The sequence below is a fragment of the Nocardioides allogilvus genome, assembly GCF_003047285.1.
Taxonomy (GTDB): domain Bacteria; phylum Actinomycetota; class Actinomycetes; order Propionibacteriales; family Nocardioidaceae; genus Nocardioides; species Nocardioides allogilvus.
Genome location: NZ_PZYX01000001.1, coordinates 110,821 through 224,180, shown reverse-complemented (window position 1 = coordinate 224,180; position 113,360 = coordinate 110,821). Strand labels below are relative to the sequence as shown.

General features: G+C 70.6%; 111 protein-coding genes (2 of these 111 only partly in view). 27 read left to right on the top strand and 84 right to left on the bottom strand.

The window, feature by feature from the left end; all coding sequences use genetic code 11:
* Together C9J87_RS01120 and C9J87_RS01115 are read right to left on the bottom strand one after the other, a co-directional pair.
* Positions 1-696 carry the 5' portion of an ABC transporter permease gene (locus C9J87_RS01120; RefSeq protein WP_010831523.1) on the bottom strand. It extends 261 nt beyond the left edge of the window, so only the first 696 of its 957 coding nucleotides appear in the window; it begins with the start codon at positions 694-696; its stop codon lies beyond the left edge, outside the window.
* Positions 697-784: 88 nt separating this feature from the next.
* Complete coding sequence (locus tag C9J87_RS01115) at positions 785-2,407, bottom strand: ABC transporter substrate-binding protein (protein ID WP_010831522.1); 1,623 nt, start codon at positions 2,405-2,407, stop codon at positions 785-787.
* Between the two features lie 155 nt (positions 2,408-2,562).
* Between C9J87_RS01115 and C9J87_RS01110 the strand changes: the two genes are divergently transcribed.
* Together C9J87_RS01110 and C9J87_RS01105 are read left to right on the top strand one after the other, a co-directional pair.
* Complete coding sequence (locus tag C9J87_RS01110; protein ID WP_036491982.1) at positions 2,563-3,333, top strand: FadR/GntR family transcriptional regulator; 771 nt, start codon at positions 2,563-2,565, stop codon at positions 3,331-3,333.
* Between the two features lie 7 nt (positions 3,334-3,340).
* Complete coding sequence (locus tag C9J87_RS01105; protein ID WP_107704509.1) at positions 3,341-4,324, top strand: acetylxylan esterase; 984 nt, start codon at positions 3,341-3,343, stop codon at positions 4,322-4,324.
* Between the two features lie 15 nt (positions 4,325-4,339).
* Here the strand turns inward: C9J87_RS01105 and C9J87_RS01100 are convergent, their stop codons facing one another.
* The 6 genes from C9J87_RS01100 to C9J87_RS01075 form a co-directional block, all read right to left on the bottom strand.
* Positions 4,340-5,434 (bottom strand): right-handed parallel beta-helix repeat-containing protein, encoded by a 1,095-nt coding sequence (locus C9J87_RS01100; RefSeq protein WP_107704508.1) that lies wholly within the window; start codon positions 5,432-5,434, stop codon positions 4,340-4,342.
* On the bottom strand, positions 5,431-7,884 hold the full coding sequence (locus tag C9J87_RS01095; protein ID WP_107704507.1) for an exo-alpha-sialidase: 2,454 nt from the start codon (positions 7,882-7,884) through the stop codon (positions 5,431-5,433). The genes C9J87_RS01100 and C9J87_RS01095 overlap by 4 nt, the downstream gene beginning before the upstream one ends.
* Positions 7,885-7,971: 87 nt before the next feature.
* Positions 7,972-8,955 (bottom strand): sulfate/molybdate ABC transporter ATP-binding protein, encoded by a 984-nt coding sequence (locus C9J87_RS01090; RefSeq protein WP_107704506.1) that lies wholly within the window; start codon positions 8,953-8,955, stop codon positions 7,972-7,974.
* A gap of 9 nt (positions 8,956-8,964) precedes the next feature.
* Positions 8,965-9,777 (bottom strand): sulfate ABC transporter permease, encoded by an 813-nt coding sequence (locus tag C9J87_RS01085; protein WP_010831516.1) that lies wholly within the window; start codon positions 9,775-9,777, stop codon positions 8,965-8,967.
* Positions 9,770-10,648: a sulfate ABC transporter permease subunit CysT gene (cysT, locus tag C9J87_RS01080; RefSeq protein ID WP_010831515.1), complete on the bottom strand. Its 879-nt coding sequence runs from the start codon at positions 10,646-10,648 to the stop codon at positions 9,770-9,772. The genes C9J87_RS01085 and cysT overlap by 8 nt, the downstream gene beginning before the upstream one ends.
* Before the next feature lie 5 nt (positions 10,649-10,653).
* Positions 10,654-11,709, bottom strand: a complete 1,056-nt coding sequence (locus C9J87_RS01075; protein ID WP_010831514.1) for a sulfate ABC transporter substrate-binding protein — start codon at positions 11,707-11,709, stop codon at positions 10,654-10,656.
* A 249-nt stretch (positions 11,710-11,958) separates the two neighbouring features.
* Between C9J87_RS01075 and C9J87_RS01070 the strand changes: the two genes are divergently transcribed.
* Entirely contained in the window at positions 11,959-13,911 is a 1,953-nt protein-coding gene (locus tag C9J87_RS01070; RefSeq protein WP_010831513.1) for a 2-oxoacid:acceptor oxidoreductase subunit alpha, read from the top strand.
* Positions 13,908-15,026 (top strand): 2-oxoacid:ferredoxin oxidoreductase subunit beta, encoded by a 1,119-nt coding sequence (locus tag C9J87_RS01065; protein WP_010831512.1) that lies wholly within the window; start codon positions 13,908-13,910, stop codon positions 15,024-15,026. The genes C9J87_RS01070 and C9J87_RS01065 overlap by 4 nt, the downstream gene beginning before the upstream one ends.
* A gap of 83 nt (positions 15,027-15,109) precedes the next feature.
* On the opposite strand, the gene C9J87_RS01060 is transcribed toward C9J87_RS01065, so the two are convergent.
* Positions 15,110-15,529 (bottom strand): hypothetical protein, encoded by a 420-nt coding sequence (locus tag C9J87_RS01060; protein ID WP_010831511.1) that lies wholly within the window; start codon positions 15,527-15,529, stop codon positions 15,110-15,112.
* 126 nt (positions 15,530-15,655) lie between these two features.
* Here C9J87_RS01060 and rarD point away from each other — a divergent pair, with 126 nt between their 5' ends.
* Positions 15,656-16,564, top strand: coding sequence for an EamA family transporter RarD (gene rarD, locus C9J87_RS01055; protein WP_036490010.1), 909 nt, complete (start codon positions 15,656-15,658; stop codon positions 16,562-16,564).
* Between the two features lie 37 nt (positions 16,565-16,601).
* On the opposite strand, the gene C9J87_RS01050 is transcribed toward rarD, so the two are convergent.
* The 17 genes from C9J87_RS01050 to C9J87_RS00970 form a co-directional block, all read right to left on the bottom strand.
* Positions 16,602-17,438: a mechanosensitive ion channel family protein gene (locus C9J87_RS01050; protein WP_084622760.1), complete on the bottom strand. Its 837-nt coding sequence runs from the start codon at positions 17,436-17,438 to the stop codon at positions 16,602-16,604.
* Positions 17,439-17,602: 164 nt separating this feature from the next.
* On the bottom strand, positions 17,603-18,610 hold the full coding sequence (locus tag C9J87_RS01045) for a polyprenyl synthetase family protein (RefSeq protein WP_232819799.1): 1,008 nt from the start codon (positions 18,608-18,610) through the stop codon (positions 17,603-17,605).
* Positions 18,607-20,199 carry an NADH-quinone oxidoreductase subunit NuoN gene (nuoN, locus tag C9J87_RS01040; protein ID WP_107704505.1) on the bottom strand — a complete coding sequence of 531 codons (1,593 nt, stop codon included), beginning with the start codon at positions 20,197-20,199 and terminating at the stop codon, positions 18,607-18,609. The genes C9J87_RS01045 and nuoN overlap by 4 nt, the downstream gene beginning before the upstream one ends.
* Complete coding sequence (locus C9J87_RS01035; RefSeq protein ID WP_107704504.1) at positions 20,196-21,719, bottom strand: NADH-quinone oxidoreductase subunit M; 1,524 nt, start codon at positions 21,717-21,719, stop codon at positions 20,196-20,198. The genes nuoN and C9J87_RS01035 overlap by 4 nt, the downstream gene beginning before the upstream one ends.
* Positions 21,716-23,626 (bottom strand): NADH-quinone oxidoreductase subunit L, encoded by a 1,911-nt coding sequence (gene nuoL, locus C9J87_RS01030; protein WP_408635499.1) that lies wholly within the window; start codon positions 23,624-23,626, stop codon positions 21,716-21,718. Before nuoL ends, C9J87_RS01035 begins: the two co-directional genes overlap by 4 nt.
* Before the next feature lie 67 nt (positions 23,627-23,693).
* Positions 23,694-23,987, bottom strand: coding sequence for an NADH-quinone oxidoreductase subunit NuoK (nuoK, locus tag C9J87_RS01025; protein ID WP_010831504.1), 294 nt, complete (start codon positions 23,985-23,987; stop codon positions 23,694-23,696).
* Complete coding sequence (locus C9J87_RS01020; RefSeq protein WP_107704503.1) at positions 23,984-24,799, bottom strand: NADH-quinone oxidoreductase subunit J; 816 nt, start codon at positions 24,797-24,799, stop codon at positions 23,984-23,986. The genes nuoK and C9J87_RS01020 overlap by 4 nt, the downstream gene beginning before the upstream one ends.
* Positions 24,796-25,350, bottom strand: a complete 555-nt coding sequence (gene nuoI, locus C9J87_RS01015; RefSeq protein ID WP_010831502.1) for an NADH-quinone oxidoreductase subunit NuoI — start codon at positions 25,348-25,350, stop codon at positions 24,796-24,798. The genes C9J87_RS01020 and nuoI overlap by 4 nt, the downstream gene beginning before the upstream one ends.
* Positions 25,350-26,750 carry an NADH-quinone oxidoreductase subunit NuoH gene (nuoH, locus tag C9J87_RS01010; RefSeq protein ID WP_232819798.1) on the bottom strand — a complete coding sequence of 467 codons (1,401 nt, stop codon included), beginning with the start codon at positions 26,748-26,750 and terminating at the stop codon, positions 25,350-25,352. Before nuoH ends, nuoI begins: the two co-directional genes overlap by 1 nt.
* Entirely contained in the window at positions 26,750-29,140 is a 2,391-nt protein-coding gene (locus tag C9J87_RS01005; RefSeq protein ID WP_010831500.1) for an NADH-quinone oxidoreductase subunit G, read from the bottom strand. The genes nuoH and C9J87_RS01005 overlap by 1 nt, the downstream gene beginning before the upstream one ends.
* On the bottom strand, positions 29,137-30,453 hold the full coding sequence (gene nuoF / locus C9J87_RS01000; RefSeq protein WP_036491969.1) for an NADH-quinone oxidoreductase subunit NuoF: 1,317 nt from the start codon (positions 30,451-30,453) through the stop codon (positions 29,137-29,139). The genes C9J87_RS01005 and nuoF overlap by 4 nt, the downstream gene beginning before the upstream one ends.
* Positions 30,454-30,461: 8 nt before the next feature.
* Complete coding sequence (nuoE, locus tag C9J87_RS00995) at positions 30,462-31,304, bottom strand: NADH-quinone oxidoreductase subunit NuoE (RefSeq protein WP_010831498.1); 843 nt, start codon at positions 31,302-31,304, stop codon at positions 30,462-30,464.
* Positions 31,301-32,635, bottom strand: coding sequence for an NADH-quinone oxidoreductase subunit D (locus tag C9J87_RS00990; protein WP_010831497.1), 1,335 nt, complete (start codon positions 32,633-32,635; stop codon positions 31,301-31,303). The genes nuoE and C9J87_RS00990 overlap by 4 nt, the downstream gene beginning before the upstream one ends.
* Complete coding sequence (locus C9J87_RS00985) at positions 32,635-33,360, bottom strand: NADH-quinone oxidoreductase subunit C (protein ID WP_010831496.1); 726 nt, start codon at positions 33,358-33,360, stop codon at positions 32,635-32,637. Before C9J87_RS00985 ends, C9J87_RS00990 begins: the two co-directional genes overlap by 1 nt.
* Entirely contained in the window at positions 33,357-33,911 is a 555-nt protein-coding gene (locus C9J87_RS00980; protein WP_010831495.1) for a NuoB/complex I 20 kDa subunit family protein, read from the bottom strand. The genes C9J87_RS00985 and C9J87_RS00980 overlap by 4 nt, the downstream gene beginning before the upstream one ends.
* A gap of 124 nt (positions 33,912-34,035) precedes the next feature.
* Positions 34,036-34,395 carry an NADH-quinone oxidoreductase subunit A gene (locus C9J87_RS00975; protein ID WP_010831494.1) on the bottom strand — a complete coding sequence of 120 codons (360 nt, stop codon included), beginning with the start codon at positions 34,393-34,395 and terminating at the stop codon, positions 34,036-34,038.
* 303 nt (positions 34,396-34,698) lie between these two features.
* Complete coding sequence (locus tag C9J87_RS00970; RefSeq protein WP_107704502.1) at positions 34,699-35,388, bottom strand: demethylmenaquinone methyltransferase; 690 nt, start codon at positions 35,386-35,388, stop codon at positions 34,699-34,701.
* 84 nt (positions 35,389-35,472) lie between these two features.
* On the opposite strand from C9J87_RS00970, the gene C9J87_RS00965 reads away from it, so the two are divergent.
* Positions 35,473-36,465, top strand: a complete 993-nt coding sequence (locus C9J87_RS00965) for a L,D-transpeptidase family protein (protein WP_232819797.1) — start codon at positions 35,473-35,475, stop codon at positions 36,463-36,465.
* 34 nt (positions 36,466-36,499) lie between these two features.
* A complete protein-coding gene (locus tag C9J87_RS00960) occupies positions 36,500-37,750 on the top strand; it encodes an isochorismate synthase (protein ID WP_010831491.1) in 1,251 nt (416 codons plus the stop codon).
* Here the strand turns inward: C9J87_RS00960 and C9J87_RS00955 are convergent.
* On the bottom strand, positions 37,747-38,391 hold the full coding sequence (locus C9J87_RS00955) for an MBL fold metallo-hydrolase (protein ID WP_010831490.1): 645 nt from the start codon (positions 38,389-38,391) through the stop codon (positions 37,747-37,749). The two genes, C9J87_RS00960 and C9J87_RS00955, sit on opposite strands and share 4 nt — an antisense overlap.
* Before the next feature lie 137 nt (positions 38,392-38,528).
* On the opposite strand from C9J87_RS00955, the gene C9J87_RS00950 reads away from it, so the two are divergent.
* On the top strand, positions 38,529-39,743 hold the full coding sequence (locus tag C9J87_RS00950) for a glycoside hydrolase family 16 protein (protein ID WP_010831489.1): 1,215 nt from the start codon (positions 38,529-38,531) through the stop codon (positions 39,741-39,743).
* A gap of 87 nt (positions 39,744-39,830) precedes the next feature.
* On the opposite strand, the gene C9J87_RS00945 is transcribed toward C9J87_RS00950, so the two are convergent.
* Entirely contained in the window at positions 39,831-41,711 is a 1,881-nt protein-coding gene (locus C9J87_RS00945) for a Na+/H+ antiporter (RefSeq protein WP_107704501.1), read from the bottom strand.
* Between the two features lie 142 nt (positions 41,712-41,853).
* On the opposite strand from C9J87_RS00945, the gene C9J87_RS00940 reads away from it, so the two are divergent.
* Positions 41,854-43,434 (top strand): hypothetical protein, encoded by a 1,581-nt coding sequence (locus C9J87_RS00940; protein ID WP_157953076.1) that lies wholly within the window; start codon positions 41,854-41,856, stop codon positions 43,432-43,434.
* Here C9J87_RS00940 and menD read toward each other — a convergent pair.
* Genes menD through C9J87_RS00920 form a run of 4 tightly spaced genes read right to left on the bottom strand, consistent with a single transcriptional unit; the run spans position 43,412 to position 47,432 of the window.
* Positions 43,412-44,986 (bottom strand): 2-succinyl-5-enolpyruvyl-6-hydroxy-3-cyclohexene-1-carboxylic-acid synthase, encoded by a 1,575-nt coding sequence (menD, locus tag C9J87_RS00935; protein WP_107704499.1) that lies wholly within the window; start codon positions 44,984-44,986, stop codon positions 43,412-43,414. The genes C9J87_RS00940 and menD overlap by 23 nt on opposite strands.
* On the bottom strand, positions 44,983-45,924 hold the full coding sequence (locus C9J87_RS00930) for an o-succinylbenzoate synthase (protein ID WP_107704716.1): 942 nt from the start codon (positions 45,922-45,924) through the stop codon (positions 44,983-44,985). The genes menD and C9J87_RS00930 overlap by 4 nt, the downstream gene beginning before the upstream one ends.
* Positions 45,924-46,955, bottom strand: a complete 1,032-nt coding sequence (locus C9J87_RS00925) for an AMP-binding protein (RefSeq protein ID WP_232819796.1) — start codon at positions 46,953-46,955, stop codon at positions 45,924-45,926. Before C9J87_RS00925 ends, C9J87_RS00930 begins: the two co-directional genes overlap by 1 nt.
* 42 nt (positions 46,956-46,997) lie before the next feature.
* Positions 46,998-47,432: a VOC family protein gene (locus tag C9J87_RS00920; RefSeq protein WP_107704715.1), complete on the bottom strand. Its 435-nt coding sequence runs from the start codon at positions 47,430-47,432 to the stop codon at positions 46,998-47,000.
* Positions 47,433-47,546: 114 nt separating this feature from the next.
* Between C9J87_RS00920 and C9J87_RS00915 the strand changes: the two genes are divergently transcribed.
* The 3 genes from C9J87_RS00915 to C9J87_RS00905 are packed head-to-tail and all read left to right on the top strand — an operon-like array spanning position 47,547 to position 51,125.
* A complete protein-coding gene (locus tag C9J87_RS00915) occupies positions 47,547-48,941 on the top strand; it encodes an MFS transporter (RefSeq protein ID WP_107704498.1) in 1,395 nt (464 codons plus the stop codon).
* Positions 48,925-49,809 (top strand): 1,4-dihydroxy-2-naphthoate polyprenyltransferase, encoded by an 885-nt coding sequence (locus C9J87_RS00910; protein WP_107704497.1) that lies wholly within the window; start codon positions 48,925-48,927, stop codon positions 49,807-49,809. Before C9J87_RS00915 ends, C9J87_RS00910 begins: the two co-directional genes overlap by 17 nt.
* Before the next feature lie 56 nt (positions 49,810-49,865).
* Positions 49,866-51,125 (top strand): GNAT family N-acetyltransferase, encoded by a 1,260-nt coding sequence (locus tag C9J87_RS00905; RefSeq protein ID WP_198652189.1) that lies wholly within the window; start codon positions 49,866-49,868, stop codon positions 51,123-51,125.
* Positions 51,126-51,133: 8 nt separating this feature from the next.
* Here the strand turns inward: C9J87_RS00905 and C9J87_RS00900 are convergent, their stop codons facing one another.
* From C9J87_RS00900 to hemL, 7 genes are read right to left on the bottom strand one after another with little or no spacing between them, the layout of a single operon-like run.
* Positions 51,134-51,397 (bottom strand): DUF4229 domain-containing protein, encoded by a 264-nt coding sequence (locus tag C9J87_RS00900; protein WP_010831479.1) that lies wholly within the window; start codon positions 51,395-51,397, stop codon positions 51,134-51,136.
* Positions 51,394-52,317, bottom strand: a complete 924-nt coding sequence (ccsB, locus tag C9J87_RS00895; RefSeq protein WP_010831478.1) for a c-type cytochrome biogenesis protein CcsB — start codon at positions 52,315-52,317, stop codon at positions 51,394-51,396. The genes C9J87_RS00900 and ccsB overlap by 4 nt, the downstream gene beginning before the upstream one ends.
* The gene (gene resB, locus C9J87_RS00890; RefSeq protein WP_010831477.1) at positions 52,314-53,933 is read right to left on the bottom strand and encodes a cytochrome c biogenesis protein ResB; all 1,620 of its coding nucleotides are present in this window, start codon (positions 53,931-53,933) and stop codon (positions 52,314-52,316) included. The genes ccsB and resB overlap by 4 nt, the downstream gene beginning before the upstream one ends.
* Positions 53,930-54,685 (bottom strand): cytochrome c biogenesis CcdA family protein, encoded by a 756-nt coding sequence (locus tag C9J87_RS00885; protein ID WP_010831476.1) that lies wholly within the window; start codon positions 54,683-54,685, stop codon positions 53,930-53,932. Before C9J87_RS00885 ends, resB begins: the two co-directional genes overlap by 4 nt.
* Entirely contained in the window at positions 54,678-55,256 is a 579-nt protein-coding gene (locus tag C9J87_RS00880; protein WP_010831475.1) for a TlpA family protein disulfide reductase, read from the bottom strand. The genes C9J87_RS00885 and C9J87_RS00880 overlap by 8 nt, the downstream gene beginning before the upstream one ends.
* Positions 55,253-55,930 carry a histidine phosphatase family protein gene (locus C9J87_RS00875; protein WP_010831474.1) on the bottom strand — a complete coding sequence of 226 codons (678 nt, stop codon included), beginning with the start codon at positions 55,928-55,930 and terminating at the stop codon, positions 55,253-55,255. The genes C9J87_RS00880 and C9J87_RS00875 overlap by 4 nt, the downstream gene beginning before the upstream one ends.
* Positions 55,927-57,243, bottom strand: coding sequence for a glutamate-1-semialdehyde 2,1-aminomutase (hemL, locus tag C9J87_RS00870; protein WP_036490004.1), 1,317 nt, complete (start codon positions 57,241-57,243; stop codon positions 55,927-55,929). The genes C9J87_RS00875 and hemL overlap by 4 nt, the downstream gene beginning before the upstream one ends.
* A gap of 172 nt (positions 57,244-57,415) precedes the next feature.
* Between hemL and C9J87_RS00865 the strand changes: the two genes are divergently transcribed.
* Positions 57,416-58,594, top strand: coding sequence for a lytic transglycosylase domain-containing protein (locus C9J87_RS00865; protein WP_010831472.1), 1,179 nt, complete (start codon positions 57,416-57,418; stop codon positions 58,592-58,594).
* A 90-nt stretch (positions 58,595-58,684) separates the two neighbouring features.
* Here C9J87_RS00865 and hemB read toward each other — a convergent pair whose 3' ends face one another.
* The 7 genes from hemB to C9J87_RS00830 form a co-directional block, all read right to left on the bottom strand.
* Positions 58,685-59,689: a porphobilinogen synthase gene (gene hemB / locus C9J87_RS00860; RefSeq protein ID WP_010831471.1), complete on the bottom strand. Its 1,005-nt coding sequence runs from the start codon at positions 59,687-59,689 to the stop codon at positions 58,685-58,687.
* Between the two features lie 110 nt (positions 59,690-59,799).
* Positions 59,800-61,446 carry a bifunctional uroporphyrinogen-III C-methyltransferase/uroporphyrinogen-III synthase gene (locus C9J87_RS00855; protein ID WP_010831470.1) on the bottom strand — a complete coding sequence of 549 codons (1,647 nt, stop codon included), beginning with the start codon at positions 61,444-61,446 and terminating at the stop codon, positions 59,800-59,802.
* Positions 61,443-62,393: a hydroxymethylbilane synthase gene (gene hemC / locus C9J87_RS00850; protein ID WP_198652252.1), complete on the bottom strand. Its 951-nt coding sequence runs from the start codon at positions 62,391-62,393 to the stop codon at positions 61,443-61,445. Before hemC ends, C9J87_RS00855 begins: the two co-directional genes overlap by 4 nt.
* A gap of 8 nt (positions 62,394-62,401) precedes the next feature.
* The gene (locus C9J87_RS00845; protein WP_107704495.1) at positions 62,402-63,700 is read right to left on the bottom strand and encodes a glutamyl-tRNA reductase; all 1,299 of its coding nucleotides are present in this window, start codon (positions 63,698-63,700) and stop codon (positions 62,402-62,404) included.
* Positions 63,697-64,392, bottom strand: coding sequence for a redox-sensing transcriptional repressor Rex (locus C9J87_RS00840; protein ID WP_107704494.1), 696 nt, complete (start codon positions 64,390-64,392; stop codon positions 63,697-63,699). The genes C9J87_RS00845 and C9J87_RS00840 overlap by 4 nt, the downstream gene beginning before the upstream one ends.
* Before the next feature lie 153 nt (positions 64,393-64,545).
* The gene (locus tag C9J87_RS00835) at positions 64,546-64,800 is read right to left on the bottom strand and encodes a glutaredoxin family protein (RefSeq protein ID WP_010831466.1); all 255 of its coding nucleotides are present in this window, start codon (positions 64,798-64,800) and stop codon (positions 64,546-64,548) included.
* Entirely contained in the window at positions 64,797-66,404 is a 1,608-nt protein-coding gene (locus C9J87_RS00830; protein ID WP_010831465.1) for a class I adenylate-forming enzyme family protein, read from the bottom strand. The genes C9J87_RS00835 and C9J87_RS00830 overlap by 4 nt, the downstream gene beginning before the upstream one ends.
* A 61-nt stretch (positions 66,405-66,465) precedes the next feature.
* On the opposite strand from C9J87_RS00830, the gene C9J87_RS00825 reads away from it, so the two are divergent.
* The 3 genes from C9J87_RS00825 (at position 66,466) to C9J87_RS00815 (ending at position 69,581) form a co-directional block, all read left to right on the top strand.
* Complete coding sequence (locus C9J87_RS00825; RefSeq protein ID WP_010831464.1) at positions 66,466-67,347, top strand: HAD family hydrolase; 882 nt, start codon at positions 66,466-66,468, stop codon at positions 67,345-67,347.
* Between the two features lie 118 nt (positions 67,348-67,465).
* Positions 67,466-68,239, top strand: a complete 774-nt coding sequence (locus tag C9J87_RS00820; RefSeq protein ID WP_010831463.1) for a sigma-70 family RNA polymerase sigma factor — start codon at positions 67,466-67,468, stop codon at positions 68,237-68,239.
* Between the two features lie 130 nt (positions 68,240-68,369).
* A complete protein-coding gene (locus C9J87_RS00815) occupies positions 68,370-69,581 on the top strand; it encodes a DUF5667 domain-containing protein (protein ID WP_107704493.1) in 1,212 nt (403 codons plus the stop codon).
* A gap of 24 nt (positions 69,582-69,605) precedes the next feature.
* On the opposite strand, the gene C9J87_RS00810 is transcribed toward C9J87_RS00815, so the two are convergent.
* The 5 genes from C9J87_RS00810 to C9J87_RS00790 form a co-directional block, all read right to left on the bottom strand.
* The gene (locus tag C9J87_RS00810) at positions 69,606-70,808 is read right to left on the bottom strand and encodes a lysophospholipid acyltransferase family protein (protein ID WP_010831461.1); all 1,203 of its coding nucleotides are present in this window, start codon (positions 70,806-70,808) and stop codon (positions 69,606-69,608) included.
* Positions 70,801-71,802, bottom strand: a complete 1,002-nt coding sequence (locus C9J87_RS00805; RefSeq protein ID WP_107704492.1) for an NAD-dependent epimerase/dehydratase family protein — start codon at positions 71,800-71,802, stop codon at positions 70,801-70,803. The genes C9J87_RS00810 and C9J87_RS00805 overlap by 8 nt, the downstream gene beginning before the upstream one ends.
* Before the next feature lie 11 nt (positions 71,803-71,813).
* Positions 71,814-71,915 (bottom strand): 30S ribosomal protein bS22, encoded by a 102-nt coding sequence (locus C9J87_RS00800; protein WP_008356322.1) that lies wholly within the window; start codon positions 71,913-71,915, stop codon positions 71,814-71,816.
* Between the two features lie 138 nt (positions 71,916-72,053).
* On the bottom strand, positions 72,054-72,236 hold the full coding sequence (locus C9J87_RS00795; protein ID WP_269634805.1) for a helix-turn-helix domain-containing protein: 183 nt from the start codon (positions 72,234-72,236) through the stop codon (positions 72,054-72,056).
* A 202-nt stretch (positions 72,237-72,438) separates the two neighbouring features.
* The gene (locus C9J87_RS00790) at positions 72,439-73,620 is read right to left on the bottom strand and encodes an acetoin utilization protein AcuC (RefSeq protein WP_107704491.1); all 1,182 of its coding nucleotides are present in this window, start codon (positions 73,618-73,620) and stop codon (positions 72,439-72,441) included.
* Between the two features lie 95 nt (positions 73,621-73,715).
* On the opposite strand from C9J87_RS00790, the gene C9J87_RS00785 reads away from it, so the two are divergent.
* Both C9J87_RS00785 and C9J87_RS00780 read left to right on the top strand, forming a co-directional pair.
* Positions 73,716-74,378 (top strand): TetR family transcriptional regulator, encoded by a 663-nt coding sequence (locus C9J87_RS00785; protein ID WP_010831458.1) that lies wholly within the window; start codon positions 73,716-73,718, stop codon positions 74,376-74,378.
* A gap of 4 nt (positions 74,379-74,382) precedes the next feature.
* On the top strand, positions 74,383-75,063 hold the full coding sequence (locus C9J87_RS00780) for an HAD family hydrolase (protein WP_107704490.1): 681 nt from the start codon (positions 74,383-74,385) through the stop codon (positions 75,061-75,063).
* A gap of 169 nt (positions 75,064-75,232) precedes the next feature.
* Here C9J87_RS00780 and proC read toward each other — a convergent pair whose 3' ends face one another.
* The 7 genes from proC to C9J87_RS00745 are packed head-to-tail and all read right to left on the bottom strand — an operon-like array spanning position 75,233 to position 80,816.
* On the bottom strand, positions 75,233-76,033 hold the full coding sequence (proC, locus tag C9J87_RS00775) for a pyrroline-5-carboxylate reductase (RefSeq protein ID WP_010831456.1): 801 nt from the start codon (positions 76,031-76,033) through the stop codon (positions 75,233-75,235).
* Between the two features lie 6 nt (positions 76,034-76,039).
* Complete coding sequence (locus tag C9J87_RS00770) at positions 76,040-76,975, bottom strand: proline dehydrogenase family protein (RefSeq protein ID WP_010831455.1); 936 nt, start codon at positions 76,973-76,975, stop codon at positions 76,040-76,042.
* Positions 76,976-77,023: 48 nt separating this feature from the next.
* The gene (locus C9J87_RS00765) at positions 77,024-77,752 is read right to left on the bottom strand and encodes an ABC transporter permease (RefSeq protein ID WP_010831454.1); all 729 of its coding nucleotides are present in this window, start codon (positions 77,750-77,752) and stop codon (positions 77,024-77,026) included.
* Positions 77,749-78,462, bottom strand: coding sequence for an ABC transporter ATP-binding protein (locus tag C9J87_RS00760; protein WP_107704489.1), 714 nt, complete (start codon positions 78,460-78,462; stop codon positions 77,749-77,751). Before C9J87_RS00760 ends, C9J87_RS00765 begins: the two co-directional genes overlap by 4 nt.
* A 32-nt stretch (positions 78,463-78,494) precedes the next feature.
* Positions 78,495-79,082 carry a TetR/AcrR family transcriptional regulator gene (locus C9J87_RS00755; RefSeq protein ID WP_107704488.1) on the bottom strand — a complete coding sequence of 196 codons (588 nt, stop codon included), beginning with the start codon at positions 79,080-79,082 and terminating at the stop codon, positions 78,495-78,497.
* Between the two features lie 7 nt (positions 79,083-79,089).
* Entirely contained in the window at positions 79,090-79,878 is a 789-nt protein-coding gene (locus C9J87_RS00750; protein ID WP_232819795.1) for a sugar phosphate isomerase/epimerase family protein, read from the bottom strand.
* Positions 79,875-80,816, bottom strand: coding sequence for a Ppx/GppA phosphatase family protein (locus C9J87_RS00745; protein WP_010831450.1), 942 nt, complete (start codon positions 80,814-80,816; stop codon positions 79,875-79,877). Before C9J87_RS00745 ends, C9J87_RS00750 begins: the two co-directional genes overlap by 4 nt.
* 44 nt (positions 80,817-80,860) lie before the next feature.
* Here C9J87_RS00745 and C9J87_RS00740 point away from each other — a divergent pair, with 44 nt between their 5' ends.
* From C9J87_RS00740 to C9J87_RS00730, 3 genes are all read left to right on the top strand, one after another.
* Complete coding sequence (locus C9J87_RS00740) at positions 80,861-81,622, top strand: hypothetical protein (RefSeq protein WP_010831449.1); 762 nt, start codon at positions 80,861-80,863, stop codon at positions 81,620-81,622.
* Between the two features lie 74 nt (positions 81,623-81,696).
* On the top strand, positions 81,697-82,335 hold the full coding sequence (locus C9J87_RS00735) for a VOC family protein (RefSeq protein ID WP_010831448.1): 639 nt from the start codon (positions 81,697-81,699) through the stop codon (positions 82,333-82,335).
* A 13-nt stretch (positions 82,336-82,348) separates the two neighbouring features.
* Positions 82,349-83,053: a class I SAM-dependent methyltransferase gene (locus tag C9J87_RS00730; protein ID WP_107704487.1), complete on the top strand. Its 705-nt coding sequence runs from the start codon at positions 82,349-82,351 to the stop codon at positions 83,051-83,053.
* Here the strand turns inward: C9J87_RS00730 and C9J87_RS00725 are convergent.
* Genes C9J87_RS00725 through C9J87_RS00715 form a run of 3 tightly spaced genes read right to left on the bottom strand, consistent with a single transcriptional unit; the run spans position 83,047 to position 85,924 of the window.
* Positions 83,047-84,300 (bottom strand): hypothetical protein, encoded by a 1,254-nt coding sequence (locus C9J87_RS00725; RefSeq protein ID WP_107704486.1) that lies wholly within the window; start codon positions 84,298-84,300, stop codon positions 83,047-83,049. The genes C9J87_RS00730 and C9J87_RS00725 overlap by 7 nt on opposite strands.
* Positions 84,297-84,833 (bottom strand): SigE family RNA polymerase sigma factor, encoded by a 537-nt coding sequence (locus C9J87_RS00720; RefSeq protein WP_107704713.1) that lies wholly within the window; start codon positions 84,831-84,833, stop codon positions 84,297-84,299. Before C9J87_RS00720 ends, C9J87_RS00725 begins: the two co-directional genes overlap by 4 nt.
* Positions 84,834-84,880: 47 nt before the next feature.
* The gene (locus C9J87_RS00715; protein ID WP_010831444.1) at positions 84,881-85,924 is read right to left on the bottom strand and encodes a LacI family DNA-binding transcriptional regulator; all 1,044 of its coding nucleotides are present in this window, start codon (positions 85,922-85,924) and stop codon (positions 84,881-84,883) included.
* A 69-nt stretch (positions 85,925-85,993) separates the two neighbouring features.
* Between C9J87_RS00715 and C9J87_RS00710 the strand changes: the two genes are divergently transcribed.
* The 3 genes from C9J87_RS00710 to disA are packed head-to-tail and all read left to right on the top strand — an operon-like array spanning position 85,994 to position 89,827.
* Complete coding sequence (locus C9J87_RS00710) at positions 85,994-87,262, top strand: ankyrin repeat domain-containing protein (RefSeq protein ID WP_107704485.1); 1,269 nt, start codon at positions 85,994-85,996, stop codon at positions 87,260-87,262.
* A 30-nt stretch (positions 87,263-87,292) separates the two neighbouring features.
* Entirely contained in the window at positions 87,293-88,699 is a 1,407-nt protein-coding gene (gene radA / locus C9J87_RS00705; protein ID WP_036489999.1) for a DNA repair protein RadA, read from the top strand.
* Between the two features lie 42 nt (positions 88,700-88,741).
* Entirely contained in the window at positions 88,742-89,827 is a 1,086-nt protein-coding gene (gene disA / locus C9J87_RS00700) for a DNA integrity scanning diadenylate cyclase DisA (protein WP_010831441.1), read from the top strand.
* Positions 89,828-90,119: 292 nt separating this feature from the next.
* Here the strand turns inward: disA and C9J87_RS00695 are convergent, their stop codons facing one another.
* Positions 90,120-90,929, bottom strand: a complete 810-nt coding sequence (locus C9J87_RS00695) for a hypothetical protein (protein WP_157953075.1) — start codon at positions 90,927-90,929, stop codon at positions 90,120-90,122.
* An 80-nt stretch (positions 90,930-91,009) separates the two neighbouring features.
* Here C9J87_RS00695 and C9J87_RS00690 point away from each other — a divergent pair, with 80 nt between their 5' ends.
* Positions 91,010-91,879: an HhH-GPD family protein gene (locus C9J87_RS00690; protein ID WP_107704483.1), complete on the top strand. Its 870-nt coding sequence runs from the start codon at positions 91,010-91,012 to the stop codon at positions 91,877-91,879.
* Between the two features lie 157 nt (positions 91,880-92,036).
* Here C9J87_RS00690 and C9J87_RS00685 read toward each other — a convergent pair whose 3' ends face one another.
* From C9J87_RS00685 to C9J87_RS00640, 10 genes are all read right to left on the bottom strand, one after another.
* Positions 92,037-94,616 carry an ATP-dependent Clp protease ATP-binding subunit gene (locus C9J87_RS00685; protein WP_010831438.1) on the bottom strand — a complete coding sequence of 860 codons (2,580 nt, stop codon included), beginning with the start codon at positions 94,614-94,616 and terminating at the stop codon, positions 92,037-92,039.
* A 357-nt stretch (positions 94,617-94,973) separates the two neighbouring features.
* Positions 94,974-95,294, bottom strand: coding sequence for a histone-like nucleoid-structuring protein Lsr2 (locus C9J87_RS00680; RefSeq protein WP_107704482.1), 321 nt, complete (start codon positions 95,292-95,294; stop codon positions 94,974-94,976).
* Positions 95,295-95,383: 89 nt separating this feature from the next.
* Entirely contained in the window at positions 95,384-96,157 is a 774-nt protein-coding gene (locus C9J87_RS00675; protein ID WP_107704481.1) for a type III pantothenate kinase, read from the bottom strand.
* Positions 96,154-97,059, bottom strand: a complete 906-nt coding sequence (gene nadC / locus C9J87_RS00670) for a carboxylating nicotinate-nucleotide diphosphorylase (protein ID WP_107704480.1) — start codon at positions 97,057-97,059, stop codon at positions 96,154-96,156. The genes C9J87_RS00675 and nadC overlap by 4 nt, the downstream gene beginning before the upstream one ends.
* Positions 97,056-98,729 (bottom strand): L-aspartate oxidase, encoded by a 1,674-nt coding sequence (locus C9J87_RS00665; protein ID WP_107704479.1) that lies wholly within the window; start codon positions 98,727-98,729, stop codon positions 97,056-97,058. Before C9J87_RS00665 ends, nadC begins: the two co-directional genes overlap by 4 nt.
* A gap of 9 nt (positions 98,730-98,738) precedes the next feature.
* Positions 98,739-99,155, bottom strand: coding sequence for an aspartate 1-decarboxylase (panD, locus tag C9J87_RS00660; RefSeq protein WP_107704478.1), 417 nt, complete (start codon positions 99,153-99,155; stop codon positions 98,739-98,741).
* Positions 99,155-100,072, bottom strand: coding sequence for a pantoate--beta-alanine ligase (panC, locus tag C9J87_RS00655; RefSeq protein ID WP_107704477.1), 918 nt, complete (start codon positions 100,070-100,072; stop codon positions 99,155-99,157). Before panC ends, panD begins: the two co-directional genes overlap by 1 nt.
* Positions 100,069-100,959 (bottom strand): Rossmann-like and DUF2520 domain-containing protein, encoded by an 891-nt coding sequence (locus tag C9J87_RS00650; RefSeq protein WP_107704476.1) that lies wholly within the window; start codon positions 100,957-100,959, stop codon positions 100,069-100,071. Before C9J87_RS00650 ends, panC begins: the two co-directional genes overlap by 4 nt.
* 160 nt (positions 100,960-101,119) lie before the next feature.
* Positions 101,120-102,067 carry a glycosyltransferase family 2 protein gene (locus C9J87_RS00645; protein ID WP_010831430.1) on the bottom strand — a complete coding sequence of 316 codons (948 nt, stop codon included), beginning with the start codon at positions 102,065-102,067 and terminating at the stop codon, positions 101,120-101,122.
* Positions 102,064-103,170 (bottom strand): sulfotransferase family protein, encoded by a 1,107-nt coding sequence (locus tag C9J87_RS00640; RefSeq protein WP_010831429.1) that lies wholly within the window; start codon positions 103,168-103,170, stop codon positions 102,064-102,066. Before C9J87_RS00640 ends, C9J87_RS00645 begins: the two co-directional genes overlap by 4 nt.
* Positions 103,171-103,198: 28 nt before the next feature.
* Here C9J87_RS00640 and C9J87_RS00635 point away from each other — a divergent pair, with 28 nt between their 5' ends.
* Positions 103,199-104,314 carry a glycosyltransferase family 2 protein gene (locus C9J87_RS00635; RefSeq protein WP_107704475.1) on the top strand — a complete coding sequence of 372 codons (1,116 nt, stop codon included), beginning with the start codon at positions 103,199-103,201 and terminating at the stop codon, positions 104,312-104,314.
* 87 nt (positions 104,315-104,401) lie between these two features.
* On the opposite strand, the gene C9J87_RS00630 is transcribed toward C9J87_RS00635, so the two are convergent.
* From C9J87_RS00630 to C9J87_RS00620, 3 genes are read right to left on the bottom strand one after another with little or no spacing between them, the layout of a single operon-like run.
* Positions 104,402-105,346: an ABC transporter substrate-binding protein gene (locus C9J87_RS00630; protein ID WP_107704474.1), complete on the bottom strand. Its 945-nt coding sequence runs from the start codon at positions 105,344-105,346 to the stop codon at positions 104,402-104,404.
* Between the two features lie 53 nt (positions 105,347-105,399).
* Positions 105,400-106,128, bottom strand: a complete 729-nt coding sequence (locus C9J87_RS00625; RefSeq protein WP_107704473.1) for an ABC transporter permease — start codon at positions 106,126-106,128, stop codon at positions 105,400-105,402.
* Complete coding sequence (locus tag C9J87_RS00620) at positions 106,125-106,835, bottom strand: ABC transporter permease (protein ID WP_198652187.1); 711 nt, start codon at positions 106,833-106,835, stop codon at positions 106,125-106,127. Before C9J87_RS00620 ends, C9J87_RS00625 begins: the two co-directional genes overlap by 4 nt.
* Before the next feature lie 3 nt (positions 106,836-106,838).
* On the opposite strand from C9J87_RS00620, the gene C9J87_RS00615 reads away from it, so the two are divergent.
* Positions 106,839-107,855: an ABC transporter ATP-binding protein gene (locus C9J87_RS00615; protein ID WP_107704472.1), complete on the top strand. Its 1,017-nt coding sequence runs from the start codon at positions 106,839-106,841 to the stop codon at positions 107,853-107,855.
* Between the two features lie 12 nt (positions 107,856-107,867).
* On the opposite strand, the gene C9J87_RS00610 is transcribed toward C9J87_RS00615, so the two are convergent.
* The 9 genes in view from C9J87_RS00610 to folE are tightly spaced (at most 35 nt apart) and all read right to left on the bottom strand, a layout consistent with a single transcriptional unit that may run on beyond the window.
* Positions 107,868-108,791 carry an SPFH domain-containing protein gene (locus C9J87_RS00610; RefSeq protein WP_107704471.1) on the bottom strand — a complete coding sequence of 308 codons (924 nt, stop codon included), beginning with the start codon at positions 108,789-108,791 and terminating at the stop codon, positions 107,868-107,870.
* A 19-nt stretch (positions 108,792-108,810) separates the two neighbouring features.
* Positions 108,811-109,158, bottom strand: a complete 348-nt coding sequence (locus C9J87_RS00605; RefSeq protein ID WP_107704470.1) for a hypothetical protein — start codon at positions 109,156-109,158, stop codon at positions 108,811-108,813.
* Positions 109,155-110,231, bottom strand: a complete 1,077-nt coding sequence (locus C9J87_RS00600; protein WP_232819794.1) for a GNAT family N-acetyltransferase — start codon at positions 110,229-110,231, stop codon at positions 109,155-109,157. Before C9J87_RS00600 ends, C9J87_RS00605 begins: the two co-directional genes overlap by 4 nt.
* A gap of 35 nt (positions 110,232-110,266) precedes the next feature.
* Complete coding sequence (locus C9J87_RS00595; RefSeq protein WP_107704468.1) at positions 110,267-110,902, bottom strand: hypothetical protein; 636 nt, start codon at positions 110,900-110,902, stop codon at positions 110,267-110,269.
* Positions 110,903-110,911: 9 nt separating this feature from the next.
* Complete coding sequence (locus C9J87_RS00590) at positions 110,912-111,391, bottom strand: DUF3180 domain-containing protein (RefSeq protein WP_107704467.1); 480 nt, start codon at positions 111,389-111,391, stop codon at positions 110,912-110,914.
* Complete coding sequence (folK, locus tag C9J87_RS00585; protein ID WP_010831373.1) at positions 111,388-111,957, bottom strand: 2-amino-4-hydroxy-6-hydroxymethyldihydropteridine diphosphokinase; 570 nt, start codon at positions 111,955-111,957, stop codon at positions 111,388-111,390. The genes C9J87_RS00590 and folK overlap by 4 nt, the downstream gene beginning before the upstream one ends.
* 16 nt (positions 111,958-111,973) lie before the next feature.
* Positions 111,974-112,336, bottom strand: coding sequence for a dihydroneopterin aldolase (gene folB / locus C9J87_RS00580; protein ID WP_107704466.1), 363 nt, complete (start codon positions 112,334-112,336; stop codon positions 111,974-111,976).
* Entirely contained in the window at positions 112,333-113,193 is an 861-nt protein-coding gene (folP, locus tag C9J87_RS00575) for a dihydropteroate synthase (RefSeq protein ID WP_107704465.1), read from the bottom strand. The genes folB and folP overlap by 4 nt, the downstream gene beginning before the upstream one ends.
* On the bottom strand, positions 113,190-113,360 hold the final stretch of the coding sequence (gene folE / locus C9J87_RS00570; protein WP_010831370.1) for a GTP cyclohydrolase I FolE. 438 nt of this gene lie beyond the right edge of the window; 171 of the gene's 609 nt are visible here — the last part of the coding sequence; its start codon lies beyond the right edge, outside the window; its stop codon occupies positions 113,190-113,192. The genes folP and folE overlap by 4 nt, the downstream gene beginning before the upstream one ends.

The following is a 113,360-nucleotide window of genomic DNA, read 5'->3' as shown; positions in this document are numbered from 1 at the left end:
GCGCCCGACGACGACGTGGGGCGGCAGGCCGGCGCCGATGGCGGTGCGGACGTAGTCGCGGTCGAGCTCCTCGACCATCGACGTCCGCACGATCCGGGCCAGCGAGCAGCCGACCGGCACCGCCAGCGCGAGGGCCGGCAGGGCGAGGGTCTCGAGGAACCCGCTCAGCGAGTCGGCCGGGTTGACGTAGCCACCGGTCGGGAAGAACGGGCGGCGTACGGCGAACTCCTGGATGAGCAGGAGGGCCAACCAGAAGGACGGCATCGCGATGCCGGCCATCGAGGCGAAGCGCATGACCTGGTCGGGCCAGCGGTCGCGGTAGAGCGCCGCGGTGATGCCGAGGGCCAGGCCGATCACCATGGCGCCGAGGACACCGAGGACCGTGAGCTGGATGGTGAGCGGGAGGGCCGTGGCGATCTTGCTCGCGACCGGCACTGAGGGCGGGAACGTCATCCCGAGGTCGCCGCGCACGAGGTCGCCGAGGAAGAAGAGGTAGCGCACCGGCAGCGGACGATCGAGGCCGTTGGCCTCCTTGAACGCGGCGACCTGGGCCGCCGAGGCCTGGTCGCCGAGGACGGACAGTGCCGGGTCGACCGGTGAGAACTGCATGACCACGAAGACGAACAACGTGATCCCCAGGACCAGCGGGACCAGGGTCAGCAGTCGCCTGGCGATCATGCTCAGGACAGTCAGCATGGGTTCACTCTCGATGAATCGGGGGAATGCGTCCTGCCCGGCTCGGGGGGAAGCCGGGCAGGACGCGGTGCGGCCGGATCAGGTCCGGTCAGTCCTTGCGCTCGGCATCGAGGAAGTACATGCCGGTGGTGGCGGCGCCCTCGAAGCCCTCGAGCGCGTCGGCGTCGTAGGCCGTCACGACCTGCGTGTGCAGGATCGGGTAGAGAGGCGCTTCCTCGGCGATGATGTCGAGCGCCTGCTTCCACAGGTCGGCCCGCTCGGTCTCGTCGTCGGCCTGCGAAGCCGCGTCGATGAGGTCCGCGACCTGCTGGCGCTCGGGAGCATCCCAGCGGTAGCGGTCCGACGGCCAGGTCGAGCCGTAGTAGAACCAGCGCAGCAGCAGGTCGGCGTCGGGACCGAAGACACTCGGGTCACCCGAGGCGAGCAGCACGCGGAACTTGTCCGAGGGGACGAGCTCGCCGTACACCGCGGCGGACGGGACGGTGTTGAGCGTCGCCTTGACGCCGATCGCCTTCCACGCCTCGATCACGAGCGGGGCGATGTCCTTGATGAAGGACGCATCGGTCGTGACCAGCTCGAAGGACAGGTCCTTGACGCCCGCGTCCGCGAGCAGCTGCTCGGCCTTGGCGGCGTCGTAGTCGTAGACCGTCGAAGCCTCCTGGTAGTCCGGGTTGCCCTCGTCGAGATAGCTGCTGGCGGGGGTGCCGAAGCCGCTCAGTGCGGTCTGGATGATCTTGTCCTTGTCGAGCGCGTAGTGCAGCGCCTGCCGCACCCGCTTGTCGTCGAAGGGAGCTGCGGAGTTGTTGAACATCAAGAACGCCTGGTTGAAGGCCTGCTTGGCCTCGACCTCGTAGGAGCCCTTCAGGGAGTCGACGTTGAGGTAGGGCACGGCCTCGATGGCCTGGACGCGACCACCCTCGAGGTCGGCGATCCGCGCGGCGGCGTCAGTGTTGGTGTTCCACGTCATGGTCTCCGCCTTCGCAGGAAGAGGACCGTTGTAGTTCTCGTTCTTCGAGAGCTTCAGGCCCGACTCGGCCGAGGCGCTGTCGAGCTTGTAGGGGCCCGAGCCGACCGGAGCGGTGTCGAAGGCCTCGGACGCGGCCTCGTCGGCAGTGAGCGCCTTGGGCACGATCTTGATGACGGCGATGCGCTGGGCGAAGAGCGGGAAGGGCGTCTTGAGCTTGAACTCGACCGTCGCGTCGTCGGTCGCGGTGACGCTCTCGATGAAGCTGATGAAGCCGTTCATCAGGGGCACGACCGCGGGGTCCGCCGGCTCGAGGACGCGCGTGAAGGAGTGGGCCACGTCCTCGGCGGTCACGGCGCTGCCGTCGGAGAACTTGGCGTCGTCGCGCACCTCGACGGTCCAGGTCAGGCCGTCCTCGCTGGCGACGGGGTCGGACTTGGCGAGCGCGAGGTAGGGCTCACGCGTCACCGGGTCGAGGTCGACGAGGCCCTCGAAGATGTGCTGGTTGGCCGCCGTGGCCACCGCGCTGGACGCGTTGTCCGGGTCGAAGCCGCTCGACAGCGCGAAGGCCAGCGTGGCCTCGATGCTGTTCGAGGAGCTGGCGCCGGAGTTGGTCGAGGATGGTCCGCTGCACGCGGCCGTGGCGACCGCGAGGCTGAGGGCCACGGCCACCGCCTTCGCGCCCGTCGTCAGCCGGCGTCGCACGCCCGCCGATCGGTCCGACCGTGTCGTGTCGGTGATGCTCACTGTTGCCTCCATCGGGGGTCAGAACCTGGCCGCGGAGACCGCCAGCGCTCTGTGTCGAGATGATGCGATTCGGAATTACTTCACCGGACCTATGACGTCTGATGTCTGATGCCGGTATGCTGAGCGTGACACGGATCACGACGGAGGGCAAGGCCATGAGCGGAACGAATCTGTCTCCCCAGCCGGACAACGGCATCCCGGCGAGGCGTCGCACGCGCCACCTGCGGGAGACGGTTGCCGACGACATCAAGCAGCTCATCCTCCAGCAGCGGCTGCGTCCCGGCGACCCGTTGCCGACCGAGGCGGAGCTGTGCGACGCCGTCGGCGCGAGCCGCTCCAGCGTCCGCGAGGCCGTCAAGACGCTCGCCGCGCTCGACATCGTGGAGGTGCGCCACGGCCACGGCACCTATGTCGGCGGGATGTCGCTGGCCGCCCTCGTCGAGAGCCTCGCGTTCCGCGGGCTGCTGAGCCAAGCCGACGACCACCTCGTGCTCTCCGAGCTGGTCGAGGTGCGCCAGACCCTCGAGCAGGGCCTGGCCGACCAGATCATCGCCGGCCTCGACGACGACCACCGCTCCGAGCTCTCGCTGCTCGCCGACGGCATGCGCCAGAAGGCGGCCGACGGCAAGGAGTTCATCGAGCTCGACCGCGAGTTCCACCTCATGCTGATGGAGCCGCTGGGCAACAACCTGATCCTGCAGCTGACGGGTGCCTTCTGGGACGTGCACACGATCGTCGCCCCCTCCCTGGAGACGACCAGCGAGAGCCTCCGGGTCACCGCGGAGCACCACTGCGACATCGCCGCGGCCGCCGTGGCCGGCGACGCCGACGCGCTGCGCACCGCCATCGCCAACCACTACGAGCCGATCCGGGCCTCGATCGCCGGCGCCCGCGCCCAGCGCGGCACCGCGTCCAGCGAGGTCTGATCCGCCAGTGCCGCACTTCGACCTGCCGCTCGCCGACCTGGCGACGTACCTCCCCGCACGCCGCGAACCTGCCGACTTCGACCGCTTCTGGGCCGACACCCTCACCGCCGCGCGCGCCGCGCCGCTCGACGTCGAGACGGCGCCGCACGCGACAGTCCTGCCGCTCGTCGACAGCCGCCACCTGTGGTTCTCGGGCTTCGACGGCGACCGCATCCACGCCCTGCTCATCGCCCCGTCCCCTGCCGTGGTCCCCGGCCCCGTGCCGATGGTCGTGCAGTTCCTGGGCTACGGCGACGGCACCGGCAGTCCCCTCGACTGGCTCGCGCTCCCGGCCGCCGGCTTCGCCACCCTCGTCGTCGACACCCGCGGGCAGGGCGCGCGGGCTCGCCGGGCGGGCGCGACCGGGGACGCCGCCGGCAGCGCGTCACCCCACGTCGAGGGGTTCCTGACCCGCGGCATCCTCGACCCGGCCGACTACTACTACCGGCGTGTCTTCACCGACGCAGTGCGAGCGGTCGAGGCGGCCGCCAGCCTCGACTTCGTGGACCCGAGCCGGATCGCCGTCGCGGGCGCCAGCCAGGGCGGCGGCATCGCCCTCGCCGCGGCAGCCCTCGCCGACGGCGTCGCGGCAGCGGTCGTCAACGTGCCGTTCCTGTGCCACATGCAGCGCGCCGTCGAGATCACCGCGCGGGCGCCGTACGCCGAGCTGCTCGCGTTCGTCCGCACCCACCGCGCCGACGCCGATCGCGCCCTCGCGACCCTCGACTACTTCGACGGCGTCAACATGGCCGCGCGCAGCGAGGTGCCGGCGCTGTTCTCGGTGGCCCTGATGGACGACGTGTGCCCGCCCTCCACCGTCTACGCGGCCTACAACCACTACGCCGGCACCAAGGAGCTCGAGGTCTACACCTACAACGAGCACGAGGGTGGCGGCGTCGCCCAGGACGAGCTCACCATCGCGTGGCTACGCGAACGGTTCGCCACGACCTGACGACGCCGCCACACCTCAGGGCCAGGGCAGCAGGTCCACGACGTTGCCCACCAGACGGGGCAGGTTCGCGGCACCGTTGGCCTGGGTGCCGACGAGGTGCACCGGGACAGCTCCGTCACCGGTGATCGTGAGGTTGGAGAAGGTGCACCCGGACAACAGCCACCGGGTGCCGACGAGCCGACTGGCCCGGACGTCGGTGTACCAGAGCGTGTTGCCGGTGAAGGTCGGCGGCAGCAGGCCCTCGATGGTGACGCCCCTCCCGGGATCGCGATCGACCCCTCCGACCGGGAACGCGAGGTTGGTCGTCCACCGCACAGAGCCACCACTGCCGTTGGAGTGGTTGAACGTGTTCCCCACGACGGACCCGTGGTTCCAGTTGTCGGCCGCGAGCGCGCCGTACGGGCTGGTCGCGGCGATCGCGTAGTAGGCGCCGTAGCAGTTCTGCAGCACGTTGCCGGTCACGGTCCAGTTGCCCGACGAGCTCCAGATGCCGAGCCGGCAGTAGGAGAAGTGGTTGTCGCTGAGCAGGGAGTACTCGCTGCGATCCGCCAGTGACACCCCGATGTAGCAACGCTCGAACGAGTTCCCCTGCAGCTTCACGCGGTAGTCGAAGTAGTTGTCGGCGGCCGCGCCGGTCACCACCACCCCGGCGCCGCGCCAACGCTGGAAGTCGCAGTCGAGGACGCGGACATTGGTGCACCGGGTGAGCCGGAGTCCGACGTGGCCGAACTCGGCGGGCGCGTTGACGACCTCCCCGTCCTGCCCGAGGAAGCGCACGCCGCGGATCGTGACGTTGCGACGCGACGTCGCCGCGAGGGCGCCGATGGCGCCACCCGCGACCGTGACGATCGCGCCGTTTCCCTCGATCAGGCACTCGTCGGGCAGGTCGGCGGTCCGGTCCAGGACGTAGGTCGCACCGGGCACGAGCTGGACCCGGGGCGTCTCGGCCAGCAGGGCCGTCCAGTCGTTGCCGTCCACGGGCGCCAGGACCGGGAGCCCGGAGCGCCCGGAGGAGTCCGCCACTGCCGGCTGGGCCGTGGCAGCCAGTCCTGCCAGGCCCAGCCCGGCCGCTCCGAGTCCGGTCAGGGCGCCACGTCGCGTCGTCGTCATCTCAGCCTCAACGGCCGGACCTCGGCCGCCGAGGCGAAGACCTTCCCGTCCGTGGCGCTGAGCGCCTCGAGCCGGACGTAGCGGGCGTCCTGCCGGGCGAAGCGCGCCTCCGCCAGGCCCTTGCCCGCCGGGAAGGTGCCCGAGGCGACCTTCGTCCACGTCGTGTTGTCCGAGCTGACGAGGACGTTGTAGTCGGCGATGTCGCCGTTGGTCCCCGTGGCCCGGCGCTGGTAGCGCAGCCCGGTCAGTGCCTGGGAGCTGCCGAGGTCCAGCGTGATCTGGTGCGGGTGGCCGGCCGCGGGGCTGGTCCACCTGGAGTGCCAGATGGTCGCCGAGCTGCCGTCGATCGCGTTCACGGCGCGGCCGTCCTCGCCCGCGGTCTCCTCGCTGGAGACCGAGGCGATCGCCAGGTCGGACGACGGCACGAGCTCCTCGCCGGGCCGGAGGTCGTCGGAGACCTCCACGCTGTGGATCGTGCCCACGAAGCCCCACCGGTTGCCCGGGGCTGCCGCCCCGCCGGCGACGGGGAGGTGCGCCCGGTTCATGCCCACGGTCAGGTTCGGCAGCCCACTGGGATTGAGGGCGTGCGGCTTGGTGAGCGCGGTGACGTCGGCGAAGAAGGCCTGACGGTTCACCTGGGCGATGAGCTCGCCGTCCAGGATCAGCGATGTCACGCCCGAGCTGCTCGCGGCGACCAGCTCGTGCTGCTTGCCGTCGGCCACGTCGACGTTGCTCTGCAACCGCACCGGATAGGTGCCGGACGCGGTGCGCACCTCGACGTAGGGCTTGCCACCGTTCAGCGAGACGACCACGTCGCGTACGGCGCTGATCGGGTCCGCGAGCGACAGCAGCGTGCCCACGGTGGGCCGCGCGGTGGTGCTGAACCGCACGGTCACCGCTCCGCCCGTCAGGTCCTTCACCGAGGCGACCCGGTCGGTCAGGTCGGTCATCGTCGAGCCGTCGTAGTCGCGCTCGACCAGGTCGCTCAGGACGGTGTTGCCGCCCTTGACGATGATGCTCCCGGAGCCCTGCGAAGAGCCCTTGTCGCTGGTGAGCTCGACCGTGTAGGGGTAGGCGTTGGTCGCCACTCCCTCGGGGACCTGGACGGGCACCCGCACGCTCGCGGTCGCCCCGGGGGCGAGCTTCGCGATCCGCACGTCCGGGGCCGTGAAGCCCTCCGGCAGGTCCAGCGACACGACGACGCCGTCGATGGCCCCCGTCTCCTGGCTGGTGATCGAGACCTCGACCTCGGCAGTGCCGCCGGCGGTGCCGGGGTCGGTCGTGCGGGCGGAGACCGGCGCGCAGAGGCCATCGAGCCAGTCCTCCCCGAAGCGCGCATAGGAGATGTGCTGGTAGCCACCGCGCTCGTAGAGCAGGCCGAACCGGCCGTCCGCGAGCGGCGTCAGCGTGGAGTACTCGGCGGCGCCGGGCTCCAGCACCCGCCGGATCGGCCAGGTCTCGCCGTTGTCGCAGGACTGCCGGATCGTCAGGTTGGACCGCCCGCTCTGGGTGGCGGTGTTGCTGAACAGCAGCTTGCGGGCGTCGGCCGACTGCGGCGCAGCCTCCGCGTCGTAGCGGATGATCGAGCCGTTGTTGGCCGGGTCGATCAGCTCGTCGTCGGTGTGCAGGCCCGACCAGCTCTCGCCGCCGTCGTCGGAGAAGGCGACCTTGCGGTAGCCGCCCTGCGCGCGGGAGTTGAGCATCAGCCGGCCGTCGGAGAGCTCGACCACCTTGTTCTCGTCCATCCCGGGGCCGAGGAGCTGGCCGAAGCGCCACGTCTCGCCGTGGTCGTCGCTGATCAGGCTGGCGGCCCAGTTGCCGCCCTGGTGGCGCACGGCGTACTGCTGGACGAGGCGACCGGCGTACGGGCCCCGACGGATCTGGATGCCCTCACCGGACGCGGCGAACAGTCCCGCCCAGGCGGGGTTCTTCGCCTCCTCGGTGAGCCGGCGGTGCTGCCAGGTCACACCGTCGTCGTCGGACCAGCTGACGTCGGCGTGCAGGACGTCGGGGTCGTCGTTGTCGTTGCCGGTGGTGGAACCGAAGTAGCCCTGGTTGATCGAGGCCGCGTGGAAGAGCCAGATGCGGCCCGTCTCCCGGTCGGTGACCAGGCTGGGATCGCCGTACCCGGGCTTGCCGGGCTCGTAGCGAACGACCTGCCGCTCCTGCCAGGTCGTGCCGCCGTCGGTGCTGCGGCGCACGACGAGCGCGATGTTGTTGGGGACGTCGCCGTACGTCGGGCGACCGTCGTAGGAGGCGATCAGGGTGCCGGCGTTGGACTCGGTCAGGGCCGGGATGCGGTAGACGGGGTAGCCGACGCCGGTGTGGTCGAGGTCGGTGGTGAACAGGGGCGCGGGTGCCGGGTCGTCCGCGTGCGCCGGGGTGAGGGGCGCGGTGACGAGGAGCGCGGCACACCAGGCTCCGAGGAGGCGGCGGGGAGGCGCGTGCATGGGGGTCTCCTTATTGATCAGACATCTGATGTCTGATCACGCTAGGGAGGCTCGCCTGATGTGTCAAGGGTCACACCAGTTGGTCGCTCAGCCGGCGAGCGAGGACTGCATCGACGGGACCATCGCTGCACCCGTGGCCGGGGTGAGCCAGACGGTGGCGCCCTCGACGAGCCCCAGGCTGCGCGCGTGGGTGCGGGTGAGCACGACGGACGCGTCCTCGCCGTCGACCGTGAGCACGCTGAGGCGCACCTCGAAGCCGATGCGCAGCATGCGGTGCACCGAGCCCTCGATCGCGCCTGCGGTGTACGGCGACGTCGCGACCTCGATGTCGTGCGGGCGCAGCGTCAGGCCGCCGAGGGTGGTGACCTCGCCGAGGAAACCCATCACGAAGTCGTTGGCCGGCTCGTCGTAGAGCTGGTCGGGCGAGCCGACCTGCTCGACGCGGCCCTCGTTGATGACGACGATCTCGTCGGCGACCTCGAGGGCCTCCTCCTGGTCGTGGGTGACGAAGACCGTGGTGACGGCGACCTCGTCGTGCAGCCGGCGCAGCCAGTCGCGCAGCTCCTTGCGGACCTTCGCATCCAGCGCACCGAAGGGCTCGTCGAGCAGCAGCACGGTCGGCTCCACCGCGAGCGCCCGCGCCAGCGCCATCCGCTGCCGCTGGCCGCCGGAGAGCTGCGAGGGCAAGCGGTGCGCGAACTGCGAGAGGTGCACCAGCTTGAGCAGCTCGTCGACCCGCGCCGCGACCTCGTCCTTCGGCCGCTTGCGGATCTCGAGCCCGAAGGCGACGTTCTTGGCGACCGTCATGTGCTTGAAGACGGCGTAGTGCTGGAACACGAAGCCGACGTTGCGCTTCTGCGGCGGCAGCCTGGTCGCGTCCATGCCCTCGATCGACACCGTGCCGGTGTCGGCGGTGTCGAGGCCGGCGATGATCCGCAGCAGCGTCGACTTGCCGCCCCCGGACGGGCCGAGGAGGGCGGTCAGCTGGCCGGTGGGCAGGGAGACGTTGACGTCGTCGAGCGCGACGAAGTCGCCATACGTCTTGGTGAGTCCGGTGACGTCGATGCTCATGGGTGAACCTCAGGCTTCTTGGTGGGAGGGGCGGAGGAAGGCGACGACGACCAGGCAGGCGATGGAGATGAACGCGAGCAGGAACGCCACGGAGTAGGCCGTGGTCTGCTCGAAGTTCTGGTACTTCGCCTCGACGATCAGCGTCGCGGTCTGCGTGCGGCCGGTGATGTTTCCCGAGACGATCTTGACCGCCCCGAACTCGCCGAGCGAGCGGGCCAGCGAGAGGACGACGCCGTAGATCACGGCCCACTTGATCGAGGGCAGCGTGATCCGCCAGAAGGTCTGGCGGCCGTTGGCGCCGAGGCTGCGGGCGGCCTGTTCCTGGTCGTCGCCGATCTCGCTGAGCACCGGCACGACCTCGCGGATGATCAGCGGCAGCGCCACGAAGCAGGTCGCCATGATCATGCCGGGCGAGTCGTAGATGACCTGCCAGCCGGCCTCCTCGATGCTCGGCCCGAGCCAGCCGGTCCGGCCGCTGAAGACGAGCAGCAGCGCCAGTCCCACCACGACGGGAGAGACCGACAGCGGCAGGTCGATGAGCGCCGACAGCACGCGCTTGCCCGGGAACTCGTAGCGCACGAGCAGCAGGGAGATCGTCACCCCGAAGACGAGGTTGATGACCACGGCCCACGCGGCGACCATCACGGTCAGCTTCAGCGCCGCCACGGTGTGCGGGTCGGTGAAGATGGCGAGGAAGTCGGCCGTGCCGTGCTCGAAGGTGCGTACGGCGACGAGCGAGACCGGCCAGGCCACGAGGAGGAAGACGTAGCCGACGGCGACCAGGCGGAGCAGCCAACGGACGGGAGCGGAGACCCTAACCACGATTGGCCACCCTCCGCTGGACGATGTCGAGCCCGACGATCACGACCAGGGCGACGACCAGCATCACCGAGGCGAGTGCGGCGGCCGACTGCGTGTTGCCGTTCTCGATGAAGGTCAGCACCCGGACCGAGACGACCTCGGTGCGGAAGGGCAGGTTGCCGGAGAGCAGCACCAGCGAGCCGTACTCGCTGATGGCGCGCGCGAAGGACAGGGCGGCCCCGGCGGAGATCGCCGGGGCGAGGCTGGGCAGGATGATGCGCCGCACGATGGTGCCGCGTCCTGCGCCCAGGGAGGCCGCGGCCTCCTCGACGTCGGCGTCGAGCTCCTCGAGCACCGGCTGGACCGTGCGCACGATGAACGGCAGCGTCACGAAGGCGAGCGCCAGCATGACGGCGTGCTCGGTGTTGGCCCACTCGAGGCCCAGCGGGCTCTCCGGCCCGTAGAGCGACAGCAGCACCAGCCCGGCGACGATGGTCGGCAGTGCGAACGGCACGTCGATGATGACGTTGAGCAGCGACTTGCCGACGAACCGGTCGCGGACCAGGACCCAGGCGATGATCGTGCCGACCACGATGTTGATCGCGGTCACGATGGCGGCCTGGCTGACGGTCAGGATGACCGCCGCCCACGTCTGGTCGCTGCGGAGCACCTGGAAGTAGGCGCCCCACCCGCCCTCGGCCGCGGTCACGATGATTGCGACCAGGGGGATGAGGACCAGCAGGCTGAACCAGATCATGGCCACGCCGAGACCGAGCCCGGCTCCGGGTGTGAGGGTGCTGCGCTGGCCGGCGCTGCGACCCCGCCGGGGACGACGTCCGGTGGACGTCTCCCCGACGGTGTCGGCAGGCGGGCCCAGGAGGGCGCTCGTCATCGCTGCTACTCGCCCAGCTTTCCGGTCTCCTGCTGGACCTCGGCCACCAGGCCGAGCGGCTCGCCGTCCTCGCCGTCGGCGAAGAACTTCTCCGCCGCCGCCGGCCAGCCACCGAAGTCGTCAGCCACGGTGAACAGCACCTGGGGCGTCGGGAAGGGGTCGGCCGGGTCGTTGGCGCCCTCCACCTCGCCCGTGACGCCCTCGGTGACGGGGCGGTAGCCGTGCTCGAGGAAGCTGGCCTGCGCCTCGTCGGTGTAGAGGTAGTCGAGGAAGGACTGCGCCTCCGGCTCGGCACCCTCGGTGACGGCGGCCGGGGTCTCGATGAGCAGCGTCTCGTCGGGCACGAGGTAGTCGAGCTCCTGGTCGTTCTGGCGGGCCAGGATGGCCTCGTTCTCGTAGGAGATGAGCACGTCGCCGACACCACTGGTGAAGCTGGTCAGCGCGTCGCGCGCCGAGCCGGGCAGCGCCACGGCGTTGTTGAAGAAGTCGACGAGATACTCGCGGGCCGCCTCCTCGTCACCGCCGTTGGCCTCGAGCGCGTGGCCGTACGCCGCCAGGATGTTCCACCGCGCGCCGCCGGACGAGCCCGGGTTGGGCGAGACGATCTCGACACCCGGCTCGACGATGTCCTCCCAGCCGGTGATGCCGAGCGGGTTGCCCGGACGGGTCACGATCACCACGACCGAGTCGGCCACGATGCCCCGATGCTCCCCGGCGTTCCAGTCCTCGCCCACCAGGCCGGCGTCGACCAGGCGGGTGACGTCGCCCTCGAGCGAGAAGTTGACGTAGTCGGCGGCCTGGCCGCCCTCGACGGCGCGGCTCTGGTCGCCCGACGGGCCGTAGGAGGTGCTGAACTCGACTCCCTCGCCCTCGGGGGTCTCGGCGAAGTCGGCGGTGATCTGCTCGTAGGCCGACTCGGGGGTCGAGTAGGCGACGAGGTCGAGCGACACGCCGCCCTCCGCAGTGGCTCCGTCGGAGCTGGTCGAGCACGCGGTCAACGCCACCAGCGGGACGAGGGACGCGGCAGCCAAGCGACGTGCCTGGTGGGAGGTGAGCAACATGGGTGTCTCTTTCGGTCGCGGCTTGCACCCGAGCGGGTCTGATAAGGGCAGTTACTAACTAATGTCGAGAAGACTACACGACTTAAAGTATGCACTGTCACCCTCCTTGCGCGTGTCCCCCGTCACGCCGAAAGTCCGCGTCCAATGAGCGACTCCCACCCCGATGCCTGATAAGGCCGGACTAGAGTGGATGACCGGGCAAGAAGGTGTTTCTGAAACGCGTTCTACTGAGAAGGAAGCAGGCCGAAGGTGACCCAGCCGACCAAGCAGGTCAAGCAGCTCGACCGCGTCATCATCCGGTTCGCCGGCGACTCGGGTGACGGCATGCAGCTGACCGGTGACCGGTTCACCCAGGAGTCGGCCGTCTTCGGCAACGACCTGATGACGCTGCCCAACTTCCCGGCCGAGATCCGGGCACCCCAGGGCACGCTCCCCGGCGTCTCGTCCTTCCAGGTGCACTTCGCCGACCACGACATCCTCACCGCGGGCGACGCCCCCGACGTGCTCGTCGCGATGAACCCGGCCGGCCTGCGTGCCAACCTCGGCGACCTGCCCAAGGGCGCGACGATCATCGTCGACACCCACGACTTCACGGCGCGCAACCTGGCGAAGGCGGGCTACACCGCCAACCCACTCGAGGGCGACGACCTCTCGGAGTTCGCCGTCCACCCCGTCGACCTGACCGGGATGACGGTCGCGGCGGTCAAGGAGTTCGGGCTCTCCCGCAAGGACGCCGCCCGCGCGAAGAACATGTTCGCCCTCGGCCTGCTGTCGTGGATGTACGGCCGCCCGACCGAGTCGACGACCGCCTTCTTGACCAAGCGGTTCGCGAAGGTCCCCGACATCCGCGATGCCAACATCACGGCCTTCAAGTCCGGCTGGAACTTCGGCGAGACGACCGAGACGTTCATCGTCCGCTACGAGATCAAGCCCGCGCCGATGTCCGCCGGCACCTACCGCAACATCACCGGCAACCTCGCCCTCGCCTACGGTCTGATCGCCGGCGGCGTGCAGTCGGGCCTGCCGGTCTTCCTCGGGTCCTACCCGATCACCCCGGCCTCCGACATCCTCCACGAGCTGAGCAAGCACAAGTCCTTCGGCGTCACCACGTTCCAGGCCGAGGACGAGATCGCCGGTGTGGGTGCCGCCATCGGCGCCTCCTTCGCCGGCAGCCTGGGTGTCACCACGACCTCGGGTCCGGGCGTCGCGCTGAAGTCGGAGGCCATCGGTCTGGCCGTGATGACCGAGCTGCCGCTCCTGGTCGTCGACGTCCAGCGCGGCGGTCCCTCGACCGGCCTGCCGACCAAGACCGAGCAGGCAGACCTGCTGCAGGCGATGTTCGGGCGCAACGGCGAGGCCCCGGTGCCGATCGTCGCCCCGCAGTCACCCGGCGACTGCTTCGACGCAGCCGTCGAGGCCGTCCGGATCGCCATCACCTACCGCACCCCGGTGATGCTGCTCTCCGACGGCTACCTCGCCAACGGCTCCGAGCCGTGGCGGATCCCCGACATCGCCGACCTGCCCGCGATCGACCCTGACTTCGCCACCGAGCTCAACCACGGTGACGGCGAGGACGCGGAGTTCTGGCCCTACGAGCGCGACGCCGAGACGCTCGCACGCCCGTGGGCGATCCCCGGCACGCCCGGCCTCGAGCACCGCATCGGCGGTCTGGAGAAGGGCGACGGGCACGGCAACATCTCCTACGACCCCGGCAACCACGACTTCATGGTCCGCACCCGCCAGGCGAAGGTCGACCGGATCGCCGACTCGCTCCCGCCGCTCGCGGTCGACGACCCCACAGGCGACGCCAAGGTCCTGGTGCTCGGGTGGGGATCGACGTACGGACCCATCGGTGCGGGCGTGCGTCGCGTGCGCAAGGCGGGCTACAAGGTCGCGCAAGCCCACCTGCGCCACCTCAACCCGTTCCCCAACGACCTCGGCGACATCCTCAAGAGCTACGACAAGGTGCTCGTGCCCGAGATGAACCTCGGCCAGCTCTCGCTGCTGCTGCGCGCGAAGTTCCTCGTCGACGTCATCGGCTACAACGAGGTCCGCGGGCTGCCGCTGAAGGCCGCGGTGCTCGCCGACGTCATTGGTGGACTCGTGGCCGAGGCCGAAGGCATCGAGGTCGACCTGACCCCTGCCCCGACGCCCGCCGCGACGCCCGCCGACAAGCCCGCCGACAAGGAGGAGCTGGCATGACCGCCGACAGCACCACTGACCTGGGCCTGCCCGGCCTGCGCTCCGGGACCGAGGGTGTCCCGACCGTGCTCGAGGGCGACCAGCCGCAGACCGGCAAGGACTTCACCTCCGACCAGGAGGTGCGCTGGTGCCCCGGGTGCGGTGACTACGCCGTGCTCAAGGCCGTCCAGGGCTTCCTGCCCGACCTGGGCCTGCGCCGCGAGAACATCGTGTTCGTCTCCGGCATCGGCTGCTCCTCGCGGTTCCCCTACTACCTCGACACCTACGGCATGCACTCGATCCACGGCCGCGCGCCGTCGATCGCCACCGGCATCGCCACGGCCCGCGAGGACCTCTCGGTGTGGGTCGTCACCGGCGACGGTGACGCGCTGTCGATCGGCGGCAACCACCTCATCCACGCCCTGCGGCGCAACGTCAACATGACGATCCTGCTGTTCAACAACCGGATCTACGGCCTGACGAAGGGTCAGTACTCCCCCACCTCCGAGCCGGGCAAGGTCACCAAGTCGACCCCGATGGGTTCGGTCGACCACCCCTTCAACCCGGTCTCGCTGGCGCTGGGGGCCGAGGCCTCCTTCGTCGCCCGCACGATCGACTCCGACCGCAAGCATCTCACCGCGGTGCTGTCGGCGGCCGCTGCCCACCGCGGCACGTCCTTCGTCGAGATCTACCAGAACTGCCCGATCTTCAACGACGGCGCCTTCGACGCCATCAAGAACCCCGACACCAAGGCAGACGCCATCATCCCGCTGGTCCACGGCGAGCAGGTCCGCTTCGGCGCACTGGACGCCGACGGCCGCGGCACCAAGGCGCTCACCCGCGACCGCTCCTCGGGTGGCGTGAAGGTCGTGGAGGTGAGCGAGGTCGACGACGCCGACATCCTCGTGCACGACGCGCACAACGCCGACCCCTCGACGGCCTTCGCAATCTCGCGGCTCACCGACTCCGGCTACCTCAACCAGTCGCCGATCGGCATCTTCCGCCAAGTCGAGCGCCCGACCTACGACGACCAGGCTCGCGCGCAGATCACCACCGCCCAAGCCGCCGCGACCGGCGACCCGACGTCGCGCCTGGCCGAGCTGATCAGCGCCGGCGACACCTGGACCGTCGTCTGACCCGACGAAGCAGCTGACCCGCCCGACGAGTCGTCGGGCGGGTCAGCGTGCCTCCGGGGGCTTGCCCCGCGTTGTTCAGTGCATCAGTTGAAGAACAGGGTCCAGACCTCGCCCTTGGTGGTGCCGTAGCCGTCGGAGGCCTTCACCTTGACACGCCACTTCCAGCGGCCGTCCTGGGGAGCGTAGATCTTGGTCCGGAACTTGCCGTCGTCGTTGGTCTTGACCTTCTTGACGGTCCTCCAGTTGCAGCCCTTGGCGCACGCCTTCTTCTGCAGGTGCACCTTCCGCTCGGCGTAGGGCAGCTCGGTGCCGTCCGCCTGGGGCTCGAGGACCTTGCCCTTGAGCAGGAAGGTGTCGAAGTTGAGCTGGTGCTCGCCCGGCGGCTGCTCGACGATCGTGCGCTTCGGCAGGGCCTGGTCGGCCTGGGCCGGGGCGACGACGACGGCGCTCAGGCCGAGGAGTGCGGTCAGCAGGCCGACGATGACGGTGCGGATCATCCGCATGGTTCCCCCTTGGGACGTGTGGATCGGACGCGCGGCGTGACGAGCACGCCGGTGGGTGAAGACTTCTGCATGGTAGACGCCGCCCGGCGAGATTCTGTTGTCGATCCCGCGACCTAGACTCGCGGAGTGCCGGACACTCGCCAAGGATTGCTGTTCGGCACCGCCGCCTATGCCCTGTGGGGCCTGTTCCCGCTGTACTGGCCGCTGCTGGAGCCCGCGGGCGCCGTGGAGATCCTCGCCCACCGCATCGTGTGGTCCTCGCTGACGATGACCGTGCTGGTGCTGGTCCTGCGACGCACCCCCACCGTCCTCGCCGCCGTCCGCGACCGCCGGTCGCTGGCGCTGCTGGCGGTCGCCGCCGTGGTGATCTCGGTCAACTGGGCCACCTACATCTACGGCGTGAACAACGGCCGGGTCGTCGAGGCCGCCCTCGGCTACTTCATCAACCCGCTGGTGACCGTGATGATGGGCGTCCTCGTGCTGGGCGAGGGACTGCGCCGGCTGCAGTGGATCGCCCTGGGCATCGCCGCGTTCGCGGTCGTCGTGCTGGCGATCGACTACGGCCGCCCGCCCTGGGTCGCACTCGTGCTGGCGTTCTCCTTCGGCACCTACGGGCTCGCGAAGAAGCAGGCCGGCGTCGGTCCTGTCGAGAGCCTCACCGTCGAGACCCTGCTCCTGGCGCCGATCGCGATGTCGTACGTCGCGTGGTTGGTCCTCACCGGCACCTCGACCTTCGGCGGCCACGGAAGCGGGCACGCCCTGCTCTTCACCACGACCGGGATCGTGACGGCCATCCCGCTCATGCTCTTCGGGGCCGCGGCGATCCGGGTGCCGCTGGTCGCGCTGGGGCTGCTGCAATATCTCGCTCCGGTCATCCAGTTCGCGCTGGGCGTCCTGCTCTTCCACGAGGCCATGCCCACCGGCCGCTGGATCGGCTTCGGGCTGGTGTGGGTCGCGCTGGTGATCTTCACCGTCGAGACCCTCAACCACCGCCGGCGCCAGCTCCGGATGGTGGCTGAGGCCTCCGCGGTCTGAGGCCCCAGCCACCCGGGGGTAGGTCAGTGCTGCTGGGTCAGAGCTGCTGGGTCCCGTCGTCGCGCCGAGCGCCGTACGCCGGGTCGAAGCTCGAGGTGGCGCCGGTCGTGCCGGTCGTCCTCGTGCCGGTCGTGCCGCTCGGCGAGGCGCTGGACGCCATCTGGCGTGCCTGCGTCTTGGCGCTGGGGGCGTTGGCGATCTCCTGCTTGAGCCGCGGCGCCTCCTGCTCGGCCTTGTTGAGGTAGCCCTCCCAGCGCTGCTGCATGGGCTTGATCAGGCCGCCGCCGACGCCGACGACGATCACGCCGGCCACCGTGGCGAGGATGGCGATGAGCACCGGGGTGGTCACCGTGGTCGCGACACCGACCTGGTTGAGCGCGGCCACGACACCGAGGAACAGGATGAAGATCGAGGCCGCATTGGCCAGCGCCTTGCCGTAGGACAAGGAGCCGAGCGTGCCCTCGACCATGCTCTTGACCGCCGCCGCGATGGCCGAGGCGACCACGACGATGACGATGGCGACGATCAGGCTGGGCAGGAAGGTGATGACCTGGGTGATCAGGTCACTGATGGGGTTGGGCCCGAAGACGCCGAACGCCAGCTGCAGGACGAAGAGCATCAGCGTGTAGTAGACGAGCTTGGCGAGGATGTCACTGGCGTCCATCTTGGAGTTGGCCAGCGCCTTCTGGACGCCTCCACGCTCCACGGCCCGGTCGAAGCCGATCCGCTCGAGAAGTGCGTTGATCGCCTTGCCGATGGCCTTGGCGATGATCATCCCGATGATCAGGATGACCAGGAACAGAACCAGCTTGGGCAAGAACTCCGCGATCGTGCTCAATCCGTCCCGGAGGCTGTCCTCGAGATTTTGTCGCATGCGTCTCGTCCTTCCTCTGCATACCGAGATCGCCAGTCAGACTGGCTGTACCCCTCGACGCAACCACACATCAAGACAGCCCTCATCACCCCTAGGAGGGGGATCACGGGTGCGCGTTCCGAGCCGGTCGTGGGCCGGTCGTGGGCCGGTCCGGGGCCGGTCGATCAGGCGGAGCGCGTGGCGACGATGTCGGCGAAGGACTCGAGGGCGGTGCGGACCGAACCGGGCTCCAGGACGCCGAGCAGCGCCTTGGCCGTCTCGGCCTGGGCCACGACGTAGGCGCGGGCCTCGCCCATGGCGGGGTGCTTGCGCAGCAGGTCGAGCGTCTCGGCGTGCAGCTGGTCGTCGGTGAGGTCGGCGTCGAGGAGCTCGAGCAGCCGCGCGTCGGCCGGGTCGGTCGAGGCTCGCGCCATCAGCACCGGCAGCGTGGGCACGCCCTCGCGCAGGTCGGTGCCGGGGGTCTTGCCGGACTCGTCGGACTCGGAGGCGATGTCGAGGATGTCGTCGGAGAGCTGGAAGGCGGAGCCGACGATCTCGCCGTACGCCCGCAGCGCCTCGACCACCTCGGGCGTCGAGCCACCGAACATCGCGCCGTAGTGGGCGGAGGTGGCGATCAGCGAGCCGGTCTTCCCGGCCACGACCTCGAGGTAGTGGGCCAGCGGGTCCTCGTCGGGCTCCGGCTGGACGGTCTCGAGGATCTGGCCCTCGACGAGGCGGGTGAAGGTCTTGGCCTGGATGCGGACCGCGTCGGGGCCGAGGTCGGCAGTCAGCTCCGAGGACCGGCCGAAGAGGAAGTCCCCGGTCAGGATCGCGACGTGGTTGTCCCACCGGGCGTTGGCCGTGTCGGCACCGCGTCGCAGGTCGGCCTCGTCCATCACGTCGTCGTGGTAGAGCGAGGCGACGTGCGTCAGCTCCACGACGCACGCGGCGGTCAGGACCTCCTCGGCATCCGGCGTCGGTCCGGTCTCGGCGGCGAGCAGCACCAGCAACGGCCGGAAGCGCTTGCCACCGGCTGCCATCAGGTGCGCGGCCGCCTGGGAGACATAGGCCGTGCGGCCCTGGCAGTGGCCGGCGAGCATCGCCTCGACCTTGACCAGGCGCTCGGCAAGGCGCTGCGCGAGCTCCGCGTCGTCGACGGGGAGCGCCAGAGACGAGCTTGACGAGGTGGTCACCTGAGGAATTGTCCCGCAAGGCCCGCGAGGTCGAGCAACGGCCCCGGCAAGACACCCAGCATCAGCGTCGCCGCGACCGCGAAGGCGATGGCCGTGGCGGTCAGCACGGACGGGTAGACGACGCTGGGACCGTCCCCGACGGGCTCGTCGAAGTACATCGCCTTGATCACCCGGATGTAGAAGAACGCGGCGATGATGCTGGCCAGGATGCCGACCACCACGACCGGCCAGGCCCCCGCTGCGAGGGCCACCGAGAAGACCGCGATCTTGCCGACGAAGCCGGAGGTGAGCGGGATGCCCGCCATGGCGAGCAGGAAGAACGCGAACACGCCGGCCACGACCGGCGACTCCTTGCCCAGGCCGGCCCAGCGGTCCAGGGACGTCACCTCGCCGCCGGAGTCGCGCACCAGGCTGACCACCGCGAAGGCACCGAGGACGACCAGGCCGTAGGTCGCGAGGTAGAACAGCACCGACTGCAGCGAGCTCACCTCGCCGACGGCCAGGTCACCGGTGGCCTGGACGCCGAGGACGCCGGTCAGGATGAAGCCGGTGTGGGCCACCGAGGAGTAGGCCAGCATCCGCTTCACGTCGCTCTGCGTGATGGCGACGATGGCTCCGAGCAGCATGCTCAAGATCGCGATCACCCACAGCATCGGCTGCCACGACCAGCGGTCGGCGCCGAAGGCGACGTAGAACAGGCGCATCAGCGCACCGAAGGCGGCCACCTTGGTGCCGGCGGACATGAAGGCCGTGACCGGGGTCGGGGCTCCCTGGTAGACGTCGGGCGTCCACGCCTGGAACGGAGCGGCGCCCACCTTGAACAGCAGGCCGACCGTCAGCAGTCCCATGCCGATCAGCAACAGCGCGGAGTTGCCCGCGTCGTTGCGGACCGACTCGTTGATGTCGGCGAAGTCCATCGAGCCGGCGTAGCCGTAGACCAGCGCGGCGCCGTACAGGAAGAAGCCGGAGGAGAAGGCACCCAGCAGGAAGTACTTGAGGGCGGCCTCCTGGCTGAGCAGGCGACGGCGACGTGCGAGGCCGCAGAGGAGGTAGAGCGGCAGCGAGAGGATCTCGAGGGCCACGAACATCGTCAGCAGGTCGTTGGCGGCCGGGAACAGCAGCATGCCGAAGACGGCGAACATCAGCAGCGGGTAGACCTCGGTGTGGTCCAGCCCCCGGGTGGAGGCCTCGCGCTCGGCCTCGGAGCCGGGCAGGGCCGCGGCCTGTCCGGAGAAGGCGGACACTCCCCCGTCGAGGTGGCGCTCGGCGAAGAGCAGCACGCCTGCGACGGAGAGCACGAGGATCAGGCCCCACAGGAACAACGTGGGTCCGTCGACCGCGATGGTGCCGCCGACGGCGAGGATGCCGCGGGCGGCGCCGTCGGCATAGACCTCGCTGTCACGCGCGATCAGCACGACGCTGACGGTGGCGGCGGCGAGGCCGCCCAGGGAGAGCAGGACCTGCGCGCCGTAGCGGACCGCGCGGGGGGCGAACGCCTCCACGACCACACCCAGGCAGGCGGCCCCGAAGACGACCAGGAGCGGGAACAGCTCGAAGTAGTCGATCGTGGGCTTGACGAAGTCGGTCACGGGTGGCCTCCGGTCACGCTCGGCGGGGCGTCAGTGACACCGACGTTGCTCATGATGTCGGTGACATGTGGATTGATGACGTCGAGGAGCGGCATCGGGAAGAAGCCGAACAGGACGAGTGCGAGCACCAGCGGGGTGAGCGTGCCGACCTCGCGGGCGTCGAGGTCGGGCATGACCTCCACGCGGTCGAACCCGGACGGGCCGGTCATGGTGCGCTGGTAGGCCCAGAGCACGTAGATCGCGGCCAGCACGATCGCGGTCACCGCGATCGCGCCCGCCCACCAGGCGTGCTCGAAGGCCGCGATGATGACCAGCATCTCGGAGACGAACGGCGAGAGGCCGGGCAGCCCGCAGGTCGCGAGGCCCGCGATCAGGAAGGTGCCGGCGAGGACCGGGGCGACCTTCTCGACGCCACCACCCATCGCCCTGATCGAGGCGGTGCCGCGGCGACGGATGAGGTAGCCGGCGACCAGGAACAGCGCGGCGGTGCCGACGCCGTGGTTGACCATGTAGAGGATCGAGCCGGAGATGCCCTGGCTGTTGAAGACGAAGATGCCGAGCACGATGAAGCCGAAGTGCGACAGCGACGTCAGGCCGATCAGGCGCAGCAGGTCGTCCTGGCCGATGGCCACCAGGGCGCCGTACACGATCGAGATCAGCGCGAGCGCGACCACGAGCGGGGTGGCCCACTGCGAGGCGTCGGGCAGCAGCCCGAGGCAGAAGCGCAGCATCCCGAAGGTGCCGATCTTGTCGAGCACGCAGATCAGCAGCACGGACGTGCCGGTGGTGGCCTTCTCGGTGGTGTCGGCCAGCCAGGTGTGCACCGGGAACAGCGGCGCCTTGATCGCGAAGGCGACGAAGAAGCCGACGAACAGCCAGCGCTGGGTGATCGGGTCGATGTCGAGGGCCGCGAGGTCGGAGATCAGGAACGACGGGTTGCCGCTGTTGGCCGACACGACGTAGAGCCCGATCACCGAGGCGAGCATGACCAGGCCGCCGGCGAGCTGGTAGATGAGGAACTTCATCGCCGCGCGGCCACGACCCGAGCGGCCGAAGCCGCCGATGAGGAAGTAGGCCGGGATGAGGGTGGCCTCGAAGACGACGTAGAAGAGGAACACGTCGGTGGCCGTGAAGACCGCCAGCGACATCGCCTCGAGCGCGAGCACCCAGGCCACGAAGTTCCGGCTGCCGCCGTTGCCCTCCTCGTCGGCCTCGTGCCACGAGGCGACCAGGACGATCGGCACGAGGGCGACCGTCAGCAGCACCATCACCAGGCCCAGGCCGTCGACGCCGAGCGCGTAGTGCACGCCCAGCGCCTCGATCCACGCGTGCGTCTCGGTCAGCTGCATGCCGCCGTCGAGGTCGTACGCCGACAGCGCGGCGATCGCAGCCCACAGCAGCGCGGCTCCGGCGAAGGCGACGCCGGCGAGCCGGGCTGTCGCGGCCGGGAGGAAGGCCGTCACGATCGCGCCCACGAGGGGGATCGCGATCAGCACGGAGAGAACAGGGAGATCACTCATGCGAGGTTCACCGCCAGGAGGGCCAGGACGACGAGCAGTGCGCCGCCGAGCAGGGAGAGGGCATAGGAGCGCACGAAGCCGTTCTGGACGCGGCGCAGGGCACCGGACACGGCACCGACACCGAGCGAGCCGCCCTCGACGACCCCGTCGACACCGACGCGGTCGAACGAGGTGAGACCGGAGACCAGGGCCCTGCCCGGGGCCACGACGACGCCCTCGTTGATCGCATCGCCGTACAGGTCGGCACGAGCGGCGCGGGTGGCGAAGGAGACCTCGGTGGGAGCCACGCGGGGGATCTCGCGCTTGCCGACCAGGAACCAGGCGGCAGCGACGCCGATGGCGACGACGGCCACGACCATGAGCGTGATCACGATCGCCGGCAGCGGCGGCTCGTGGTGCTCGGCGACGCCGGTGACCGGGGCGAGGAACTCCACGACGAAGTCACCGAGGAGCAGCACGCCACCCAGGACCGAGAGCGCAGCCAGCACGATCAGCGGCACCGTCATCACGTGGGGCGACTCGTGGGGGTGGGCGTCCTTGTCCCAGCGGGAGGTGTCGCCGAAGAAGGTCATCAGCATCAGGCGGGTCATGTAGAAGCCGGTGATGCCGGCACCGAGCAGCGCGCAGAGACCGATGATCCAGTTCTCCGCGAGCGCGGTCTCGATGATCTTGTCCTTGGAGAAGAAGCCGGAGAAGCCGGGGAACCCGATGATCGCGAGGTAGCCCATGGCGAAGGTCAAGAACGTGACCGGCATGTAGTTGCGCAGCCCGCCGTAGTGACGCATGTCGACGTCGTCGTTCATCCCGTGCATCACCGAGCCGGCGCCGAGGAACATGTTGGCCTTGAAGAAGCCGTGGGTGAGCAGGTGGAAGATGGCGAACGGGTAGCCGGCGACACCGAGACCGGCGGCGAGCATCATGTAGCCGATCTGGCTCATCGTCGAGCCGGCCAGCGCCTTCTTGATGTCGTCCTTGGCACAGCCGAGGATCGCACCCCACAGCAGCGTGACCGTGGCGACGATGACCACGACGGTCTGCGCGACCGGCGTCAGCTCGTAGATGAAGTTGGAGCGCACGACGAGGTAGACACCGGCGGTGACCATGGTCGCCGCGTGGATCAGGGCCGAGACCGGGGTCGGGCCCTCCATCGCGTCGAGCAGCCACGCCTGCAGCGGCACCTGGGCGGACTTGCCACACGCACCGAGCAGGAGCAGCAGGCCGAGCGCGTTGAGGGTGGCCTGCGAGGCACCGGAGGCCTGCTCGCTGATGGCCGCGAAGTCGGTGGTGCCGAAGGTCGTGAACATCAGCGCGATCGCGAGCGAGAGACCGATGTCGCCGACGCGGTTGATGACGAAGGCCTTCTTCGCGGCGGCGGCGGCGGAGTGCTTGTGCTGCCAGAAGCCGATCAGGAGGTAGGACGCCAGGCCGACGCCCTCCCAGCCGAGGAAGACGACGAGGTAGTTGGCGCCGAGGACCAGCACCAGCATCGCGGCGACGAAGAGGTTGAGGTAGCCGAAGAAGCGGCGGCGCCGGTCGTCGTGCTCCATGTAGCCGATGGAGTAGACGTGGATCAGGGAGCCGACGCCGGTGATCAGCAGCAGGAACAGCGCGGAGAGCGGGTCGTAGAGCAGGTCCATGCCGACGTCGAGGCCGCCGACCTGGAACCAGGTGAAGAGGTGCTGGCCGATCTGCCGCTCCTCCTCGCCGCGCCCCAGCAGGGCGATGAACAGGATGAGGCTCAGCACGAAGGAGCCGGCGGCACTCGCCGTACCGATCCAGTGGCCGACCTTGTCCAGGGCGCCCTTCGCGACGGCACCACCGAGCAGCAGCACCGCAGCGCCCGCGAGGGGCAGCGCGATGATCAGCCACAGCCAGGTGAACACACCCTCGGCGGCCACAGGGTGCACGACCGGGATCTCGGAGGCAGCCTCGGAGGAGGCAAGCAGGATTGCGTCAAGAGTCACGTCAGGTCCCTCAGTACTTCAGCAGACTGGCGTCGTCGACGGAGGCCGAACGTCGGGTGCGGAAGATGGTCATGATGATCGCGAGGCCGATCACGACCTCCGCGGCCGCCACCACCATCACGAAGAAGGCCGCGATCTGGCCGTCGAGGTTGCCGTGCTGCTTGGCGAAGGTGACCAGCGCGAGGTTGCAGGCGTTGAGCATCAGCTCGATGCACATGAAGACCACGATGGCGTTGCGGCGGGTGAGCACGCCGACGCAGCCGATCGTGAAGAGGATCGCGGACAGGACGATGTACTCGGTCACTTGACGTCCTCTTCCGTGCTGGCCGGAGCGCCGGACTTGCCGGAGGTCTCAGGCATCTCCGAGGGGTCCTGGCCGAGCTGGCGGCGGACCTCGTCGATGTCGTCGGCCATGGCCGGTCCGGAACGGATGACGCCGCGAGCGACCAGCACCCGCGACACCGAGGACTCCGCCGCGGAACCGTCGGGCAGCAGGGCAGGGGTGTCGACGGCGTTGTGACGCGCGTAGACACCGGGCGCCGGCAACGGGCCGGGGTGCTTGCCGGTCTCCGCGTAGTCGCGCATCCGCTGCGCAGCCAGCGAGGCCTGCGTCTCCTTCGGCGTGAGGCGCTCGCGGTGGGCCAGCACCATCGCGCCGATCGCGGCCGTGATCAGCAGGGCGCTGGTGGCCTCGAAGGCGAAGACGTAGCGGGAGAACAAGATGTTGGCCAGCTGCTCGATGTTGCCGCCGGCATTGGCCTCGTCGAGGCCCACGGCGGTGCCGAGCGTGACCTGCGAGAGGGCGGTCACGAGGACGGCGCCGAGGGCCAGCCCGAGGATCGTGGCCAGCGCGCGCTGGCCCTTGATCGTCTCGACGACCGAGTCGGACGCATCAACGCCCACGAGCATCAGCACGAACAGGAACAGCATCAAGATCGCGCCGGTGTAGACGATGATCTGGACCGCGAAGAGGAACGGCGCGTCCAGGACGGCGTAGAGCACGGCCAGGCTGAGCATCACGATGGCCAGCAGCATCGCGGCGTGCACGGCCTTGCGGACGAACAGGATGCCGAGGGCGGCCGCCACCATGATCGGGGCGAGGATCCAGAACGTCATGCGGGGCCTCCGTTCGGAGTCTCCGAGGCGCCGTACGCACCGCGGTAGTAGGCGCCCTCGTCGTCGCCGAGCCGCATCGGGTGCGGCGGCTGCTCCATGCCGGGCAGGAGCGGGGCGAGCAGGTCGGACTTCTCGTAGATCAGGTCGGCCCGCGTGGTGTCGGCGAGCTCGTACTCGTTCGTCATCGTCAGCGCCCGCGTCGGGCACGCCTCGATGCACAGCCCGCAGAGGATGCAGCGCAGGTAGTTGATCTGGTAGACGCGGCCGTAGCGCTCACCGGGACTGAAGCGTTCGTCGTCGGTGTTGGAGCCGCCCTCGACGTAGATCGCGTCGGCCGGGCAGGCCCAGGCGCACAGCTCGCAGCCGATGCACTTCTCCAGCCCGTCGGGCCAGCGGTTGAGCTGGTGGCGACCGTGGAAACGCGGCGCGGTCGGCATCTTCTCGAAGGGGTACTGCTCGGTCACGACCTTCTTGAACATCGTGCGGAACGTGACCCCGAACCCGGCGACCGGGTCCCAGTACTGCTCCTTGAGGGTCTTGGCGTCAGCCATCACTTCTCCTGGTCCGAGGCGGTCGCACTGTCAGCAGCGCTGCCTGTCACGGTGGTACGCCGATCGGCGAACGTCAGCGGTCGGGCGGCGCCGCGCACGGCTCCACCGGCCGGCATGGGCGGGGTCGGGAAGCCGCCCGCGAAGGCGTCCACCTCGGCGTCGGTCCCGGCCGGCGTGGTCTCCTCCTCCTCGGCACTGTCCCCGACGAAGAACAGGACGATGCAGAGCGCCAGGAGGACCCCGGCGCCGGCGAGGATGTAGGAGCGGTCGATGCCGCCCTCGAGGGTGAGGACGCGGATCGTCGCGACGAGCACGATCCAGACCAGCGACGCGGGGATGAGCCGCTTCCAGCCGAACGCCATGAACTGGTCGTAGCGCAGGCGGGGCAGCGAGCCGCGCAGCCAGATGAACATGAAGATGAACAGGAACATCTTGGAGAAGAACCACAGCAGCGGCCAGTAGCCGGAGTCGGCGCCCTCCCACAGCTGGATGATCGGCCAGGGCGCGTGCCAGCCACCGAGGAACAGGGTGGTCGCGAGTGCCGACACCGTCGCCATGTTGATGTACTCGGCGAGGAAGAACAGCGCGAACTTCAAGCTGGAGTACTCGGTGTGGAAGCCGCCGACCAGCTCGCCCTCGGCCTCGGGGAGGTCGAAGGGCGCCCGGTTGGTCTCACCGACCATCGAGATGACGTAGATGACGAACGACGGCAGCAGGATCAGGGCGTACCACGTCGGCACCGGGATGACGCCGAGCCAGTACTCCTGGCCGGGGTTCTGCGCGGCCACGATCTCCGAGGTTGACATCGAGCCGGCGTAGAGGAAGACCGCGACGAGCGCGAGCCCCATGGCGACCTCGTAGGAGATCATCTGGGCGCTCGAGCGCAGGCCGCCGAGCAGGCTGTACGTCGATCCGCTGGACCAGCCGCCGAGCACGATGCCGTAGATGCCGATCGACGCGATGGCCATCACGAACAGCACGGCCACCGGCATGTCGGTCAGCTGCAGCGGGGTGGTGCGGTCGGTGAACGGGAGCCCGACCTCGGGCCCGAACGGGATCACCGCGAACGTCACGAAGGCGGGGATCACCGCGATCACCGGAGCGATGAAGAAGACGACCTTGTCGGCCGCCTTGGGGATGATGTCCTCCTTGAGCGCGAGCTTCACACCGTCGGCCAGCGACTGCAGCAGGCCGAAGGGCCCGTGCACGTTGGGACCGATGCGGTGCTGCATGCGGGCCACGACCCGGCGCTCCAGCCAGATGTTGAACAGCGTGAGCAGGACCAGCACGATGAAGATCGCGACGGCCTTGCCCAGGATCAGCCACCACGGGTCCTGGCCGAAGGCGGACAGGTCGTCCGCCACGAACGCCGTCACCTGGCTGAGCATCTGGGGGATCATCACTTGGCTCCCTTCACCGTGACGGAGCTGCCGGGCGAGGCCAGGTCGGCCAGCACCCCGCGACCGAACGAGCTGGCCGGCACCCACACCGCACCGTCGGGCAGGTCGGCGACCTCGACGGGCAGCGTGACCGAGCCCCGGTCACCGGAGAGGGTCACCAGCGCCGGTCCCTGGTGCAGGCCGAAGAGCGCGTCGTGGGCGGCCTGGTTGATCCGGGCGACGGCCGGGCGGGCCGTGGCGGCGAGGTTGACGTCGCCGTGCTGCATGGACCCGAGGTCGAGCAGCTGCTTCCAGGTCGACAGCGCGAGCGCGCCGGCCCTGGCCTTGGGCCTGCGGGGTTCCTTGCCGAGCGTCAGGGTCGGGCGAGGGCCGTCCCAGGCTCCCATCACCGCCATCTCGGTGCGGACCTCGTGCACGGTGCGGAAGCCGAGCGGCGTGCCCAGCTCGTCGGCGATGCCGGCGAGGATGCGCAGGTCGGGCAGCGACGCAGGGTTGGTGAAGACCGCCTCGAAGGGGCGCGGTCGCCCCTCCCAGGTGAGGAAGGTGCCGGCCTTGTCGGCGACCGGGGCAACCGGCAGCACGACGTCGGCGAGCGCGGCGACGTCGGTCATCCGCTGCTCCAGGCTGACAACGAACTGCGCGGACTCGATCGCCGTACGCGTGGCGGCCGGGTCGGCGGTGTCATCGGGGTCGACGCCGCCGATCACGAGGCCACCGAGGTCGCCCTTGACCAGGGCGGCGACGATCGCGTTGCCGTCACGACCGGCCGTGTCGGGCAGCGACTCGACGCCCCAGGCGGCGGCGGCATCGACGCGCGCCGAGGCCTCCGATGCGGGACGACCACCGGGCAGCAGGGTCGGCAGGCAGCCGGCCTCGACCGCACCGCGGTCGCCGGCCCGGCGCGGCACCCAGGCCAGGCGGGCTCCGGTGGTCCTGGCGAGCTCGAGTGCGGCAGTGAGCGCACCGTGGCTCTGGGCCAGTCGCTCACCGACGAGGATCACGCCGCCGGCGTCGAGGGCGGTCTCACCGTCGTTGGCGAGCGCGCTGAGCGCCTCGGCCTCGGTGCCGGGGACCGTCGCGACCAGGCGGCCGTTCATCTTGGCGAGGCCGCGCGTGGTGTACGGCGCCAGCGCGACCACCTTGGTCCTGCCCTTCGACGCCTTGCGCAGCCGCAGGAAGATCGTGGCCGCCTCATCCTCGGGCTCCAGGCCGGCGAGCACGACGACGGAGGCGGACTCCAGGTCGGCGTACGACACCTCGCTGCTGAGGGCGACGAACGACGCGAGGAAGTCAGCCTCCTCGGCGCTGTGCGGGCGGGCGCGGAAGTCGATGTCGTTGGTGCCGAGCGCGACCCGGGCGAACTTGGCGTAGGCGTAGGCGTCCTCGGCGGTCACGCGACCACCGGTGAGCACCGCGCTCGCGCCGGCCGCACGCAGGCCGCGTGCAGCGACGGCGAAGGCCTCGGGCCACGACGCCGGGCGCAGCTGGCCGTCCTCGTCGCGCACCATCGGGTGCGTGAGGCGGTCGTCCTGGCGCGCGTAGTGGAACGCGAAGCGGTCCTTGTCGCTGATCCACTCCTCGTTGACCTCGGGGTCGTTGCCGGCCAGGCGGCGCATGACCTTGCCACGACGGTGGTCGATGCGGATCGCGGCGCCGCAGGCGTCGTGCTCGGCGACACCCGGCGTGGAGACGAGGTCGAAGGGGCGCGAGCGGAAGCGGTACTCGGCGCTGGTGAGGGCACCCACCGGGCAGATCTGGATGGTGTTGCCGGAGAAGTAGGACAGGAACGGCGCGTCGTCGGCAATGCCGACCTGCTGCTGGGCACCGCGCTCGACCATCTCGATGAAGGGGTCGCCGGCGATCTCGTCGGTGAAGCGGGTGCAGCGCTGGCAGACGATGCAGCGCTCCCGGTCGAGCAGGATCTGTGCGGAGAGGTTGATCGGCTTGGGGAAGGTGCGCTTGACGCCCTCGAACCGGGTCTCGCCACGGCCGTGCGACATGGCCTGGTTCTGCAGGGGGCACTCGCCACCCTTGTCGCAGACCGGGCAGTCGAGCGGGTGGTTGATGAGCAGGAACTCCATGACGCCCTGCTGCGCCTTGTCGGCGACCTTGCTGGTCACTTGGGTCTCGACGACCATGCCCTCGGCGACCGGCAGCGTGCAGGAGGCCTGCGGCTTGGGGATCGGCTTGCCGTTGCCGGCGTCGGGGATGTCGACGAGGCACTGGCGGCACGCACCCACCGGGGCGAGCAGCGGGTGGTCGCAGAAGCGCGGCACCTGCACGCCGACCTGCTCGGCGGCGCGGATGACCAGGGTGTTGGGCGGGACGCTGACCTGGACGCCGTCGATGGTGACGGTGACCAGGTCGGTCTTCTCCGGGGTCGTCGTCATGCCGTTGCTCCGGTGGTGGCGAAGGTGGTCGAGGCGTTCGGGTCGAACGGGCAGCCGCCGTGGCTCAGGTGGGCGAGGTACTCCTCGCGGAAGTACTTGATCGAGCTCGAGATCGGGCTGGTCGCACCGTCGCCGAGGGCGCAGAAGGAACGGCCCAGGATGTTGTCGCACTGGTCGAGGAGCAGGTCGAGGTCGTCCTCGCTGCCCTGCCCCTTCTCCAGGCGGGCCAACGTCTGCACCAGCCACCACGTGCCCTCACGGCACGGGGTGCACTTGCCGCAGGACTCGTGCTTGTAGAACTCGGTCCAGCGCAGCACTGCACGCAGGACGCAGGTGGTCTCGTCGAAGAGCTGCAGGGCACGCGTGCCGAGCATCGACCCGGCTGCACCGACGCCTTCGAAGTCGAGGGGTACGTCGAGGTGCTCCGGCGTCAGCAGGGGCGTGCTCGAGCCACCGGGGGTCCAGAACTTGAGCTCGTGTCCCTCGCGCATGCCACCGGCCAGGTCGATCAGCTGGCGCAGGGTGATGCCGAGCGGAGCTTCGTACTGGCCGGGGTTGGTGACGTGGCCCGACAGGCTGAAGATGCCGTAGCCCTTCGACTTCTCGGTGCCCATCGAAGCGAACCAGTCGGCACCGTTGGCGATGATGCTCGGCACGGAGGCGATGGACTCGACGTTGTTGATGACGGTCGGGCTGGCGTAGAGGCCGGCCACCGCGGGGAACGGCGGACGCAGGCGCGGCTGGCCGCGACGACCCTCCAGGCCCTCGAGCAGCGCGGTCTCCTCGCCACAGATGTAGGCACCGGCACCGGCGTGCACGACGACGTCGAGGTCGTAGCCCGAGCCGTTGATGTTCTTGCCGAGGTGACCGGCGAGGTAGGCCTCCTGCACGGCGCGCTGGAGCCGGCGGATGACGTGGAGGACCTCACCACGGACGTAGATGAAGGCGTGGTTGGCACGGATCGCGAAGGAGCTGATGATGACGCCCTCGAGCAGGGTGTGCGGGCTGGCCATCATCAGCGGGATGTCCTTGCAGGTGCCCGGCTCCGACTCGTCGGCGTTGACGACGAGGTACTTCGGCTTGCTGCCGGCTGGTGTCCCAGGGTCCTGCGGGATGAAGCCCCACTTCATGCCGGTGGGGAATCCGGCGCCACCGCGACCGCGCAGACCGGAGTCCTTGACCGCGGTGATGATGTCGTCGGGCGGCATGGTGAGCGCCTTCTGCATGGCGGCGTAACCGCCACGGGCCTCGTAGGAGGCCAGCGTCCAGGCCCGCTCCTGGTCCCAGTTGTCCGTGAGGACCGGGGTCAACATGTCGGTGCTCACTTGCCTTCCTCGGCCTTCGTCTCGGACTCCGCGCGCGAGGTGTCGGCCTGCTCGACGGCGTCGGTCTTGGTGCCGGTGGCGGCGGTCGTGCCCGCGGCATCGGCCGACGGTGCGGTCCAGCCCCGGTCCCGGGCGATCGCGAGCCCGACCAGGGAGGCCGGGCCAGCGGCCGGGCCCTCGTCGGCGAGGTCGTCGGGGAAGCCGGCGAGCACCCGCTCGGCCTGCTTCCAGGTGCAGAGCCGGGGGCCGCGCGTGGACTGGACGTCCTTGCCGGCGCGGAGGTCGTCGACGACCTGGACGGCCGAGTCGGGCGTCTGGTTGTCCATGAACTCCCAGTTGACCATCATCACGGGGGCGTAGTCGCAGGCGGCGTTGCACTCGATGTGCTCGAGGGTGATCTTGCCGTCCTCGCTCGTCTCGTCGTTGCCGACGTCGAGGTGGTCCTTGAGCCGCTCGAAGATCAGGTCGCCGCCCATGACCGCGCACAGCGTGTTGGTGCAGACACCGACGAGGTAGTCACCGACGGGCTTGCGCTTGTACATCGTGTAGAACGTCGCGACACCGCTGACCTCGGCGGCCGAGATGCCGAGCACCTCGGCGCAGGCCTCGATGCCCTCGGGGGTCACCCGGCCCTCGACCGACTGGACGAGGTGCAGCATCGGGAGCAGGCCCGAGCGTGCCTCGGGGTAGCGGGCGGCGATGGCTCGCAGCTCGGCGTACGTCTCCGGCGTCAGCGGTGTCCGGTCGTCGTCGAACCGGTCAGGCGCCGGCGCGGAGTAGGCGGCGGTGCTGACGGTCATGCCGGGGTCGACAGCGGGGACCTCGGAAGGCTGGGTCATCGGTCGACACCTCCCATCACGGGGTCGATCGAGGCGATGGCGACGATGACGTCGGCGATCATGCCGCCCTCGCTCATCACGCTGGTGGCCTGGAGGTTGGTGAAGGACGGGTCACGGAAGTGTGCCCGGAAGGGGCGGGTCCCGCCGTCGGAGACGACGTGCGCGCCGAGCTCGCCGCGGGGCGACTCGACCGGGACGTAGGCCTGGCCGGGCGGCACGCGGAAGCCCTCGGTGACGAGCTTGAAGTGGTGGATCAGCGCTTCCATGGACTCGCCCATGATGTGCTTGATGTGGTCGGCGCTGTTGCCCATGCCGTCGCTGCCGATCGACAGCTGGCTGGGCCAGGCGATCTTCTTGTCCGCGACCATGACCGGTGCGCCCTCGAGGGCGGCGAGGCGGTCGGCGGCCTGCTCGACGATCTTGAGCGACTCGCTCATCTCGTTGAGCCGGACACGGAAGCGGCCGTAGGCGTCGGCCGTGTCCCAGGTCTGGACCTCGAAGTCGTAGTCCTCGTAGCCGCAGTAGGGCTCGGTCTTGCGCAGGTCCCAGGCGTAGCCGGTCGCGCGCAGCGGGGGACCGGACAGGCCCAGCGCCAGGCAGCCGGCGAGGTCGAGGTGGCCGACGTCCTCGAGGCGGGCCTTGAAGATCGGGTTGGCGTTGCACAGGGCGGCGTACTCGGGCAGCCGCTTGCGCATCAGCGCGATGAAGTCGCGGATCTCGTCGAGGGCGCCGGGCGGCAGGTCCTGAGCGACGCCGCCGGGACGGATGAAGGCGTGGTTCATCCGCAGGCCGGTGATCAGCTCGAACAGGTCGAGCACCAGCTCGCGCTCGCGGAAGCCGATCGTCATCACGGTCAACGCGCCGATCTCCATGCCGCCGGTCGCGATCGCGACGAGGTGGGAGGAGATGCGGTTGAGCTCCATGAGGAGGACGCGCATGACCTGCGCCTTCTCCGGGATGTCGTCCTCGATGTCGAGGAGGCGCTCCACGCCGAGGGAGTAGGTCGCCTCGTTGAAGAAGGGCGAGAGGTAGTCCATCCGGGTGCAGAACGTGACGCCCTGGACCCAGGTGCGGTATTCCATGTTCTTCTCGATGCCGGTGTGGAGATAGCCGATGCCGCAGCGGGCCTCGGTGACCGTCTCCCCCTCCAGCTCGAGGATGAGGCGCAGCACCCCGTGGGTCGAGGGGTGCTGGGGACCCATGTTGACCACGACCCGCTCGTCGGCGGCGTCGCCGAGGCCTTGGCTGATGGAGTCCCAGTCCTGGCCGGTGACCGTGAAGACCTTGCCCTGGCTGGTCTCGCTGGGGTCGGCGTACATGTCCTGAGTCATTAGTTGTACGACCTCCGCTGGTCGGGGGGCGGGATCGAGCCGCCCTTGTACTCCACGGGAATGCCGCCCAAGGGGTAGTCCTTGCGCTGCGGGTGACCGGGCCAGTCGTCGGGCATCAGGATCCGGGCCATGGCCGGGTGGCCGTCGAACTGGATGCCGAACATGTCCCAGGTCTCGCGCTCGTGCCAGTCGCTGGTCGGGTAGATGCTGACCAGGCTGGGGATGTGCGGGTCGGCGTCGGGGCAGGTGACCTCGAGCCGGATCCGTCGGTTGTGGGTCATGGAGAGCAGGTGGTAGACGGCGTGCAGCTCGCGCCCGGTGTCGTCGGGGTAGTGAACGCCGCTGACGCCCGAGCAGAACTCGAAGCGGAGCGCCTCGTCGTCGCGCAGCATCTGGGCGACGAAGGGAAGGTCCTCACGGCGCACGTGGAAGGTGATCTCACCGCGGTGCACGACGATGCGCTCGACCGCGGTGTCGAGCTCGGTGGACCGCAGCCGCGCCTCGAGGGCGTCGACGACCTCGTCGAACCAGCCACCGAAGGGGCGCTGGCTGTCACCGGGGTAGACCGTCGGGGTGACCAGTCCGCCGTAGCCGGACGTGTCGCCGGTGCCCTGGACACCGAACATGCCGCGGCGTGAACCGACCGCGCGCTTGACCTCCTGGTCGCCAGCGACCAGGTCGGTCGACGGGTCCTGGGTGTTGTGGGTCGGAGTGTTGTCCGTCATCGCAGCAGCCCCCGCATCTGGGAGGTCGGCAGCGCCTTGAGGGCGTTGGACTCCTGCAGCTCGATCTCGGCCAGCCGGTTGACGCCGAGCTTGGTCGCCTGGACCTGGTCGTGCAGCTTGAGGATCGCGTCGATCAGCATCTCGGGGCGGGGCGGGCAGCCGGGGAGGTACATGTCGACGGGGACAATGTGGTCGACGCCCTGGACGATGGCGTAGTTGTTGAACATGCCGCCGCTGCTCGCGCAGACGCCCATCGCGAGGACGTACTTCGGCTCGGCCATCTGGTCGTAGATCTGGCGCAGGACCGGAGCCATCTTGTTGCTCACGCGGCCGGCGACGATCATCAGGTCGGCCTGGCGCGGGCTGGCGCGGAAGACCTCCATGCCGAAGCGGGCGAGGTCGTACTTCGGACCGCCCGTCGTCATCATCTCGATCGCGCAGCAGGCCAGGCCGAACGTGGCCGGCCAGAAGGAGGCCTTGCGCATGTAGCCGGCGACGCCCTCGACGGTGGTCAGCAGCACACCGGACGGAAGCTTTTCTTCGATACCCATTACTCAGTTACCTCTCTGAGGGTCGCGAGGCGCGTGCCATGCCAAGGCGGAGGAGGGAAGGCGACCTTCAGCGGAGCGGTCGTCGACCGACGACAACGCGGGCAGGGTGCGTGCATCGTGATCCTCAGTCCCAATCCAGTCCGCCGCGACGCCACACGTAGGCGTAGGCGACGAAGACAGTGGCGATGAAGATGACCATCTCGACGAGGCCGAAGAACTTCATCGCGTCGAAGTGCACGGCCCACGGGTAGAGGAAGATGATCTCGATGTCGAAGATGATGAACATCATCGCGGTGATGTAGTACTTCACCGGCACGCGGCCGCCGCCGATCGGCTGCGGGGTCGGCTCGATGCCGCACTCGTAGGAATCGAGCTTGGCCCGGTTGTAGCGCTTGGGTCCCACGGCGGTGCTCATGACCACGGACATCACCGCGAATCCGGCCGCCAGGAGAGCCAGCGCCAGCACTGGCGTGTAGAGCTCCATCCTGAGTTCCTTCCCTCTCGTCGCCGACGACTCGGCACCCCACGTGTGACCTTGTGAACTACTTCACTAGTGGCGCGCACCACAGTCTAGGGGCCGACATGGCGTGCGTCACGTCGGGGGTGGGGGTGCTCCGGACGGTCCCGCGGAGACCGATTTTGGGCACTGTCGGCTTGGCTAATTCGCCGTACGACAACCGCTCCGTCGGACGTCGATCGGGACGTCCGACGACCCGGTCGCCGGGGCAGCCACGACGTCGGACGTCCCGCAGGAGGTCCGACGATCCGGTCGTACGGCGGGGGCGGCTCAGGCAGTGGCGCGGTGCAGCGCGACGACGCCGCCCGAGAGGTTGCGCCACTGGGGCGCGGTCCACCCGGCGGTCGCGATCAGGTCGGCGAGGCCACGCTGGTCGGGCCAGGCGCGGATGGACTCGGCGAGGTAGACGTAGGCGTCCGGGGACGACGAGACGGTGCGCGAGATCGCGGGCAGCGCCTTCATCAGGTATTCCATGTAGACGGTGCGGAACGGCGCCCACGTCGGGTGGCTGAACTCGCACACGACGAGGCGGCCACCGGGGCGGGTGACGCGGCGCATCTCGCGCAGCCCCTGCTCGGGGTCGACGATGTTGCGCAGGCCGAAGGAGATCGTCACGGCGTCGAAGGTGTCGTCGGCGAAGGGCAGCTTCGTGCCGTCGCCGGCGGTGAACGGCAGCGCCGGGCGCGCCTTCTTGCCCACCTGCAGCATGCCGAGCGAGAAGTCGCACGGCACGACCATCGCGCCACGGTCCGCGAACGGCTGGCTCGAGGTGCCGGTGCCGGCAGCGAGGTCGAGCACCTTGTCGCCGTACGACGGGTCGACCGCGTCGATCACGTCGCGGCGCCAACGACGGTCCTGACCGAGGGACAGCACGTCGTTGGTGACGTCATAGCGCTTGGCGACCGCGTCGAACATGCGTCGGACGTCGGTCGGTTGCTTGTCGAGTTCCGCGCGGGCCACGCAGGCGAGGGTAGTCGGGACGCAACTTCGCGATGTCGGTGGGCGTCCTTACGATTGACGCCACTGCCTACCTCGGAGACTCATATGCGAACGACTCGCTTCTTCTCGCTGCTGATCGCACTGGTGCTGGCGCTGGGCATGGTCTCGGTGGCAGGACCGGCCCAGTCGGAGGTGTCGGCCGCCGAACGCAGCTCGTTCACCCGGCTGAAGTTCGGCGACACGGGCTGGCGGGTGCGCGAGCTCCAGAGCCGGCTGCACCAGCTCGGCCTGCACTCCGAGGTCATCACCCGGCGCTTCGATGCCCAGACCCGCGACGGCGTGCGCACCTTCCAGGCCCGTCGCAAGCGCGCCACGACCGGCGTCGTCGACGCGGTCTTGTGGGCCAAGCTGCGCGCGAAGACGAGCGATCCGACCCACGAGGCGCTGCACAACATCTACACGCCCGGCCCGGCGATCCTGAAGGCCGGCGACCAGGGTTTGCCGGTGCGTCGGCTGCAGGCCCGACTCGAGCAGATCAACTGGTGGAGCGGCGACGTCACCGGCGCCTTCGACCAGCGGACGGTCGATGCGGTCTCCGGCTTCCAGACCAAGCGCAGGATCCCCGTCACCGGCGAGGTCGACCGGCGCACCCTCGACCGCCTCGCGCAGATGACCCGCAAGCCCACCAAGGCCGAGCTGTTCAACATCGTGCCCACGGGGCCGAAGCTCGACTCGAGGTGCATGACAGGCCGGGCCATGTGCGTGGACAAGACCTCCCGCTCGCTGCGCTGGGTGGTCAACGGTGTCGTGCAGTCGCGCTACGACGTCCGCTTCGGCTCCGACGAGCTGCCGACCCGCGAGGGCGCCTTCGCGGTCTTCAAGAAGTCGCGCGACCACGTCTCGTCGCTCTACGACACCTCGATGCCGTTCGCGATGTTCTTCTCCGGCGGCCAGGCCGTGCACTACTCCCCCGACTTCGCCGCGACCGGCTACAACGGCGCCTCGCACGGCTGCGTCAACGTCCGTGACTACAACGGCATCCGCTGGCTCTTCGACCAGGTCCGACTCGGCGACAAGGTCATCGTCTACCGGTCGTGAGGCCCTCCGAAGCTGCGGCGTAGGCTCCGCTTTCGTGACGCCGCACTCGACCGCCGCTGCCAGCGACCCGTTGGTCGTGCACACGGCTGCCGTCGGGCTCGACGAGGTCGGCGAGCTGCTCGACCTCGTGCCGGCCGACAGCCCGGTCAGCTGGCTGCGCCGCGACGAGGGCCTGGTCGGCTGGGGCGTGGCCGCTGTCATCCGCACCCGCGGGACCGCTCGCTTCAGCGACGCCGACAAGTGGTGGTCCGAGCTCACCTCCCACGCCGAGGTCCACGACTCCGTCAACGAGCCGGGCACCGGCCTGGTCGCCTTCGGCTCCTTCGGGTTCGCCGACGACCCGGGTGAGTCGGTGCTGGTCGTGCCGCAGGTCGTCGTCGGTCGGCGCGGGGACCGGGCCTGGGTGACGACGGTCGGCGTGCCGGTCCCCGACCTGGCGCCTGCTCCGCTCCCCGCCCCACCCGCCGGGCTCAGCTTCGCCGACGGCTCCCTCAACGGTGAGGCCTGGATGTCGGTCGTCGCCGACGCCGTGGGCCGGATCAACGCCGGCGACCTCGAGAAGGTCGTGCTGGCCCGCGACCTCGTCGCCACCTGCGACGAGCCGCTCGACGTGCGCTGGGCCCTGCGCAAGCTGGTCAGCGACTACTCCATGTGCTGGACGTTCCACGTCGACGGCATCTTCGGCGCGACGCCGGAGATGCTCGTGCGCCGCGAGCGCGGCCTCGTCACGTCGCGGGTGCTGGCGGGCACCATCCGCCGTACGGGCGACGTCGAGCGCGACGCGGCGCTGGCGGGCACCCTCGCGCGCTCGTCGAAGGACCTCGAGGAGCACGAGTACGCCGTCCGGTCGGTCGCCGACGCACTCGAACCGCACTGCTCGTCGATGAACGTGCCGGAGGTGCCGTTCGTCCTGCACCTGCCCAACGTCATGCACCTCGCGACCGACGTCGCCGGGGTGGTCCACGACGCTGCCACCGTCTCGTCGCTGCAGCTGGCCGAGGCGCTGCACCCCTCCGCGGCCGTCGGTGGCACCCCCACCACCTCGGCCGTCGCGCTGATCGCCGAGATCGAGGGCATGGCGCGCGACCGCTACGCCGGCCCCGTCGGCTGGATGGACGCCAACGGCGACGGCGAGTGGGGGATCGCCCTGCGCTCCGCCCTCGTCCAGGGCAACACCGTGCGCCTCTTCGCGGGCTGCGGCATCGTCGGCAGCTCCGACCCCGAGGCCGAGCTGGCCGAGTCGCAGGCGAAGTTCGTGCCGGTGCGCGACGCCCTCTCCGGCTAGGACGTGCCCGGGACGTCCTCGCCGTCGCGCAGGCGCAGGAACTCCTGTCCGTCCGGCAGCAGGTTGCCCATGTGGGTGTCGACGATCCCGAGCGCGGCGTCGGTGTAGATCTTGTCGTGGATGCCGAGGGTGCGCGGCGCCCCGACGGCCCGCACGAAGTCGATCGCCTCGCTGACCTTGAGCCACGGGGCGCTGATGGGCGCGAGCAGCAGGTCGACGTCGGCCTCGGGCAGCGTGAGCGAGTCGCCCGGGTGGTAGACGCGTCGGTCGCCGGCGGTCAGGAGGTAGCCGCTGTTGTCGATGCGCGGCAGGTCGCGATGGATGACGGCGTGCTGGAAGCCCACCACGTCGACCGTCACCCCCACGTCGAAGGACGAACCGGGCTCCACGACGCTCACCCGTTCGACCAGGTCGGGCGCCTGTCGGCGGATCTGGGCGGCGACGGACTCGATCGTGAAGATGCGCGCATCGCTGGCCCGGAGGTGGTCCGGGTCGTAGTGGTCGGGGTGCTCGTGGGTGATGAGGATCGCCGTCGCGCCGTCCACTGCGGCGGCCTCGGTGAAGACTCCCGGATCGAGGACGACCACCGCATCGGCGTACGAGATCCGCACGCAGGCATGCCCGAACTTGGTGACGCGCATCTGTCCACTGTAGGAGATGACGCGTTCGCCGGCCGTTCGTCGGTTCTGTGCCACGCCGCTTTGTGCGGCAGTTATGGTGTGGACGCCCTCGACGGATGCCAGGGGGAACCACATGCACCCGAACAAAGAGAGAATTCATGTCTGGACGCGCACTGGCGGGAAGCCTCGTCGCCCTGCTCATGCCTGCTTCGCTGTTGATGGTCTCCGCGACCACCTCGGCTGACGCGGCTGAAGCCCCGCTCACCAACACTTCCGCCCGCAAGGCGAAGAGCAAGGCCAAGCTGGTCGCTCTGCCGCAGATCGTCCAGCAGGGCAAGAAGCCTGCCGCTGCCAAGAAGGCCAAGGCTGCGCTGACTGCCAACATCAAGCCGCGCAAGGTCAACCGCCCGGTCGCGCTGCAGGTGAAGAAGGGCGGCGGTTGGAAGACGGTCTCCAAGACCAAGACCACGCGCAAGGGCACCGCTGAGTTCGGTGCGCCGATCTCCAAGCGTGGCAAGGCGCTGAAGTACCGCGTCACCGCTCCCGCCTTCAAGGGTGCGTCGGCCGTCACCAGCAAGCCCACGAGCACCGAGCGCTGGCTGACCGCCTCGTTCACCGACGAGTTCTCCGGCTCGGCCCTGTCGCCCAGCTGGAACCACCGTGGCCCGAACTACGAGCCCTCCAGCCTGCGCGAGTGCTCGAAGGGTTCCCCGAGCGCCGTCGCCGTCCGCGGCGGCACCGCCCGCATCAGCGTGATGAAGGACCCGGCCCGCGCCGGCGAGAAGTGCGTTGCGAAGAAGGACGGCAAGTCCACCGGCGCGTTCGCCTACCGCCTCAACGGCCACATCGGCACCCAGGGCGCCGTCTCGCTGAAGTACGGCTTCGCGGCCGCGCGCATCAAGATGCACAAGCTCCGCGGCCAGCACGGCGGCTTCTGGATGCAGCCGGCGACGCAGGGGGCCGCGGGCTCGAACAGCCCGAAGGAGACCGGCGCCGAGATCGACGTCATCGAGTACTTCGGTGACAAGCACCCCCAGGGCGGCCTGACGTCGTTCATCTACTCCAAGAACAGCTCCGGCAAGGACGTCAAGACCGGTTCCTGGATCAAGAGCCCCACCTCGTTCCTCAAGAACAAGCGCGACGGCTGGTCGAAGAGCTACCACGTCTTCTCGGTCGAGTGGACCCCGAAGTCCTACATCTTCCGGATCGACGGCAAGGAGTCGTGGCGCACCAAGGTCGGCGTCTCCGGCCAGGAGCAGTTCCCGATCCTGAGCGTTCTCGCCTCTGACTACGAGATCGCGCAGATGCCGGGCGGCGACCGCAAGCTCCCGCAGACGATGAGCGTCGACTGGGTCCGCCTGTGGCAGGCCTGATCTTCCAGGTCTGACCCGCTTCACCTCGTACGGCGACGCGCCGCTCCACTTCGGTGGGGCGGCGCGTCTCGCATTTCGCCGGGCGGGTCAGCCGGTGAGGTGGTGCACGAAGCACCAGCGCCAGGCCTCGCCGGGCTGGGCCGACTGCATCACCGGGTGGGTGGTGTCGTGGAAGTGCTCGGTGGCGTGCTGGTGCGGTGAGGAGTCGCAGCACGCGACGTTGCCGCAGGCCAGGCAGCGACGCAGCGAGACCCAGTGGGAGCCGAGCTCCACGCACTGCCGGCACACGAGCCCGTCAGCCACGGAGGCGACGGGGGCGACGGGGGCGTGACCGGCGGCGTCGAGGTGCTCGCAGGAGCTGCCGGTCGGCACGCGACGGGCGCGCGGCGCCTCCTCGTCGTCGGCGGTGGCGGCGATGTCGAGCATCGACTCCTCCACGTCGAGGATGCTGAGCACGTCGCGCACCACTTCGCTGGCGACGGTGCCGGTGCTGCGGATCTCCAGCACCTTCGCGCGCTCGGCCTCGATCATCGCCAGCCGGGCCCGGGCGTAGAGATCGCTCGGCGACTCCTGGCCCGGGGTGGTCGACAGCTGCTCCCACGCGGCGAAGTTGCGCTGGTCGACGCGCTGGCGGATCAGGTCGGCCACGCCGTGCGGGTCGTCGTGGTCCAGCTCCTCGAGGGCGGCGAACCCGGCCTTGGACGCCTGCTGCAGCAGTGCTGCACGCGCCAGCGCGTCGTCCAGGGGGTCGGGCGATGGCACCCGCAGCCTCCGCGCCACCCAGGGCAGCGAGAGGCCCTGGATGAACAGCGTGCCGGCGACGACGGTGAACGCGATGAGCAGCAACACCTCGCGGTGCTCGGTGGTCTCGGGGATGACGAACGCGGCCGCCAGGGTCACGACCCCGCGCATGCCCGCCCAGCCGAGGACGAAGGTGTACTGCCACGGCGGGGCGTGTCCCGTGGCGGGATCCAGGCCGGGCCGGACCAGCGCATAGCGCGCGGCGAACACCCACACGAGCCGCAGCACGATGGTGGCCAGCAGCGCGGCGGCGCACACCGCGGCGATGCGCGCGGGTGCGATCGCGCTGTCGGCGACGCCCTCGAGGATCCAGCGAGCCTGCAGGCCGATCAGCAGGAAGACCGTGTTCTCCAGCAGGAAGGCGATGGTGCGCCAGTTGATCCGCTCGGCGATCCGCGACTGGGCGGTCTGGATGATCGGCGCCTTGTGCCCGAGCAGCAGGCCGGCGACGACCACCGAGATGACGCCCGAGGAGTGCAGCTCCTCTGCCAGGAGGTAGGCAGCGAACGGCGTCACCAGCGAGATGGCGGTGTCCATCAGCGGGTCGGTGACGAGCTTGCGCAGCTTGGCCACGACGACGAAGACGAGGAAGCCCAGCGCGGCACCGCCGACCGAGGCGCGCAGGAAGTCCACGCCGACGTCGAGGGCGTTGACGCCGAGTGACGCGGCGGCGATCGCCGTACGCAACGAGACGAGGGCGGTCGCGTCGTTGAGCAGCGACTCCCCCTCGAGGATCGTGACCACCCGGCGCGGCAACCCGATGCGGCGGGCGATCGCGGTGGCCGCGACGGCATCGGGCGGGGCCACGACGGCCCCGACGGCGATCGCGACCGGCCACGAGATGCTCGGCACGATGAGGTGGACGACGGCGCCGACACCGAACGTCGTGAAGACGACCAGGCCGATCGACAGCAGCAGGATCGCGCGCCGGTTGGCGTTGAAGTCGACGAGCGAGGTCTGGATCGCGGCGGCGTAGAGCAGCGGGGGCAGCAACCCCAGCAGCACGATCTCGGGTTCGAGGTGGATCTCGGGCACGAACGGCAGGTAGGTGCCCCCGACCCCGACGGCGATCAGCAGCAGCGGGGCAGGCACCTCGAGGCGGCCGGCCAGCGCGGCCCCGGCCAGGACCACGACGACCAGGGCGACGAGGAACAGGGCGATCTCCACCCGCTGAGTCTGTCAGGCGGTGAGGCACCCGATGCGGCTCATGCGGTCGGTGGCGCCCTCAGTCGCATGGATGCCCGCCTCCCCGACCGCGCCATGGATAATCCCCCGCGTGCGGGGACTCGGGAGGGTGGGCAGGATCGCCGTGGCGATCGTTGCGCTGCTGGCACTCCTGGTGATGACGGCGGGTGCCGTCGTGGCCGGGGTCGTCGGCTCCGACGACACGATCGTCAACCGGCCGACCGCGCTCGGCGACGACGGTCGCCCGCTCCTCACCGCCCCCGACCTGCTCGCCTACGAGGGCGTCACCGTCACGTTGCGCGCCTCGGCACCGGACGGTGTCTTCATCGGCACCGCCCACCCGGTCGACGTGGCCGACTTCGTCGGCGACTCCCCGCGGATCCGGTTGACCAGCGTGACCCGCACCGGCGTCGTCGCCGAGGACGTCGGCTCCGGGAAGCGCGTGCAGCCCGCGGGGGCCGGCTTCTGGACCCACTCGATGAGCGGCTCCGGGGTCGAGGAGCTGACCCTCGATCGCGACACGTCCGCGGCCCAGTGGGTGATCGCGCCGCTGACCGGGGTCGGACCGACGACGGTGTCGTTCGCGATCACCGTGCCGGGAGTCTTCACCTGGGCACTCATCGCGTTCGGCGCCGGTGCACTCGTGCTGCTCGCCTGCGTCGAGCTGTTGCTGCGCACCCGCACCCGGCGCCGCCGGGGACCGCGGTTGCCGTCGGCTGCCGAGCGCGTGGCGGCCTACGTCCCCTCCTCCGAGCGGGTCGCCGCCAGCAGGCCGGGCGGGCGACGCAAGGCCAGGCGGTCCGCGCTCGTCGTCGTGCTCACGCTGTCGCTGGCCGGCTGCACCATCGAGGACCTGCTGCCCGCGAAGCGGCAGTCGTCCGAGACCGCGACGACCAAGGTCGCGCTCACCCGGTCCCAGCTCCCCGCCCTCCTCGAGTCGTACGGCGACCGGTTGCGCACCGCGATCGAGGCCGCCCGGCCGCCGCGCTACCGCGAGGACAAGTGGCGCCTCGCAGATCGCGGACCCGCCCTGGAGAGCGACCTCTTCGGGACCCGCGTCGGCCGGCTGACCGGCCTGGGTCGGCGCTCGGTGCCGGTCCACGACGGCATCGAGGCCTACTCCGGGCGCTTCGACTCCTACCCGATGTGGTCGCTGGTCGCCTCGGAGGTCGACCGCGAGACCCGGGTCGACCTGTTCACCAAGGCCTCCGTGGAGGCCCCGTGGTTCCGCCAGGCGGGCAGCACGATCACCGGTGACCTGCCGGAGGCCGGTCGTCCAGCCAGGCTGCCGGGCGGCAAGGACGCGGCGGCCGCCACCGCTGCCTGGCGCGACTACGTCCGGTCGGGCACCGAGGACGACCGCCTGGAGGTCGACCGGGCTTCGCGGAAGTGGCGCGACAACGTCGCCGATCTCGGCAGTCGCGCGATGTTCACCGGCTACACCGTCACGGCTCGGCCCGAGGGGCTGTCCCGGGTGGTCGAGGTCGCGGACGGAGCACTCGCGATCGTGGCGCTGCGCGTGACGACCCGCCTCGACGGACGGTCCGACCTGATGGTGCGGTGGGCGCCGCCGTACGGGAGGTATCGCACGAGCAAGGACGGCGTGCTGTCGTTCGCGGACCTCGCGGTGGGAGTGATCCACCTGCCGGCTCGCGGTGAGCCGACCATCCTCGGCTCGACCTTCAGTGAGGTCGCAGCGCCCTGATCCGCTCGTCGAGCTCGCGGCGGTTGTCGCGGCGGACGACCACCTCGAGGACCTCGATCCCGCCGTTGGGTGAGGCGAGCGCCTGCTCGAGCGCCCCGAGCGAGTCGACGCGCAGGTGGGGGGTGCGGGTGGCCGCGCAGAGGCTGGCGATGTCGACGCCGTGCGGGGTGCCGAACAGCGCGTCGTAGCGGTCGGCGAACTCCGGCGCGCCCTGCTCCAGCATGGAGAAGATCGACCCGCCGTCGTCGTTGACGACCACGATCGTCAGGTCGGGCCGCAGCTCGGCCGGGCCGAGGACGAGACCGGTCGCGTCGTGCAGGAAGGTGACGTCGCCCATCAGCGCGAGCGCGCGCGTGGACCGCGGCCGGCCGAGCGTGGCGCCGATGGCGCTGGACACGGTGCCGTCGATCCCGGCCAGGCCGCGGTTGGCGATGACCTTGCGCCGGCCGCCTACGCCGTAGCGCGGCACCATCAGGTCGAGGTCGCGGATCGGGCTGGAGGCGCCGACGAACAGCAGCCCGCCGTCGGGCAGCGCCCGGCTGACGGCACCGGCCACTTCGTACGGCGTGAGGTCGGCCTCCGCACGCAACAGCGCGTCGAGCTGCCGGCCGACCGAGCGGTCAGCGGCCGCCCACGCGTCGAACCACGCAGTGTCGCTCGACTCCGCGGTCGTCGCCCGGGTGACTGCGTGGTCGACCTTGAAGGGACGCCGACGCCAGAGCCCCGCGTCCTCGACGTCCCAGACCTCGACGTCGTCGCGCGTGAGCAGGCGGTTGACCGGTCGCGAGAGCGTCGGGTGCCCGGCGACGACGACCCGCTCGACCTGCTGCCCGAGGTCGGAGTCGAGGAGCAGGCGGTAGGTGCGCAGCGCGTGCGTGCCGGTGCGCGAACCGCTCGTCGGCTCGGCGAGGAGCGGCCACTGTCCGCGCTGCGCGAGCACGCGCGCGGGCGGCCCGGCATCGTCACCGGCGATCACGACGGTGCGGGGGCCGTGCGGGATCTCGACCTCGTCGGGCCGCACGCGCGGCCGCTCGTCGACCGGGACCGCCGGGACGTCCCAGCGACCGTCCGGCACGAGCGGGTCGTCGAGCTGGACGTTGAGGTGCCAGGGCCGCCCGGGGTCCATCGACAGGTCGAGGTCGTCGATCTCAGCGAGGTCGGCGAACGGCAGGCGGGGCAGGAGTCCGACCTGGTCGGTCGTCTGGCTGGCGCTGGTGTCGCGCAGCCGCAGCGGCCGGTCGGCGGTCACGAAGACGACCGGCAGCCCGGAGTGGCTCGCCTCGAGGGCCGCCGGGTGGAGGTTGGCGACCGCGGTGCCGGAGGTGCAGACGACCGCGGCGGTGCGCCCGACCTTGGTCAGACCGAGGGCCAGGAAGCCGGCCGACCGCTCGTCGATGCGCGTGTGCAGCCGGAGCACGCCGGCCTCGGCCGCGTCGAAGGCAGCGAAGGCGAGCGGAGCGTTGCGCGAGCCCGGCGCGAGCACGATCTCGGTCACGCCGTGGCGCAGCAGGAGCGAGACGACTCCGCGTGCGAGCTCGGTGGCGTCGGTCATGGACGCTGATCCTGCCGTACGGCGCTGAGCCGGCGCTCCCAGTGGGCCACCCTGTCCGCCGGGGCGGCGAGCCGGGCGAGTGCGGCATCGTCGAGCTCGGGAGTCGTCACCGGCAAGAAGCCGTCGACCGGGAGGAGCGGTGAGACCGCGACGTCGTCGGTGAGCAGCTGGACCGTGGCCAGCCCGCAGGCGTGCTCCAGGCTCGGTAGCGCGGCCGCGAGCGCGACCCCGGCAGCGATGCCGACGCTCGACTCGACGGCGCTGGACACGACGACCGGGAGCCCGATGTCCTCGGCGATCCGCAGGCAGGCGCGCACCCCGCCGAGCGGCTGCACCTTGAGCACCGCGATGTCGGCGGCCTCCAGGTCGCGCACGCGATAGGGGTCCTCGGCCCGCCGGATCGACTCGTCCGCGGCGATCGGCACGTCGACGCGTCGGCGCACGGCGGCGAGCTCCTCGACCGTGGCGCAGGGCTGCTCGACGTACTCCAGGCCGCCGGCCGCCCGCTCGAGGAGCGCGATCGCCCGCACCGCCTCGTCCAGGTCCCAGCCGCCGTTGGCGTCGACGCGGACCAGCCCGCCGGGGCCGAGCGCGTCGCGCACTGCTTCGAGGCGCGCGACGTCGTCGGCCAGCGTCTGCCCGCGTTCGGCGACCTTCACCTTCGCGGTCGTGCAACCGCCGGCGCTGACGATCTGGTGGGCGCGCTCGGGGCTGCACGCGGGCACGGTGACGTTCACCGGGACGAGGTCGCGCAGTGGTGCCGGCCAGTCCCCTGCGGCCGCCTCCTCCGCGCACCGCAGCCAGGGCCGGGCCACGTCGTTGCCGTACTCCAGGAAGGGCGACCACTCGCCCCAGCCGCCCTCGCCGCGGATCAGCACCCCCTCGCGCATGGTGATGCCGCGGAAGGTCGTGCGCAGCGGGATCGAGAAGACGTGGATCACGCCTGCCCCCTGAGGGCCTGGCGGTCGACCTTGCCGTTGGGCAGCAGCGGCAGCTCGTCCAGGACGACGACCTGGCGCGGCGCCCAGGCACGCGGGTTCACCGCGGCGACCCAGTCGCGCACACTCCGCTGGTTGAGCAGCGACGAGCCCTGCGAGGAGCGTGTCGACACCAAGGTCACGAAGGCCACGACCCGCGTCCCCCACTCCTCGTCCGGGACGCCCAGCACCTCGACGGCGTCGACGTCGGGGTGCTCGCGGATCCGCTTCGCCACGGCCGGGAGCGGGACGTTGACGCCACCGCTGACCACGACGTCGTCGATCCGCCCGAGCACCCGCAGCCGGCCGTCCTCGTCGAGCGTCCCGGCGTCGGAGGTGAGGAACCAGCCGTCGACCAGCGTCTCGTCGGTCAGCTCGGGGTCCCCCTCATAGCCGTCGAAGACGGTCGGCCCCCCGATCCGCAGCCGACCGTCGGTGCCGACGGCGAGCGCGACACCGTCGAGCGGCAGGCCGTCGTAGACGCAGCCTCCGGCGGTCTCGCTGGCGCCGTACGTCGACACGAGCCGGAGCCCGAGGTCCTCGGCGCGGCTCCGGAGAGCCGGGTCGATCGGACCGCCACCGAGCAGGATCGTGTGCAGCCGTCGCAGCGCGTCGACCTGCACCTCGTCCTGGAGGAGGCGGTGCAGCTGGGTGGGGACGAGGGAGGTGAACTGCCCGTCCTCGGCGATCGTGAGATCGAGACCGTCCACCACGACCGGCTCGTGGCCGGCGAGCAGCGAGCGGCAGATGACCTGCACGCCGGCGACGTAGGACGACGGCAGCGCGAGCAGCCACTGCCCGCGGGCGCCGAGGCGGCGGGCGCTCGCCTCGACCGACGCGACGACGGCTTCGCGCGAGAGCAGCACCCGCTTGGGCCGGCCGGTCGAGCCGGACGTCTCGATCAGGAGCTGATCGGGATCATCCACCTCGAGCCATGCCCGGAGCTGCGCGATCGCCTCGGTTGCGTCGTCGGAGGGGCGCAGGGTGCTCACGTGGGAACGCTATCCCCCGACCCGTCGACGGCCGGAGCCCCGTCAGTCGAGGCAGAACTCGTTGCCCTCGACGTCCTGCATCACCAGGCAGGACTCGTTGACCTCGTCGGCCTCCAGCAGCCGCACCCGGCGCGCGCCGAGCGGGAGCAGCCGCGCGCACTCCGCCTCGAGGGCAGCCAGGCGCTCGGCGCCCACGAGCCCGGTGCCGACGCGGACGTCGAGGTGCAGCCGGTTCTTGACGGTCTTGCCCTCGGGCACGCGCTGGAAGAACAGGCGCGGGCCGGCACCGGTCGGGTCGACGCAGGCGAACGCCGAGCCCTGCTCCTCGGCCGGCAGCGACCGGTCGAACTCGTCCCAGCCGGCGAAGCCCTCCGGGGGCGGGGGCACGACGTAGCCCAGCACGTCGCACCAGAAGCGAGCCACGCGCTCGGGCTCGGCACAGTCGAAGGTGACCTGGAACTGCTTGACCGCCGCCATGATCACCACCCTAGAGGCGTTCAGCGGTGTTGCCACAGGAGGATCTTCGGCAATTCCCGGTATCTGCAAAACTCCCGCGACGGATGTCGGTGCGGCAGGCAACAATGAGCCGCGATGACCACCACCGACACCGCCCCACGCTCGCGATGGATCGACAAGGCCAAGCCGCCGTCCCCCCTCGCGGGTCGGTTGGCGACCCAGTCGCTCCTGTTCGCCCTCGGTGAGGGCACCTTCATGGCCGGCTCCGCGGTCTTCTTCACCCAGATCGTCGGGCTGAGCGTCGTGCAGGTCGGGGTCGGTCTGACCATCGCCGGCCTCTTCGGGTTCGTCGCCGCCTATCCGATGGGCCGCATCGTCGACCGCGTCGGCGCCAAGCGCTGCTGGTCGATCAGCAGCGCCGGGCAGGCCGCGATGTTCGCCGTGTGGCCGTTCATCGACAGCTTCCAGGGCTACATCGCGATGGCCGTGGTCATGGAGGTGATCGGCGCCCTGGGCGGCACCGCCCACGGCGCCTACACGATCGACGTCCTGCCGCCCAAGGAGCGCGTGACCTCGCGCGCCTACATGTACTCCGCGCTCAACGTCGGCTTCACGCTCGGCTCACTGGTCGGCGGCATCGCGCTGGCCTTCGAGTCGCTCACGCTGCTGTCCCTGGTCCCCTACTTCACCGCCGCGGTCTTCATGACCAACGCGGTCAACGTCACCCGGCTGCCCGACGCGCCCCACGACATGCGCACCACCGAGGAGCGCAAGGTCAAGGTCGCCGGCCCCGGCCCGCTGAAGAACCTCGGCTGGATGCTGTCGATGTTCTTCTCCGGCACGCTGTGGTCCAACCAGGTCATCCTCAACCTCGTCATCCCGCTGTGGCTGGTCGAGAAGACCGACGCCCCCTGGGTCGTGCTCGCGTTCCTCTTCGGCACCAACACGGTGATGTGCATCTTCCTGCCCCTCGCCGCGGCCCGCGGGATCAAGGACAACAGCACCGCCCTGCGCGCGATCCGGGTCTCCACGGTGTTCTTCATCGTCTCCTGCGTCGTCACGCTGTCCACCCACCACTCCGTGGGCCTGTGGACCGTGCTGCTGTTCTTCCTCGGCCACGTCACGCTCACCGGCGCCGAGCTCTACCTCTCGGCCGCGAGCTGGACCTTCGAGGCCGAGCTGATGGACCCGAGGCGACGGGGCGAGTACCAGGGCGCCGCCGAGCTGAGCAGCACGCTCGGACGCGTCTGGGCGCCCGCGCTCTACACCTTCCTGGCGATGAACTGGGGCTCGGCCGGCTGGCTGCTGATCGCCGCGATCATCACCGTCGCCGCCGTCGGCCTGCACCCCTCGGTGAAGCTGGCCAAGCTCTTCCTGGAGGAGCACGTCCCGGCCCACGTGCTGGCCGATGCGTCGGCCTCCGAGGACCCCGAGGACGTCGCGCCGCTCGGGCCGCCCACCGTGGAGCAGCCCGGCGAGCCCGGCGGCGTCAGCGCCCTGACACAATCCGTCGGTGGCAACCCCGACTGACTGGCTCGCCGGAGCCCGCCCCCGCACCCTGCCCGCTGCCGTCGCTCCCGTCCTGACGGGCACCGGCGTCGCGGCGTACGTCGACGAGCCGGTGTGGTGGAAGGCCGCCCTCGCGCTCGTGGTCAGCCTCGCGCTGCAGGTCGCGGTCAACTACGCCAACGACTACTCCGACGGCATCCGCGGCACCGACCAGGACCGCGTCGGCCCGATGCGCCTCGTCGGCTCGGGTGCCGCGTCACCGAAGGCGGTCAAGACGGCCGCCTTCCTCGCCTTCGCCGTCGCGGGCGTCGCCGGCCTCGTGCTCGCCGCGACGACGGCCTGGTGGCTGGTCGCGGTCGGCGCCGTGTGCGTGCTGGCCGCGTGGTTCTACACCGGCGGCTCGAAGCCCTACGGCTACCTCGGCCTCGGTGAGGTGATGGTGTTCGTCTTCTTCGGCCTGGTCGCGGTGATCGGCACGACCTACGTCCAGACCGAGACCTTCGAGCTGCTGGCGCTCCCCGCCGCCGTCGGCATCGGCGCCCTCGCCTGCGCCATCCTCGTGGTCAACAACCTGCGCGACATCCCCACCGACACGGTGGCCGGCAAACGCACCCTGGCCGTGGTGCTCGGCGACGAGCGCACCCGCTACCTCTACTCCTTCCTCGTCGGTCTCGCCGCGGTCGCCGTCGTCGCGGTCGCTGCTGCGTCGACCTGGTGGAGCCTGCTCGGGCTGGTCTTCCTCGTCCGGATGCTGCCCCCGCTGCGCACGGTGCTGGGCGGGGCCACCGGACCGGGCCTGGTCCCCGTGCTCCAGCAGACCGGGGTCGGGCAGCTCGTCTGGGCCGTCCTCGTCACCGCGCCTCTCATCGTCCTCGGTGTCGGTGGTTGAGGAGGTCCGAAGGCCTGTCCCGAAACTCGGTTGCCCCGTTCACTAGCGTGGTGAGCGTGGACTACGACTTCCGAACGCTCGATCCCCGAGACGAGTCCGAGGCGGCCACGGCCGCGCTGACCGCGTGGCTGCAAGCAGTCAGCCAGGGCTTCCACGACGGGACGCCGGGCGAGCTCAACACCCGGCTCTGGCTCGAGACCATGCGCACCGACGAGCAGCGCGTGGTCGGCGCCTGGCTGCCCGAGGGCGAGTTCGGCGCAGGGCCGCGCCCGGTCGGCACGTTCTCGAGCTTCGACAAGACGCTCAACGCCGGCCTCGACGTCATCCCGGTGCACATGATCACCGACATCACCGTCAGCCCCGCCCACCGGCGCCGCGGCCTGCTCAGCCGGATGATGGTCGAGGACCTCGCGGCCACCGACCTGCCCGTCGCGGCCCTGACCGTCTCCGAGGGCTCGATCTACGGGCGCTTCGGCTTCGGCGCCGCCAGCTTCCGCCGGCGCATCGAGGTCGACACCGACGCCCGGTTCTCCTTGCGTGCGTACGCCGACCCGGGCCGCTGCGAGCTGATGGAGCCCGCCGACATGTGGCCGGTCATCAGCGATCTCTTCGACCGCTTCCATGCGAGCACGCGTGGCTCGCTCGAGCGCCCGACGTTCTACCGGCCGATGCTGACCGGGGAGATCGACTTCGCCACCGGCAGCGCCGACACCAAGCTCCGCGGCGCGGTCCACCTCGATGCCGACGGCAACCCGGACGGTTACGCCCAGTGGAAGGTCGGCGAGGGCGAGAACGCCAAGCCCAAGCCGGTCAACGCCAACCTCCTGACCCTCACCAACGAGGCGCACCTCGGGCTGTGGCAGTTCCTGGCCGGGATCGACCTGACCGACCGCGTCACCGACAACGGGAGCCGGCCCGACGACACCCTCGACTGGAGCGTGACCAACTCCGACGTGGTGCACGTGAAGTCGGTGATCGACCACATCTGGCTGCGCGTCCTCGACGTGCCGGTCGCCCTCGAGGCACGGCCGTGGTTCGCCGACGACTCGCTCGTGCTCGGCGTCGACGACCCGCTGGGGCACGCGCAGGGCGCGTTCACGATCACGGCTCGCGACGGTCGGGCGAAGGTCTCGTCGACCAGCGACTCCGCCGACGTGCTGCTGACGGCCGAGACGCTCGCATCGCTCTACCTCGGCGGCGTCTCCGTGCGCACCATGGCGCGCGCCGGGCGGATCACCGGCTCGGCCGACGCGGTGTCACGGCTCGCGGCGTTGATGGACGGCGGCGCGGCGCCGTACAGCCTGACGAGCTTCTAGCCGACCCGTCAGTCGTTGTCCTCGCGCGCCTTGCGCTCCTCGAACTTCGAGGCGGCACGCGAGGCGCGCTCCTCGACCCGGCGGGCGAAGGCGTCGCGCTGGCGGTTGAGCAGGAAGTAGGACAGCACGCCGGAGGCGATGAAGGCGATCACGACCGGCCACAGCGCGGGGACCTTGCCATCGGTGAACAGCGACCAGACGAGCAGGACGGTGATCAGGCAGGCCACGAAGAGCGCGATGCGCAGGCCGGTGTAGACGACGAATTCCTTCACAGGGAGGTCTCCTGGGACGTGATGGTGGTGGTGTCAGCCGCGTAGGAGTGCTGGCTGGCCGAGCTGAAGAAGTTGATGCCGATGAAGTTGAACCACAAGGTGGCCAGGCCGACGAGAGCGACGATCGCAGCGTTGCGACCCTTCCAGCCGGCGGTGGCGCGGGCGTGGAGGTAGGCGGCGTAGACGACCCAGGTGATGAACGCCCACACCTCCTTTGGGTCCCAGTTCCAGTAGGACGACCAGGCCTGGTGGGCCCAGATCGGCCCGGTGATGAGCACCGCGAAGGTCCACACCGGGAAGCCGAAGGCGTGCATCCGGTAGGAGATCCGGTCGAGGGAGGCCAGGGCCGGCAGGCGCGCGACATAGCCGCGCTCTGCCCTGGAGCGCTCCTTGAGGAGGTAGAGCACGGACGCGATGCCGCCCAGGGTGAAGGCGCCCGTCGCGATCACCGCGGAGACGACGTGGATCACCAGCCACGGCGAGTAGAGCGCCTCGGTCAGCGGCGCGACCGGGTCGTAGAGCCAGATGACGCCGAGCATCATCATCGACAGCACGAACGCGACCACGAGCGGTCCCATCCACTCCAGCGCGAAGCGGCGCAGGAAGAGGAGGTAGAGCAGGCCGACGAAGAACGTGCCCGACAGCGTGAACTCGTACATGTTGCCCCACGGCACCCGGTTGGGGTCCGCGGCCATCCCGCGCGCGAGGAGCGCGACGAAGTGCACGCCGACCCCGAGGACGGTGAGGAGTACGGCGAGGCGCCCGGCCATCGCCGTACGACCCGTGGTCACGACGACGTCGGCGGGGAGCTTGCGCAGCGCAGCCCACTGGACGAGGTGGGCGAGCAGCGCCAGGAAGTAGACGACGCCACTGGCCGCGACCGCCTGGTTGCTGAGCGCTTCCCACGATGCGTCGGTCACGACTTGTCCTCTTTCGGTTCTTGGAGTGAGTCCATGATCGCCGCGAGCTCGAGCTCGCCGCGCTCGGGGTCGCCGCCGTTGCTTCGATCGAGGGCACCCAGGTCGACGACGGTCTGTCCGTCCTCGGAGCGCCGGGTGCGCACCCAGACCCGGCGGGGCCGGATGAACAGCGAGCCGAGCAGCCCGATCAGCGCCATCACGACGCCGGTGAGGGCGACGAGCTTGCCGGGGGTGCGACTGATCTGCACCTTGTTCCAGCGCTCGATGCCCTCGAAGGTGACCGAGCCGAGCCCGTCGGGCAGCTTCACCGTGTCGCCCGGGCGCAGGTCGAGGCGCAACGGCTGCCCGTCGGCCTTCATCACCTGCTCGGCGTCGGCCTTGTCGAGGACGTAGACGGAGTCGCCGGTGCCCGCGTCGAGGCCCAGGTCGCCGGTGTAGACGAACATCGACAGCAGCGGGTTGAGCAGGTCGCCGAAGCTGGAGCGCGGCATCCCGTCGCCGAGCGCGAAGGTCGGGTAGAAGTCGCCCTCCAGCCCGATCTGGCCGGGGCGGGCGTCGGCGGCCTTGACGACCCCGAAGGACGCGAAGGTCTGGTCGGTGGGCAGGAAGACCGTCGGGCCGGTGGCGGCGATGTCGCCGTTGCCGTCGCGGATCGTGATGACCGGCGCATAGCCGTGGCCGATCAGGAACACCTCGGTCTTGCCGATCGTCAACGGGTGGTTGACCTTGAGGTCATAGCTCTCGGGCTCCGCGTCGGGCGTCTCGCGGTATTCCAGCTCGCTGACGAACTTGCGCGCCATGCCCGCGCGCGGTCCCTCGGTCAGCCACTCGGCCTCGAAGTCCTTGATCGTGAAGGTGAACTGCTCGAGGTCGTCGCCGTCGAACAGGGAGCCGGGCACGAAGTCGTCGTACTGCGTGAGGTCGTTGGAGAAGCCCTGACCGACGCCGACGATCACGCCGCCCTTGTAGCCGAACAGCCCGCCCAGCGCGAAGCCGACCAGCACCACCAGCACCGAGAGGTGGAAGACCAGGTTGCCCGCCTCGCGCAGGTAGCCCTTCTCGGCCGACACCGAGCCGGAGCCCTCGGCGGTCGAGCCTGTCGAGACCACCCGGTAGCGGCGCTTCCTCAGCGCTGCCGCGGCCCGCTCTAGCACGTCGTCCGGCGCATCGTCCGTCGTGTACGCCGCGTGCTCGGGCAGCCTCGACAGGTTCCTCGGCGCCCTGGGCGGCTGGGCCCGCAGCGCGCGCCAGTAGACGGCCGTGCGGGGCACGATGCAACCGACGAGGGAGATCATCAGCAGGATGTAGATCGCCGAGAACCACGGGGAGTCGTAGACCGAGAACAGGTCGAGCTTCTCGTAGACCGGGGTGAGCTTCGGGTGGGCCTCGCGCCAGCGCGAGGCGGCGAGGGAGTCGACGTCCTCCTGCGGCACGATCGAGCCGGGGATGGCGGCCAGCGCCAGGAGCAGCAGCAGCACCAGCGCCGTACGCATCGACGTGACCTGGCGCCAGGCCCAGCGACCGAGCTCGCGCGCCGTCATGTCGGTGGGCATCGGGGTGGCCTGCCGATCGCGGCCCCCGGTGTCCTTCTCGACCGTGTCGCTCACGTCGCTCACACCGCGACCTCGAAGTTGCTGACCAGCCGCACCTGCAGCCACTGCACGGCCCAGTCCCAGGCACCGGTGACGAGCAGGACGCCGACCAGGATCAGCATCAGCCCGCCGATCCGGGTCACCCACTGCTGGTGGCGGCGGACGACGGCGAAGGCCGAGAGCGCGCGGCGGTAGGCGAGCGCGGCGAAGATGAACGGCAGCCCGAGGCCGAGGGCGTAGACGGCCGAGAGGAGCGCGCCGCGAGCGGCGGTCGCCTCGTTGGCCGACAGGGTGAAGATGACGCCGAGGGTCGGGCCGACGCACGGGGTCCAGCCGAGCCCGAAGAGGAACCCGAGGAACGGCGCCGCCACCAAGCCGACGGCGGGCACCTTGTGGAAGCGCATCTCCCGCTGGAGCAGCGGGACCAGGCCGATGAACGCGAGCCCCATCACGATCACGAAGACGCCGAGGACGACGTTGAGCTGCTGCACGTGGGCGGCCAGCCAGAGCCCGAACTGACCGGTGATGGCGCCCAGCGCGACGAAGACGACGGCGAAGCCCAGCACGAACAGGCTCGAGCCGGCCAGCAGCCGGCCGCGGCCGTGGCGACCCTCGGCGAGGTCGGAGCCGGAGATGCCGGTGGCGTAGGAGAGGTAGCCCGGCAGCATCGGGATCACGCACGGCGAGAAGAACGAGACCAGGCCGGCGATCAGGGCCACCGGGAGGGCCAGGACCAGCGAGCCGGAGCCCGCGGTCTCGCGGAACCAGTCACCCACCTGTGGTGCCCCGGCTCTCGTTGTCGACGTCCTCGACCAGCGTGACGAGCGTGCCCACCGACGGCAGTCGGCCCGAGACGACCGCCGCGACGCGGCCCTCGCGGTCGAGCACGAACGTGGTCGGAGGCGAGCGGACCGGGTGGACGGCCGAGAAGTCGAGCAGTGCCTTGCTGTCCGGGTCGTAGATGGACGGGTAGGGCACCTCGTTGGTACGGACGAAGGCCCGCGCGTTGTCGACCGACGCGTCGCGGATGTTGAGGCCGACGAACTCGGCGGCGCCGGCGGTCTGCTCCGCAGCCTCGTTGAGGTCGGGCTGCTCGACCCGGCACGGCGTGCACCACGCACCCCAGACGTTGACGACCACGACACCGCCGCGGAGGTCGGCGAAGGAGATCTGCTTGCCGTCGAGGTCCTCGCCCGTCACGTCGATCGCCTCGCCGCGATCAGCCGCGGGGATCTGGGTGACGGCACCGTCCTGGGAGATGAAGCCCTTGTCGCCGGTGCCGTCGAGGGACGAGCAGCCGGTCGTGACGACGGTGAGCAGGGCGAGCAGCGCGACGAGGTTCCTCACGGTCGGTCTTCCGCCTTGGCGCCACCGGCGGAGAACGGCGCCGAGCGGTCGCCGACGGGGATGAGGTCGCCGGCCGGCTCGGAGTAGACGACCTGGTGCAGCGCGTCGCCGTCGAAGTGCAGCGAGGTCACCGAGCACAGCGTGCACTGACGCGTCTTGGGGTGGTGGAGGTAGGAGCGCTTCTCCACGAACAGCCGCGTCGTCCAGATCGGCAGCTGGTGCGACACGATGACCGCCTCGTGGCCACGGGCCGCGTCGCGGGCGTCGTCGACGGCCGCCATCATCCGGGCCGCGATCTCGTCGTAGGGCTCGCCCCACGACGGCTTGAGCGGGTTGTAGAGGTGGCGCAGCAGTGCGGGGTTCTTCAGGAACGTCTTCGCGCCCCCGCCGAAGTTGACCCCCTCGAACCGGTTGGCCGACTCGATCACGCGCGGCTCGAGGACCGGCGTCAGCCCGCGAGCGGCGGCGAGCGGCGCGGCCGTCTCCTGCGCGCGCTCCAGCGGCGACGTACGCATGTGCACGATGTCGCGCTCGCCGAGGGCCTGTCCGATGCGCTCGGCCATCGTGCGACCGAGCTCCGAGAGGTGGAACCCGTCGCGGCGCCCGTAGAGGACGCCCTCGGGGTTGTGCACCTCGCCGTGGCGGAGCAGGTGGACGATCGTCTTGTCACTCATGCGGATCCAATCGCAGCAGCGGCACGGGCGGCGCCGGGGAGCGCCGCGAGGACGGTGGAGACGGCCCGCTCGTCGTGGGCCGAGGAGACGAACCACGACTCGAACGCCGACGGCGGGAGATAGACCCCGGCGTCGAGCATCGCGTGGAAGAAGGCGGCGAAGGCCTGGGTGTCCTGCGTCGAGGCACCCGCGAAGTCGGTGACCTCGCCGTCGCGGAAGAACACCGAGAACATCGTGCCGGCGCTCTGTACGCCGTGGGGCACACCGGCGGCCGTGAGCGCGTCGACCACGGCGGACTTGATGGTGTCGGCGGTGGCCGACAGGTCGGCGTACACCTCGGGCGTCGCCAGGCGGAGCGTGGCAAGGCCGGCGGTGGTGGCGATCGGGTTGCCGGACAGCGTGCCTGCTTGGTAGACGGGGCCCTCGGGCGCCAGGCGGCTCATCACGTCGGCGCGACCACCGAAGGCCGCGGCCGGGAAGCCGCCGCCCATGACCTTGCCGAAGGTCATCAGGTCGGGGGTCCAGCCCTCGACGGCACCGTCGAGGCCCCAGCCGCCCTCGCGGGTGGCGCGGAAGCCGGTCATCACCTCGTCGCTGATGAACAGTGCGCCGTGGTCGCGGCAGGTCTGGGCGAGGAAGCCGTTGAAGCCGGGAGCGGGGGGTACGACGCCCATGTTGCCCGGCGTCGCCTCGGTGATCAGGCAGGCGATCCGGTCACCGTGCTCGGCGAACGCCGCGCTGACGGCGGCGCGGTCGTTGTAGGGCAGCACGATCGTCTCGCCGGCAGCGCTGGCGGGGACGCCCGGCGTGCCGGGGACCGCGAGGGTGGCGAGGCCGGACCCGGCGCTGGCCAGGAGCGCGTCGACGTGGCCGTGGTAGCAGCCGGCGAACTTGATGACGATGTCGCGACCGGTGAAGCCGCGGGCCAGGCGCAGCGCCGACATCGTGGCCTCGGTGCCGCTGGAGACGAAGCGGACCTTCTCGACCGGGGTGCGCGAGACGATCTCCTCGGCCAGCTCGACCTCGGGCTCGGTGGGCGTGCCGTAGGAGGTGCCGCGGGTGACGGCCTGCGCGATCGCCGCCTGCACCTCCGGGTGGGCGTGGCCGAGCAGCATGGGCCCCCAGGAGCAGATGAGGTCGACGTAGTCGTTGCCGTCGACGTCGGTCAGCCAGGCACCCTTGGCGCTGCGGATGAACCTGGGCGTGCCGCCGACGGCGTTGAACGCCCGGACCGGGGAGTTCACCCCGCCCGGCGTCACTGCCTGGGCCCGCTCGAAGAGCGTGCTGGAAACGGGGGCGGGACGGGCAGTCACCGGGTTATTGTCGCGTAGTCCCCAAGCAAGGGACGATTCGGACCTCGCGACGTGTTGGGCATCACACCAGGGTGTTGCGACGTAACTCACTGTGACACCATTCGTTGAGAGCCTTGCACGCACTTGAGGGAGTGCCGTGCTCTGACCGCAGCACCCTCAGGGGAGACAAGCAATGCCCACTTTCAACCGGTTGCAGAAGGCGACGGCCGTCGTGCCGCTCGCCGTGCTCTCCGTCGCGTGGACCGCCAGCCTGACCGGGATCGGCGCGAGCGCCGCCCTGGCCGGCGACGTGACCACGACGCTGCCCGACGGCAGCGCCGTGCCGACGCAGGCGATCGAGGCCCCGGCGAGCGTCTCCTCCCCCACCTCCGTTGCTCCCGCCGCCGCGAGCGGCGACACCGGCGACATCATCGCGACCGCCTCCACCAGCGGCATCCCGTCGGCCGCGCTCGCCGCCTACCAGCGCGCCGAGGCTGTCATCAACTCCGCCGACAAGGCGTGCGAGGTCTCGTGGCAGCTGATCGCGGCCATCGGTCGCGTCGAGTCCGACCACGGTCGCTTCGGTGGCAACACCCTCAGCGAGGAGGGCGTCGCCGAGCCCGGCATCTACGGCATCGCGCTCAACGGCAAGAACAACACCCAGAACATCACCGACACCGATGCCGGCCAGTACGACTCCGACACCAAGTTCGACCGCGCCGTCGGCCCCATGCAGTTCATCCCGTCGACCTGGTCGGTCGTCGGTGTCGACGGCGACAACGACGGCAAGCGCAACCCCCAGGACATCGACGACGCCGCGCTCGCGACGGCCGTCTACCTCTGCTCCGGTGACGACGACCTGTCCACCGACAAGGGCCAGCGCGCCAGCGTCTACCGCTACAACCACTCCAACGACTACGTCGACCTGGTGATCTCGATCATGCAGGCCTACATGGACGGCGACTTCACGTCGGTGCCCAACGGCACCACTTCCGCCGGGGTCTTCCTGCCCAACACCACCGGGCCGACCACCTCGCCGGTGCGCAGCGCCAAGACCAAGGCCGCCAAGGGTCGCGACGAGGCCGTGGTGCGGGGCAGCACGAGCACCGCGGCCCCGACGGTCAAGCCGACGCCGACGAAGCCGACCACGTCGACAGCGACCCCGACCCCCAACCCGACTCCGTCGCCGACCAAGGACCCGGTCAAGCTGCCGATCCCGACGAAGCTGCCCAGCCTGCCGACGACCAGCGTCACCCCGCTCGACCAGACGCTCACCGTCGCCCAGGCCCAGGCCCAGTGCCTGACCAGCGGCATCTCGGCCCTCGACCTGGCCGCGCTGAACGCGTGTGTCGAGGACCTGATGACGCCGTAGCCACTCGCTCCACGACGAAGGCCCGCCGGTTCCCCGGCGGGCCTTCGTGATTTGCCGAGTCGGCGTCAACACACCCCCACCGGGCGGGGGTCAGCGACCGAGCAGGCGGGCGGCGTCGGCCGCCCAGTAGGTCAGGATCACGTCGGCACCCGCGCGGCGGATGGAGGTGAGGGTCTCGAGCACCGCGGCGTCGCGGTCGAGCCAGCCGTTCGCGGCGGCGGCCTCGACCATGGCGAACTCGCCCGAGACGTTGTACGCCGCCACGGGCACGTCCACGGCGTCGCGGACCCGGCGCACGACGTCGAGATAGGGCAGCGCCGGCTTCACCATGACGATGTCGGCACCCTCGGCCACGTCGAGCAGCGCCTCGCGCACGCCTTCGCGGACGTTGCCCGGGTCCTGCTGGTAGGTGCGCCGGTCGCCCTCGAGGGAGGAGTTGACCGCCTCGCGGAACGGCCCGAAGAAGGCGGAGGCGTACTTCGCGGAGTAGGCCAGGATCGACACCCCGGAGTGCTCGGCGGCGTCGAGCGCGCGCCGGACGACCGCGACCTGGCCGTCCATCATCCCGCTGGGGCCGACCATGTCGACGCCGGCCTCGGCCTGCGCGATGGCCATCTCGGCGTACGCCGCCAGCGTCTTGTCGTTGTCGATCTCGCCATCGGGGGTGAGCAGGCCACAGTGGCCGTGGTCGGTGAACTCGTCGAGGCACAGGTCGCTCATCACGGTGAGCGTGTCGCCCACCTCCGCGACGACGTCGTTGATCGCGAGGTTGAGGATGCCGCTCGGGTCGATGGCACCGCTGCCGACGGCGTCCTTGGTCGACGGGATGCCGAAGAGCATCACCCCGCCCAGCCCCAGCTCGGCGGCCTCGGCTGCGGCGGCCTTCAGCGAGTCACGGGTGTGCTGGACGACCCCGGGCATCGAGGAGATCGGCACTGGCTCGGAGATGTCCTCGCGGACGAACACCGGAAGGATCAGCTGGCTCGCCTGCACCGACGTCTCGCCGACCAGTCGGCGCAGCGCAGGGGTGCGCCGCAGGCGGCGCGGCCGGATGACCGGCCCGGTGATGTCGGGTTGCTCCTCGTTCGCGATCACGCCTGAAGCCTACGGGTCGCCGAGCCGCGACCCTCCGCTGCGCCACGGACGACGAAGGGCGGCGACGGAGTCTCCTCCGTCGCCGCCCTTCGTGCCGTGTCCGGCTCAGCTCACTTCGCGCGGGCCTTGCGGCGGGCGGTGGGCTTGCGCTCGCTCGGCTTGGTGACCGGCTCGCCGGCCTCCAGCAGGTCGAGGCGACGGCTGGCACCGAAGTCGGCGAGGGCGTCCACGAGGACCTCCACGTCGGGCTTCGAGGCGAGTACGTCGACGCGCAGGCCGTGCTCCTCGGCGGTCTTCGCCGTGGCCGGGCCGATGACCGCGATGATCGTCGAGGGGTGCGGCTTGCCGGCGATGCCGACGAGGTTGCGCACGGTCGAGGACGAGGTGAACACGACGGCGTCGAACTTGCCGGTCTTGATCGCGTCGCGGGTCTCCGCCGGCGGCGGCGTGGCGCGCACGGTGCGGTAGGCGGTGACGTCGTCGCACTCCCAGCCCAGGTCGATCAGGCCGGCGACGAGGTTCTCCGTGGCGATGTCGGCGCGCGGCAGGAAGACCCGGTTGATCGGGTCGAGCACGTCGTCGTACGGCGGCCAGTCGGCCAGCAGGCCGGCAGCGGACTGCTCGCCCGTCGGCACGAGGTCGGCGCGCAGGCCCCAGGCAGCGATGGCCTCGGCGGTCTTGTCACCGACAGCGGCGATCTTGAGGCCGGAGAACGCGCGGGCGTCCAGGCCGTACTCCTCGAACTTCTCGCGCACGGCCTTGACCGCGTTGACCGACGTGAAGGCGATCCACTCGTAGCGGCCCTCGACGAGGCCGCGGACGGCCTTGTCCATCTGCAGCGGGTTGCGCGGCGGCTCGACCGAGATGGTCGGGACCTCCTCCGGCACAGCGCCGTACTCGCGCACGCGACGCGACAGCGAGCCGGCCTGCTCCTTGGTGCGCGGCACCAGGACGCGCCAGCCGAAGAGCGGCTTGGTCTCGAACCACGACAGCGTCTCGCGCAGGTTGACGACCTTGCCGATGACCGTGATGGCCGGCGGCGAGATGCGCGCCGCGCGGGCGTCGGCGGCGATGTCGGCGAGCGTCGAGGTGACGGTCGCCTGCTCGGTGGTGGTGCCGACGCGGGTCATGGCGACGGGCGTCTCGGCCGAGCGACCGGCGGCAATCAGCGCGGCGGCGATCTCACCGATGGTGCCGACGGCCGAGAGCAGCACGAGGGTGCGGTCGTCGGAGTACTGGCTCCAGTCGACCTTCGGGCCGCAGGTGACGACGGCCATCTCGCGGTGGTCCTTGGTGGTCAGCGGGATGCCGGCGTAGGCCGGGACCGCGGAGACCGACGAGACGCCGGGCACGATGTCGAAGCCGACGCCGGCCTTGACGCACGCCTGCGCCTCCTCGGGACCGGAGGCGTAGAGGAACGGGTCGCCGGTCATCAGGCGAACCACGCGCGACTTCTTGCCGTGCTTGACCACGACCTTGGCGCGCGCGGCGTGGGTCAGCGGCTGGCCGTCCTCACCGAAGCCACCGTCGACGACCTGCGGGCCGTCCTCGGTGACCGTGAGCAGGGCGTGCACCAGATCGGCGTGCTCGGGCGCCTCGGTGATGATCACCTCGGCGTCGCGCAACAGCTCCACCGCCCGCACCGTCATCAGGCCGGGGTCGCCGGGGCCACTGCCGACGAACGACACCCAGCCCCTCGTGGTGGTGGCGGGCGCCGTGGTGGCGGCGTTGGACTGGGCGCTCTGTGCTCGCGTCATGACTGCTTCCTCACTGGTGCTTCCATCCCTGTGCTGTCCATCAGGCTTGCGGCGCCCTCGGCGAGCATCTCGCTCGCGAGGCGGTTCCCCGTGGCAGCGGCGTCGTCGACGCTGCCGGTCGTGCTTGTGCGGATCGACAGGCCGCCGTCGAGTGACAGCGCGATCGCCCGGATCCACAGCTCGTCGCCGTCGTCACCCTCGACGACCTCGGCCAGGGCGCCCAGGGGCGCCGAGCAACCGGCTTCGAGGGCGGCGAGCAGGCTGCGCTCGGCGGTGACGGCCACCCGGGTGGGGTGGTCGTCCAGCCGGGCGAGGTCGGCCAGGAGGTCGGTGTCGTCGCTGCGGCACTCGATCGCCAGCGCACCCTGTCCGGGGGCCGGCAGCATCTGGAGCGGGTCGAGCACCTCGGTGGCCTCGTCGACGCGTCCGAGGCGGGCCAGTCCGGCACGCGCGAGCACGACCGCGTCGTAGTCGCCGCTGGCGACCTTGGCGATGCGGGTGTCGACGTTGCCGCGGATCTCCACGATCTCGACGCCGAGCCCGAGGGCTGCGAGCTGGGCTGCGCGACGCGGCGAGCCGGTGCCGACGCGGCTGCCCGCGGGCAGCTCGCCGAGGGTCAGGCCGTCCCGGGCGACCACGACGTCGCGCGGGTCCTCGCGCGTGGGTACGGCGGCCAGGGTGATGCCCTCGGCGGGCCAGGTCGGGAGGTCCTTGAGCGAGTGGACGGCGACGTCGACCTCGCCGCGCAGCAGCGCGTCGCGCAGGGCGCTGACGAAGACGCCCGTGCCGCCCATCGTGGCGAGCGGGGCGGTGTTGGTGTCGCCCTCGGTGGTGATCTCCACGAGCTCCACTTCACGCCCCAGGCGCTGGCGAATCAAGTCGGCGACATGACCGGACTGGGTGGTGGCCAGGAGCGAGCGGCGGGTGCCGAGCCGGATGCTGCTCAGGGGGGCGCTCATGGGCGTCCCTCCTCGGGCACACCGGCGCGGGTGACCGCGTCGACGGCCTCGGGGTCGAGCGCGAACAGCTCGGCCAGCGCGGCGGCGTAGGACACGGCGCCGGTCTCGTTGACGAGCTCCTTCACCCGGACGGTCGGCTCGTGCAGGAGCTTGTCGGCGACGCGACGCACGGTGTGCAGCACCTCGGCGCGCGTGACTTCGTCGAGGTCGGGCAGCCGGGTCGAGAGCCGCTCCATCTCGGCGTCGACGACCGAGGTCGCCATGGACCGGAGCGCGACCACGGTCGGCGTGACGCTGGCCTGGTGGCGCGCGGCGAGGAAGGCGGCGATCTCCTGGGCGACGATCGCGCGCACGCCCTCGACCTCGCGGGCGGCGTCGGAGTCACGCAGGTCCTCGGCCAGGGACGCGAGACCGATGAGGGTGACGCCGGGCAGGGTCGCGACCTCGGGCTCCACGTCGTGGGGCAGCGCGAGGTCGATGATCGCGAGCGGGGTCTCGAGGTCGCCCCGGGCCTCGGCGAGCCCGGCGCGGGTGACGAGGACACCGGCGGCGCCGGTGCAGGAGACGACCACGTCCGCGTCGCCCAGAGCGGTCGCGAGCTCGGCCAGCGGCAGCGAGCGGGCGTCGTACTCGCGAGCGAGCCGGGCGGCGTTGTCGCTGGTGCGGTTGACGACGGCGATGTCGCTGGCGCCGAGGCGGTGGACGGTCGAGATGGCCAGGGAGGCCATCGCACCGGCCCCGACGACGACGACACGGCGTCCGGCGACGGTCCCGGGGATCCGCTCGAGGGCGGCGGTGACCAGAGACGGGGCGGCGCGGTCGATGTCGGTCTCGGCGTGCGAGCGCTTGCCGACGCGCAGCGCCTGCTGGAAGAGCACGTTGAGCGCGGGGCCGACGGAGCCGACCTCCTGGCCCAGGCGCAGCGCCTCGCGGGTCTGGCCGAGGATCTGGCCCTCGCCGACGACCATCGAGTCGAGGCCGGAGGCGACGTTGAAGAGGTGGGAGACGGCACCGTCGTCGTAGTGGACGTAGAGGTGCGGCACGAGCGCCTCGGTGGACTCACCGGCGCGCTCGACGAGCAACCGCGAGACCTCCTCGACGCTGCCGTGGAAGCGGTCGACGTCGGCATAGACCTCGAGGCGGTTGCACGTCGCGATGACGGTCGCCTCACCGACGTGCTCGCTGCCCATCAGGTCGTCGACGAGCTTGGTGACGCCGTTGGCATCCAGGGCGAGCCGCTCGAGCAGCGCGACCGGGGCCGACTTGTGGGAGACCCCCACGACGAGAACACTCATGCTGAGTCCTCCGTGACTGCTTCTGCCTCGACCAGGCCGGCTGCTGCCTTGCGCTGGACGTGATAGGCGAGGATCTGGAGCTCGATCGAGAGGTCGACCTTGCGGACGTCGACTCCCTCGGGCACCGACAGCACTGTCGGTGCGAAGTTCAAGATGCTGGTGATGCCCGCGTCGACCATCCGGTCGGCGACGTCCTGGGCGGCCAGGGCGGGCGTGGCGATGACGCCGATCGCGACGCCGTGCTCGAGGACGATCGCCTCGAGCTCGTCGAAGGGGCGTACGTCGACGCCCGCGACGACCTCGTCGTGCCGGTCGGGATCGGCGTCGAGCAGGGCCACCACGCGGAACCCACGGCTGCGGAATCCGGAGTAGTTGGCGAGGGCGTGACCGAGGTTTCCGATGCCGACGATGACGACGGGCCAGTCCTGGGTCACACCGATCTCTCGGGCGATCTGGTAGCGCAGGTATTCCACGTCGTAGCCGACACCGCGGGTGCCGTAGCTGCCGAGGTAGGAGAGGTCCTTGCGGAGCTTGGCGGAGTTGACGCCGGCGGCGGTCGCGAGCTCCTCGGACGAGCAGGTCTCGATGTCCTGCTCAGCAAGCGTGATGAGGGCACGTAGATAGACGGGTAGCCGAGCGACAGTGGCCTCGGGAATGTCCCGGGCGTGGTCGTTGGACGTCCGTGCAGTCACTGCGTCTTCTTTCCAGCCAACGCGGTCCCGGGTGTGGGAAAACCCGTGTGAGAACGAGTCGGCGCGATCACTGTAGGAGTTTGTGAACGGGAGAACAAACTGAGCGACGATGCCGGCTAGCACATGTGAGATGACCCACCCGCACTGGGGGCCTCAGCGACGCAGGGCTGTGCGCAGCCGGACGGGGTCGACCCGCCAGAAGTCGTGCTGGCGACCATCGACGAAGGTCACCGGCACCTCGTCGGTGAAACGCTCGCGCAGAGCCGGGTCGGTGTCGATGTCGACCTCGACGTACGACTCCCCCAGCTCGGCGCACACGGCCTCGATGACGGCACGCGCCTCGTCGCAGAGATGGCAGCCCACGCGGCCGTAGAGGGTGACGCGTGCCGGGTTCGGGCTCGCGCTCATTCGAGCAGCCCCAGCTGGCGCCGGCGCTCCATCCCGCGCAGGCGGCCCTTCTGGACCTTGCCGGTGACGGTGAGCGGGAGCTCGGCGACCACCTCGACGCGGGTCGGCTGCTTGAAGCGGGCGAGGCGGGAGGACGCGTGGCCACGCACCGCGTCTTCCAGCGCCTCGCCGTCCTCCGGGGCGTCGGCCTCGGCGACGACATAGGCCACCACGGCCTCACCGGTGTCGTCGTCCGCGACCCCGATGACGGCGGCGTCGCGGACGCCGGGCACCTCGCGGATCACCTCCTCGACCTCGGAGGGATAGACGTTGAAGCCGCTGACGATGACCAGCTCCTTGACCCGGTCGACGAGGAACAGGTCGCCCGTCGAGTCGAGGAAGCCCACGTCGCCGGTCGACCACCAGCCCTCGTCGGAGGGGCCGCTCGCACCGTCGGGCCAGTAGCCGCTGAAGAGGTTGGCCCCCTTGACCTGGATCTCGCCCGGGTCCTCGCCCGTGACCGGCGTGTCGGTCTCGTCGACCAGGCGCAGCTCGATGCCGGGCAGCGCGGCACCGACCGAGCCGGTCTGCAGCACGTCGCTGCACAGCGTGCTGGTCACGACCGGGGACGCCTCGGTGAGGCCGTAGCCCTGGTGGACGGGGATGGTGGTGATCGCGGTGAACTCCTCGATCACCTCCGGCGGCAGGGGTGCGGAGCCGGAGAGCACGAGGCGTACGGGGCCGAGCCGGTCGGCGAGGTCCTCGATCCCGCGCCAGTGGGCGAAGACCGGCGGGGCGATCGGGAGCACGCTGACCGCCTCGTCCTCGATCAGGTCGAGCACGGCGAAGGGGTCCCAGTGCTCGACGAGCAAGAGCTTGGCGCGGTGCTGCAGGACGCCCCCGAGGACGGCGTTGAGCCCGTAGACGTGGAAGAGCGGCAGCACACCGAGCACGACGTCGTCGCCGTGGATCATCGGTGGCTCGACGTCGCCGACCTGCTCGAGGTTGGCCAGCAGCGCACGGTGGGTGAGCATCGCCGCGCGCGGCCGCCCGGAGGTGCCGCTGGTGTAGAGCAGGGCCGCGAGCTTCTCCGGGTCGGGCAGCGGCGGCAGGGCTCGCGCCTCGGTGGCCAGCACATCGGCGTACGACACCTCCCCGTCCTGCGGAGCGGTGTCGATGGTGACGACACGAGGACGCTGGGCGCGGCTGACGAGGTCGGCCTCGAGGTCGGTCGGCTCGCCGTCGAGGGCCGCGACGACCTGGGCGCAGGCGTCCCGGACGACGGCCAGGGAGTCGGGGTCGGCGATGACCAGGCGGGTGCCGGAGTCGGCGATCATCCGCGCGAGCTCGTCGGCGGTCGAGCGCGGGTTGACTGGTACGGCGACGACCTGCGCGCGCAGGATCGCGAGATAGCCCGTGACGAACTCGAGGCGGTTGCCGACCACGAGCATGACCCGGGCGCCGGCCAGGATGCCGAGGTCGCCCAGGCCGGTCGCGAACGACGCAACCTCACCCTCGAGCTCGAGCCAGGTGCGGCCGCGACCGTCCGACTCGACCACAGCCAGGCGATCCGGTGCCTCTTCCGACGCCAAGAGCAAGAGGTCGGCGAGATCCGTCTGCAGCATGGGCCGATACTTCCACACGCGCTGCCCCTCGCGGCGGCCTTGCAGGTCTACGCTGACCGACGTGACGCCGCCCGAAAGACCGCGCCGACTGAACCTCCAGCAACGCTCGACGCTGGCTGGTGAGGCGGCCGCGGCAGCGACCGAGGTCGAGACCGCGCTCAACATGCCCACCGACCTCACGGCGGCGGCCTTCTTCGACGTGGACAACACCGTCATGCAGGGCGCGAGCATCTTCCACCTCGCCCGCGGGCTGCACCGCCGCAAGTTCTTCTCGACCCGCGACATCCTGGGTGCCGCCTGGAAGCAGACCTACTTCCGGGTCGTCGGCGTCGAGGATCCCGAGCACGTCGCAGACGCCCGCAACTCGGCGCTGGGCTTCATTGCCGGGCACACCGTCGAGGAGCTCCGGGAGATCGGCGAGGAGGTCTTCGACGAGGGGATGCAGCACCGCATCTGGCCCGGCACCCGCGCCCTCGCGCAGATGCACCTCGACCAGGGACAACGGGTGTGGCTGGTGACCGCGGCGCCGATCGAGATCGCCTCCATCATCGCGCGCCGGCTCGGCCTCACCGGCGCCATGGGCACCGTCGCCGAGCACGAGGACGGCGTCTACACCGGCCGGCTCGTCGGCGACATGCTGCACGGCCCTGCGAAGGCCGAGGCGATCAAGGCGCTGGCCATCCGCGAGGGGCTGGACCTGAGCCGTTGCTCGGCCTACTCCGACTCCTACAACGACCTGCCCATGCTCTCCCTGGTGGGCGAGCCGATCGCGATCAACCCCGACGCCAAGCTGCGCGCCCACGCGAAGGAGCACAAGTGGCGTGTGCGTGACTACCGCACCGGGCGCAAGGCGGCCCGCGCCGGACTCGTGCTGGCCGCCGCGGCGGGCGGCCTGAGCGGTGCCGTGGCGGCCGGAGCGGCCGTGCGCGGCCGGCGTCACTGACGCTGCCGCCGCTCGCCCGTCTTGATCACCATGTGAGTTCGGTTCCATATGTGGGCTCGCCCGCATACCCTTGCCGAGTGACCGAGACACTGGTCACACCTGGGAGGGTGTTCTACGTATGTCGCGCGACATCGAACTGTCGGCTGGACTGGATGCGCTGAGGCGCGTCCTGGCGCTGGCCCTGTCGCCGTCCCTGTGTACGGCGATGGGCGTGCACCTCGACGTGGCCCTGTCCGAGGCGGCCATGTCGCCGCGACCCGCGACCGGTCCCGCGGGCGCACCCAACGGCGACTACGGCGACGCCGACCAGGCCACCTCCTCGGAAGAGAGCGAGGCCGACCGCACGCGGCTGATCGCGCTCGTCGAGCTCGCGCGCGGCGGCGACAAGGAAGCGTTCGGCATTCTCTACGACCACTACCAGCCGTCGGTCTACCGCTTCCTCTACTACCGCACGCGCTCGGCGACCCTGGCCGAGGACCTGACGGCCGACACCTTCTTCCGTGCGCTGCGCAGCATGAACAACTTCCGCTGGCAGGGCCGCGACTTCGGCGCCTGGCTGATGACGATCGCGCGCAACCTCACGACCGATCATTTCAAGGCCGGTCGTACCCGCCTCGAGATGACGACCGAGGACATGGGCCTGCACGACGACGTGACCGAGGGCCCGGAGGCAGCGGTGCTCGCGGGGCTGACCAACGAGGTGCTGCTCAAGGCACTGACCCAGCTCCCGCCGGAGCAGCGCGAGTGCCTGATCATGCGCTTCCTGCAGGGCCTGAGCATCGCCGAGACGGCCGCGGCGCTGGGCCGCTCCGACGGAGCGGTCAAGCAGCTGCAGCTGCGCGGGGTGCGCAATCTGGCCAAGCTGATGCCCGAAGGGTCGCACGACCGATGAACAAACGTAACCGACGTCTCTCAAGTGCTGCGCCCGCGCGCGTAACTTCCGTCCTCACCGGGTCGTTTGGCCCGGTGGAGGGGCACCGATCGGCTGCCACGTACAGCCTGCGAACCCAAGGAAGAATGCGATGACTGGGCCTTTCTCGGCACGAAGGCGTGCAGAGGAGTTCGACGCGGCACTCTCGCGTCCCTTCACTGAGCAGGACGCCACGGCCTTCGCCGACCTGCTCTCAGTCGTCCGCGACCTGCGAGCCATTCCGGAGCCGGCCCCGCGGGCCGACTTCGTCTCCGACCTGCGCCTGCGCCTGATGGCAGAGGCCGACACCGCCCTGCTCCCGCAGGCCTCCCGTCCGCTCACGGCCGAGGAGCAGCGCCTCGTCCTGCCCGTCCGGTCCTACCGCCGCGACCGTCGACTCGCCACCGTCCTGGGATTCGCCGCCATGCTCGGGGCGACCACCTCCATGGCCGTCGCCGCCCAGAGCGCCCTGCCCGGCGAGTCGCTCTATCCCGTCAAGCGCGCCCTCGAGAACGCCCAGACCGACTTCGCCCGTGACGACACCGCCCGGGGTGAGGCGCTCCTCGCCAGTGCCCGTGGGCGGCTCGACGAGGTCCGCGACCTCGCCGCCGACGGCAGCCCGCGCAGCATCAGCGCTCTCGAGCCCACCCTCGACACCTTCACCGAGCAGGCCAGCGAGGCCTCCGACGTGCTGCTGTCGGCCTACGCCACGACGGGTGACGAGGCATCGATCACCGAGCTGCGCACCTTCACCGGCGCGAGCATCCAGCGCCTGTCCGCGCTCGAGTCCGACCTGCCCGACTCGGCCGACGACAGCCTCGTCGCTGCCAGCCAGCGCCTGGCCGAGATCGACCAGCGCGCCAGCCGCGCCTGCCCGACCTGCGATGGCGGCGTCGCGTCGATCCCGCCCAACCTGCTCACGGCCAGCGCTCCGCCCTCCGGCGTCTCGACGGTGATCGTCACCGCGAGCCAGGATCCCGACCTGCTCACGCCGGTCACGGCGGCGGCGCCCCCCAGGCCCACGTCCCCCGCAGCTCCCGACCCGCTGTCGGGTACGGACGTCTCCGGCGTCGAGGTGCCCGACCTCGAGGTGCCGGACCCGGCCCCGACGTCGAACCCCACCCCGAAGCCCAGCACGCCCAAGGTCGACGTGAAGAAGCAGGTCAACGACGTCACCAAGCTGTTGACCGGCGACCTGTCGACCGCGACGGACGGCCTGCCGGTCGCCGACGAGGCGCTCACCGGTGTCGGCACGACCCTCGACGGCACGGTCGACGGGTTGCAGGGCACCGTCGACGGCGCGACCGACCCGCTGCTCCCCTGACGCGACGCCCGTCAGCGTCGCAGCTCAGCGAAAGACGCTCTGGCGTTCGCGCAACAGGGTGTAGAGGGTCTGCTGGATGGTCTCGCGCACCTGGTCGGTGACGTTGAAGACCAGCATCGGGTCGTCGGCCTCGACCGCGTCGTAGGAGTCGGTGCGGATCGGCTCGCCGAACTCGAGCAGCCACTTGGACGGCAGCGGCACCAGCCCGAGCGGTCCGAGCAGCGGGAAGAACGGCGTGATCGGGATGTAGGGGACGCCCAGAAGGCGGGCCAGCGACGGGATGTTGCCGACGAGGGGATAGATCTCCTCGGCGCCCACCACCGACAGCGGGATGATCGGCACGCCGGTGCGCAGCGCCGCGGACACGAAGCCGCCACGGCCGAAGCGCTGCAGCTTGTAGCGCTCGCTGAAGGGCTTGCCGATGCCCTTGAAGCCCTCGGGCCACACGCCCACCAGCTCGCCACCGGACAGCATCCGCTCGGCGTCCTCGCTGCACGCGAGCGTCGCCCCGCCCTTGCGGGCCAGGGCGCTGACGACGGGCAGCTTGAAGACCAGGTCGGCGCCGAGGGGTCGCAGGAAACGACCCGTCTCGTCGTGGATCGACAACATGGTCATCAGGCCGTCGATGGGCACGGTGCCGGAGTGGTTGGACACGACGAGCGCGCCACCGGTGGTCGGGATGTTGTCGACACCACGGACCTCGACGCGGAACCACTTCTGCGCGATCGGGCGCAGCGCGGCCATGAAGAAGCGCTCGGTGATCTCGGTGTCGAAGCCGTACTCGTCCACGACGTACTCGCCCGAGAGTCGACGGCGCAGGAACGCCATCATCTCGGCCAGCCGGCGCTCCCACTGGTCGCCGAAGAGCTCGACGGCGGCGCCCTGGAAGGCCGAGAGCCAGTCCCCGATCGGGACGCCCGCGAGCGGGTGGCGCTCCTCGGTGGTGACGGCGGGGCGCGACGCGGTCCTCGACGGCCCGGACTCCCGGGTCGGTCGCGGAGTCACGGGCTCGGTCGCGGCGGGCGTCGTCGCTGCCGGCGTGGGCTCCACCTTCGACCCAACCTGGGGCACAGGCTTCGAGGCAGCCTTCTTGGCGGCGGGCTTCGGCGCCGGGCCGGCCAGGCTGCGCGCCGCCGCGGAGGGTCGTGCACGTCCGGTCCCGCGACCGGGACGGCCGCTGGTGCCGATCGGGATGATGTCGGCGTCGGACGGGTCGCGATCAGACACGGACTTCCCCCTTCGGAGGCGGAGCGAGCAGGTCGCCGCGCAGCGGGACCCCCATGGAGACGGCGAAGTCGGCGAACGCGGCTGCGGTGGAGTAGCGCGGCTCGAAACCGAGCTCCTCGCGCATGCGCGTCGTGTCGACGCCGCGGCCGTAGGTCAAGAAGGTGAGCTGCTCCGGCGAGAAGTCGACGACGCGGGCCTGTCGCAGCGCAGACCCGACGCGACCGAGGGCGAACGTCGGCATCGACACAGTCGGCTTGTTCAGCCGGCGGATCGCCTGGGTGAGCATGAGCATGCCGTCACCGGCGACGTTGAAGGTGCCGGAGATGTCGGAGACCGCAGCGTGCCGCAGCACGTCGAGCAGGTCGTCCTCGTGCAGGAACTGCAGCCGCGGATCGAAGCCGAGCACCCGCGGTATGACCGGCAGGCGGAAGTAGCTCGTCATCGGGCTGACGACGTGGGGGCCGATGACGTTGGCCGCGCGGATGGTCGTGACGCTGACGTCCGGACGCCGGCGCGCGAAGCCGCGGACATAACCCTCGACCTCGTAGGTGTCCTTGGCATAGCCCGTGCTGGGAACCCGCTTGGGTCCCATGTCCTCGGTGAACATCGCGGGATCACGCGAGCTGGCGCCGTACATCGTGGTCGTCGACTTCACGACCAGGCTCTTGATCGTCGGCGACTTCTGGCACGCAGCGAGGAGCTGCATCGTGCCCATGACGTTGAGCTCCTTCATCGTGTTGCGACCGCCGGCCGAGCCGGGGGTCGCGATGACGCTCATGTGGACGACGGTGTCGATGTCGTCCTTCGCCAGCACCTTCGCGATGACGGGGCTGCGGATGTCGGCGCGCACGAAGGAGACGTCGCCGATGTCGCCGCGTGGTGGCACCACGTCGACGCCGATGACGCGGTCGATGGACGGGTCGCTGGCGGCAGCGCGCGCGAAGCGGCGGCCGATGTCACGGGATATCCCGGTGACCAGCACGACCCGTCCCATGACGACAGGTGTTACTTGCCGAGCTTGCGACGCTGCACGCGCGTCTTCTTGAGCAGCTTGCGGTGCTTCTTCTTGGCCATGCGCTTGCGCCGCTTCTTGATGACAGAACCCACGGAAAGACCTTTCACGAACCTGCGCACACGCAAACGGATGCGCGCGCGGCGCACAGGCAGGTGCCCGCACGACCCGCACAGCCTACTGGGCAGGCTGGGAGGGCAAGAATCGGTGTCCGCCCAGCCTGCGCGCCGGAACTATCCGGCGTTGTAGAAGCTCTTGCGGAGGTACTCGTTGACGTCGTCCTCGGTCACGCGGAACGAGCGGCCGACGCGAACGGCTGGCAGCTCTGCGTTGTGGACGAGTCGGTAGACCGTCATCTTCGAGACGCGCATCTTGGATGCGACCTCAGCAATCGTCAAGAAGACGACGTCGGACATGTCTCCAGGCTTGTTGGGAGCCATCTGTGCACCATTCCTTCTGCGCAACGGCACCGGCTTCCCCACCGGTGTCACAAGTTCGTGGCGCTCTTTTCGCAAAGATAGGGCCAATGTGACCTGTGGGGAAGGGTGTGACTAGAGAAACTTGTGGGGCGCTCGGCGTGTCGGGTTGATCCGGGGCATCTCGAGTACGCCGACCGGCTCACGGATAGGGGTCGAGCCCGTGCAGCGGGAACACCTCGCTGCGGGTCGCCATGATCGCCCGGTCGAGCCACGTCTCGGGGTCGTAGCCCCCCGACCAGTCCCGGTAGGCCGGGTTGCGACCGTCGGTGAGGCGGTGCGGCGCCGTACGACCCAGGACGTCGAGGACGTGGTCACGCCAGGCCTGCGGGGTCTCGGTCGCCGGGTCGAGCGGCGCTCCCGCGACGATCGCCAACAGGTGGGTCCAGGCGCGCGGCACGACCTCGACGAGGGCGTAGCCGCCCCCACCGGTGACGACCCACTTGCCGTCGCAGATCTCGTGCGCGAGCTCGTGCAGCGCGAGGTAGGCGGCGCGCTGGCCGTCGACGCTGAGCATCAGGTGGGCGAGCGGGTCCTCCATGTGGGAGTCACAGCCGTGCTGGGTCACGAGGACCTGCGGCGCGAACTCGCGCAGCACCGGCGGGACGACCGCGTGGAAGGCGCGCAGCCAACCGCCGTCGGCGGTGCCGGGCGGGAGCGCGACGTTGACCGCAGTCCCCTCGGCGCCCTCGCCGCCCGAGTCCTGCGGGAAGCCGGTGCCCGGGAAGAGCATCTGGCCGGTCTCGTGCAAGGAGATGGTGAGCACGCGCGGGTCGTCGTAGAAGATCTTCTCCACGCCGTCGCCGTGGTGCACGTCGACGTCGACATAGGCGACGCGCTCGACGCCGCTGTCGAGGAGGTGCTGGATCCCGACCGCGATGTCGTTGTAGATGCAGAAGCCGCTCGAGCGATCGACCATCGCGTGGTGCAGGCCGCCGACGATGCTGGCGCTGTGCAGCGACTCACCGCTGAGCACCTGGCGGCAGGCCTCGACCGTGGCGCCGACGACGTGCGCCGCGGCGGTGTGCATGCCCTCGAAGACCGGGTTGTCGTCGCTGCCGAGCCCGTGCAACGGGTCCTCGCCACCGTCGATGCCCATGCGGGTGACGGCGGCGATCAGCTCGCGCGTGTGGACCGTGGCGATCAGGTCGTTGTCGGCCATCGGCGGGGGCACCACCGTCAGCCCGGCCAGGACACCGAGCTCCTCGGCCAGGCGCATCGTGAGGTCGACGCGGATCGGTGACATCGGGTGCGAGGGCCCGAAGTTGTATTCCGTCAGCGACGAGTCGAAGACGACCGACGCCGGTCCGGAGCACTCCACCATGCAGCCGAACCTATCCCCCGCAGGAGATCGTCGCCGGGACGGCTCGACAGACGACCAGAGGTGAACATGTTCAAGAGTGTCTCTAGGGTGGCGGCGTGACCCGATCCGCCAAGGCCGAGCAGACCCGCGCGAAGATCGTCGCGTCGGCGATGGACCTGTTCCAGACCTCGGGCTTCGAGGGCACGACGATGCGCGGCATCGCCGATGCCGCGGGCGTCTCGCTGGGCAGCGCCTACTACTACTTCGCTGGCAAGGAGCACCTGATCCAGGCATTCTACGCCCAGATGCAGGTCGAGCACCTCGAGGCCACGCGCACCGTGCTCGACACCGAGACCGACTTCGCGGCGCGCCTGCGCGGGGTGCTCACCGCGTGGGTGCGGGTCGCGGCGCCGTACCACGAATTTGCCGGCACCTTCTTCAAGAACGCCGCCGAGCCGACCAGCCCGTTGTCGCCGTTCTCCCCCGAGTCTGCCGAGGCCCGGGAGGCCAGCATCGCGATCTTCGCCGAGCTGCTCGCGGGCTCGGACCTCAAGGTCGCATCCTCGCTCAAGCCTCGCCTGCCCGAGCTGCTGTGGCTGCTGCACATGGGCGTCGTGCTGTTCTGGGTGCACGACCGCAGCGCCGGCCAGCAGCGCACGCTCGCGCTGATCGCCGGCCTCGTCCCACTGGTCGACAAGCTCGGCCGGCTCTCCCGCGTCCCCGTCGTGCGGGGGGTCGTCAACGACCTCGTCGCACTGCTCGACTCGCTGCGGGCCTGAGCCGATGCGCGCGGTGATCTTCGACCTCGACGACACCCTGGTCGACCACACCTCCGCGGCCCGGACGGCATGCGTCCAGTGGGCCCGCGGGCAAGGCCTGGCCGGCACGGACGACGAGCTCGCGGTGCGGTGGGCGGCGATCGCGACTCCTCATTACGAGCGCTACCAGCAGCGGGAGATCACCTTCGCCGAGCAGCGCCGGGCGAGGGTGCGGGAGTTTCTCCCCCACCTGGACCTCGCGATCGACGAGGCCGCGGACGAGGCCTTCCAGGGCTACGCCGAGGCCTACCACGCCAGCTGGGCCTGCTTCGCGGACGCCGTCCCCGCCCTGCGCCGGGTGCGCGGAGCGGGGCTTCTCGCCGCGGTCCTGACCAACGGCGACCACGCCCACCAGCGACTCAAGCTCGCGCGGGTCGGGCTCATCGACGAGGTCGACCAGGTGTTCACCTCCGACGAGTTCCCGTTCGGCAAGCCGGACCCAGCGCCCTTCATCGGCACCTGCGCGCGACTGGGCGTCGACCCGGCCGAGGCGCTGATGGTCGGCGACTCGCTGGTGGCGGACGTCCAGGGCGCCGTCGGTGCCGGCCTGCACGCACTGCTGCTGGACCGGCGGGACGCGCACCCCTCGCACTCGCCGCGGATCAGCTCGCTGGAGGAGCTGCGGTTCAGCACAGACGTCCGGTAGGTCGGGCGCGCGAGGGGACCCGCAGCCCACTGCCGCGACCCGATGAACTTCCACTCGCTCGAGTGGAAGTTCACGCCCTCGCGCACGAGGCTGAGCGTGGACCTCGATGGAGATCCACTCGCTCGAGTGGAAGTTCAGGGCGGCGAGGCTGGGCCCCGCGGCACAGCGGTCAGCTGCCCTCGGCGAGCTCGCGCGAGCGGTTGCGGGCGGCCTCCATGGCAGCCAGGAAGGCAGCACGGACCTTGTGGATCTCGAGCTCGCGCAGGGCGGAAGCCGTCGTGCCGCCCGGCGAGGTGACCTGCTCGCGCAGGATCGCGGGGTGGGTGCCGGTCTCGCGGAGCATCTTGGCCGAGCCGTAGAGCGTCTGGATGACCAGCTCGGACGACGTCGCGCGCGGCAGCCCGAGGTGGACACCGGCCTCGATCATCGACTCGACGACGAAGAAGATGTAGGCGGGACCCGAGCCGCTGATCGCGGTGACCGCGTCCTGCTGCCTCTCCGGCACCCGCACGACGCGGCCGGTCGAGGCGAGCAGCGACTCGGCCTCGGCCAGGTGGGCGTCGTCGCAGTGCGAGCCGGGCGAGATGGCGGCCATGCCCTCGTCGACCAGCGCGGGGGTGTTGGGCATGACCCGCACGACCGCGATGCCCTCGGGCACCCGCGACTCGATGAAGGCGGTGGTGATGCCGGCGGCCAGGCTCACGATCAGCTGGCCAGGACGCAGCACCGGCGCGATCTCCTCGAGCACCGCGGCCATGTCCTGCGGCTTGACGACCAGCGCGACCGTGTCGGCCTTGCTGGCCGCCTCGATGTTGGAGACCACCGCGACGCCGTAGCGCTCCTCGAGCTCGTGGGCCCGCTCGGCGCGCTTCTCACCGACCATGAGGTCGTCGACACGGCGGCCCGCCCGGACGAGTCCGGAGAGCAGCATCTCGCCCATCACGCCGGCACCGATGATCGCTGTAGTCATGACTGCCTAACTCTTGGAGACGAGGGAGCGGAGGAAGAAGGTGAGGTTCTGCGGGCGCTCGGCCATCCGGCGCATGAGGTAGCCGTACCACTCCTGGCCGTAGGGGATGTAGACGCGCACCGTCTCGCCGGCGGCGGCCAGGCGCTTCTGCTCCTCGGGACGGATGCCGTAGAGCATCTGGAACTCGTAGGTGCCGACCCGGCGGCCGTAGCGGCTCGCGAGCGACGACGCTATCTGGATCATCCGCGGGTCGTGGCTGGCGATCATCGGGTAGCCCTGACCAGCCAGCAGCACCTTGAGACAGCGGACGTAGGACTTGTCGATGTCGATGCGCTCCTGGAACGCGACGGACTCGGGCTCCATGTAGGCGCCCTTGCACAGACGCACCCGCGAGCCCTCGTGGGCCAGCGCGCGGCAGTCGGCCTCGGTGCGGTGGAGCATCGCCTGCAGGACGGCACCCGTCTCGGGGAAGTCCTTGCGCAGCTCGTGCAGGATCGCCAGCGTCGAGTCGGTGGTGGTGTGGTCCTCCATGTCGAGGGTGACCGTGGTGCCGGCGTTGCGCGCGGCGCGGCAGATCTCGCGCGCGTTCTCCAGCGCGATCTTCTCGCCGTTGTCGGGGAGCGCCTGGCCGACGGCGGAGAGCTTGACGCTCACCTCGGCCTTGCTGGCCAGCCCGCGGTTGGCGAGCTCGGCGAGCAGCTCCTTGTAAGCGGCCACGGTGGCCTCGGCCTGCGCGAGGTCCAACGTGTCCTCGCCGAGGAAGTCGAGGGTGACGCGAAGGCCGTCGTCGATGAGGCCGGAGGTGGCGTCGACGGCCGCCTCCGTGGACTCCCCGGGGACATAGCTGGTGACGATTCCTGAAGAGACCGGCATGGTGCTGACGAGCTTCTTCACCTTGTCGCTCTTGGCAAGAAGGAGGATCGGTTGGCGGAGCAGTGACATGGCGCACAGGCTACGCCGACCGACCTCGCCGGGCCGAGCCAGCCTGCTTCATTCCGTACGGCGCCGCAGGGTCGCGGCACCGAGCGCCAGCCCCGCGAGGGCGAACCCCAGGACCACCCCGACATCGCCCCAGACGACCGCTTCGTCGGCCGTCCCGACCAGCTCCTGCATGGCGTCCACGGCATAGGACAGCGGCAGGACCCCGCTGATCACCTCGAGCACCCGCGGCAGGCTGTCGCGGGCCACGAACAGCCCGCACAGCAGGATCTGCGGGACCACGACGAGCGGCATGAACTGGACGGCCTGGAACTCGGTGGCCGCGAACGCACTGACGAACAGGCCCAGCGCCGTACCGAGCACGGCATCGACGATCGCGACCACGCCCAGCAACCAGACCGGCCCGTTGACGTCGAGCCCGAGCAGGCCGACGCTGACCGCGACCGCGAGGGCGGACTGCACCGCCGCGATGGCGCCGAAGGCGACGGCATAGCCGAGCAGGAAGTCGAGCTTGCCCAGCGGCATCGACAGCAGGCGCTCGAGGGTGCCGCTGCTGCGCTCGCGCAGGGTGGTGACGCTGGTGACCAGGAACATCACGATGAACGGGAAGAGCGCGAGCAGGCCCGGGCCGAAGCGGTCGAAGGCCGCGCCGGGCAGGTCGGCGAACATCCACCAGAGCAGGGTGATGAGCAGGCACGGCAGCACGAGCAGCATGGCGAGCGTGCGGTGGTCGCGGCGGATCTGGGTGAGCACGCGACCGGCGACGGCGAGGGTCCTCATGAGACGGCCTCGCCCTCGACGATGCGCAGGAAGGCGTCCTCGATGTCGCGGGCGTCGCCGCGGATCTCGCTCGGGGTGCCGTTGGCGATGATCCGGCCCTCCCGCATGAGCAACAGCCGGTCGCAGCGCTCGGCCTCGTCCATGACGTGGCTGGAGACGAGCACGACCCTGCCGGCGTCGGCGAGGCGGTGGAAGAGCGCCCACAGGTCGCGGCGGAGCACGGGATCGAGCCCGACCGTGGGCTCGTCGAGGACGAGCACGTCGGGGTCGCCGAGGAGCGCGACGGCCAGGCTGGCTCGCGACCGCTGGCCGCCCCTGAGGCTGCCGACGACCTGGTCGCGGTGGCTGTCGAGGTCGACGGCCGCGACGGCCCGGTCGATGGCCTCGTCGATCGCCGCGACCCCGAGCACCCGGGCGAAGAAGCGCAGGTTCTCCGCGACCGAGAGGTCGTCGTACACGCTCGCGGCCTGGGTGACGTAGCCGACGCGGTCGCGCAGCGGCTTGGAGCCGGCGGGCCGGCCGAGGACCTCGACGCTGCCGGAGCGGACCTGCTGGACGCCGACGACCGCACGCATCAGCGTCGACTTCCCGCAGCCGCTGGGCCCCAGCAGACCGGTGACGCCCGCGCCGACCTCGAGCGAGATGCCGGGCAGCACCTCGCGTCCCCCACGCACGACCCTCAGGTCGGTGATGACGATGTTATTCATCATGTGTTGAATTGTGCTCGCGGGACGAGCGCCCGTCAAGCGTCGGGCAGCTCGCCGGTGAGATAGCGCTGGAGGGTGGGCGCACAGGTCGCCCGGACGACGTCCGCCGGCAACGACGCGAGCGGCTCCACCCGGAGGACGTAGCGCAGCAGGATCAGGCCGATCATCTGGCTCGCGACCAGCGTCATGCGGTGCTCGGGGCGGTCGAGGCCGAGCCTCGCCCCCACCGGCTGGACCACCACCGGCAAGAAGCCCTCCGCCAGCAGCCGGTCACCGCCGGGCTCGAGCATCCGGCGCGCCACGGCCAGCAGGGCCGGCTGCAGCGCTGGGTCCTCCCACACGCCCAGGAAGGCGGCCAGGAAGCGGTCGGCCGCGTCCTCGACGGGGCCCTCGACCACGCGTGCGATGACCTCGCGCGGGTCGACGGGCAGCGCCATCGCGGCGAGGAAGAGGTCGTCCTTGGTGCCGAAGAAGTGGTGCACCAGCGCGGGGTCGACACCGGCGGCCGCTGCGACGGCGCGGATCGTCGTACCGCGAAAGCCGTGCTCCGCGAAGGACGTCCGGGCAGCGGCCAGGACGGCCGCGCGGGTGTCGGAGGCGCCGGGGCGGCGACCGCGAGCCATCAGCGCATCAGTTCGTTCGTACGGCGAAGTGCTCGCGCGCGAAGGCCAGGGAGGCCGCCAGGTCGGCGATCCGCTCGTCGCGGGTGCTGCAGCGTCGGGTGTTGATCTCCAGGATGATGTGACCGGCGAAGTCGCGCTCGGCGAGGTGGCCGAGGAACTCGCCGGCACGCATCACCCCGCGGCCGGGCACGAGGTGCTCGTCCTTGGCCGAGCCACTGCCGTCGGTGAGGTGGACGTGGCGCAGCCGCCTCCCCAGCCGGTCGGCCATCTCGATCACGTCTGAGCCGGCGATCGCCGCGTGGGAGAGGTCGATGGTGGTGTTGGCGTAGTTGTGCTGGCTGGGGTCCCAGCTCGGGAGGTACATCTCCATCCCGCGGCGCGAGGACGCCCGCCACGGATACATGTTCTCGACGGCGAAGGCGATGCCGGTCGAGCTCTCGAGCGCGGCGATGCCGTCGACGAAGCCGGCGGCGTACTCCCGCTGCCAGCGGAAGGGCGGGTGCACCACGACCACGTCGGCACCGACCTCGAGGGCGAGGTCGGCGGAGCGCTCGAGCTTGCCCCACGGCTCGGTGCCCCACACGCGCTGCGTCCACAGCAGGCAGGGAGCGTGGATCGCGCACACCGGCATCTCGTGGTGGTCGATGAGCTGCTTGATCGCCGACGTCTGCTGGGACAGCGAGTCGATGCCGACCATCACCTCGACGGCGTCGTAGCCGAGCTGCGCGGCATAGCCGAAGGCGTGGGCGGTCGACTCGGGATAGACCGAGGCGGTGGAGAGGCCGATCAAGGTCACGTCGGGCTCAAGACTGAGATCTGGTCGATCCGCTCCAGGATGACGCCCTCACGCAGCGCCCACGGGCAGATCTCCAGCGCGGGCAGGTCGAAGATGTCCATGCAGGCCTCGGCAACGAGCGCGCCGGGGACGATCTGGTGGGTGCGGCTGGGCGAGACACCGGGCAGGTGCGCGAGCTCGTCGCCGGTCAGGGCGATGAGCTTGGGGATCCACTCCGCGAGCGTGGCGCGCTCCAGCACGCGCGGCACCAGCGCACCCTCGCCGCTGGGCGCCGCACCGCAGATCCGCGCCAGCGAGCGGAACGTCTTCGAGGTGGCCGCCGCCCGGTCGGGGGTGCCGGGACGGAGCAGGTGACCGGCATTGTCGGCGATGTCGGCGCGGATCTGGCGGCGCAGCCGACGCACTGCTTCCTCGTCGGGCCGGTCGCCGCCGAACCAGGTGCGGGCCAGGCGCGCAGCGCCGAGCGGCAGCGACCAGGCGACGTCGGGGGCCTCGTCGGAGCCGCCGGCGATCTCCAGCGAACCACCGCCGATGTCGAAGACGGCCAGCCGGCCGGCAGACCAGCCGAACCAGCGGCGTACGGCGAGGAACGTCAGCCGGGCCTCGTCCTCTCCGGAGAGCACCGCGAGGTCGACCCCGGCGACGCGCCGGACGTGCTCGAGCACGTCGTCGGCGTTGACGGAGTCGCGGACCGCGGAGGTGGCGAAGCCGAGCATGTCGGCGCAGCCCTTGTCCTCGGCGACCCGCACGGCCGAGGCGCAGAAGTCCGTCAGCGCGTCGATGCCCTGCTGGGTGACGGCGCCGCGCTCGTCGAGGTGCTCGGCCAGCCGGAGCGGCTCCTTGTGCGAGAAGGCCGGGAGCGGCGCGGCGCCACCGTGCGCATCGACCACGAGGAGGTGACCGGTGTTGGAGCCGATGTCGAGGACGCCCAGGCGCATGGGACCAAACTACTAGGCAAGGTGCCCGCCCGTAGGATCGTCCAGTGCCCGAAGTCGATCTCGTCTTTCCCCGTGCGTACGTCGAGTTCGCCGACCCGGCGGACGACGAGCAGGTCTTCCGCTGCGACCTGACGTGGCTGACGTCGAGCTTCATGTGCATCTTCGGCCAGGGCTGCCAAGGGATCTATGCCGACGCCCCCGACACCGGGTGCTGCACGCTCGGTGCCCACTTCGCCGACAAGGACGACGAGTCGCGGGTTGCGGGCTTCGTCGCCCAGCTGACCCCGGAGCAGTGGCAGTTCCACCCCGGGCGCACCGCCACGAAGGCGGACTGGGTGGAGAAGGATGACGACGGGGAGCGCAAGACCCTCACCCGTGAGCACGACGGGCAGTCGGCGTGCATCTTCCACAACCGCGCAGACTTCAGCACCGGGGCGGGTTGTGCGCTGCACGGCCTGGCGCTGGAGCAGGGTCGCAACCCGCTCGAGACGAAGCCCGACGTCTGCTGGCAGCTGCCGATCAGGCGCACGTTCCGCACCGTCGAGCGCCAGGACGGGACCTCCTACACCGAGGTCGCGATCGGTGAGTACGACCGCCGCGGCTGGGGTCCGGGCGGCCACGACCTCGACTGGTACTGCTCCGGCAACACCGAGGCGCACGTCGCGCTCGAGCCCGTGTTCGTCACCCACGAGGCGGAGCTCACCGAGCTGATGGGCAAGGACGGATACGTCGAGCTCGTGCGCCACTGCGAGGCACACGTGCGTTCGCGCTCCGCGCTGGCGCTGCATCCCGCCGATCCACGCTGACCGAGTTTTCTCGACGTCAAGACAACCCGACCCCCCTGTCCGGCCCTCGCGGCCAGCGGGGTCAGAATGCCTGCATGCGCCTGGACCATCTTTCTTTCGCAGCCGGACCTGATGGCCTCGCCAGCACCGCCCAGCGCATCGGGGGCCTGCTCGGCAAGGACTTCATCGACGGTGGAGTGCACCCACGCTTCGGCACCCGCAACATGATCCTGCCCCTGGACGGAGGGACCTACCTCGAGATCGTCGAGGTCCTGGACCACCCGGCCAGCGACAAGGCTCCCTTCGGGCAGGCCGTGCGTGCGCGCTCGGCTGCCGGCGGCGGCTGGCTCGGCTGGGTCGTGGCGATCAACGACATCACCGCGGTCGAGCAGCGCCTCGGTCGCGACGCCGTGAAGGGCAACCGCCACCTGCCGACCGGCGAGGAGCTGCTCTGGAAGCAGATCGGCGTCAACGACCTGATGGCCGACCCGCAGCTCCCGTTCTTCATCCAGTGGGAGTCGCCCGACGCGATGCACCCGAGCACGGGCGCCGACACCGACTTCGCGCTCGCGACGCTCGAGATCGCCGGCGACCCGCAGCGGGTCAGCGAGTGGCTCGGCGAGACCGTCGAGGCGCCTCTCGAGGACGTCAAGGTCGAGTGGGTCGCCCCCAACGGCACCCCCGGCATCCTGGCCGCGCAGTTCCAGACCCCGTCGGGTCTGGTCCGGATCTGACGCTCCCCCCGGCATGACGCGCCCTCCGCGGATCGAGGGTGCGACCCCGTCGCCGAACATCTGGCACCACCCGGCGACCTACGAGCTCGAGAACCGCGCGGCCGATCCGCACGGACGGATCGAGGCCGCGATGGCCTCGGTCGCGCCCTGGGACGGGCTGCGCTTCGCCGACATCGGCTGCGGCTCGGGCTTCCACCTCCCGCGCTGGGCTGCGAGCGCCACCTCCGTCATCGGCGTCGAACCGCACCCTGACCTCGCGCGGCTGGCGCAGCGCCGTACCCGCCGGCTGGGCAACGTCACTGTCTCGGTCGGTACGGCGCAGGCCCTCCCGGTCCCGGACGCGTCGGTCGACGTCGCGCACGCGCGCTGGGCCTACTTTTTCGGCCCCGGGTGCGAGCCGGGGCTGGTCGAGCTCGACCGGGTGATGGCGCGCGGCGGGACGGCGTTCGTCATCGACAACGACGGCTCGCGCTCGACCTTCGGGTCGTGGTTCCGCCGGGGCTATCCGATGGTCGACCCTTCCGCCGTCGAGACCTTCTGGTCTCTGCGTGGGTGGACGCGCATCCCGGTCGACATGGGCTGGGCCTTCTCGTCGCGAGCAGACCTCGAGGCCGTGGTGCGGATCGAGTTCACGCCGGAGCTGGCCGAGGAGATCATCGCGTCGCACGAGGGCACCGACGTCGACTACGCCGTCAACGTGTGGTGGCGTGACTACTGACCGGTGAAGGTCACCTCTGATGTTCCCCACACCTCGCCGCTCACCATGAGGTGCTGCAGGTCGCCAGCTCGTTCGCAGGTGCCGGTCGACATCGTGCAGCGCACGATCTGGAGCTGCTGCTTGACCGGCTCACTCACCGTGTAGGCACCCATCCGCTGATCGACCAGAGCCAGCAGGAAGCTGTCGTTGCTCTCCCACCCAGCGTTGCCCATCCATCCCTCGCCGTTGGACACCAGGTCGCGTGGGATGTCGACCTCGGTGAAGCCATCGTTGCTCAGGTTCCAGACCCGCGGCAGGTGATCGGTGAGCAACCATCGGCGATCGGGAGACACGTCCACGGCTTCGGACAGGTAACTGCCCATGCACCCGGTGCCCTGCTCATGCCAGGCAGCGCCAATGAGCCAGAAGGACGTGGTGCAGGTGTTGGCCTTCTCGGTGTAGTCGTAGGAGATCGCAAAGTCGGCGGGGCCACCTTGGGGGATGTGACTGTCGGTGGGCGGTTCGATTTCGACCGTGGTGCCGTCGCCCTTGAGCAGCCAGGTGGTGCCCCAGCCCTTCGTCGTGGGCGAGCCCCGGTAGACGAGACCTTGGTCGGTGAAACCGTTGAGCCGGATCGACTGGTCGTGGCCGGGATCTGCGATCGGCTCGTAGGCAGGGTTGTGCGGGATCTCCGTCGTGTCCAGCGTTGCGAGGTCCACCACGCGATCGCCGTAGGCGACCTGGGATCCGTCAGGCGACACGGCAATGGTGGCGTCGGCCGAGCCGTCGCCGAACGGCGCGGCCGGTAGCGTCCGAATCGATCCGTCGGATGCCAGCACCGCGGGTGCGAGAGCGTTCTCCATCGGGGCGAGGGCGACAACCCAGCCGCCGCGGGCTCGCTGCGGGGCGACGACCGTGGCGATTCCCTCGGGCAACGGCACCACGGTGTCGCCGTCGCGAAGGCCACCCTCGCCGTAGTAGGGGAGCTTGACGTTGGCGCCCTTCGGCAACCTCTGTGCCCATGCCATCGCGGCGTCGAAGCGCTGTCCACCATTGGCCACCTGACCCTCGCGAGCCGTGGGCGAGTCGGGGATCACGAATGTGCTCCCGACGGCGATGACCCCGGCAGCAGCTAGCACGCCCGCGGCGTTCCGACGACGGCGCCGCGCACGTCCTCGCCTCATCACGGTCCGGGCGAAGGCGGGCGGGGCGGTCGTGTCGTCGACGGCCGAGTGGAGGCGGTCACGGATCTGGGAGTCGATGCTCATCGGTTCAGTCCTGTCGCGTGGAAGGTGGCGGGGTCGGCGCAGAGCTCGCGCATCAGGGCGACGCCGCGGGAGGCATGGGCCTTGACCGTGCCGGTGCTGCAGCCGAGGGTCTCGGCGATCTGCACCTCGGACTGGTCCTCGTAGTAGCGCAGCACCAGCACCGCGCGCTGGCGCGGCGACAGGGCGGCGAGCAGGCCCCAGACCGCGTCGCGGTCCTCGGGTCCGGCGGGGACGGTGACCGTCTCGGGCACCTCGCCGGTGAGCACCTCGCCGCGACGCTGGCGGCGACGGGTGCGGTCGATCGCCGCGCGGGTCATGATCGAACGGACGTAGGACTCCTGGGCCTCGCGTCGCTTGATGCGGGGCCAGGCGACGTACGCCCTCTCCAGGGCGGTCTGCACGAGGTCCTCGGCGGCATGCCGATCTCCCGCCGACAGCAGGCGCGCGGTCCGCAGCAGGGCAGCGGAACGCGCATCGACGAAGGCGACGAAGTCGTATCGCGTCTGGCCACAGGGTCTCCTCGGTTCGTGGATCTCTGTGACTAGGGACGACGTGCAGCCGCGCTGGGTTGACGCCGGAGTCAGCTGGATCCGCGGACGGCCAGGGTCGGGGTGAGCAGCACGCCCTGCGCGGGCGGCGGGAGGTGGCCGAGCAGCGACTCGAGGGCGCGCACGATCTGGACCGCGACGTCCTCCAGCGGCTGGCGCACCGACGTCAGCCCGACGGGGAACACCTGCGCCACCTGGGAGTCGTCGAAGCCGACGACCGCGATGTCGCGACCGGGCGCGAGCTGGCGGATCCACAACGTGTGCAGCACGCCCATGGCGAGCGTGTCGGAGGCGCAGACGAACGCGGTCGGAGCCGACTCGTCGAGGAGTACGGCGGCGGCCTCTGCGCCGCTCTGGACGGTGTCCTCCACCCGGGACGCGAGACCGGTGGTCGGGTGGCCCGCCTCGTGCATCGCGGCGAGCCAGCCCGCGCGCCTGTCCTCCCCGATGGGTGAGTCCTTGCGCCAGCCGATCCACGCGATCCGGCTGTGCCCCTTCTCGATGAGGTGGTCGGTGGCCAGGCGGGTGCCGGCGGCGCCGTCGACGTCGACCCACGGGTGGGTGGCGTGCGGCTGGTCCCAGGGACGCCCGAACGCGACGAACGGCGCCCGCTGCTCGCTCAGCCACGCGGCCTGCGGGTTGCCGAGGTAGGTGTCGGTGACGACGAACGCGTCGACAGCGGTGGCGCGGAGCAGGTGGTCGTAGCCGCCGACCGGGTCGTCGTTGTCGCCGGCGAAGAGCAGGACGTGGTAGCCGGCCTCGGCCGACGTGTCGACGAGCGTGTGCAGGAAGCGGTCCATCATCGCGTTGGCCGTGCCCTCCTGGGCGGGCTGGACGCGCAGGCCGATCAGCTGCGAGCTGCGGGTGCGCAGGTTGCGGGCCGCACGGTTGGGCGAGTAGCCCATCTCGTCGATCGCCTCACGCACGCGCTCGAGGGTGTCGGGACGCAGGAGGTCGGGGTTGTTGACCGCGTTGGAGACCGTCTGGCGCGAGACACCGGCGCGCTCCGCGACGTCGGCGAGCGTCGGCGGAGACACCGGGATGAACCCGGGTCCGCGCGGCTCCGTGCTCGACATCGCTGGCTCCTTGATCGTTCCAATCCCTTGGCAGCATAATCGCTGGAACGGCGTGGGGAGGATGAGGTCATGCGCAAGCTCTCCCTCCTCCTCACTCTTGCGGTGTTCGCCGCGTGCAGCGCCGGCGAGAACCGTCCCGGCACCCCACCGACCGAGCCCGCCGCGGAGCCCACCCGGGTGCGTCCCTCCTCGAGCGCCACCTCGGTGCGGCCGACGTCCCCCGACCCGTCCCCCAGCGGGGCCGAGCTGGCGCGACTGAACGCGGCGCTGATCGACGCGGCCTGGGCCAACGACCTGCCGGCCGCGCGGCGCCTCATCGCGCGCGGCGCCGACGTCAACCACACCGACGAGACGACGCAGAGCGCCTACCTGATCGCGACCAGCGAGGGCCACCGCGACCTGCTCGACCTCACCCTGGCAGCCGGGGCGCGGGTCGACGCCAAGGACCGCTTCAACGGCACCGGGCTGATCCGCGCGGCCGATCGCGGGCACTGGGACATCGCCGGGCGACTCGTCCGGGCCGGCATCGACCTCGACCATGTCAACAATCTGGGCTGGACCGCGCTGCACGAGGCGGTGATCCTCGGCGACGGGTCCCAGCGCTACCTCGACACCGTGCGCGTGCTGCTCGCCGCGGGCGTCGACGCGACCGTCCCGGCGGTCGAGGACGGGTTCACCGCGCGCGAGCACGCGGAGCAACGTGGGTACGGCGACATCGCGAGCCTGCTCGCACGAGCCGACCGGCCGGTGCGCCGGCCTGAGGCGGCGCTGCTCGCAGCGGCCCGGGCGGGCGACGCCGACACCGCCTCGCTCGCCCTGCGGGCCGGAGCACAGGTGGACGCACGTGACGGCGATCGCCGTACGCCACTCCTGCACGCCGTGATCGGCGACGTCGGCCAGGTCGCGCGCGTGCTCGTCGCCCTGGGTGCAGACCCCGACGCGGTCGACGCGCAGTCCGACACCCCGTGGCTGGTGACCGGTGTGACCGGCTCGGTCCCGATGGGCCGGCTGCTGCTCACCGCCGATCCCGACGTGACGCTGCGCAACCGCTACGGCGGGGTGTCGATCATCCCGGCGGCCGAGCGCGGCCACGCGGCCTACGTCCGCTGGGCCGTGCGAGCGACCGACATCGACGTCGACCACGTCAACGACCTCGGCTGGACGGCGTTGCTGGAGGCGGTGCTCCTCGGCGAGGGAACCACACCGTGGCAGCGCATCGTGCGGACCCTGCTCGCGGCCGGCGCGGACCCGCAGCTCGCCGACCGCGACGGGGTGACGGCGCTGGAGCACGCGCGCCGTCGCGGCTTCGAGGAGATCGCGCGCCTGCTGGCGAGGTGAGTGTCGGTGCCGTCACCTACGGTTCACCGCATGAGCAAATCCGCGAAGGTCAGGCCTGCCTATCGCTGCACGGAGTGCGGCTGGGAGACGACCAAGTGGGTCGGTCGCTGTGGGGAGTGCCAGGCGTGGGGATCGGTCGCCGAGACAGCCGCGCCGACCATGCGCGCGACCGCGTCGCCGGTCACGACCCCTGCCGTGCCGATCGGTCAGGTGTCGGTCGAGGACTCGCAGTTCCGCACCAGCGGGGTGCCCGAGCTCGACCGGGTGCTCGGTGGCGGGCTGGTCCCCGGAGCCGCGATCCTGCTCGCCGGCGAGCCCGGCGTCGGCAAGTCGACGCTGCTGCTCGAGGTCGCCGCCCAGACCGCGCGGGTCCGCACCCGCACCCTCTACGTCACCGGTGAGGAGTCGGCTTCCCAGGTCCGGCTCCGTGCCGACCGCACCGGCGGGGTGCACGACGAGCTCTTCCTCGCCGCTGAGACCGATCTGGGCGCCGTGCTCACCCACATCGAGCAGGTGCGCCCGACACTGCTCGTCATCGACTCCGTGCAGACCATCGGCGCGAGCGGCATCGAGGGCGTCCCCGGTGGCGTCACCCAGGTGAAGGAGGTGGCGGCCGCGCTGATCCGGGTCGCCAAGACCCGCAACATCACCACCGTCCTGGTCGGCCACGTCACCAAGGACGGCTCGATCGCCGGGCCGCGCGTGCTCGAGCACCTCGTCGACGTGGTGCTGCACTTCGAGGGCGATCGCAACTCCCGCTTCCGCATGGTGCGGGCGATGAAGAACCGGTTCGGACCCATCGACGAGGTCGGGTGCTTCGATCTGTCCTCCGAGGGCATCCGCGCGGTCACCGACCCGACCGGGCTGTTCGTCGAGCACCACTCCTCGCAGGTGCCCGGCACCTGCGTGGCCGTCTCGATGGAGGGTCGCCGGCCGATGCTGGCCGAGGTGCAGGCGCTCGTGACGCCGTCGCCCCTCGAGCGCCCCCGCCGCACGACCTCGGGCATCGACGGCTCCCGGGTCGCGATGATCCTCGCGGTGCTCCAGCAGCACGCCGGGATCCGGCTGCACCAGCACGACGTGTTCGCCTCGACGGTGGGCGGCGCGCGGATCACGGAGCCCGCGGCCGACCTCGCGATCGCGATCGCCATCGCCAGCTCGATGACCGGGCTGGCGCCGCCCAAGGGCATCGTCGCGATGGGCGAGATCGGGCTCGCCGGCGAGCTGCGCAGGGTCCGCGACCTGCCGCAGCGGCTGGCCGAGGCCGCGCGCCAGGGCTTCCGGATGGCCATCGTGCCGTGCGAGCCCGGCGCTGCTGACAACTCACGTCGGCAGGTCGACGGCATGCAGGTCCTCGACGTCAGCACGGTGGCCTCCGCACTGACTGCCGTGCGTGTCACGAACGGCCATGAGCGTGGGCGTGGTCCCCTAGACTGACGGCCGCGCCGACCGGCGCGCAGTTCTGGGGAGGACTACACCGTGGCGGCAGAGCGAACCGACGACACGCTGCGTCTGCGCGCCACGCTGGCCGAGATCGCCCCGGGCACCGCGCTGCGTGATGGTCTCGAGCGGATCCTGCGCGGTCGCACCGGTGCCCTGATCGTGCTCGGCATCGACAAGACCGTCGAGTCGATCGCCACGGGCGGCTTCACCCTCGACGTCCCCTTCACCGCCACCGGCCTGCGCGAGCTGGCCAAGATGGACGGCGCGATCATCGTCGACAAGGACGTCTCGCGCATCCACCGCGCGGCCGTGCACCTCATGCCCGACCACACGATCCCCTCCGAGGAGACCGGCACCCGGCACCGCACCGCCGACCGGGTGGCGCGCCAGACCGGCTTCCCGGTGATCTCGGTGTCGCAGTCGATGCAGATCATCGCGGCCTACGTCGGCGACATCCGCCACGTGCTCGAGGACTCCGGCAAGATCCTCTCCCGCGCCAACCAGGCCCTCGCCACCCTGGAGCGCTACAAGATGCGCCTCGACGAGGTCTCCTCGACCCTCTCGGCGCTGGAGATCGAGGACCTGGTGACCGTCCGCGACGTCGCGGTCGTGGCCCAGCGCCTCGAGATGGTCACCCGGATCGCGAGCGAGATCGACGACTACGTCCTCGAGCTCGGCACCGACGGCCGTCTGCTCTCCCTGCAGCTCGAGGAGCTCATCACCGGCGTGGACGCCGAGCGCGAGCTCGTGGTCCGCGACTACCTCCCGACCGGCAAGCGCCGCAAGACCAGCCCCGAGACGATGCTGACCGACCTGGCGGCCCTGTCCCCCACCGACCTGGTCGACCCGGGCTCGGTCGCCGGCGTCCTCGGGCTCGGCACGGGCGAGCACCTCGACGGTGCCGTCGCCCCGCGCGGCTACCGCCTGCTCGCCAAGGTGCCGCGCCTCCCCGCGCAGGTCGTCGACCGGCTCGTGGAGCACTTCGGCGGCCTCCAGCAGCTCCTGTCCGCCGGCATCGACGACCTCCAGGCCGTCGAGGGTGTCGGCGAGCTCCGTGCTCGCAGCGTGCGCGAAGGGCTCTCCCGGCTCGCCGAGTCGAGCATCACCGAGCGCTACATCTGACCGGGCGCCGCAGCGGCGCTGGCCTTCGGGCCGAGCGGTGAGTGAGCCACATTCCCGCGCGCTCGAATGTGGGTGACTCACCTCCCGCGGGCGCGTCACCGGCGACTCGCCGTACGAGCGGTGGGCCAGCAACCGTTTCGATGACCGCGAAGGGTTGCTGAGGCACCGCCCGGGGTGGCGTGGCCGAGGACGAGCCTGGGTCACCAGCGAATCGCCGTACGAGCGGTGGGCCAGCAACCGTTTCGATGGCCACGGACGGTTGCTGAGGCACCGCCCGGGGGTGGTGCGGGAGTCAGCCCTCGGAGTTGCCGCTGCCCTGCTCGCCGGGCGTGTGGGCGGTGTCGGTGTCGGCCGGCTTGTTCTTCTTGCCCTTGTTCTTGCCGTTGCCCTTGGTCGTGGGTTCGGGCTTGGGGGTGATCGTCTTGGTGATCACGGCGCTCGCGGGGCGGACCAGCTCGAACTGGACGTCGGTCGGCTCACCGCCGAGGGCGGCGGCCTCCACGTGGTAGTAGCCGAGCCGGGCCCACTCGCGTTGGGCGGTGCAGCCCTCGTCCGAGCGGCGAGCGTCCTCCCAGACGACGCTGATGGGTGCGTCGACGGCCTGCCGGACGACGACCTCCTGGGGGACGATGCTGGCCGGGCACTCGCGGCTCGCCCAGATCGCGTCGTTGCCCGAGGTGATGGACACGGTCAGCGTGTCGGGTGAGACCGTCCAGGTGCAGGCCGGCGACTCGAGCGTGCGCAGGTTGAGGGTGATCGGCACGTCGACCCCGCCCTGGGCTTCCGTCACGACGGGGGTGGCCACGATGTCGCTGTTCTCGCACGGGCCGGTGGGCTCGGCGAGCGGCGGTTCGGTGGGGGTCTGCTTCTTCTTCTTGCGCTTGCGCTTCACCGGCTCGGTCGTCGGCGTCTCGGTCGGCTCACTCGTCGTCACGCCGACCGTCGTCGCCTTGGCACCGTCGTCAGAGCCGTCGCTGGACCCACCCAGGATCCGCGCGAACCCGATCACGAGCACCAGCGCGAGGCCGAGCAGGAGCAGCCGCCGCGTCCAGTAGACGCGCGCGGGCAACGGACCACGGGGTTGCAGGGGCGGGGAAGCCATGGCGACACGGTAGACAGCGAGCGCGCCTCGACGCGGCTGCCACTCCGCGAGGACCCCCACCAGGCTTAGGATCTGCGGTGATGAGCGACCTCCACGACCCCGTGCTCGGGTGGTACGACGAGCACGCACGCGAGCTCCCGTGGCGCTCCCCGTCGGCGTCGGCGTGGTCGGTGATGGTCTCGGAGTTCATGCTCCAGCAGACCCCGGTCGCCCGGGTCCTCCCGGTGCACGCCGCCTGGTTGGACCGCTGGCCCACCCCCGCGGCGCTCGCCGCCGAGTCCACCGGCGAGGCGGTACGGATGTGGGGCCGGCTCGGCTACCCCCGACGAGCGCTGCGGCTGCACGCGGCCGCCACGGCGATCGTCGCCGATCACGGCGGCGAGGTGCCCGCGGCGTACGGCGACCTGCTGGCCCTGCCCGGGATCGGTGACTACACAGCGGCGGCGATCGCGAGCTTCGCCTTCGGCCAGCGGCACGTCGTGCTCGACACCAACGTGCGGCGGGTGTTCGCGCGGGCGGTCAGCGGCACGGAGTTCCCACCGGCGTCGGTGACCCGCGCGGAGCGCGACCTCGCCACCGACCTGCTGCCGACCGACGCCGCGACGGCCGCCACCTGGGCCGTCGCGGTGATGGAGCTCGGCGCGCTCGTCTGCACCGCCCGCGACCCGCGCTGCGACACCTGTCCGATCGCGGACCGGTGCGCCTGGCAGGCCGCCGGGCGCCCCGCCCACGCCGGCCCGCCGCGTCGCGGCCAGGCCTGGGACGGCACCGACCGGCAGTGCCGGGGTCGGATCATGGCGCTGCTGCGCGACGCAGAGGGGTCGGTCCCCACGTCCCGCATCCACGCCGTGTGGCCGGACGACACCCAGCGCGAACGCTGCCTGGCCGGCCTCGTCGCCGACCGGCTGGTCGAGGCCGTCGGCCCGTCGGCGTACGCCCTGCCGTCCTGACCGTATCCCGCGGTAGTTCAGTGAGAGATTGCGGTGATTCGGCGCGGACAGTGCAATCTCTCACTGAACTACGCGGGGCACCGCGCACGCCGCTGACCCGAAATGCGCCGGAGCCCCCGGCCAGGTCGGCCAAGGGCTCCGGGTGGTGCGGGATGACTCAGTCGGAGGACTTCTCCACGTCGACCGGGCCGGCGGAGTCGTCGGGACCCTCGAGCGGGGACTCGGGGTCGCCCACGACGTCGGCGGTCTCGAAGGGCGGCATGTCCGGCATCGCCGAGACCTTCTGACCCTTGAACGTGAAGGTGGCACTCGGGCCTTCGCCCTCGATGTCCACGAGCACGATCTGGCCGGGGCCGATCTCGCCGAAGAGCATCTTCTCCGCCATCACGTCCTCGATCTCGCGCTGGATGGTCCGACGCAGCGGACGCGCACCCAGCACCGGGTCGAAGCCCCGCTCGGCCAGGAGGTTCTTGGCCGGCTGGGTCAGCTCGAGCTGCATGTCGCGGTCCTTGAGCCGGAGCTCGACGCCCGCGATCATGTTGTCGACCATCGAGACGATCTGGTCCTGCGACAGCGGCGGGAACACGATGATCTCGTCGACGCGGTTGAGGAACTCGGGCTTGAAGTGCTGCTTGAGCTCCTCGGCGACCTTGGTCTTCATCCGGTCGTAGGTGCTGCCGTCGCCGGACTGCTGGAAGCCGAGGTTCTGGCCCTTGGAGATGTCGCGCGTGCCGAGGTTGGTGGTCATGATGATGACGGTGTTCTTGAAGTCGACCACCCGGCCCTGCGAGTCGGTCAGGCGACCTTCCTCGAGGATCTGCAACAGGCTGTTGAAGATGTCGGGGTGGGCCTTCTCGACCTCGTCGAAGAGCACGACGGAGAAGGGCTTGCGGCGCACCTTCTCGGTGAGCTGGCCGCCCTCTTCGTAGCCGACGTAGCCGGGAGGCGAGCCGAAGAGCCGCGAGACCGTGTGCTTCTCGCTGAACTCGCTCATGTCGAGCTGGATCAGCGAGTCCTCGTCACCGAACAGGAAGTCGGCGAGCGTCTTGGACAGCCACGTCTTTCCGACACCGGACGGGCCGGCGAAGATGAACGAGCCGCCGGGACGCTTCGGGTCCTTGAGGCCGGCACGCGTACGGCGGATGGCGCGCGAGAGAGCCTTGACGGCCTCCTCCTGGCCGATGACGCGCTTGTGCAGCTCTTCTTCCATGTTGAGCAGCCGCGAGGACTCCTCCTCGGAGAGCTTGACGATCGGGATGCCGGTCGCGACGGCGAGCACCTCGGCGATCAGCTCCTCGTCGACCTCGGCGACCTCGTCCATGTCGCCGGAGCGCCACTGGGTCTCGCGCTCGGCCTTGCGGGCGATGAGCTGCTTCTCCTCGTCGCGCAGGCGGGCGGCGGCCTCGAAGTCCTGGCCGTCGATCGCGGCCTCCTTGCGCTTGCGCACGTCGGCAATCTTGTCGTCGTACTCGCGCAGGTCGGCAGGCGCGGTCATCCGACGGATGCGCAGGCGCGAGCCGGCCTCGTCGATGAGGTCGATCGCCTTGTCCGGCAGGAACCGGTCGGAGATGTAGCGGTCGGCGAGGGTGGCAGCGGAGACCAGCGCCTCGTCGGTGATGGTCACGCGGTGGTGCGCTTCGTAGCGGTCACGCAGGCCCTTGAGCATCTCGATCGTGTGGGCGATCGACGGCTCGGCGACCTGGATCGGCTGGAAGCGGCGCTCGAGCGCGGCGTCCTTCTCGAGGTACTTGCGGTATTCGTCGAGGGTCGTCGCACCGATCGTCTGCAGCTCGCCTCGCGCCAGCATCGGCTTGAGGATCGAGGCCGCGTCGATCGCGCCCTCGGCCGCGCCGGCACCGACGAGGGTGTGGATCTCGTCGATGAACAGCACGATGTCGCCGCGGGTGCGGATCTCCTTGAGGACCTTCTTCAGGCGCTCCTCGAAGTCACCGCGGTAGCGCGAGCCGGCGACGAGCGCGCCGAGGTCGAGGGTGTAGATGTGCTTGTCCTTGAGCGTCTCGGGCACGTTGCCCTTGACGATGTCCTGGGCCAGGCCCTCGACGATGGTCGTCTTGCCGACGCCGGGCTCGCCGATCAGCACCGGGTTGTTCTTGGTGCGTCGCGAGAGGATCTGCATGACCCGCTCGATCTCCTGCTCGCGCCCGATCACCGGGTCGAGCTTGCCCTCACGGGCGGCCTGGGTCAGGTTGCGGCCGAACTGGTCGAGCACCAGCGAGCTCGACGGTGCCTCGGCGCCGGAGCCGGTCTGGGAAGCGCCGGACGCAGCCGACTCCTTGCCCTGGAAGCCGGAGAGCAGCTGGATGACCTGCTGGCGCACCCGGTTGAGGTCGGCGCCCAGCTTCTGCAGCACCTGGGCGGCGACGCCCTCGCCCTCGCGGATCAGCCCGAGGAGGATGTGCTCGGTGCCGATGTAGGAGTGACCGAGCTGCAGCGCCTCGCGCAGCGACAGCTCGAGCACCTTCTTGGCGCGCGGCGTGAACGGGATGTGGCCCGACGGGGCCTGCTGGCCCTGGCCGATGATCTCCTCGACCTGGGCGCGCACGGCCTCCAGGGAGATGTCGAGGGACTCGAGGGCCTTGGCTGCGACGCCCTCGCCCTCGTGGATGAGACCGAGCAGGATGTGCTCGGTCCCGATGTAGTTGTGGGAGAGCATGCGGGCCTCTTCCTGGGCCAGCACGACAACTCGCCGGGCTCGGTCGGTGAACCGCTCGAACATGTGCGCTCCTCAATGTCTGTGGTCCGCGAAATCGCTGCGGACAGTGGGCTCAACGCCCGACTCCACCCTACGTGTTCCCGCCGGCGGATCGGAGCCGTCCGCTGACAGCGAACAGAGCGGTCAGTCGGCGTACGTCGCGGTCGCGACCGTCGCCGTACGAGGATCGAGGAACCACACGCTCCCGCCATCGCTGGTCGGGGCCGTGTGCTCGATCCTCACACCGGAACTGCACGACCACCGGCGACAACGAGACCGCCGTCAGGCGTGCGCGGTGAGCGTGTGGTCAACACGTGGGTTCCGCGTGAAATGTTGCTCGCCGCGCCCCCGGAGGGGGACGCGGCGAGCGAACAGGGTGGATCAGTGTGCGGCGTCGTAGGCCTGCTGGATGTCGGCGGAGATGCGACCGCGCTCCGAGACCTCCATGCCCTGGCCACGGGCCCACTCGCGGACGTCCTTGGTGTTGGACGACGAACCGGCAGCCTTGCGGCCGCGACGAGCGCTACCGCTCACCTTGCGGGCGTGGCCGACATAACCGCTCAGCGCCTCGCGCAGGGCGGCGGCGTTGCTGTCCGTGAGGTCGATCTCGTAGGTCGTGCCGTCGAGACCGAACGTCACGGTCTCGTCGGCCTCGGTGCCGTCGAGGTCATCGACAAGAATGATGTTGACCTTTTGCGCCACGATTCCTCATTTCAATACAGGGGCAGGAGAAAGCGGGATCCACCCTACTCATACCTGAATTGTCGAGGCAATACGCGCCGAATTGGATATCAGGAATTGCGCTCGAAGACCAGTCGGAGCCCCTGCAGGGTCAGCCAGGGTGAATGCGCGGTGAAACACGAGCATTCCTCGCGCACGAGCGGGGCGAGATGACCGGTCGAAATGACATTGACGTCCGGCACGTCGACCCCGAGCTCGGCGATCATCCGCGCCACCATGCCGTCGACCTGCGCCGCGACGCCGAACAGCATCCCGCTCTGCAGCGCCTCGACGGTGTTCTTCGCGATCACCGAACGAGGTCGCTGGAGCTCGACCTTGCGCAGCTGGGCGCCTCGTCGGCCCAGGGCCTCGAGGGAGATCTCGATTCCGGGCGCAATCGCACCACCGACATATTGTCCGGACTCACTCACGACGTCGAAAGTCGTCGCCGTACCACCGAAATCGACCACGATCGCGGGGCCGCCGAATTCACTTGCTGCGGCCAGTGCATTGATGATGCGATCAGCGCCGACTTCACGCGGGTTGTCCATCAACACCGGCACACCGGTGCGCACACCGGGCTCCACGACGACACTGCGGATGCCCTCGAAATGGCGAGCGAGCATGTCGCGCCATTCGTGCAGGACCGCGGGCACCGTCGCGCACACGGCGATCGCGTCGATGCTGCGGCCCGTGTCGGCCAGCAGCCCGCGCACGAGCACGGCCCACTCGTCGGACGTTCGTCGCTCGTCGGTCGAGACCCGCCAGTGCGCGACGACGTCCGCGCCGTCGAGGAGTCCCAGGACGGTGTCGGCGTTGCCGATGTCGGCGGCGAGCAGCGTCATGCGTCCACGAGGTCCATGCCGATGTCGAAGACCTTCACCGAGTGGGTCAGTGCTCCGACGGAAATGAAGTCGACGCCGGTCTCACCGACCTCGCGGGCCCGCTCGATCGTCAGACCCCCGGAGGCCTCCAGGACCGCACGCCCGGCGGTGATCTCGACCGCCTCGGCCATCATCGCGGTCGACATGTTGTCGAGCAGGATGCGCTCGCAGCCGGCAGCGAGGAGCTCGCGCAGCTGGTCGAGGTCGGTCACCTCGACCTCGATCGGGAGGCCCGGGTAGGCAGCCCGGACGGCCTCGAGGGCGGGCACGACTCCCCCGGCGGCGATGACGTGGTTGTCCTTGACCATCGCCATGTCGGCGAGGGAGAAGCGGTGGTTGACGCCGCCGCCGCAGCGGACGGCGTACTTCTGCAGCGCGCGCCACCCGGGCAGGGTCTTGCGGGTGTCGAGGACCTTGGCGGTGGTGCCCTCCAGCGCGTCGACCCAGTGGGCGGTGGCGGTCGCGACACCGGAGAGGTGGCAGGCGAAGTTGAGGGCGGTGCGCTCTGCCGTGAGCAGCCCCCGCGTCGGGCCGGCCACCCGCATGACGACGTCGCCCTCGGCGACGCGCGTGCCGTCGGCGACCCGGCCGTCGATCTGGACGTCGTCGCCCATGACGTGGTGGAAGACCATCGCGGCGATCGCCAGCCCGGCCACGACGCCGGGCTCGCGGGCCTCCCAGTCGGCGCTGCCGCGGGCGTCGTCGGAGATGGTGGCCGCGCTGGTGGTGTCGTCCGAGCCGTCCGGCAGGTCCTCCGCGAGCGCGCGGACGATGTCGGCGTAGATCGCCTCCGGGTCGAGTCCCGCCTCGGCGATCTCGGCGATGAGCTCGGCCGGCAGGGCGGCGTACGACGTTGAACTCATGCGACTGCTCCAGTGGAAGGGTCGGTCGAGCGGGCCGGCAGGAACTCCTGCTCCAGCTGCCCGTCGACGAGGCGGGTGTCGATGTGACCGGCCTGGGCCACGTCGTCGCGGTCGGGGAAGTCCTCACGCCAGTGGGAGCCGCGGGTCTCCTCGCGCCGGAGCGCGGCCTGGGCCAGGGCGCTGCTGATGGCGTGGAGGTTGGTGGTCTCCCAGCCGTCGACGCCGGGGACGGCCTGGCTGCCGGCATCGCGGCCGTCTAGCCAGTCGATCGCCTCGGTGATCCCGTCGGCGGTGCGCAGGACGCCGACACGGGTCGTCATCATGGCCTGGAGGTCGGGACGCAGCGTCCAGTCGACCAGGCCGTCGGCACGCTTGTCCTCGGCCGGGGTCGACCACTCGCGCAGCTCGCCGGGCAGCACCTGGGCGATGCGGCGCGAGAACACGAGGCCTTCCAAGAGCGAGTTGGAGGCAAGCCGGTTGGCACCGTGTACGCCGCTGCACGCGACCTCGCCGGTGGCGTAGAGCCCGGGCACGCTGGAGCGCCCGTCGAGGTCGGTGGCCACCCCGCCGGACGCGTAGTGCTGGGCGGGAGCCACGGGGATCAGCTCGGTGATCGGGTCGACGCCGTGCTCGCGGCAGACCGCGAGGATCGTCGGGAAGCGCTTCTCCCAGAACTCGCGACCGAGGTGGCGCGCATCGAGCCACATGTGGGGCTTGTCGGTCTCCAGCATCCGGCGGGTGATCGCCTTGGCGACGACGTCACGAGGCGCCAGGTCGGCGAGCTCGTGCCGGCCCTGCATGAAGCGATCGCCCTCGAAGTCGACGAGGAAGGCACCCTCACCACGCACCGCCTCGGAGATCAGCGGCTGCTGGCCCTGGGAGTCGGGCCCGAGATACATCACCGTCGGGTGGAACTGCACGAACTCGAGGTCGCGCAGGGTCGCGCCCGCACGCAGCGCGATGGCCATGCCGTCGCCGGTGGAGACGCTCGGGTTGGTGGACTGCGAGAACACCTGGCCCAGCCCGCCGCTTGCCAGCACGATCGCGCGGCAGTGAGCCGCGCCGACACCGTCACGCTGGCCCTCGCCGAGGACGTGCAGGGTCACCCCGGCCACACCACCGTCATCGGCGAGCAGGAGGTCGACGGCCAGCGCGTGCTGGATGACCTCGATCTCGGGGGCCCGCTCGATCGCGGCGATGAGGGCGCGCTGGATCTCGGCGCCCGTCGCGTCGCCACCGGCGTGCGCGATCCGGTCGCGGTGGTGACCGCCCTCCCGGGTCAGCGACAGCTCTCCGTCGTGGTGGTCGAACTCGGTGCCGAGCGCGATCAGCTCGTGCACGGCGTCGGGCCCCTCGGTCACGAGGGCGCGGACGGCCTCGACGTCACACGCCCCGGCGCCGGCGACGAGGGTGTCGTGGAGGTGCTCCTCGGGGGTGTCGCCCGGGCCGAGCGCCGCGGCGATCCCGCCCTGCGCCCACTGGGTGGAGCCGGCGTTGAGGACGTCCTTGGTGACCACCAGCAGCTTGAGGCTGCGGTCGGCCGCGTGGATCCGCAGCGCGGCCGTCAGCCCGGCGATGCCGGAACCGATCACCACGACGTCTGCGCGGGTGGTCCACCCGGGCTCGGGAGCCGTCAGTCGTTGCGGGACCCCGGCCGAGGATGCAGTCATCCGCGCAGGCTAGCGGGCGAGGAAGTCGCCGCGAGTCAGCGACGGGTCGCCGAACGTCTCGGCGGGGTCGAAGCCGGTCGCCATCACCTTGTTGTCGGCGTCGACGAAGACGACGGCGGGCTTGTAGTCCTTCGCCTCCGCGGTCTCCATCTGGCCGTAGGCGATCAGGATGACCGTGTCACCGGGGTGCACGAGGCGGGCGGCGGCACCGTTGATGCCGATGACGCCCGAGCCGCGCTCGCCGGCGATCGTGTAGGTCTCGAGCCGAGCGCCGTTGGTGACGTCGACGATGTGGACGAGCTCGCCGGAGAGCAGGTCGGCGGCGTCGAGGAGGTCCTCGTCCACGGTCACCGAACCGACGTAGTGGAGGTCCGCCTGGGTCACGGTGGCCCGGTGGATCTTGGACTTCATCATCGTGCGCAGCATCAGCTGCTCCTTTCATCAGTGGTCGAGCCCGCGACTGCGGTGCCCGCCGGTGTCGTGACGTGGATGCTCATGTTGTCGATCAGGCGCGTGCTGCCGACCTTCGCGGCGACCAGGATGCGCCCCTCGCCGTTGTCCGGCGCCTCGCCGAGGTCGACGCCGGTGAGCGCGAGGTAGTCGAGCTCCACCAAGGGCTCGGACTTGAGGACGCTCATCGCCGCCCACCGCGCCGGCGCGACGCCGTACGCCGCCCGCTCCTGCGCCGCGCGCAGGGCACGGTTGAGGACGGTCGCCGCGGCGCGCTGCGCGGGGTCGAGGTAGCGGTTGCGGCTGGACATCGCGAGGCCGTCGGCCTCGCGCATCGTCTCCGCACCGACGATCTCGACGGGCAGGCAGAGGTCGCGCACCATCGCCCGGATGAGGGCGAGCTGCTGGTAGTCCTTCTGGCCGAAGATCGCGACGTCGGGCTGGACGAGACCCAAGAGCTTGGCGACGACCGTGAGGACACCGTCGAAGTGGCCGGGCCGGGACTCCCCGTCGAGGATCGTGGCGAGCGTGCCGGGGTGGACCGTGACGCCGTCACGGACGCTGTCGTGGTTGAAACCGCCGGGATACATCTCCTCGACGGCCGGGGCGAACACCACGGCGACATCGTTGGCCGCGCAGAGCCCGAGGTCCTCGGGCAGGGTGCGCGGGTAGCGGTCGAGGTCCTCGGTCGGCGCGAACTGCATCGGGTTGACGAAGATGCTCACCACGACGACGTCGGCGTGCCCGGCCGCCTCGCGCATCAGGCTCGCGTGACCCTCGTGCAGCGCGCCCATCGTGGGCACGAAGCCGATGCGCTGGCCCGACTTGCGCGCGTCGGCGAGCAGGTCGGTGAGCTCCTCGCGGGTGTTCGCGAGGGTGGGGGTCGTGGTCATCGGCGCGCGGGCACCTTCAGCTCGGCCGCGGCGAGGACCTGGCGCAGCTTGGCCGCGCGGATCGGCAGCAGGCGACCGTCGGTGACGACGCGGTCGAGGGTGGCGCGGGCGAGCGAGAGGTAGGAGGGGACGGTCTCGGGCGCGTTGGCGGTGATCTCGACGAGGTGTGCGCGGACCGTCTCGACGTCGCCGCGGACGATCGGGCCCGTGAGCGCGGCATCGCCGTGCGCGAGCGCGTTGTCGAGCGCGGCGTTGAGGAGCGGGCGCAGCGTGTCGGCAGGGCTGTCCCCACCGGCCGCGGCGAGCATCTCCATCGCTTGGGTCACGAGCGTGACGAGGTGGTTGGCGCCGTGGGCGAGCCCTGCGTGGTAGAGCGTGCGCTTGTCCTCGGCGACCCACATCGGGCGCCCGCCGAGGTCGGCGACGAGCTGCTCGGTGACGGCCCGCTCGCCCTCGCCGGCGGTGACGCCGAAGACCGCGTCGCGCAGTCGGGGCAGGTCGACCTCGGTGCCGGTGAACGTCATCGCCGGGTGCAGCGCGATGGTGCGCGCGCCGACAGCGGCGGCGTCGGCCAGCACGGCGAGCCCGTGGGCACCGCTGGTGTGGACGACGAGCTGGCCGTCGCGGATCGCGCCGCTCGCACTCAGCATCGCGACGACGTTGGGCAGCATGTCGTCGGGGACGGTGAGGAGCAGCAGGTCGGCGGCACGAGCGGCGTCGCTCGGCTTCATGACCGGGGTGCCGGGGAGGAGGGACTCGATGCGGCCACGCGATGCGTCGGACTCACCGGCGGCGGCCACGATCTCGTGGCCCGCGGTGCGGAGCGCGGCGGCGAGGACGGCGCCGACGCGGCCTGCGCCCACGACACCCACACGGAACTGAGTCATTGCACGAACCCTTTCGTTCCAGTCCCGCCGACCACCCCTGGTGGGGCCGGTGTGGGTACCAGACTTGGTGCTCGATCTGTTGAACAAGGAGCGTACGCCGCCTCATTCCGCCCTGTGAACAGGAAGTGAACGTGACCTGGCCTACATCGCCGTACGCCGCTCAGGCGCGCAGGTGCAGCTTCGCGTGGTCCGGGTCGTCGACGACGAAGGGGCGCGGCGCGCGCGGCAGCCAGGTGTGGGTGACGTAGTCGACGACGTGCTCGCCCTCGGGCGCGTTGATCTCGGTGACGCCCTCGGGGACCTCACCGTTGTTGAGGGCGTTGAAGACGAGCCACTCGCGCCGCTTGCGGCGGTTGCGGACGCTGGTCGCGAACGACTCCGGGTTGGTCCAGTGGGCGAACTCGTCGCCGTCGAGATACTTCAGCTCGACGACCAGCCCCTGCGGCAGCGCGAACTGCCGTGTCTCGGGCGGGGTCGTGCGGATCTCCCACTCCGGCGCCTTGGAGTAGACGAAGTCGGGCGTCATCGGGAAGCCCCACTCCTCGATGTTGCGCAGCCCGAGGTCGAGGAAGGCGCGCCGGTCGGACTCGATGTAGAGCCCGTGGCGCGGGAAGCGGATCACGGCCTCGGCGGTCCCGACCTGCCAGGAGAGGTCGGCCATCGACACCTCGCCCTCGGTGGTGAGGACCATGTCGCCGTCCCACTTCCACGAGTAGCGGGTGCGGACGTGGGAGAAGCACCAGTTGTAGAAGTAGGCCAGCGAGTGGACGCTGCGCTCGGGCACGGCGAGGTGCTCGGCGCCGGCGCGGGCCACGTCGAAGGGGTAGTGCTTCAGCGTGAACTTCTCGCTCACCCCGTGTTCCGCGGCGACCGCGAGGGCGGCCTCACCGGTGCCGTCGGTCGAGTTGTTGTCGACGAGCAGCACGTGGTCGCAGGCCCGCAGCAGCGGCGGCAGCACGAACCTCATCGACTCCGCCTCGTTCTTCACCCGGAGCACGGCGGTCGCCCCACGCTTCAGCGCGCCCTGGTTCCAGGGCCACACGATGTCGAAGTCGGTGTGGCCCTCGACGTTGCTCAGGCCGTGCCCGGCGCCGACCGGGACGCTCACGCGTCTCCCGCCGCCGGCTCCGAGGCCCGCTCGCGGCCCAGTGCCTTGCGCACCCCGCGGCGTACGGACGGCGGGATCTTCGCGCGGACGTCGTGGGGGATCTTGTCGGCCAGGCCGCTCGGCTCGGGCGCCTCGACCTCGGCGGCCGTGCGGGCCCCGGCGATGCGGGCGGCGACGACCGATGACTTGCTGATCGCCTCGGCCTCCTCGTAGAGGTCGGTGTAGGCGTCACGCAGCTCGTCGAGCGTGGCGTGCACCGACGCGACGTCACCGTCGGGGTTGGCGAGCTTGTTCAGCTCCTCCCACGTCTGCCCGGTCAGCTCGTGCAGGCGGGGCGGCAGTGCGAGGTCGTCGAGGGACGCGGTCACGCGACGCAGCGTCGGGTCGATGAAGCGGTGCACCTCGCGGATCAGGTCGCTGCGGGTGTGCACGATCGATTGCAGGTCCAGGGTCTGACCGACGTGCATCGTCGTCTTCACCCAGTCGGTCAGCAGGTCCTCGTAGCGCACGAACACCCGCGCCGAGCCGGCCTCCTCGCGGGTCGCCCGCTCGGTGTGGAGCAGCATGTTGAGCCAGCTCGCCGCGAGGTGGGCGGAGCCGAGCTTGTTGGCGTAGTACTTCTGCTTGCTGCCGACGACCTCGGCCGGCGGACGCAGCATCGTCACGAAGACCGGCGTGGCGCCGGTGCGGATGGCGGCCACCCGCCACAGGCCGAGGAACCAGCTCAGCCGCGGGTCCTTCACCACCAGCTCGGGGTGTACGGCGAAGTGTGGCTCCAGCCAGTCCGCGACCCGGATCCTGGCGGGCTCGCGGGTGGAGATGCGACCCGTCTCGAACCACGCGCTCGGGCGCGAGTCGCTCACCTGGACGCCGGCCTCCTTGAGCAGGCGGTCGTGCAGGTCGACGGCCCACTGCGGCTCGGAGAAGCCACGCGGGTTGGACGCATCGGCCGGCACCTCGGGCAGCGGCACGTGCATGCCGAGCTTGCTGGCGATCCCCGCCATCGTGGAGGTGCCACTGCGGCCTGCACCCGCGACGAAGAGCACCTTCCGCGGGACACCGTCGGGGTTCATCTCGTCGATCGCACGCGCCTGAGCAGTCACGGCGGGGAGCCTACTAGGGTGCCCGTCCATGGGGTTCCTGCGGCGGCGGCGTGAACCGGGCATCTCGGTGGTCGTCCCGGCCTACGGCGTCGAGGCCTACCTCCCGGCCTGCCTCGACTCGCTGCTCGCGCAGACCTGGACCGCCTGGGAGGCGGTCGTCGTCGACGACGGCTCCCCCGACAGCAGCGGAGAGATCGCCGATTCCTATGCCGCCCGCGACCCGCGGATCCGGGTCGTGCACGTCGAGAACGGCGGGCTCGGGTCGGCACGCAACGTCGGGGCCGCCCACGCCGGGTCCGAGCTCCTGACGTTCCTCGACTCCGACGACGTGCTGCCGCCGTCCGCGCTGGCGACCCTCGTCGGCACCCTCGTCGAGTCGGGCTCCGACTTCGTCACCGGCTCGATCGTGCGGTGGGAGAGCGACGGGCTGCACGAGCCGCCGTGGATGCGGCGGCTGCACCCGCGCGCCCTCGGACTGCGGGTCGCGGACCGGCCGGAGATCCTCGGCGACGTCTTCGCGTGGAACAAGGTCTTCCGCCGCTCCTTCTGGGACGCGGCGGACCTGGGCTGGCCCGAGGGCATCCGCTACGAGGACCAGCCGACGACGACGCGCGCCTTCATGAGCGGCACCTTCGACGTCGTCCCCGACATCGTCTACCACTGGCGCATCCGCGACGACGGCTCCTCGATCACCCAGCAGCGCTCCTCCCTGCGCGACCTCACCGACCGCTGGGAGACCAAGCGGATGTCGTACGCCGCTGTCCGCGCCGGCAGGGACGCGACCGTGGAGTCGGTGTTCGTCGACCGGGTGCTCGCCGGCGACCTGTGGCGCTACTTCCTCGAGATCCCCGGCGCCTCCGACGAGTGGTGGGCACTGCTGCGCGACGGCGTGCGGGAGTTCTGGGGCGAGCACTCGCTGGTGCACTCCGGGCTCCCGCCCGTGCACCGGCTCTGCGGCTGGCTGGTCGAGCAGGGCCGGCGCGCCGACGCCGCCGCCCTGATGACGTGGGCCGCGGCTCTCACCGGCCCGGCGCCACAGACGACGGACGCGGCGGGCCGACACCTCGACGTACCGCGCGAGGTGCTGGAGCTGTCGGGCGTCGACGCCGCCGCGCTCGCGCTGCGTGACTTCGAGATCCGCTGACCCTTGGTTTCGACACGGCGCTGGCGCGCCTGCTCAACCAGCGGGAACAGCGCAGCGAGGAGCGTGTCGAAACCAAGGGCTTGAACCTCAGAGCAGGCCCTCGGCCTCCAGGAACTCGCTCGCGATGTCGGCCGGCTTCTGGCGCTCGACGGAGATCTGGCCGTTCAGCTCGGTGAGCTTCTCGGTCGTGAGCGCGGCCATCAGGTCGTTGAGCACGTCCTCGACGTCCGGGTTGTCGGCCAGCCAGTCGGAGGAGACGGCGGGGACGAGGTTCTGCGCCGGCTGGATCTGCTTGTCGTCCTCGAGCAGCACCATGCCCTGCGACTCGAGCGTGCCGTCGGTGGTCGAGGTCAGCCCGAGCTGCGACTCACCGTCGGCGACCGACTTGAAGACGTCGGCGGACGCGAAGCCCAGCGGCAGGAACTCGGTGACGTCGATGCCGTAGTCCTCGGTCAGGCCGGCGCCGCAGTCGGTGCGCTCGGCGCAGTCCTCGGCAGCAGCGACGACGACCTCCTTGCCCTCGAGGTCGGAGAGCTTGGTGACGCCCTGCGATTCGGAGAACTCCTTCGTCACGAAGAAGGCGTTGGTGTCGACCGCAGCCGACGGGTCGAGCAGGGTGATGCCCTTCTCCTCGAGCAGCGGCGCGGCGGCCTCGACGGACTCGTCGGCGTCGGGCGTGGTGAGCGGCTCGGCATCCGGACCGTTGACCGTGGTGTTGAGGTAGTCGACGATTCCGCCGACGTACTCGGGAACGAGCTGCACGGAGTCGGGGAACTGTCCCTCGGCCATGTAGACGTCGCGCGTGCCGACCAGCTGGACGGACACGTCGTAGCCCTCGGCCTCGAGGAGCTGCTCGTACATCGCCGAGACGATCTGCACCTCGCCGAAGTCCTGGCCGGAGATCTTGACCGAGCCCTTGTCCCCGCTCGCGGAGTCCGAGCCGTCCTCGGCGAGGTCGTCGCCGGCGCACGCAGCGCCGAGCAACACCGTGCTGATGGCCAGCGCACTCGCGGCAATCCGTCGTAGCTGCATGTCATTCACCTTCTGTGTCCCGCGGCCCCGTGGCCACGCGTGTCCGGTCCTGCTCACGTGGTCGCGAGCAGCTGGTCCTGCTTCTTGGCCGTGCTGGTGCGCGGGAGTGGGTCGACGGCGCGCTGCGCCATGGACGCGAGCACCTCCAGGACCATCGCCACGACCGCGACAACCACGGCCCCGGCGATTCCCTTCCCGTAGTAGCTGTTGGCGAAGCCGTCGGTGATGATCCGGCCGAGGCCCGGGCCGGCGACCAGCGCAGCGATGGTGGCCGTGGCCCAGACCTGCACGAGTGCGAGGCGTACGCCGCCGGCCACGAGCGGCAGGGCCAGCGGCAGCTCGACCTGGCGGAACTGCTGCCACGACGTCATGCCCATGCCGCGCGCCGACTCCTTGACGTCCTCGCCCACCTCACGGACCGCGACGTAGGCGTTGGTGATGATCGGCGGCAGCGCGAACAGCGTGAGCGCGATCAGGGTGGCGATGCCGGCCCGCCCGAACGGGCCGAACGTCGAGACCCCCGGCCAGTCGGCGGTGACGAGCAGCGCGAGCAGCGCGAAGGTCGGGATCGCCCGGCCCACGTTGGAGATGTTGATCGCCAGGAAGCCGCCCCGGCCGAGGTGTCCCAGCCACAGCGCCAGCGGCAGCCCGATCAGGATCGCCAGGGCCAACGCCGTGCCGGTGAGCAGGAGCTGCTGCACGAGCAGCTCGAGGATGCCGCCCTTGCCCGACCAGTTGGCCCCGTCGGTGAGGTAGGCCCACATGTCTGCGAAGACGCTCATGAGGAGACCCCCGTCCGCGTCCAGGGTGTGACGAGTCGCTGCAGGCCGACGATCAGCACGTCGAGCAGGACCGCGATCGCCACGCACAGCAGGCAGGCCGCGAGCAGCTCGGCCTTGAAGTTGGTGGTGACGCCGTCGGCGATCAGGTTGCCGAGGCCGCCGTTGGCGACGAGGGTGCCAACCGTGGTGAGCGCGACCGTCGAGACGGTGGCGACGCGCAGGCCGGCCATCATCACGGGCAGCGCGAGGGGCAGCTCGATCCGGAACAGCTGCGACGCGGCGCCGTACCCCAATCCGCGTGCGGACTCTCGCACCTCGTCGGGCACCGAGCGCAGGCCGTCGAGCATGCTGCGGACCAGGATCGTGAGGGCATAGAGCGCGAGGCCGATGACCACCGTCGTCGCGGTGATGCCGGTGAAGGGCACCAGCAGCGGGAAGAGCGCCAGCGACGGGACGGTGTAGAGCGCCGTCGACACGCCGGTGATGGCGGTCTCGAGGCGCTGTCGCCGGCGCGCCAGCAGCGCGAGCGGGAAGGCGATCAGGATGCTCAGCGCGATCGCCGTGACCGTGATGACGAGGTGTTGCGTGGTCGCATCGACCAGCTCGTCGCGATAGTCGGTGAAGTAGGCACCGCACCACCAGTCGTTGACCGTGCGGTTGTAGCAGCTCGGCTCCGCCGCGGGCAGGCCCCTCGCGAGTAGGGTCACCGCATGGACGCTACCGCCTCGGGCGCCGGATCCACGTCAGCCTCGTCGTCGGAAGAATCGATGATCCAGCTCCAGGGCGTGGGCAAGACCTATGCCAACGGCACCGTCGCGGTGCACGAGCTCGACCTCGACGTACGCCGCGGCGAGATGGTCTGCCTCGTCGGCCCGTCGGGCTGCGGCAAGTCCACGACGCTGAAGATGATCAACCGGCTGATCGAGCCGACGACGGGCCGGATCATCCTCGACGGCCGCGACGTCACCGACGTCGATCCCGTCCAGCTGCGACGCGGGATCGGCTACGTCATCCAGCAGATCGGGCTGTTCCCGCACCAGAAGATCATCAACAACGTGATGACCGTGCCGTTGCTGTACGGCGAGTCGAAGGCCACCGCCCGGGCGCGCGCGCTCGAGCTGCTGGAGACCGTCGGGCTCGAGCCCGGGCAGTACGCCGATCGCTACCCCCACCAGCTCTCTGGCGGCCAGCGCCAGCGCGTCGGGGTGGCTCGAGCACTCGCGGCCAACCCGCCCGTGCTGCTGATGGACGAGCCCTTCGGCGCCGTCGACCCGGTGGTCCGCACCAAGCTGCAGGACGAGTTCCTCCGGCTCCAGCGCGACCTCGGCAAGACCGTCGTGCTGGTCACCCACGACATCGACGAGGCCGTCCGGATGGGCGATCGCGTGGCGGTCTTCGCCGTCGGCGGCCGGCTCGCGCAGTACGCCACCCCGATGGAGCTCCTCGCCCGGCCGGCCGACGACTTCGTCGCCGACTTCGTGGGCTCGACCCGCGGGCTGCGCCGGCTCACCGTCACGCCGCTGCGCGAGGAGCACCTCGAGCCGATGGACGGTGTCAGCGGCGGCCAGCTCGGCGCCGCCATCGACATCGACTCGTCGCTGGAGGAGGCGCTCGCCGCGCTGCTGCGTGACGACAAGGCGATGATCGGGGTCAAGCGCGGGGCCCGGTTCGTCGGCGTGCTGACGCCCAACGGAGTGCACCAGGCCCTGCGCGACTCCCTGCGCTGACCGCCCGAGGGGCTACGGGCCGGTGATCAGCCCGTTGGTCGAGGGCTGGTAGGGGTTGAGGCCGTGGTCGATGGCGTACTGCTTGAGGTAGCCGTCACGACCGAGCACCTTGATCCGCTCGGAGATCTTGGCCGCCTCCGCCTTCTCGACCGCGACCTGCGCCTCGGCTGCCTTCACCTGCGCGGCTGCCTCGGCCTCCTTGGCCTTCGCCTTGGCGACCGCCTCCTGCTGGGCGACGAGGGCAGCCTTGACCGACTCCGGCGGGACGGGCTTCTGCAACGTGATCGCGAAGTCGGTGAAGAACTCCTCGTCGCCGTCGATCTGGCGCCCGACGAGCTCGGGCATCTGCTCGAGCACCTCCTGCTCCCACTTCGCCTTGACGGCCGGGTCGGTGTAGAGCTCGGTGTAGGTGTAGTTCTGGCTGGCGCGGTCGATCGCGGTCTCGAGCGGGCGGCTGAGGTAGACGCTCAGCATCTGCAGCCAGCCCGCGGAGCCGTTGCCGTCGGTGGTGTCCATGTAGGCGGCGTAGCGGTTGCCGATGAGGTCGTGGAACTTCTGCAGCGTCTTGCAGTCCGTGTTGAGCAGGAACGCCGCGACACCGTCGACGCTCATCTCGATGCCGTCCTTGCTGACGAAGGTCACCATCGGCCGGTCGCCGCCCTCGCCGAAGACGTAGTTGCGCTGGCTCTTGGGGTAGGAGTAGTGCTTGTCGCCCGGCCCGTCCCAGGCGCGCGTCGAGCTGGACACGCAGTCCTGGAAGCGACGCGGGGTGAACGCCCCGTCGCTGTAGTGCAGCGCCACCTGGTCGGGACCGGTGGACACCGTGGTGGGCCGGATGAAGATCAGCATCGCCAGCAGCAGCACGGCGATCGCGCCGAGCCCCACGAGGGACTTGGCGGCCTTCGATGCGCGCGACGAAGTGGCAGGTGTGGTCATGGTTCCCCCGTGATCGAGCTCAGGCCGCGGTGCGGCGCAGTGTGTCGATGATGATGACAGCAAGGTCCGGCTCGGCGCCGCGGTGCTCACGCGCGATGCCCAGCAACCGCTCGGTGGTCGACTGGACGTGGGCCGGCGAGCCGTAGTCGACGTCGCGGCTGGCGTCGATCAGGGCGTCCGCGAGGGCCGGCGAGATCTCCAGGTGCTGGTAGGCCAGGTCGACCGCCTCGCGCACCCGCGCGGCGCGACCCGACTCCAGGGCCCGGGCCTGCTTGTCCCCGCGCGAGTCCAGGACGAGCACGCCGGCGACGACAGTGACGGCCACGACGACGATCGCCAGCACGAGCACAAGCACGATGCCGTTCACGAGCCGGCCTCCTCGACCGGGACGTCCTTGTGCCAGGACTCGGTGGTGTACTTCGTGCCCCAGCCCATGGAGACGTACAGCCCGTCGGCGCCGGTCGGTGAGTCCGCATCGACCTCCAGGCCGACACGGTCCCGGCCACGGGCCGCCGCGTCGGCGATGATCGTGTGCAGCAGGCCCTTGGCAACGCCGCGCCCGCGGGCCGACTCCAGCACGCCGAGGTAGGAGACGTAGGAGCCGTCCGGCCCCTTGCTCGCCTCGCTCACGGTACCGACCAGCGCACCGGCCGGCTCGCCGTCGATCTCGGCCAGCCACCAGTGGTCCCAGCGGTGACCCGGGTCCTCGCGGAGCCGGTGGATGAACTCGTGGAAGGTCTCCTCAGCGGAGTTGAAGTGGTCGGTGAACGCGCCCTCGAGCACGTCGTGGACCGCCCGGAGGTCGGCCTCGTCCGGCATCCCGCCGGCCTCGCGCCGTACGAGCCGGAAGTGCACGCCGTCCTTGCTCCACCCGAGCGGGTCGGGGACCAGCTCCACCTCGTCGGCGATCACCGAGCGGCTCATCTGCCACCACGTGCGGACCTTGGTGAAGTCGGCGGCGGCCAGCCAGGCGTGCTGGCGCTCGTCGTCCTGGAACGCGCCGGTGTCGATCTGCTGGACGGCCAGGCCGCGCTCGGCGCCGACCTGCCGGGCCTGGGCGTGCGCCCACTCGGAGAGGACGTCGGAGCACGTGCGGGCGATCTTGTCGGGCAGGGTGCGATCGACGATGTGGACGTAGAGCATCCGGCCCACGGCACGGTCGTGCACGCTGCCCCAGGCCCGGATGAGGCCCTCGTCGTCGCGGACCACGAGGTTCTCGCGCATCTCGAGGCCGTGGACCTCGACCAGCACGTCGTCCTCGGAGCCGGTCGCCCAGCCGCGGCCGGCGCGCTCGTGGGCTCGCAGCAGGTCGGTCAGTCGCTCCACCTGGGCCGGGTCGTCGCCGTCGACGGTGCCGGCCTCCCAGCCTCGTGGAAGGCCAGGATCCTCGGGGAGAACTTCAGCAGGGTCACTCTCGAACCGGTTGTCCTCAGGGATCACATCGATCGATTGTGCCCTAGTGCGAGCCGAGCGGGTCAGGCGGAGTTGGCGCGCTTGTTCGATGCGGCGTGCCAGGAGTCGAGCTCGGCGCGGAGCACGTCGAGCTCTGCCTCCAGCTCGGAGACGAGCACGATCGCCTCGGCGGCGCGCTCCTCCGAGCTGCTCAGCGAGCGCTCGAGGCCTTGGATCGTCTCGGCGCCCTCGACGCGGGCGCGCTCGGCGAGGTCGGCGCGGCGGGCCTCGTTGTTGACCTTGCGGGTCTGGTCGGCGACCTGGCGCTGCGCGGTGCTGAGAGCGACCTCGAGGCCGGCGATGACCTCCTCGCGGGCGGTGATCTTGCGGCGCATGTCGAGCGCGAAGTTCATGTTCTCGGCCGTACGGCGCTCGGTGAGCGCGGTGTAGGCACGCGCCTGCTCGGCGCGGTCACGAGCCGCCTCGACGCGGGCGTCGGCGAGCTCGGAGTGGGTGATCTTGGTGGCGGCCGCGCCCAGGACGACGGCGAGGACGGCAGCGACGGTGATCAGCAGCGCCGAACCTGACACGACAGCACCCATCACCGACACAGCGGAGAGCGCCAGCAGTGCGACCGCCACACTCAGGCGGGTGCTGCGCTGGCGACGGCGCGCAGTCGTGCGGGACGACTGTGACTGCTGGGGCTGAAGGGAAGACATGTGGTCAGGCTAGGGCTCCTCGTCCCCCGAAGGGACGCGACACGCGCGTTCGAGCGCGAGTGAGGCGAGCATCATGAGCAGGCCGCCCAGGGCGGCGACCCCGCAGCGGAGCAGTCGCTCGTCGGCGAGCTCGGAGGCGTCTCCGAGCCAGGTGATGGCGTAACCGGCATAGCCGCCGGCCGCCAGGGCCCCCACCAGGGCACTGGCACGCGCGAGCACCAGCCGGTTGACGGCGCGGTTGTCGGGCAGTCGCTGGCGGCGGACCTGGACGGTCTGCCAGGTGTGCCAAGCGACGTAGGCCAGCACGGCCGCCACGAAGACGAGTGCCAGCGCCTGCACCCACGTGACGAAGGGGGCGGTGCCGCTGAGCCGGACGACGACCGGTCGCAGCAGCCAGCCGAAGACCAGGCCGATCACCGCCGCGATGGCCAACGACGCGCCCGTGGTGGGGCGCAGGTGGCCGTCCGGCGGGGCCGGGTCGGGCGTCACTGGACCTCGATCACCAGATCGTCGCGCTTGGTGATGCCGGAGGCGTCGAGGTCGGCGAGGAGCTCGACGATCGGGCCGCGGTCGGGGAACACCGCGTCGGGCTCGAGATCGTGCCACGGCTGCAGCACGAAGGCCCGCTCGTGGGCGCGCGGGTGGGGCAGGCGCAGGAAGTCGTCGTCGGCGCGACGGTCGCCGACGACGATCAGGTCGACGTCGAGCGTGCGCGGGGCGTTGCGCACCTCGCTGCGCTCCCGGTCGAAGGCGTCCTCGACGGCCAGGGCGCGCTCCATCAGGCGGGCGGCCGGCAACGTGGTGTCGGCCAGCACGATCGCGTTGAGGAACTGCGGGGCGTCGTCGGGCGCGTCGACGGCGTCGGACTCGTAGACGGGCGAGACGCCGGTGACGAAGAAGTCAGGGGTGTCGGCCAGGGCGTCGACGGCACCCTGCAGTGCGGCGAAGCGCTCTCCGAGGTTGGACCCGAGAGCGACCACCACCCGGCGGATCGGGTGCATCTCCCCGGTGAGGGAGTCGGCATCCACGATGTTGGGGTTGGGGGTCTCGGTCATTGGTGGCCCTCGTTGTCTAGGGGGTGTGTCTGGTGATCGTGAGCGCGACATCGGCGAACGTCGCCTCAATCGGTGCATCCGGCTTGTGAATCGTGACGCGGGCCCATTCAACACGACCGTCCGCGAGGCACACGTCCGCGATGCGCTGGGCCACCGTCTCGATCAGATCCACGGGATCGGACTCGACGGCGGCCTTGACCCGCGCCACGAGGCTTCCGTAGTCGACGGTGTCCTGCAAGTCGTCGGAGGCCGCCGCGGGCGCGGTGTCGAGACCGAGGGTGAGGTCGATCACGAAGGTCTGGCCCTCGCGCCGCTCGAAGTCGAAGACACCGTGGAAGGCGAAGCACTCCACTCCGGTGATGCTCAGCTCGTCGGTCACGAGACACCACCTTGCCGGATGCCACCGACACCGCTGACACCGGACCCGTCGCCGGCGAGCGCATCGACCACGGCGAGGGCGTCGCAGGTCGCCCGCACGTCGTGCACGCGCAGGCAGTCGACCCCGCGCTGCGCCAGCAGCGCGACCAGGGCGACGTGGGCGAACTCCCGCTCCCCCACCTCGCGCGGTGTGCCGTCGGCGAGCAGAGAGCCCAGGAACGACTTGCGGCTGGCGCCGATCAGCAGCGGCCGCCCGAGCGACTCGAGCGACTCGAGCCCCCGCAGCAGCTCCCAGTTGTGCTCGGGCAGCTTGGCGAAGCCGAGGCCCGGATCGAGCAGCACCCGCTCCGGGTCGATGCCCGCGGCCACGATCGCGTCCAGGCGCGCGCCGAGCTCGCGGCGTACGCACTCGACGACGCCGTCCGGGCCGTAGTCGGTGAAGTCCTGCATCGTCGTGGCGTGGGCGCGCCAGTGCATCGCGACGTACGTCGCCCCGCTGGCCGCCACCACCTCGAGGATCCCCGGATCGGCCAGCCCCCCGGAGACGTCGTTGACGATCTGCGCGCCGGCCTCCAGCGCCGCTGCCGCCACCGAGGCGCGCATGGTGTCGACGGACACCACTGCCCCCTCGGCGACCAGCCGGGTGATGACCGGGACGACGCGGTCGAGCTCCTCGTTGACCAGCGGGCGGGTCGCGCCCGGCCGGGTCGACTCGCCGCCGATGTCGAGCAGGTTGGCCCCGTCGGCCAGGAGCTGACGACCGTGCTCGACGGCACGGTCGGCGTCGGCGTACAACCCTCCGTCGGAGAACGAGTCGGGCGTGACGTTGACGATCCCCATCACGCGGGGACGAGTCATCGTCGGGAGTTGATCAGCGCCATTGCCTCGGCGCGGGTGGCCTGGTCGGTGAGCATCGTGCCGCGGACGGCACTGGTGATCGTGCGGGCGCCGGCCTTGCGGACGCCGCGCATGGTCATGCAGAGGTGCTCGGCCTCGATCACCACGATCACGCCGCGCGCGTCGAG

Bases quoted from the DNA above. Each gene is read 5' to 3' on its own strand.
- menD (WP_107704499.1), bottom strand. From the start codon at position 44,986: ATGACCGACGCCACCGAGCTCGCACGCGGAGTCGTCTCGCTCCTGCTG.
- C9J87_RS00615 (WP_107704472.1), top strand. From the start codon at position 106,839: ATGGACGCTACCGCCTCGGGCGCCGGATCCACGTCAGCCTCGTCGTCG.
- C9J87_RS00820 (WP_010831463.1), top strand. From the start codon at position 67,466: ATGTCGCGCGACATCGAACTGTCGGCTGGACTGGATGCGCTGAGGCGC.
- C9J87_RS00965 (WP_232819797.1), top strand. From the start codon at position 35,473: ATGCGAACGACTCGCTTCTTCTCGCTGCTGATCGCACTGGTGCTGGCG.
- nuoF (WP_036491969.1), bottom strand. From the start codon at position 30,453: ATGTTGACCCCGGTCCTCACGGACAACTGGGACCAGGAGCGGGCCTGG.
- C9J87_RS00650 (WP_107704476.1), bottom strand. From the start codon at position 100,959: ATGACTCAGTTCCGTGTGGGTGTCGTGGGCGCAGGCCGCGTCGGCGCC.
- C9J87_RS01035 (WP_107704504.1), bottom strand. From the start codon at position 21,719: ATGAGTGATCTCCCTGTTCTCTCCGTGCTGATCGCGATCCCCCTCGTG.
- C9J87_RS01020 (WP_107704503.1), bottom strand. From the start codon at position 24,799: ATGACGTTCTGGATCCTCGCCCCGATCATGGTGGCGGCCGCCCTCGGC.
- C9J87_RS00915 (WP_107704498.1), top strand. From the start codon at position 47,547: ATGACCACCACCGACACCGCCCCACGCTCGCGATGGATCGACAAGGCC.
- nuoI (WP_010831502.1), bottom strand. From the start codon at position 25,350: ATGGCTGACGCCAAGACCCTCAAGGAGCAGTACTGGGACCCGGTCGCC.
- radA (WP_036489999.1), top strand. From the start codon at position 87,293: ATGAGCAAATCCGCGAAGGTCAGGCCTGCCTATCGCTGCACGGAGTGC.
- C9J87_RS00690 (WP_107704483.1), top strand. From the start codon at position 91,010: ATGAGCGACCTCCACGACCCCGTGCTCGGGTGGTACGACGAGCACGCA.
- C9J87_RS00790 (WP_107704491.1), bottom strand. From the start codon at position 73,620: ATGGTGGAGTGCTCCGGACCGGCGTCGGTCGTCTTCGACTCGTCGCTG.
- C9J87_RS00830 (WP_010831465.1), bottom strand. From the start codon at position 66,404: ATGCTGCAGACGGATCTCGCCGACCTCTTGCTCTTGGCGTCGGAAGAG.
- C9J87_RS00780 (WP_107704490.1), top strand. From the start codon at position 74,383: ATGCGCGCGGTGATCTTCGACCTCGACGACACCCTGGTCGACCACACC.
- cysT (WP_010831515.1), bottom strand. From the start codon at position 10,648: ATGACGAGCGCCCTCCTGGGCCCGCCTGCCGACACCGTCGGGGAGACG.
- C9J87_RS00745 (WP_010831450.1), bottom strand. From the start codon at position 80,816: ATGCGCCTGGGCGTCCTCGACATCGGCTCCAACACCGGTCACCTCCTC.
- C9J87_RS00625 (WP_107704473.1), bottom strand. From the start codon at position 106,128: ATGAGCGTCTTCGCAGACATGTGGGCCTACCTCACCGACGGGGCCAAC.
- nuoH (WP_232819798.1), bottom strand. From the start codon at position 26,750: ATGATCCCCCAGATGCTCAGCCAGGTGACGGCGTTCGTGGCGGACGAC.
- C9J87_RS00975 (WP_010831494.1), bottom strand. From the start codon at position 34,395: ATGGAGCTCTACACGCCAGTGCTGGCGCTGGCTCTCCTGGCGGCCGGA.
- C9J87_RS00865 (WP_010831472.1), top strand. From the start codon at position 57,416: ATGCCCACTTTCAACCGGTTGCAGAAGGCGACGGCCGTCGTGCCGCTC.
- C9J87_RS00845 (WP_107704495.1), bottom strand. From the start codon at position 63,700: ATGAGTGTTCTCGTCGTGGGGGTCTCCCACAAGTCGGCCCCGGTCGCG.
- C9J87_RS00595 (WP_107704468.1), bottom strand. From the start codon at position 110,902: ATGTCTTCCCTTCAGCCCCAGCAGTCACAGTCGTCCCGCACGACTGCG.
- C9J87_RS00630 (WP_107704474.1), bottom strand. From the start codon at position 105,346: ATGCAGCTACGACGGATTGCCGCGAGTGCGCTGGCCATCAGCACGGTG.
- nuoE (WP_010831498.1), bottom strand. From the start codon at position 31,304: ATGACCCAGCCTTCCGAGGTCCCCGCTGTCGACCCCGGCATGACCGTC.
- C9J87_RS00635 (WP_107704475.1), top strand. From the start codon at position 103,199: ATGGGGTTCCTGCGGCGGCGGCGTGAACCGGGCATCTCGGTGGTCGTC.
- C9J87_RS00985 (WP_010831496.1), bottom strand. From the start codon at position 33,360: ATGACGGACAACACTCCGACCCACAACACCCAGGACCCGTCGACCGAC.
- C9J87_RS00735 (WP_010831448.1), top strand. From the start codon at position 81,697: ATGCGCCTGGACCATCTTTCTTTCGCAGCCGGACCTGATGGCCTCGCC.
- C9J87_RS00955 (WP_010831490.1), bottom strand. From the start codon at position 38,391: ATGCGCGTCACCAAGTTCGGGCATGCCTGCGTGCGGATCTCGTACGCC.
- panC (WP_107704477.1), bottom strand. From the start codon at position 100,072: ATGACCACGACCCCCACCCTCGCGAACACCCGCGAGGAGCTCACCGAC.
- C9J87_RS00990 (WP_010831497.1), bottom strand. From the start codon at position 32,635: ATGACTCAGGACATGTACGCCGACCCCAGCGAGACCAGCCAGGGCAAG.
- panD (WP_107704478.1), bottom strand. From the start codon at position 99,155: ATGCTGCGCACGATGATGAAGTCCAAGATCCACCGGGCCACCGTGACC.
- C9J87_RS01050 (WP_084622760.1), bottom strand. From the start codon at position 17,438: ATGCGACAAAATCTCGAGGACAGCCTCCGGGACGGATTGAGCACGATC.
- C9J87_RS00980 (WP_010831495.1), bottom strand. From the start codon at position 33,911: ATGGGTATCGAAGAAAAGCTTCCGTCCGGTGTGCTGCTGACCACCGTC.
- C9J87_RS00715 (WP_010831444.1), bottom strand. From the start codon at position 85,924: ATGTCGAGCACGGAGCCGCGCGGACCCGGGTTCATCCCGGTGTCTCCG.
- C9J87_RS01110 (WP_036491982.1), top strand. From the start codon at position 2,563: ATGAGCGGAACGAATCTGTCTCCCCAGCCGGACAACGGCATCCCGGCG.
- C9J87_RS00795 (WP_269634805.1), bottom strand. From the start codon at position 72,236: ATGTCCGACGTCGTCTTCTTGACGATTGCTGAGGTCGCATCCAAGATG.
- folP (WP_107704465.1), bottom strand. From the start codon at position 113,193: ATGACTCGTCCCCGCGTGATGGGGATCGTCAACGTCACGCCCGACTCG.
- C9J87_RS00610 (WP_107704471.1), bottom strand. From the start codon at position 108,791: ATGACCACACCTGCCACTTCGTCGCGCGCATCGAAGGCCGCCAAGTCC.
- nadC (WP_107704480.1), bottom strand. From the start codon at position 97,059: ATGAGTTCAACGTCGTACGCCGCCCTGCCGGCCGAGCTCATCGCCGAG.
- C9J87_RS00675 (WP_107704481.1), bottom strand. From the start codon at position 96,157: ATGACGCTGCTCGCCGCCGACATCGGCAACGCCGACACCGTCCTGGGA.
- C9J87_RS00950 (WP_010831489.1), top strand. From the start codon at position 38,529: ATGTCTGGACGCGCACTGGCGGGAAGCCTCGTCGCCCTGCTCATGCCT.
- C9J87_RS00665 (WP_107704479.1), bottom strand. From the start codon at position 98,729: ATGACTGCATCCTCGGCCGGGGTCCCGCAACGACTGACGGCTCCCGAG.
- C9J87_RS00805 (WP_107704492.1), bottom strand. From the start codon at position 71,802: ATGGGACGGGTCGTGCTGGTCACCGGGATATCCCGTGACATCGGCCGC.
- C9J87_RS00835 (WP_010831466.1), bottom strand. From the start codon at position 64,800: ATGAGCGCGAGCCCGAACCCGGCACGCGTCACCCTCTACGGCCGCGTG.
- C9J87_RS01095 (WP_107704507.1), bottom strand. From the start codon at position 7,884: ATGCACGCGCCTCCCCGCCGCCTCCTCGGAGCCTGGTGTGCCGCGCTC.
- C9J87_RS01060 (WP_010831511.1), bottom strand. From the start codon at position 15,529: ATGCGGATGATCCGCACCGTCATCGTCGGCCTGCTGACCGCACTCCTC.
- C9J87_RS00710 (WP_107704485.1), top strand. From the start codon at position 85,994: ATGCGCAAGCTCTCCCTCCTCCTCACTCTTGCGGTGTTCGCCGCGTGC.
- C9J87_RS01090 (WP_107704506.1), bottom strand. From the start codon at position 8,955: ATGAGCATCGACGTCACCGGACTCACCAAGACGTATGGCGACTTCGTC.
- C9J87_RS00875 (WP_010831474.1), bottom strand. From the start codon at position 55,930: ATGAGTGACAAGACGATCGTCCACCTGCTCCGCCACGGCGAGGTGCAC.
- C9J87_RS00725 (WP_107704486.1), bottom strand. From the start codon at position 84,300: ATGAGCATCGACTCCCAGATCCGTGACCGCCTCCACTCGGCCGTCGAC.
- C9J87_RS00920 (WP_107704715.1), bottom strand. From the start codon at position 47,432: ATGGCGGCGGTCAAGCAGTTCCAGGTCACCTTCGACTGTGCCGAGCCC.
- C9J87_RS00765 (WP_010831454.1), bottom strand. From the start codon at position 77,752: ATGAGGACCCTCGCCGTCGCCGGTCGCGTGCTCACCCAGATCCGCCGC.
- C9J87_RS00685 (WP_010831438.1), bottom strand. From the start codon at position 94,616: ATGTTCGAGCGGTTCACCGACCGAGCCCGGCGAGTTGTCGTGCTGGCC.
- C9J87_RS01075 (WP_010831514.1), bottom strand. From the start codon at position 11,709: ATGTTGCTCACCTCCCACCAGGCACGTCGCTTGGCTGCCGCGTCCCTC.
- C9J87_RS00760 (WP_107704489.1), bottom strand. From the start codon at position 78,462: ATGATGAATAACATCGTCATCACCGACCTGAGGGTCGTGCGTGGGGGA.
- C9J87_RS00755 (WP_107704488.1), bottom strand. From the start codon at position 79,082: ATGGCTCGCGGTCGCCGCCCCGGCGCCTCCGACACCCGCGCGGCCGTC.
- C9J87_RS01005 (WP_010831500.1), bottom strand. From the start codon at position 29,140: ATGACGACGACCCCGGAGAAGACCGACCTGGTCACCGTCACCATCGAC.
- C9J87_RS01065 (WP_010831512.1), top strand. From the start codon at position 13,908: ATGACCGCCGACAGCACCACTGACCTGGGCCTGCCCGGCCTGCGCTCC.
- C9J87_RS01100 (WP_107704508.1), bottom strand. From the start codon at position 5,434: ATGACGACGACGCGACGTGGCGCCCTGACCGGACTCGGAGCGGCCGGG.
- proC (WP_010831456.1), bottom strand. From the start codon at position 76,033: ATGACTACAGCGATCATCGGTGCCGGCGTGATGGGCGAGATGCTGCTC.
- C9J87_RS00695 (WP_157953075.1), bottom strand. From the start codon at position 90,929: ATGGCTTCCCCGCCCCTGCAACCCCGTGGTCCGTTGCCCGCGCGCGTC.
- C9J87_RS00855 (WP_010831470.1), bottom strand. From the start codon at position 61,446: ATGACGCGAGCACAGAGCGCCCAGTCCAACGCCGCCACCACGGCGCCC.
- C9J87_RS00730 (WP_107704487.1), top strand. From the start codon at position 82,349: ATGACGCGCCCTCCGCGGATCGAGGGTGCGACCCCGTCGCCGAACATC.
- C9J87_RS00770 (WP_010831455.1), bottom strand. From the start codon at position 76,975: ATGTCACTGCTCCGCCAACCGATCCTCCTTCTTGCCAAGAGCGACAAG.
- C9J87_RS00815 (WP_107704493.1), top strand. From the start codon at position 68,370: ATGACTGGGCCTTTCTCGGCACGAAGGCGTGCAGAGGAGTTCGACGCG.
- folK (WP_010831373.1), bottom strand. From the start codon at position 111,957: ATGACCGAGACCCCCAACCCCAACATCGTGGATGCCGACTCCCTCACC.